At 35.3% G+C, this 115,343-nt stretch carries 93 protein-coding genes, 2 tRNA genes and 1 pseudogene (2 of these 96 only partly in view); 39 read left to right on the plus strand and 57 right to left on the minus strand.

The window, feature by feature from the left end; translation table 11 throughout:
* The 7 genes from CXF59_RS14030 to CXF59_RS14060 form a co-directional block, all read left to right on the plus strand.
* Positions 1-55, plus strand: the 3' end of a protein-coding gene (locus tag CXF59_RS14030; RefSeq protein ID WP_101138356.1) for a heme NO-binding domain-containing protein. It extends 488 nt beyond the left edge of the window; 55 of the gene's 543 nt are visible here — the last part of the coding sequence; its start codon lies off the left edge, out of view; the stop codon is at positions 53-55.
* Positions 56-63: 8 nt separating this feature from the next.
* On the plus strand, positions 64-2,748 hold the full coding sequence (locus CXF59_RS14035; protein WP_101138357.1) for a PAS domain S-box protein: 2,685 nt from the start codon (positions 64-66) through the stop codon (positions 2,746-2,748).
* Between the two features lie 2 nt (positions 2,749-2,750).
* Positions 2,751-3,884 carry an FIST signal transduction protein gene (locus CXF59_RS14040; protein ID WP_101138358.1) on the plus strand — a complete coding sequence of 378 codons (1,134 nt, stop codon included), beginning with the start codon at positions 2,751-2,753 and terminating at the stop codon, positions 3,882-3,884.
* The gene (locus CXF59_RS14045) at positions 3,884-4,906 is read left to right on the plus strand and encodes an ATP-binding protein (RefSeq protein ID WP_101138359.1); all 1,023 of its coding nucleotides are present in this window, start codon (positions 3,884-3,886) and stop codon (positions 4,904-4,906) included. Before CXF59_RS14040 ends, CXF59_RS14045 begins: the two co-directional genes overlap by 1 nt.
* A gap of 1 nt (position 4,907) precedes the next feature.
* On the plus strand, positions 4,908-5,225 hold the full coding sequence (locus CXF59_RS14050; RefSeq protein WP_101138360.1) for a histidine kinase: 318 nt from the start codon (positions 4,908-4,910) through the stop codon (positions 5,223-5,225).
* 12 nt (positions 5,226-5,237) lie between these two features.
* Entirely contained in the window at positions 5,238-5,945 is a 708-nt protein-coding gene (locus CXF59_RS14055; protein WP_101138361.1) for a LytTR family DNA-binding domain-containing protein, read from the plus strand.
* A 115-nt stretch (positions 5,946-6,060) separates the two neighbouring features.
* Entirely contained in the window at positions 6,061-8,835 is a 2,775-nt protein-coding gene (locus CXF59_RS14060) for a T9SS type A sorting domain-containing protein (protein ID WP_157824590.1), read from the plus strand.
* Positions 8,836-9,373: 538 nt separating this feature from the next.
* On the opposite strand, the gene CXF59_RS14065 is transcribed toward CXF59_RS14060, so the two are convergent.
* A complete protein-coding gene (locus CXF59_RS14065; RefSeq protein ID WP_101138363.1) occupies positions 9,374-11,434 on the minus strand; it encodes a tetratricopeptide repeat protein in 2,061 nt (686 codons plus the stop codon).
* Positions 11,435-11,584: 150 nt separating this feature from the next.
* On the opposite strand from CXF59_RS14065, the gene CXF59_RS14070 reads away from it, so the two are divergent.
* The 3 genes from CXF59_RS14070 to CXF59_RS14080 all read left to right on the plus strand — a co-directional run bounded on the left by CXF59_RS14070 (position 11,585) and on the right by CXF59_RS14080 (position 14,469).
* Positions 11,585-11,875, plus strand: a complete 291-nt coding sequence (locus CXF59_RS14070) for an STAS domain-containing protein (RefSeq protein ID WP_101138364.1) — start codon at positions 11,585-11,587, stop codon at positions 11,873-11,875.
* A 33-nt stretch (positions 11,876-11,908) separates the two neighbouring features.
* The gene (locus CXF59_RS14075) at positions 11,909-13,189 is read left to right on the plus strand and encodes an oligosaccharide flippase family protein (RefSeq protein WP_101138365.1); all 1,281 of its coding nucleotides are present in this window, start codon (positions 11,909-11,911) and stop codon (positions 13,187-13,189) included.
* A gap of 77 nt (positions 13,190-13,266) precedes the next feature.
* Positions 13,267-14,469, plus strand: a complete 1,203-nt coding sequence (locus tag CXF59_RS14080) for a glycosyltransferase (RefSeq protein WP_101138366.1) — start codon at positions 13,267-13,269, stop codon at positions 14,467-14,469.
* On the opposite strand, the gene CXF59_RS14085 is transcribed toward CXF59_RS14080, so the two are convergent.
* From CXF59_RS14085 to CXF59_RS14095, 3 genes are read right to left on the minus strand one after another with little or no spacing between them, the layout of a single operon-like run.
* The gene (locus CXF59_RS14085) at positions 14,452-16,005 is read right to left on the minus strand and encodes a glycoside hydrolase family 2 TIM barrel-domain containing protein (protein ID WP_101138367.1); all 1,554 of its coding nucleotides are present in this window, start codon (positions 16,003-16,005) and stop codon (positions 14,452-14,454) included. The two genes, CXF59_RS14080 and CXF59_RS14085, sit on opposite strands and share 18 nt — an antisense overlap.
* Complete coding sequence (locus CXF59_RS14090; RefSeq protein ID WP_101138368.1) at positions 15,989-17,224, minus strand: hypothetical protein; 1,236 nt, start codon at positions 17,222-17,224, stop codon at positions 15,989-15,991. Before CXF59_RS14090 ends, CXF59_RS14085 begins: the two co-directional genes overlap by 17 nt.
* Positions 17,224-20,313 (minus strand): hypothetical protein, encoded by a 3,090-nt coding sequence (locus CXF59_RS14095; RefSeq protein ID WP_101138369.1) that lies wholly within the window; start codon positions 20,311-20,313, stop codon positions 17,224-17,226. Before CXF59_RS14095 ends, CXF59_RS14090 begins: the two co-directional genes overlap by 1 nt.
* 180 nt (positions 20,314-20,493) lie before the next feature.
* Between CXF59_RS14095 and CXF59_RS14100 the strand changes: the two genes are divergently transcribed.
* Both CXF59_RS14100 and CXF59_RS14105 read left to right on the plus strand, forming a co-directional pair.
* Positions 20,494-21,672 (plus strand): glycosyltransferase, encoded by a 1,179-nt coding sequence (locus tag CXF59_RS14100; protein WP_101138370.1) that lies wholly within the window; start codon positions 20,494-20,496, stop codon positions 21,670-21,672.
* A 211-nt stretch (positions 21,673-21,883) separates the two neighbouring features.
* The gene (locus CXF59_RS14105; protein WP_101138371.1) at positions 21,884-22,594 is read left to right on the plus strand and encodes a PH domain-containing protein; all 711 of its coding nucleotides are present in this window, start codon (positions 21,884-21,886) and stop codon (positions 22,592-22,594) included.
* A 63-nt stretch (positions 22,595-22,657) separates the two neighbouring features.
* Here CXF59_RS14105 and CXF59_RS14110 read toward each other — a convergent pair whose 3' ends face one another.
* From CXF59_RS14110 to CXF59_RS14120, 3 genes are all read right to left on the minus strand, one after another.
* On the minus strand, positions 22,658-23,758 hold the full coding sequence (locus CXF59_RS14110) for a DUF4407 domain-containing protein (RefSeq protein ID WP_101138372.1): 1,101 nt from the start codon (positions 23,756-23,758) through the stop codon (positions 22,658-22,660).
* Positions 23,759-23,912: 154 nt separating this feature from the next.
* Positions 23,913-25,514: a phosphoenolpyruvate carboxykinase (ATP) gene (pckA, locus tag CXF59_RS14115; RefSeq protein ID WP_101138373.1), complete on the minus strand. Its 1,602-nt coding sequence runs from the start codon at positions 25,512-25,514 to the stop codon at positions 23,913-23,915.
* 74 nt (positions 25,515-25,588) lie between these two features.
* The gene (locus tag CXF59_RS14120) at positions 25,589-25,981 is read right to left on the minus strand and encodes a DUF423 domain-containing protein (protein ID WP_101138374.1); all 393 of its coding nucleotides are present in this window, start codon (positions 25,979-25,981) and stop codon (positions 25,589-25,591) included.
* A 204-nt stretch (positions 25,982-26,185) separates the two neighbouring features.
* On the opposite strand from CXF59_RS14120, the gene CXF59_RS14125 reads away from it, so the two are divergent.
* Positions 26,186-27,553, plus strand: a complete 1,368-nt coding sequence (locus CXF59_RS14125; RefSeq protein WP_101138375.1) for a saccharopine dehydrogenase family protein — start codon at positions 26,186-26,188, stop codon at positions 27,551-27,553.
* Between the two features lie 72 nt (positions 27,554-27,625).
* Here CXF59_RS14125 and CXF59_RS14130 read toward each other — a convergent pair whose 3' ends face one another.
* From CXF59_RS14130 to CXF59_RS14140, 3 genes are all read right to left on the minus strand, one after another.
* Entirely contained in the window at positions 27,626-29,086 is a 1,461-nt protein-coding gene (locus CXF59_RS14130) for a M56 family metallopeptidase (protein ID WP_101138376.1), read from the minus strand.
* Entirely contained in the window at positions 29,083-29,457 is a 375-nt protein-coding gene (locus CXF59_RS14135; RefSeq protein ID WP_101138377.1) for a BlaI/MecI/CopY family transcriptional regulator, read from the minus strand. The genes CXF59_RS14130 and CXF59_RS14135 overlap by 4 nt, the downstream gene beginning before the upstream one ends.
* A gap of 871 nt (positions 29,458-30,328) precedes the next feature.
* Positions 30,329-31,717, minus strand: a complete 1,389-nt coding sequence (locus CXF59_RS14140; RefSeq protein ID WP_101138378.1) for a dipeptidase — start codon at positions 31,715-31,717, stop codon at positions 30,329-30,331.
* Between the two features lie 110 nt (positions 31,718-31,827).
* On the opposite strand from CXF59_RS14140, the gene CXF59_RS14145 reads away from it, so the two are divergent.
* Positions 31,828-31,909: transfer RNA gene (locus CXF59_RS14145), tRNA-Leu, on the plus strand.
* A gap of 615 nt (positions 31,910-32,524) precedes the next feature.
* Entirely contained in the window at positions 32,525-32,899 is a 375-nt protein-coding gene (locus CXF59_RS14150; protein WP_101138379.1) for a recombinase family protein, read from the plus strand.
* A 138-nt stretch (positions 32,900-33,037) separates the two neighbouring features.
* Here CXF59_RS14150 and CXF59_RS14155 read toward each other — a convergent pair whose 3' ends face one another.
* The 8 genes from CXF59_RS14155 to CXF59_RS14195 all read right to left on the minus strand — a co-directional run bounded on the left by CXF59_RS14155 (position 33,038) and on the right by CXF59_RS14195 (position 44,183).
* Positions 33,038-33,295 carry a hypothetical protein gene (locus tag CXF59_RS14155; protein ID WP_101138380.1) on the minus strand — a complete coding sequence of 86 codons (258 nt, stop codon included), beginning with the start codon at positions 33,293-33,295 and terminating at the stop codon, positions 33,038-33,040.
* Between the two features lie 3,145 nt (positions 33,296-36,440).
* Entirely contained in the window at positions 36,441-38,216 is a 1,776-nt protein-coding gene (locus tag CXF59_RS14165) for a DUF885 family protein (RefSeq protein ID WP_101138381.1), read from the minus strand.
* A 195-nt stretch (positions 38,217-38,411) separates the two neighbouring features.
* Positions 38,412-39,263 (minus strand): cytochrome c family protein, encoded by an 852-nt coding sequence (locus tag CXF59_RS14170; protein WP_101138382.1) that lies wholly within the window; start codon positions 39,261-39,263, stop codon positions 38,412-38,414.
* Positions 39,264-39,494: 231 nt separating this feature from the next.
* Positions 39,495-39,905 carry a nuclear transport factor 2 family protein gene (locus tag CXF59_RS14175; protein WP_232758907.1) on the minus strand — a complete coding sequence of 137 codons (411 nt, stop codon included), beginning with the start codon at positions 39,903-39,905 and terminating at the stop codon, positions 39,495-39,497.
* 35 nt (positions 39,906-39,940) lie between these two features.
* Positions 39,941-40,849, minus strand: a complete 909-nt coding sequence (locus CXF59_RS14180; protein ID WP_101138384.1) for a pseudouridine synthase — start codon at positions 40,847-40,849, stop codon at positions 39,941-39,943.
* Positions 40,850-41,071: 222 nt separating this feature from the next.
* The gene (locus tag CXF59_RS14185) at positions 41,072-42,028 is read right to left on the minus strand and encodes a geranylgeranylglycerol-phosphate geranylgeranyltransferase (RefSeq protein ID WP_101138385.1); all 957 of its coding nucleotides are present in this window, start codon (positions 42,026-42,028) and stop codon (positions 41,072-41,074) included.
* Between the two features lie 72 nt (positions 42,029-42,100).
* The gene (locus tag CXF59_RS14190; protein WP_101138386.1) at positions 42,101-43,039 is read right to left on the minus strand and encodes a mevalonate kinase; all 939 of its coding nucleotides are present in this window, start codon (positions 43,037-43,039) and stop codon (positions 42,101-42,103) included.
* A 58-nt stretch (positions 43,040-43,097) separates the two neighbouring features.
* Positions 43,098-44,183: a diphosphomevalonate/mevalonate 3,5-bisphosphate decarboxylase family protein gene (locus tag CXF59_RS14195; RefSeq protein ID WP_101138387.1), complete on the minus strand. Its 1,086-nt coding sequence runs from the start codon at positions 44,181-44,183 to the stop codon at positions 43,098-43,100.
* 237 nt (positions 44,184-44,420) lie between these two features.
* Here CXF59_RS14195 and CXF59_RS14200 point away from each other — a divergent pair, with 237 nt between their 5' ends.
* Positions 44,421-44,897, plus strand: coding sequence for a TspO/MBR family protein (locus CXF59_RS14200; protein ID WP_101138388.1), 477 nt, complete (start codon positions 44,421-44,423; stop codon positions 44,895-44,897).
* A gap of 168 nt (positions 44,898-45,065) precedes the next feature.
* Here the strand turns inward: CXF59_RS14200 and CXF59_RS15035 are convergent, their stop codons facing one another.
* The 5 genes from CXF59_RS15035 to CXF59_RS14220 all read right to left on the minus strand — a co-directional run bounded on the left by CXF59_RS15035 (position 45,066) and on the right by CXF59_RS14220 (position 51,243).
* The gene (locus tag CXF59_RS15035) at positions 45,066-45,233 is read right to left on the minus strand and encodes a hypothetical protein (RefSeq protein WP_157824591.1); all 168 of its coding nucleotides are present in this window, start codon (positions 45,231-45,233) and stop codon (positions 45,066-45,068) included.
* A 336-nt stretch (positions 45,234-45,569) separates the two neighbouring features.
* Positions 45,570-46,778: an NAD(P)/FAD-dependent oxidoreductase gene (locus tag CXF59_RS14205; protein WP_101138389.1), complete on the minus strand. Its 1,209-nt coding sequence runs from the start codon at positions 46,776-46,778 to the stop codon at positions 45,570-45,572.
* A complete protein-coding gene (locus tag CXF59_RS14210; protein ID WP_101138390.1) occupies positions 46,775-47,452 on the minus strand; it encodes a glycerophosphodiester phosphodiesterase family protein in 678 nt (225 codons plus the stop codon). Before CXF59_RS14210 ends, CXF59_RS14205 begins: the two co-directional genes overlap by 4 nt.
* 82 nt (positions 47,453-47,534) lie before the next feature.
* Positions 47,535-49,199, minus strand: a complete 1,665-nt coding sequence (locus CXF59_RS14215) for an alpha-amylase family glycosyl hydrolase (RefSeq protein ID WP_101138391.1) — start codon at positions 49,197-49,199, stop codon at positions 47,535-47,537.
* Between the two features lie 166 nt (positions 49,200-49,365).
* Positions 49,366-51,243: a glycoside hydrolase family 13 protein gene (locus CXF59_RS14220; protein WP_101138392.1), complete on the minus strand. Its 1,878-nt coding sequence runs from the start codon at positions 51,241-51,243 to the stop codon at positions 49,366-49,368.
* A gap of 220 nt (positions 51,244-51,463) precedes the next feature.
* Between CXF59_RS14220 and CXF59_RS14225 the strand changes: the two genes are divergently transcribed.
* Positions 51,464-52,336 carry a T9SS type A sorting domain-containing protein gene (locus CXF59_RS14225; RefSeq protein ID WP_232758909.1) on the plus strand — a complete coding sequence of 291 codons (873 nt, stop codon included), beginning with the start codon at positions 51,464-51,466 and terminating at the stop codon, positions 52,334-52,336.
* Between the two features lie 111 nt (positions 52,337-52,447).
* Here the strand turns inward: CXF59_RS14225 and acs are convergent, their stop codons facing one another.
* The 9 genes from acs to CXF59_RS14270 all read right to left on the minus strand — a co-directional run bounded on the left by acs (position 52,448) and on the right by CXF59_RS14270 (position 63,482).
* Complete coding sequence (acs, locus tag CXF59_RS14230; RefSeq protein ID WP_101138393.1) at positions 52,448-54,355, minus strand: acetate--CoA ligase; 1,908 nt, start codon at positions 54,353-54,355, stop codon at positions 52,448-52,450.
* A gap of 16 nt (positions 54,356-54,371) precedes the next feature.
* Positions 54,372-56,288, minus strand: a complete 1,917-nt coding sequence (locus CXF59_RS14235) for an AMP-binding protein (protein ID WP_101138394.1) — start codon at positions 56,286-56,288, stop codon at positions 54,372-54,374.
* A gap of 17 nt (positions 56,289-56,305) precedes the next feature.
* A complete protein-coding gene (locus CXF59_RS14240; protein WP_101138395.1) occupies positions 56,306-56,668 on the minus strand; it encodes a response regulator transcription factor in 363 nt (120 codons plus the stop codon).
* A 2-nt stretch (positions 56,669-56,670) separates the two neighbouring features.
* Positions 56,671-59,379 (minus strand): sensor histidine kinase, encoded by a 2,709-nt coding sequence (locus tag CXF59_RS14245; protein ID WP_101138396.1) that lies wholly within the window; start codon positions 59,377-59,379, stop codon positions 56,671-56,673.
* On the minus strand, positions 59,372-59,566 hold the full coding sequence (locus tag CXF59_RS14250; RefSeq protein WP_101138397.1) for a hypothetical protein: 195 nt from the start codon (positions 59,564-59,566) through the stop codon (positions 59,372-59,374). The genes CXF59_RS14245 and CXF59_RS14250 overlap by 8 nt, the downstream gene beginning before the upstream one ends.
* 81 nt (positions 59,567-59,647) lie before the next feature.
* On the minus strand, positions 59,648-61,399 hold the full coding sequence (locus CXF59_RS14255; protein WP_101138398.1) for a sodium:solute symporter family protein: 1,752 nt from the start codon (positions 61,397-61,399) through the stop codon (positions 59,648-59,650).
* A 27-nt stretch (positions 61,400-61,426) separates the two neighbouring features.
* On the minus strand, positions 61,427-61,687 hold the full coding sequence (locus CXF59_RS14260) for a DUF4212 domain-containing protein (protein WP_016988203.1): 261 nt from the start codon (positions 61,685-61,687) through the stop codon (positions 61,427-61,429).
* A gap of 28 nt (positions 61,688-61,715) precedes the next feature.
* Entirely contained in the window at positions 61,716-62,954 is a 1,239-nt protein-coding gene (locus CXF59_RS14265; protein WP_101138399.1) for a hypothetical protein, read from the minus strand.
* 108 nt (positions 62,955-63,062) lie between these two features.
* Positions 63,063-63,482 carry a helix-turn-helix domain-containing protein gene (locus CXF59_RS14270; RefSeq protein ID WP_101138400.1) on the minus strand — a complete coding sequence of 140 codons (420 nt, stop codon included), beginning with the start codon at positions 63,480-63,482 and terminating at the stop codon, positions 63,063-63,065.
* 218 nt (positions 63,483-63,700) lie between these two features.
* On the opposite strand from CXF59_RS14270, the gene CXF59_RS14275 reads away from it, so the two are divergent.
* The 3 genes from CXF59_RS14275 (at position 63,701) to CXF59_RS14285 (ending at position 66,975) form a co-directional block, all read left to right on the plus strand.
* Positions 63,701-65,620 (plus strand): DUF294 nucleotidyltransferase-like domain-containing protein, encoded by a 1,920-nt coding sequence (locus CXF59_RS14275; RefSeq protein WP_101138401.1) that lies wholly within the window; start codon positions 63,701-63,703, stop codon positions 65,618-65,620.
* On the plus strand, positions 65,621-66,247 hold the full coding sequence (locus CXF59_RS14280) for a 3'-5' exonuclease (protein ID WP_101138402.1): 627 nt from the start codon (positions 65,621-65,623) through the stop codon (positions 66,245-66,247).
* A 188-nt stretch (positions 66,248-66,435) separates the two neighbouring features.
* Positions 66,436-66,975: a YSC84-related protein gene (locus CXF59_RS14285; RefSeq protein ID WP_198554705.1), complete on the plus strand. Its 540-nt coding sequence runs from the start codon at positions 66,436-66,438 to the stop codon at positions 66,973-66,975.
* A 607-nt stretch (positions 66,976-67,582) separates the two neighbouring features.
* On the opposite strand, the gene CXF59_RS14290 is transcribed toward CXF59_RS14285, so the two are convergent.
* Positions 67,583-67,655, minus strand: a tRNA-Phe gene (locus CXF59_RS14290).
* Between the two features lie 99 nt (positions 67,656-67,754).
* Here CXF59_RS14290 and CXF59_RS14295 point away from each other — a divergent pair.
* From CXF59_RS14295 to CXF59_RS14320, 6 genes are all read left to right on the plus strand, one after another.
* Complete coding sequence (locus tag CXF59_RS14295; RefSeq protein WP_101138404.1) at positions 67,755-68,489, plus strand: type III pantothenate kinase; 735 nt, start codon at positions 67,755-67,757, stop codon at positions 68,487-68,489.
* Positions 68,482-69,732 carry a hypothetical protein gene (locus tag CXF59_RS14300; protein WP_101138405.1) on the plus strand — a complete coding sequence of 417 codons (1,251 nt, stop codon included), beginning with the start codon at positions 68,482-68,484 and terminating at the stop codon, positions 69,730-69,732. The genes CXF59_RS14295 and CXF59_RS14300 overlap by 8 nt, the downstream gene beginning before the upstream one ends.
* Before the next feature lie 41 nt (positions 69,733-69,773).
* Complete coding sequence (gene lptC, locus CXF59_RS14305; RefSeq protein WP_101138406.1) at positions 69,774-70,328, plus strand: LPS export ABC transporter periplasmic protein LptC; 555 nt, start codon at positions 69,774-69,776, stop codon at positions 70,326-70,328.
* Positions 70,329-70,346: 18 nt separating this feature from the next.
* Positions 70,347-70,541: a DUF6526 family protein gene (locus tag CXF59_RS14310; protein WP_101138407.1), complete on the plus strand. Its 195-nt coding sequence runs from the start codon at positions 70,347-70,349 to the stop codon at positions 70,539-70,541.
* Between the two features lie 3 nt (positions 70,542-70,544).
* Positions 70,545-71,804 carry a hemolysin family protein gene (locus CXF59_RS14315; RefSeq protein ID WP_101138408.1) on the plus strand — a complete coding sequence of 420 codons (1,260 nt, stop codon included), beginning with the start codon at positions 70,545-70,547 and terminating at the stop codon, positions 71,802-71,804.
* A gap of 107 nt (positions 71,805-71,911) precedes the next feature.
* Entirely contained in the window at positions 71,912-74,008 is a 2,097-nt protein-coding gene (locus CXF59_RS14320) for a peptidylprolyl isomerase (protein WP_101138409.1), read from the plus strand.
* A 122-nt stretch (positions 74,009-74,130) separates the two neighbouring features.
* Here CXF59_RS14320 and CXF59_RS14325 read toward each other — a convergent pair whose 3' ends face one another.
* Positions 74,131-75,048 (minus strand): GYDIA family GHMP kinase, encoded by a 918-nt coding sequence (locus CXF59_RS14325; RefSeq protein WP_101138410.1) that lies wholly within the window; start codon positions 75,046-75,048, stop codon positions 74,131-74,133.
* An 11-nt stretch (positions 75,049-75,059) separates the two neighbouring features.
* Positions 75,060-76,376 (minus strand): hydroxymethylglutaryl-CoA reductase, degradative, encoded by a 1,317-nt coding sequence (locus tag CXF59_RS14330; RefSeq protein WP_101138411.1) that lies wholly within the window; start codon positions 76,374-76,376, stop codon positions 75,060-75,062.
* Between the two features lie 180 nt (positions 76,377-76,556).
* Between CXF59_RS14330 and CXF59_RS14335 the strand changes: the two genes are divergently transcribed.
* The 5 genes from CXF59_RS14335 to CXF59_RS14355 are packed head-to-tail and all read left to right on the plus strand — an operon-like array spanning position 76,557 to position 83,866.
* Entirely contained in the window at positions 76,557-78,725 is a 2,169-nt protein-coding gene (locus CXF59_RS14335) for a S9 family peptidase (RefSeq protein ID WP_101138412.1), read from the plus strand.
* Between the two features lie 8 nt (positions 78,726-78,733).
* A complete protein-coding gene (locus tag CXF59_RS14340) occupies positions 78,734-80,236 on the plus strand; it encodes a peptide MFS transporter (RefSeq protein ID WP_101138413.1) in 1,503 nt (500 codons plus the stop codon).
* A gap of 27 nt (positions 80,237-80,263) precedes the next feature.
* Positions 80,264-81,781: a peptide MFS transporter gene (locus tag CXF59_RS14345; RefSeq protein ID WP_101138414.1), complete on the plus strand. Its 1,518-nt coding sequence runs from the start codon at positions 80,264-80,266 to the stop codon at positions 81,779-81,781.
* Positions 81,782-81,817: 36 nt separating this feature from the next.
* Positions 81,818-83,359: a peptide MFS transporter gene (locus CXF59_RS14350; RefSeq protein ID WP_101138415.1), complete on the plus strand. Its 1,542-nt coding sequence runs from the start codon at positions 81,818-81,820 to the stop codon at positions 83,357-83,359.
* A gap of 45 nt (positions 83,360-83,404) precedes the next feature.
* Positions 83,405-83,866, plus strand: coding sequence for a thioredoxin family protein (locus CXF59_RS14355; protein WP_101138562.1), 462 nt, complete (start codon positions 83,405-83,407; stop codon positions 83,864-83,866).
* Between the two features lie 3 nt (positions 83,867-83,869).
* On the opposite strand, the gene CXF59_RS14360 is transcribed toward CXF59_RS14355, so the two are convergent.
* The 5 genes from CXF59_RS14360 to surE all read right to left on the minus strand — a co-directional run bounded on the left by CXF59_RS14360 (position 83,870) and on the right by surE (position 88,791).
* On the minus strand, positions 83,870-85,906 hold the full coding sequence (locus CXF59_RS14360) for a ComEC/Rec2 family competence protein (RefSeq protein ID WP_101138416.1): 2,037 nt from the start codon (positions 85,904-85,906) through the stop codon (positions 83,870-83,872).
* A 98-nt stretch (positions 85,907-86,004) separates the two neighbouring features.
* The gene (locus tag CXF59_RS14365) at positions 86,005-86,502 is read right to left on the minus strand and encodes a C40 family peptidase (protein WP_101138417.1); all 498 of its coding nucleotides are present in this window, start codon (positions 86,500-86,502) and stop codon (positions 86,005-86,007) included.
* A 47-nt stretch (positions 86,503-86,549) separates the two neighbouring features.
* Positions 86,550-87,659: a lipid-A-disaccharide synthase gene (gene lpxB, locus CXF59_RS14370; protein WP_101138418.1), complete on the minus strand. Its 1,110-nt coding sequence runs from the start codon at positions 87,657-87,659 to the stop codon at positions 86,550-86,552.
* Between the two features lie 87 nt (positions 87,660-87,746).
* The gene (locus CXF59_RS14375; protein WP_369828575.1) at positions 87,747-88,052 is read right to left on the minus strand and encodes a hypothetical protein; all 306 of its coding nucleotides are present in this window, start codon (positions 88,050-88,052) and stop codon (positions 87,747-87,749) included.
* Positions 88,012-88,791, minus strand: a complete 780-nt coding sequence (surE, locus tag CXF59_RS14380; protein WP_101138420.1) for a 5'/3'-nucleotidase SurE — start codon at positions 88,789-88,791, stop codon at positions 88,012-88,014. The genes CXF59_RS14375 and surE overlap by 41 nt, the downstream gene beginning before the upstream one ends.
* Positions 88,792-88,999: 208 nt before the next feature.
* On the opposite strand from surE, the gene CXF59_RS14385 reads away from it, so the two are divergent.
* From CXF59_RS14385 to CXF59_RS15805, 3 genes and pseudogenes are all read left to right on the plus strand, one after another.
* A complete protein-coding gene (locus CXF59_RS14385) occupies positions 89,000-91,270 on the plus strand; it encodes a carboxy terminal-processing peptidase (protein WP_101138421.1) in 2,271 nt (756 codons plus the stop codon).
* Positions 91,271-91,286: 16 nt separating this feature from the next.
* Positions 91,287-92,393, plus strand: coding sequence for an ABC transporter permease (locus CXF59_RS14390; protein WP_101138422.1), 1,107 nt, complete (start codon positions 91,287-91,289; stop codon positions 92,391-92,393).
* A gap of 410 nt (positions 92,394-92,803) precedes the next feature.
* A pseudogene (locus CXF59_RS15805) lies at positions 92,804-93,007 on the plus strand (DNA/RNA non-specific endonuclease); the annotation flags it as partial.
* A 245-nt stretch (positions 93,008-93,252) separates the two neighbouring features.
* Here CXF59_RS15805 and rodA read toward each other — a convergent pair.
* From rodA to purH, 6 genes are read right to left on the minus strand one after another with little or no spacing between them, the layout of a single operon-like run.
* Positions 93,253-94,488, minus strand: a complete 1,236-nt coding sequence (gene rodA / locus CXF59_RS14400) for a rod shape-determining protein RodA (RefSeq protein WP_101138424.1) — start codon at positions 94,486-94,488, stop codon at positions 93,253-93,255.
* A 17-nt stretch (positions 94,489-94,505) separates the two neighbouring features.
* A complete protein-coding gene (mrdA, locus tag CXF59_RS14405; RefSeq protein WP_101138425.1) occupies positions 94,506-96,437 on the minus strand; it encodes a penicillin-binding protein 2 in 1,932 nt (643 codons plus the stop codon).
* A complete protein-coding gene (locus CXF59_RS15525; RefSeq protein ID WP_101138426.1) occupies positions 96,434-96,940 on the minus strand; it encodes a rod shape-determining protein MreD in 507 nt (168 codons plus the stop codon). The genes mrdA and CXF59_RS15525 overlap by 4 nt, the downstream gene beginning before the upstream one ends.
* Positions 96,933-97,757, minus strand: coding sequence for a rod shape-determining protein MreC (gene mreC, locus CXF59_RS14415; RefSeq protein ID WP_101138427.1), 825 nt, complete (start codon positions 97,755-97,757; stop codon positions 96,933-96,935). The genes CXF59_RS15525 and mreC overlap by 8 nt, the downstream gene beginning before the upstream one ends.
* A 57-nt stretch (positions 97,758-97,814) precedes the next feature.
* On the minus strand, positions 97,815-98,843 hold the full coding sequence (locus CXF59_RS14420) for a rod shape-determining protein (RefSeq protein WP_016988233.1): 1,029 nt from the start codon (positions 98,841-98,843) through the stop codon (positions 97,815-97,817).
* Between the two features lie 55 nt (positions 98,844-98,898).
* A complete protein-coding gene (purH, locus tag CXF59_RS14425) occupies positions 98,899-100,425 on the minus strand; it encodes a bifunctional phosphoribosylaminoimidazolecarboxamide formyltransferase/IMP cyclohydrolase (protein WP_101138563.1) in 1,527 nt (508 codons plus the stop codon).
* A 165-nt stretch (positions 100,426-100,590) separates the two neighbouring features.
* Here purH and CXF59_RS14430 point away from each other — a divergent pair, with 165 nt between their 5' ends.
* Positions 100,591-101,841, plus strand: coding sequence for an ABC transporter permease (locus CXF59_RS14430; RefSeq protein ID WP_101138428.1), 1,251 nt, complete (start codon positions 100,591-100,593; stop codon positions 101,839-101,841).
* 119 nt (positions 101,842-101,960) lie between these two features.
* Positions 101,961-103,007: an NAD(P)-dependent alcohol dehydrogenase gene (locus CXF59_RS14435; protein WP_101138429.1), complete on the plus strand. Its 1,047-nt coding sequence runs from the start codon at positions 101,961-101,963 to the stop codon at positions 103,005-103,007.
* 438 nt (positions 103,008-103,445) lie between these two features.
* Here the strand turns inward: CXF59_RS14435 and accD are convergent, their stop codons facing one another.
* From accD to CXF59_RS14450, 3 genes are all read right to left on the minus strand, one after another.
* Positions 103,446-104,300 carry an acetyl-CoA carboxylase, carboxyltransferase subunit beta gene (accD, locus tag CXF59_RS14440; RefSeq protein ID WP_101138430.1) on the minus strand — a complete coding sequence of 285 codons (855 nt, stop codon included), beginning with the start codon at positions 104,298-104,300 and terminating at the stop codon, positions 103,446-103,448.
* 86 nt (positions 104,301-104,386) lie between these two features.
* Positions 104,387-105,454, minus strand: a complete 1,068-nt coding sequence (gene fbaA, locus CXF59_RS14445) for a class II fructose-bisphosphate aldolase (RefSeq protein ID WP_101138431.1) — start codon at positions 105,452-105,454, stop codon at positions 104,387-104,389.
* A 66-nt stretch (positions 105,455-105,520) separates the two neighbouring features.
* Positions 105,521-108,079 carry a BamA/TamA family outer membrane protein gene (locus tag CXF59_RS14450; RefSeq protein ID WP_101138432.1) on the minus strand — a complete coding sequence of 853 codons (2,559 nt, stop codon included), beginning with the start codon at positions 108,077-108,079 and terminating at the stop codon, positions 105,521-105,523.
* 37 nt (positions 108,080-108,116) lie between these two features.
* On the opposite strand from CXF59_RS14450, the gene CXF59_RS14455 reads away from it, so the two are divergent.
* Positions 108,117-108,839, plus strand: a complete 723-nt coding sequence (locus CXF59_RS14455) for an RNA methyltransferase (protein WP_101138433.1) — start codon at positions 108,117-108,119, stop codon at positions 108,837-108,839.
* Positions 108,840-108,877: 38 nt separating this feature from the next.
* Here the strand turns inward: CXF59_RS14455 and CXF59_RS14460 are convergent, their stop codons facing one another.
* Positions 108,878-109,582, minus strand: coding sequence for a porin family protein (locus CXF59_RS14460; RefSeq protein ID WP_198554706.1), 705 nt, complete (start codon positions 109,580-109,582; stop codon positions 108,878-108,880).
* A gap of 24 nt (positions 109,583-109,606) precedes the next feature.
* Positions 109,607-110,338 (minus strand): bifunctional demethylmenaquinone methyltransferase/2-methoxy-6-polyprenyl-1,4-benzoquinol methylase UbiE, encoded by a 732-nt coding sequence (gene ubiE, locus CXF59_RS14465; protein WP_101138434.1) that lies wholly within the window; start codon positions 110,336-110,338, stop codon positions 109,607-109,609.
* A gap of 240 nt (positions 110,339-110,578) precedes the next feature.
* Here ubiE and CXF59_RS14470 point away from each other — a divergent pair, with 240 nt between their 5' ends.
* The gene (locus CXF59_RS14470; protein ID WP_198554707.1) at positions 110,579-110,878 is read left to right on the plus strand and encodes a hypothetical protein; all 300 of its coding nucleotides are present in this window, start codon (positions 110,579-110,581) and stop codon (positions 110,876-110,878) included.
* A gap of 56 nt (positions 110,879-110,934) precedes the next feature.
* Here CXF59_RS14470 and CXF59_RS14475 read toward each other — a convergent pair whose 3' ends face one another.
* Together CXF59_RS14475 and CXF59_RS15605 are read right to left on the minus strand one after the other, a co-directional pair.
* Positions 110,935-111,417, minus strand: a complete 483-nt coding sequence (locus CXF59_RS14475; protein ID WP_101138436.1) for a dihydrofolate reductase — start codon at positions 111,415-111,417, stop codon at positions 110,935-110,937.
* The gene (locus CXF59_RS15605) at positions 111,414-111,761 is read right to left on the minus strand and encodes a 2TM domain-containing protein (protein WP_101138437.1); all 348 of its coding nucleotides are present in this window, start codon (positions 111,759-111,761) and stop codon (positions 111,414-111,416) included. Before CXF59_RS15605 ends, CXF59_RS14475 begins: the two co-directional genes overlap by 4 nt.
* A 237-nt stretch (positions 111,762-111,998) precedes the next feature.
* Between CXF59_RS15605 and CXF59_RS14485 the strand changes: the two genes are divergently transcribed.
* On the plus strand, positions 111,999-112,295 hold the full coding sequence (locus CXF59_RS14485) for an isoamylase early set domain-containing protein (RefSeq protein WP_101138565.1): 297 nt from the start codon (positions 111,999-112,001) through the stop codon (positions 112,293-112,295).
* Between the two features lie 22 nt (positions 112,296-112,317).
* On the opposite strand, the gene CXF59_RS14490 is transcribed toward CXF59_RS14485, so the two are convergent.
* The 4 genes from CXF59_RS14490 to CXF59_RS14505 form a co-directional block, all read right to left on the minus strand.
* Positions 112,318-113,142: a thymidylate synthase gene (locus CXF59_RS14490; protein ID WP_101138438.1), complete on the minus strand. Its 825-nt coding sequence runs from the start codon at positions 113,140-113,142 to the stop codon at positions 112,318-112,320.
* Between the two features lie 70 nt (positions 113,143-113,212).
* Positions 113,213-113,842, minus strand: coding sequence for a bifunctional nuclease family protein (locus CXF59_RS14495; RefSeq protein ID WP_101138439.1), 630 nt, complete (start codon positions 113,840-113,842; stop codon positions 113,213-113,215).
* A gap of 164 nt (positions 113,843-114,006) precedes the next feature.
* Positions 114,007-114,975 (minus strand): electron transfer flavoprotein subunit alpha/FixB family protein, encoded by a 969-nt coding sequence (locus tag CXF59_RS14500; protein WP_101138440.1) that lies wholly within the window; start codon positions 114,973-114,975, stop codon positions 114,007-114,009.
* A gap of 84 nt (positions 114,976-115,059) precedes the next feature.
* A protein-coding gene (locus tag CXF59_RS14505; RefSeq protein ID WP_101138441.1) for an electron transfer flavoprotein subunit beta/FixA family protein crosses the window boundary here: on the minus strand, positions 115,060-115,343 show its 3' end. The gene runs 463 nt beyond the window's last position; the window shows 284 of its 747 coding nt (coding positions 464-747); the start codon falls outside the window, past its right edge — the gene reads right to left on this strand; its stop codon occupies positions 115,060-115,062.

Below are 115,343 nucleotides of genomic sequence, written 5' to 3' on the forward strand. Positions count from 1 at the left end.
AATTCAAACTCGATACGAAGGCAGTTCGCATGAGATTTTTAATATAATTTGGTAAAAAAAAGGATGGAAAAGGCAGGGTTTAATTTTGATGAAGATAGCTTCAATAAGCTATTCCCGTTTTATATTCTAATTGATTCCGATTTAAAAATAAAGGGGTGTGGTAAAAGTTTAGCTAAGACTTTGCCGGCGATTAAACTGAATGATGATTTCGCGGCCTCTTTCGCGGTTAAAAGACCCTACATTGACACTCCCACTTTTGAAAACTTGGTTTCAGTTTTTAATCAACTAGTAGTTATAGAGACAACTGTTGAGGATATTGACTTAAGGGGGCAATTCCAAGAATATAACGACGCTATTTTATTTGTGGGATCTCCGTGGTTCGTTTCGATGGACCAAGTGAGAGAAAGAAAATTAACACTACACGATTTTGCTTTCCACGATCCTTTATTTGATCTCCTCCATGTGTTAAAGACACAAGAAATTACTACCCAAGAATTAAAAGAGTTATTAATTAAAATTAATAATCAAAAAAAAGCATTAAAAAGGGATCAAGAGGAATTGAATAGACTTTCTCTGGTGGCTAGCGCTAATACAAACGGAGTTGTTTTTACGAAGCCTACTGGAGAAATATTTTGGTGTAATGATGCTTACTTAAAACTTACTGGTTTCACTAAAAAAGAAATCATAGGAAAAACTCCTTTTGAGATTGGAAAATGTGAGGGCACAACTCAGGTAGAGTTAGATGAAATGAGAATTCCATTCGTAAGTGGACGACCATTTGATCTTGAGCATCTTCATCGCAGAAAATGCAACAGTAATTTTTTAGTAAAAACTACGGGGCAACCTATTCTAAACCACAAGGGCGAAGTCGTACAGTATTTCGCTATGATAGAAGATATAACGGAAAAAAAGAATGCTAATTTTAAAAGAATGGAATCAGAAAACAGACTTTCCTTTCTTTTAGTTAATTTACAAACGGGTGTAATTTTAGAAGATGAAAACAGAAAGATTTTACTTGCAAATAAAAAATTCTGCACTATGTTTAATATTGAGGAAGATTCGCAGACTTTAATCGGGACGGACCATTCAAATGCAATAGAGAATTCAAAACGATTTTTCAAAAATCCGGAGTTGTATGCGGAAAGATTCTATAGTATCCTCAAAAACAATGAACCAGTTTACAATGAAGAATTGGAGCTTGTTGACGGTAGGTTTTTTGAGAGAAGTTATATTCCTATTTTTAGAGATGGTATTTATAAAGGCAATCTTAGGTCCTATGTCGACATTACGATAAAGAAGAAACACGAGGAAATATTACGAAACGAAAAAGAAAAATATGGCAATATTATCGCCAATATGAACCTGGGTTTGATTGAAGTTGATCAAGACGAGAGGATTACTTTAGCAAATAATAGTTTTTGTCATATTAGTGGATTTAGCTTAGACGAGTTAATTGGTAAAAAAGCATCAACTTTACTTTTTACGGAAGAGGGTAAGCAATTGATTAATGCGAAAAATAAATTAAGAACAGAAGGGATTACAGATTCCTATGAAATACAAGTAAAGAATAAAAAAGGAGAACAAAGACATTGGTTAGTCAGTGGGGCACCAAATTATGATATAAGCGGTAAAGTGATCGGTTCTATAGGTATACATTTAGATATAACAGAACAAAAAGAGCAAGAAGAAAGTTTTTATTTACTTTCCTTAATTGCTGAGAAAAATATTAATTCAGTTGTGATTTGTGATGTAAAGGGCAGGATAGAATGGGTTAATTCAAGTTTTGAAAAGGTTTCAGGTTATACTAAAGAGGAATTGGTAGGAATAAATCCAGGCAGCCTATTGCAAGGGGCTGAAACAAACCCTGAAACCGTTGTATACTTAGCTAGGCAAATTGCTAAAGGGCAGCCCTTTAATTGTGAAATTATAAATTACTCGAAAACGGGAGAGAAATATTGGGCACACCTTCAAGGGCAAGCTTTATATAATAAAAAAGGTGAAATAGTTCGGTTTTTTGCGATTCAAGAAAACATTTCCAACAAGAAACTCTTGGAAACTCAGAGAGAAGAATTAGTGGAGAGCTTAGCGAAAACCAATAAAGAGCTCGAGGAATATGCTCAAATAGTTTCCCATGACTTAAAATCTCCATTGCGAAGTATACACCCTTTACTTTCATGGATTAGGGAAGATAATGACGAAGTATTTAACGAACAAACTTTGCAATATTTTTCCATGATAGAGAATAAAGTGGAAAAGATGGATCATTTAATTCAAGGGATATTGACCTATTCAAAAATTGATAAAGAAAATCCATTGAAGGAAAGTGTAAACATCCATCAAATAGTAGAGGGTATTATTGACATTATACACATCCCTAAACATATAAGCATTACCGTAAAAAACAGTTTACCAATAGTAAAAGCGGATCGGTATAGGATCCAACAATTATTTCAGAATATAATAGTTAATGCCGTTAATTATATTGAAAAGAACCCAGGTTTTGTCGAAATAGCCTCGGAAGAATTTAATGGTTATTTCGTTTTTTCTGTCAAAGATAACGGGTTGGGAATTGCTAAAGAGCACCACAAAAAGATATTCAATACGTTTCAAGCATACACCAAAAATGAGCAGTCAACTGGTCTTGGATTGGCAATTGTTAAGAAAGTAGTCGATGCGTATAATGGCGAGATCTGGGTCGAAAGTGAATTAGGAGAAGGCTCCACTTTTTTCATAAAACTTAATAAATAGACATGAAAATTATTCAAGCTTCTAAAATACGAAATCAAAAATGGAACTATTTTCAAGAAAAAAAAATTCTAAAAAACCCATTAGTTTTGGTTTTTGGGAATCGATTTCTTTTGGAAAATGAGGAAACCATAACAGATATTCGTGACGAATTCCCTTATGAACACATTGTTTTTGGATCAACAGCAGGGGAGATCTTATTTTGTAGTGTGTATGATGATTCCATTTCGGTAACAGTTATAGAATTTGAAAGAAGTTCTTTTGTAGTTAAAAGAGAAAATATTTTAGACCATCATAAAAACTCAGACATGGTAGGGGAAATGTTATTTGATCAAATTCCAAAAGAAGATTTAAAGCACCTATTTGTTTTATCTGAGGGAAGTTTTGTAAACGGGAGTTCCTTATTAAACAGTTTAGAGAATAAAGTGGATTCGGCAGTTTCAATTACTGGTGGAATGTGCGGTGATGAAGCCCTATTTGAAAAAACAATTTCCTCCTACAAAGAAAATCCCAAAGAAGGCGAAGTGATTTTGATTGGGTTTTATGGAGAAACGTTGGAAATTACTTTTGGAAGTTTTGGTGGTTGGATTCCCTTTGGCCCAGAACGCATAATAACAAAGTCGGAGGCTAATGTTCTTTACGAAATTGATGGCCAGCCAGCACTTGATTTGTATAAAAAATACTTGGGAGATAAAGCAAAAGAATTACCGCAAGCCTCTTTATTATATCCGTTGAATGTGACGCCAGAAGGCAAAAAAGAACCAGTTGTGCGAACTATCTTGAATATTAATAACGAAGATCACTCTATGACTTTAGCGGGCGATGTCCCCGTGAATTCAAGAGTTCAATTAATGATGGCGTCTGTCGATGGTATTGTCGGTGGAGCGCACATTGCAGCAGAGTTCGGTATGAAAAATAGAGGAAAGGCACCAGAAATAGCAATCGTAGTTAGTTGCATTGGTCGTAAATTGATGATGGATCAAAGGGTAGAGGAAGAGGTTGAGCAAGTTCAAGAGTGCATTGGAGAGAAAACACCTATCACGGGATTTTACTCCTATGGAGAAATGGCTCCTCATAATGGAAGTACTTCTTGTGAACTTCACAATCAAACCATGACATTAACCTTAATAAGTGAATAATGAACCCATTATTGAAAAGGCAAATAGACAAAAAACTTAAAGGGGGATTGAATGATTTGGATTTATTCCTAGAAGCGATTAATGAGTCATATGTAAATTTTGAAGATCAGATAGCGTTATTACAAAGGGCAATGAAAATTAGTTCTGATGAGCTTTTTCAAGCCAATCAAAAATTGAGAGAAGAATCAGAAAGCTTAAAGGAAGTCAACAAAAATTTAAAATTTATCCTTAACTCAATGAGTGTTGATGTTGAAATTATATCAAAAGTAGATTCATTTAAATCATTGGATTATATCAGGCAGCAATCTGTGGAGATTGTGAAAATCAGTAAGCAAAGAGAGGAGTTACTTTTAAATCTTGAAAAGCAAAATCAGGTTTTAAATGAATATGCCCATATGGTTTCCCATGATTTAAAAGCGCCATTGAGAAGTATTGATACTTTGATTAACTGGTTTATTGAAGATAACCAAGTAATGATGAATGACGATAACACTAAGTCATTAAACTTAATTCTCTCTAATGTTGAAAAAATGGACTTGCTGATTAAAGGCATTCTAGATTATTCAGCAATTGAAACGCAATATGATGATGATAGAATTATTGACCTTAGTATTTTAGTAAATGAAATTTTGAGGACTAATGTGACTCAGGGTCATGTTGCTATCAAAATTAAAAATGAACTACCTAAAATTTTAGGCAATGATTTTAGATTTAAACAATTATTCCAGAATTTAATTCAAAATGCTATAAAATACAATGACAAAGAAAATATAGAGATAGAAATAGGTAGTACTGAAAATGATAATGAGTTTAGTTTTTATATAAAAGACAATGGAATTGGTATTCCGGAAGTATATCAAAATAAAATATTTGATATGTTTTCAAAACTAGAGAACAATGATTCTTCCTCTGGAATAGGCCTTTCGATAGTTAAAAAAATCATTGATTTTTACAAAGGGAAAATTTGGCTGGAAAGCCAAGAGCATAGAGGAACAATTTTTTATTTCACAATAGCTAAATAGCATGGAGCAGCCTAATTTAAATTATATCAACGATCTCTCAGGAGATAATCTTGATTTCAAGAATAAAATAATCGGTATTCTTAAAAAGGAACTTCCAAATGAAATTACTATATATAGTCAAGAATTTATAAATGCGAATTATTTATTAGCGGCCCAATCTGTTCATAAATTAAAACATAAAATATCTATACTAGGTTTAGAAAAAAGTTATTATATTGCTGAAGAATATGAAAATAACTTAAAAAATAACTCAATAGATTTGAATGCTGATTTTGAAAATATTTTAAAAACCATGCAAGATTTCGTGAGTCATTTATAATAATTTTTTTTTATGAATTGCATTATAATTGATGATGAAGAAATGGCAAGAGCGATCATTGCACAATTCATTTCAAAGAATACGGATCTGATTATTGAAAATGAATTTTCAAATGCGATACAAGCTATAAAATATTTAAATCAAAATGATATTGATTTAATATTTTTGGATATTCATATGCCTGATTTTACAGGTTTTGATTTTATTCAAACGATTAAAAACCCTCCAAAGGTAATTTTGGTCACGTCGGATAAAAATTTTGCCATAGAAGCATTCGAATATGAATGTATCGTAGATTATCTCGTAAAACCTATTACAGAAGATCGTTTTCAAAGAGCGGTTCAAAAAGCAGATAGGTACAAAATAAGCTCTAATTCAAAAGAAACCACAGCTGTTATTGAGGACGATATAAATGAATTTTATGTTAATATTGACCGCAGGTTAATTAAAATTGAAATGGCTGCGGTAAATATTGTAGAAGCTAAGGGCGATTATATTCATATCAAAACGGACAGTAAAAACTATATTGTTCACTCTACACTTAAAAAAATAGAAGAAAAATTACCAAAAGATCTATTTTTAAAAGTGCATCGCTCCTTTATTATTAACACCAAAAAAATCGTTGACATCGAAGACAATAGTGTGTTAATTGCCAAAGACGTAATCCCCGTAAGTCGCGCCAACAGACCTGAATTAATGAAAAGGTTGAACCTTTTATAAACGGCTCATCGTTGCTAAATTGTATTTCAACTACAACAAGTATTGACTAATCTAAGATTTTATTTAATCTTAGATTAGGTGTATATCTTTGAGTCATAATTACAAAACTATGATTATGAAAAAGAAATACTTTTCGGTTAGTGCCCTTTTTTTAATGCTATTCTTTCAATTAGGATTTTCACAAAGTAGGAGCGTGGTGAGTAGAGCCACTGGTTCATGGGTCGCCTTGATGAAGGGAGATAAATTTGATCCCAATGATGATCAGCAGTCTGTTGCTGACACCGATTTTGTAGGTAATGCCACTTATGCAATGGTCGAAACTCAAAAAGAGACGATTAGCTTTACTGACGGAATAATGGATGACGCTTACTTTTTCAGAGTTAGGATGGGACAAAGTAACCCTTCGACTTCTTTTTATTTAGGTTTTGATGTCTCGGGGGATTTGATAGCAGATCTTTTTATTGAAGCAAATATGAAAAGTCGAACACCTTACGTGTCTTTTCATAAGAGAGATTATTCAAAAACAGGTCTTTCTCCTTCTCAAACTTCGTGGTTAAATGGAACAAAAAATGATGAGTTCCTTTTGGATACCAGAAATGCCAATATATTGACATATAGTGCAGGAACGGATATTGACGGTGGTAATAGTGGAACGGATTATTGGATAGAATTTGGTTTTACGGAAGAAAGCATAAGGAAATATGTGTTTGATAATTTTGGCTTGACTATAACTGGAGACTCAGCAGTTGCATTGTATGGTTTTACATCTACAAGCCAAACTTCTAACGGTGATGTTGCAGGAGTTAATGATAAAGAACCAGGGGTTTTAGATAAAAGTTGGGAAGAATTAGGTGTCATCATAAATGGGACTTTGAATAATATAACATCTGGAGAAATTTTGAATCCAACAGTAAATTCACAAACCACTACAGATACTACTCCAATCATTTCGGGAACATGGGGAGGTGACATGTTAGGAGGTGATGAATTATCAGTTACTATAAATGGTATTACCTATACTGAGGAAATTTATATAAATAATACGAATTGGAGTGTTACTGTATTATACCCAGAAATTTTAGCTGGAACTTATGAGGTAACTGCAACAACTACTAGGATTTCGAATAACAAAACGAGTAGCGATACAACATCTTCTGAATTGGTTATTCTTAGCAGCGCTGAATCTACAGCGGTAACATCTGCAAATGATGGTGGATTAGAAAGCAATGGTGATTTAGCAAGCCTTATTGCTAAGAGAAACTTTAACAGAATAAAAACAAATAGTTTTGTCAACAAAAAAGTGGGGCAAAAGAAGTTTGTTCCCTCTTCTCTTTTTGCCAAAACAGCTGGCTCAACTGTAGATTTTTCTGCTTTGATTCCAGATATAGGAATGAATGGCACTGAAACTACTTTTGTATCTAGCCCGACAGATTTAATTGGAATTACCAATGCTGAGCAATTGTATTCTGTTGATTACTATCAAGGAGAAAATCGAGTAGCTGCAGTTTTAGCTACTTCTACAACTGGAGCTGTTTATAGTCACTCTAAAGCAATTTGTGACCGTTTGAATAATTCCTCCCTTGAAAATATTATTACTATTAATCTGGATGGATATGAAGTTATTTTGGTCGAATTAAAAAGAGCTAACGGACTTACAGAATATGCTTTAAACTTCTCTATTCAGCAATTGACAGCGTCAAATAAACTTCATAGTTACTGGAATATCGAACAATATCCTATAGGTGATTATCTCAATTTTCAAGTTTGGGGAGCGTCAACAGCGCAGGTTTGTCATATTGCAAAAGCAGTTATTTCCAAAATGCAACAGCAAAAGGCGTTATCCAGCGAATTGGTCGATAATCGAATCCCGACGGTTTTTGTAAAAAACGGATTCTATAAAAACGGGAAATTAAATTTAGCTATAATAAATAAATCAAGAGCTTTTAATTTAACTTTTGAAGGAAATAAAAAAACGACTGAATTAGCAACAGCTGAATTAGTTTCTCAGGATGTAAGTTTGACTGGTGCTTATGAACAAAATATAGTTTTAGACTTAGGCGGAATGTTTGATATTGGTCTTTCAATAATTGGAGACAAGTCAAAACAATTAGATGGTTTATATTTAGCGGATGGTCCTTGGGGGCTGGATTATTCTAAAACAGAAACAACTATTTCTTCATTTGTGATTGACAATATTCCGAATACTAGTATTACCGACGATCAATATGCCATAGAGAGAAACACAGCTGTTAAAGGAGACATATTTGGCACTCTGAATGTGTTCAGAAACATCCTGCCAGGTGATTTAATGTTTGATGCCAGTTTGTATTCAACGGTAGGTTTTACAATTCAAAATTCATTGCCGGTTGAGGTTGTTTTGGTAACAGAAAACACAACTGACTGGAATAACAGGTTGCGTTTTCAAATCCCGGCAAACTCATCTGCAACTGAGATGAATGTTCTTTTTGATAAATTCACGAACCCTATGGGACAAAAATACAACAAGGAAAAAATCAAAGGAATCGTGTTTTCGGTACAAGGGAATTATCAGGCTTTTCAAGCTTTTGCAGTAACTGTTTCCCAGTTAATATTTAAAAACTCAAGTACCTTAGGCGCAGCTAGTTTTGTTAATATTGTAGCGAAAAATATTTATAACTACCCGAATCCGTGTGCGCAATCGACAACGATTGTATTGCCTAAAGTTACCCAAAGTGCGAACGTAAAAATAGTCGATATGACAGGGAGAGTAGTAAGTAGTAAAGACTTTAAATCAATTCCTAATAATAATGAAATGGGAATAGGGGTAGAAAACTTGAATAGGGGAGTTTATTTCTTTATTGTAACGACCCAAGAAAACGAGCAATTCCAAAATAAGTTTATAAGAGATTAGTTAACTGTTAATGTTGTTAGAAAGGCTGCCAATTACGGGCGGCCTTTTTTGTACTGTAAAATGAAGAGATTGATGTTTCTTGTTTTTGTCGTTGTAAGGTACGGGATGTTTTGGCGAAGGCCGAGCTTTTTAGTTATGAATTAATTGATACTATTCACTAATACAAGTTTCGCAAAGTCCCCTTAATGGGCCAGCGATTGGAAATTCTTTTACTATTCCAGTTTTACACTGTAGCCAACTGAAATTCTGTTATGTTGGTTCCATAAATTTAACTAAATCCGAGTGATCTATGTTCTTTATGTGTGATGTAGAAAAAGTAAGCTCTTGTACCGCTTGATTTTGATCAGCTAATAAGAAGAGAGTCTGCAGAAGTATATAATTTTGCCGGGTTAGTTCGTTTTAGGTAGTCCGATTATAATTTTGCCTTTATCATACAGCAACAACAAAACAAGAACAAGAACAAGAACAAGAAAAACCAAAATAGATTACCTGGAAAGGCAACCTCTTTTGGTTTTAATCGATCTGGGATCATTAAATCTTATTTCAGTTTGAATATAGGCTTGTCGAACAAATTCCATTTTAATCGCAATCCAATTTCGTTGAAGGTAAACCCTGCGGCTGTAGTGGAGGCAATATTACTTCGAGTGCCATAGATGTTGGTCAACAATCGATCAGAGAATTTATAACCAAATTTCGCCTGTACCCTGTAAGTCCATTGTTTGCTGTTGTCCTCAATAAATTGAAATCCAGTAGCCACATTGGCATTATAGAACCAAGATTTCGCTTCCACAATTTTTTCATCTTTAAGTATTTCCATAAATAGTTCAACAGCGTTAAATTTCTTTGGGCTAAAATAATCCGTAGGCACTTGGTTTTTGAAAGCAATGTATTGATAGTTAAGGCCACCTTTTAAAACGGGACTGGACATGAAATTATAATAGAAAGAGGTAAACAAAAGGTTTCGGGTATTGTTGTCTGTTTGTGAAGTATAGAAATACTGGGTAAACCAACCAAAATTAAAATTGGTTCCCATATTATAATTAAAATAATAATTATTGGCTGCGATTTGTTTGTCAATCAGATCCGAGTTGAAATTTTGAACTTCTCTTTTATATCCAATTTCTAAATCCTGTAGTTTAAAGGGCTTGATTTTAAAATACGTATTGATCAGTGCTTGATTGTATTTAGTGGTAGTTGAATTGGCTGAGGTGACACCAGCGTCCACTGTATAACTAATTTTCGGATGGAATTTATAAGCAATTCCCAATAGGAAGTCATTGGTTTTTGCGCTGACCTTGGTCGTGGTGTTTTCAGTTTCACGGTACTGATACGTCGTATTAACCGTAAGTTTTGTCGACAAAGGAATTGAAATAAGTGTACGCGTCGCTTTTGCCGTATTGTCCCCATTGTCAGACGAGTAGCTTAGTCTTTCTTCGAGAAAAGGCGTGAACTCCTGATTGATTTTCTTTATGAAATTCATGGCGTCATTCTGGTTTTTAAAAATTTCCAGCGTTTTTTTTCCAGCAGCAACTGCACTTGAAACTTTCCCGGAAGCATAGTAGGCATTTGCAATTCCTAAATTCCCATCAAATGACTTCGGGTTATTCTCCAATATAGTCGAGTAGTATTTAACACTGTCTTTAAAATCACTACGGTAAATGGCTAAAGTAGCAGACAAGGCCAGTAGCCAGTTTTCATTTGCATACTTGGTGTTTAATTCAGTTATTTTCAGGTCGGCCAGTTTATATTTTTTATTCCAAATCAAAGCTTGAACATAGCGTTCCTGCGTTTGCTTAATTAAATTTTCATCTGTGCTATTGTTTACTTTTTCAATAGCTTCTTGGGACAATTCTAGTGCCTTTTTGTCTTTCCCGTCAATATGTTCAATTAAAGACAAACCGTTTAACGCGATAACAGGGTCGTTTTTGGCAATAATAGTATAGGTTTGTTTTCCCTTTGTGATATCTTTGGTAATGAGATATAAGTTGGCTTTGTTCAGTAAGGTTTCTTTGTCATTAGGGAAGTCAACTAAAATTTCATCATAAAAAGCATCGGCTTCGGTATAACTTTTTTCAATTACCTTTTGATTGGCATATCCCAATTTAATATATTTTCTTGAGATCAAAGCGCCTGGATTGGCAGGGGACAGTTCTAGAGCTTTATTGACATTTAGTAAAGCTTCCTTAAATTCTTTAAGATTGGACAGGGTGTTCGCGAACCCGAGATGCGCCACAAAGCTGCTTGGATTTTTCGAAACAAGAGTGGTGTAAAATACTTTGGCTTCGTCAAATTTTTTGTTCCAAAGCAGGGCTTCGGCATAATTGAGTTCAATTTCTAGATCGCCCGGATATTCTTTTTTCAATACTACAAAGTTCTTCAAAGCTTTTTTGGGTTGTTCATTAAGACCAATTGCTCTAGCATAACACAAACGGGCGGTTTTGTTTTGAGGATAGTCTTTCAAAATGTTTTTGAAGAACACTTCAGCTTTATCAAATTCGCCTTTTTCCAGGTTACTGAACCCTTTACTCATATCTTGGGCATTTCCTACAGTACTTATAACAAGGAACAGAAAAAAGACAGTTTGTTTTAATATTTTCATTCGGTTTGATTCTTAAATTATATTTATGCAAGTTAAGTATAATGCTGTGATATTTCACCTACAGCAACTTGCCATTCGTCGAAGAATTAAATGCTTTCACATGAATACGAAAGATATTTGCGTCAGTATTAACGAACAAACATAAATAAGATGGCACTTCAAATCACATACAGCGCAGGAGTTTATGAAATTAATGGGATGTTAATTTCGAAAAACGGCAACACTTTAAAAAGCCATATTGAGGCTTTGATGGAGTGTTCGAAAGGGATCGTTCTTTCATTAAATAAAGTTCTGGAAATTGACGGTGAGGCTGTAAAAAGCATAATGTCGTTATATGAAAAAGCTCGGAGAAACGACAAGATGTTTTACATCATCGGGATGAAAAACAAGAAGGTCAGCGAAAAGTTTTCCTCGTTAAATTTAAATGATATTTTGCTTTAATATTTTTTTGTAATTTTTAGAAAATTAAGATAAATGAAAATAGCTTCTTTTACAATTCCTGCTATCCCAAAACAATTAAGTTCAGAGCAAGTCTTCCTGGTCACGATTCTTTTTGTTAACGGAGGGAACTATTTGTATAATTTGTTGCTGGGACGGATACTCGGACCGGCAGCTTTTTCAGACGCTGCTATTTTAATCACCTTTTTATTGGTTTTGTCATTTGTGGGAATGACTTTTCAAATTGTCGCGGCTAAGTATGCCGTTTTACTGAAAGACAAAAAACTTTCCCTATTCACTAAGAGCATTACAAAGTATGCGGTTTTGATGGGCGTTTGCATAGGTGCTCTGATCTTTTTTTTTAATAAGGAACTACAAGAATTATTTCATACCAAGACGGCAACTATGTTTGTGATTTTTAGTTTTGGGATCCCTCTTTATTTTTTAATGAGCATTAATAGGGGATTGTACCAAGGCCAAAATATAATGGACAAATTGGCTTTTACTTATCAAACCGAAATGGCCAGCCGATTATTGCTGACTATCGCCGCCGTTTTGTTGCTTCCTAGTTTTCCACCTTCCATAATTGTTGCGACCGGAATCACCGTATCATTTATTTTTGGACTTTATCCTTTTCAAAAAAATATCACAATTGATTTCAAAATTAAAAAGGAGTTGGTTTCCAAAGAGGATTTTCTTGACAATAAAGCGATTCTGACTTTTTTTATGTTAACTGCTTTCTATGAGCTGACACAGATTATCATTAATAACAGCGATATTATTCTGGTGAAACACTATTTTGATAATGAGCAGGCGGGTTATTATGCTTCTCTGGCATTAATAGGCAGGGTTGTTTATTTTGTCGCCTGGATGTTTGTGATGTTGCTGCTGCCTAAGGTAATTCAGTTAAAAAGGGACGGAAAAGAAACCCAGCCTCTTTTGATGAAATACGTATCCTATATCGCTATATTGTCTACGGTGATTGTATTAGTGACTTTTCTTTTCCCGGAACCGGTAGTCAATTTAATGTTTGGAAAGGCATATCTTTCTATAGCCTTTCTATTATGGAAGTACGCACTGGCCACTTCCATTTTTGCCATAGCCAATATTTTTACCTATTACTTCTTATCCATAAACCAGTACATTCCTGTTGTGGTTTCGGCAATAATAGGGCTAGCCCAGATAGGATTGATCGTATTTTTCCATGATTCACTTCAACAGGTAGTTCATGTGCAAATCATTGCGATGATTGTACTGTTACTTTCGCAATTATCCTTTTTCTTTTATCAGAATAAAAAGAATCTTCGTCTACGCTAAGATTCCATTCACCGAAAATTAAAAAATAGCCATTCTAAAATAAAGATATTCGTACTGTAATTAAAAACTGAGCAAACATGAAAGTAGCTATTATAACGTCGTTTCCACCAAGTAGAGTAACCTTAAACGAGTATGGATATCATTTGGTAAAGAATTTTGTACAGAACCAAGAAGTTTCAGAATTGCTTTTAATAACAGATAAAACAAAGGAGCCAAAACAATTGGATTTTGACAGTAGCTATAAAGTAAATGTTAAAGACTGTTGGTCTTTTAATAGTTATTTAAACTTCTTTTCGATTATCAAAACGGTATTAAAGGAAAAGCCGGATGCTGTTTTATTCAACTTGCAGTTTGTGAAATTTGGTGATAAAAAAATTCCGGCAGCAATGGGATTATTAATACCTATGTTTTTAAAATTATTTAGATTTAATACAGTAGTTTTATTACATAACATATTAGAGCAAGTAGATCTCGAAAGCGCTGGTTTTACCAAGAACAAATTAGCTTCAAAAATTTACAATGCTATTGGCACTAACTTAACAAAATGCATACTTAAAGCAGATTTAGTTGTGGTTACCATAAGTACATATGTTGATGTATTAGGTAAAAAATATAAAACTAAAAATGTATCACTGATACCTCACGGCTCTTTTGAAAAAACACAAACGCCTAATTTTAATCTACCGGCTGGACCTAAGAAAGTAATGGCTTTTGGAAAATTCGGGACTTACAAAAAAGTCGAAATTTTAATTGAAGCGATTGAAATCATCCGACAAAAATCAAGTGAAGCAATTGAAATTGTGATCGCTGGTACAAATAGCCCTAATACTCCAGGTTATTTAGAAAGTGTACAGGAAAAATATGCGCATGTTCCCGGTATTACGTTTACGGGTTATGTAGAGGAAAATGAAGTTCAAAATATTTTCAATGACAGTGCAATGGTTGTGTTTCCTTACACTTCAACTACCGGAAGTTCTGGAGTATTGCATCAAGCGGGTAGTTACGGAAAAGCGGTTGTAATGCCAGATTTAGGCGATTTGAGTCTGTTAGTTAAAGAAGAAGGATATCAGGGTGAGTTTTTTAATCCGGAATGTGCAGAGTCATTAGCAGCAGCTATTGAAGCTATCCTGAACGACAATGAGTACAGAATACGATTGGCCACAACTAATTACAGAGCCGCAAGTGCCCTTTCAATGGATAAAATTGTTGGAATGTATCTTCGTAGTTTTAGACAGATCGAATACAGTAAATTAGAAAAAAAATTAGTAGGTAATGTATAAAAAGGATTGTTTTTTGTTTCCTTTTTCATCAATAAAACCAAATTTTTTCTGTCTAATTTTCTGCCAAGGCCATTTTCCAGCCACTTGACTTGGAACATGCGGGAAATCATATAAAGTCCATGACATAAATGCAAGCTTGTTTTTTTTGAATAAGGCTTGAATTCTTTTATGGTATTGCGCCTGATCCGCTTCGCTATATCCTCTTAAATTCCATATGCCGTTATAGGATGGCACGCCAAACTCTTGAATTACGACTGGCTTTTTTACGGCTTTTTCTAAAAGAGTATTCTCTTTTTCGAAATCCTCAACCGCATTATAAAAGTGGTAGGATACAAAATCTACTTTATTAGCTAGTCGAGTTGCTTCATATGAATTGGACCAACCAATAGTGACTAAATGATTGGGGTCAAATTTTTTGATGACTGAAACCATATGGTTCAACCAGTTCAGGACATTGTCCTTGTCCCTATTCTCAAAGTCCAGATTGGGTTCGTTTTTTAAATCCCAAGCCAAAATAGCATTGTGGTTCTTGAATGTCGAAACTATGTTTTCGGCATGGCGGTGGGTCAACGTCCAATTTTCTAGGGTGTAGTCGCTGTAAAAATCAAAAAGGGTAACAATTACTGACAAGTTTTTTGATTCAGCCAAATCTAACATCTTTTTTAGCTTGTCTAATTTTTCTTGTTTTACATCGGCTTTCCCAAAATCGTCATACTGTATAAAAATACGAATCGAATTAAGTTTTGCTTTATTGATGATGTCAAAATCTTTGGAAATGGTGTCTAGATTAAATAAAGGGCCGAAAGTGTCCCAAGCCGAATTTTTCGGGTAATAATTGATTCCTTTGATCGTGTAAGCGACCTTGTCCTTGAGTATGTTTTGTCCTTGAATGGTATAAAGGGGATGTGGTTTTATGGTGTCGGCCACTAGCACTTCTTTCTTCATTTTTTGCATATGTCTCACTCTCCAAAATCCATCTTCAAGAAGCATCATTACTTTATAAGTCGCCGTATCTTCAACGGTACTGATTAATTTTTCTTTTTTGTAAATTTTTTGGAATTCAACCACGTTTCTGTCCGTGAAAACGACCAGTTGCCCATCGGCACTATAAAAATCCAATTTGGGGTGATGCTCTAATGTGGTGCTCTCAATGGTAATGTTATTTTTCTTATTGTGACTGATCGTCTGGTATAAATTTGCGCGGGTATTTTGAGTGTAATAATCTTCGATTCCCAGTTTTGTGTTGTCTTTAAAAGATTTGTTTTTAACGAGCCATGAAAAAAGATAGTCTTTTTCCACTTCTTTAAGCGTATTTGCTTCCATTGCCCTGCCAGCATTTGTATCACTTTCCCAAATTGTTTTGGGTAAATAGCTGTTAATAGTTTCTTTTTCCAGATGGAGCATGGATGTTCTCTCTGCACCCGTATTTAAAAACGTCAGCGTTTTATTGATACCCAACAGTAATAGTAGGTTCAACAGGATAAATGAAATAATTAGAATAGTTCGGTAAACGTTTTTGTTATTTATTAAAGACATAGTTTTTAGTTTCAGTTTTTTTTGTAATGCCTAAAGTTTGAATTTCAAAGCGATAGTTTTTTTCTTTATAAAAATCGGAGGGAATTTCGAAATTAGCCATTCCTTTTGAACTGTCTTCCTGTAAAATTTTGATTATTTTGTCGTCATGAAATATTTTTACTAGAACCTTAATCCCGTCGGGAACTAACTGGCCCATAAAACTGTTCAGTGGCCCTATGGTAAGTTTTCGATTATGGTCAGAAAAGGAATATTTAAAATCAGAAAGTATAGGTTTGTAATCCATATGCAAAATGTTACTTTTTGCAATTCCTGTGATATATCCTTTTACGGCATAACTGTCCAGGTGATCCGGATGAAGAATTTGTCCCGTGGCGATACCGTTTATCGTGCTGCCAAAGGTTTTTAAAAACATGTCGTTTTTGGTGGTAATATGGAAAACTACCATGGTTCCATCACTTACGGTGTTATTGTATTCGTCCTTGATTATTGAAGTGGTAAGAGTCGTAATTTGATTGCCATCTCCATAGCCGTGATTTCTTGAATAAAAAATAGAAAAATCGGTTGCGATATTTGGATAGACTTCGGTTTCTGTTTCTTTAGTGATGGTTTTGTCGCATACTGTTGAAGCCAGAATCTGTCCCGATTGAGTGTTCGAGTAAATATTATTCCAGGCTACAAAGTCATGCGTGTTTTTTGAAACGGCGGTTACCTTGTCTAAAAACTGATGTTTAATCAGGACGGGGGTGTTTTCTGATTTTGGATTGTCAAATCCGTCGGTGGGAATACTGACCATCATCGTAAACTCCTTGCCGCCAGCCAAGATGCTTCTGGGACCAAGATAATTTTCAATTTGGGTTTTGGTTTTGTCGTTTGGAATTATCTCAAAAGCGCCGTTTAAAACAGTTTTTTCATTGTCTATTAGAAACCAGGAAACGTTCCCAGTCTTTTTTGAGTAAATATCAGGGATTGTAAAAGTGATTTTCCCATCTTTGTTATTCCCGTTAACAACAGTTTTCCCGTAAGAATGGATGATGAAAAGCTGCGGTTTTGCAGTTTTTGACGAAGAGGAAAAAGTTAATTCCAGGTCGTTTCCCGCGACAAATAATTTGTTTGTTGAATTCAAGTGAATATCGCTGTCTTTTGCAATAAATGCAGGCGTCGCAAATGCCAAGAGAAGCAAGAGCACTAGGGAAAGCAAGATGTAAATTGTTTTCTTCATTATTTTGGATTTCCAATATAATTATTGATTTCTACTTTTATGTAGCTAAAGCCCTTTCCTTTTACTTTTTGCAGTTGTTCTTCGCCTTGGTTCACTTGTCTGTTTGGAACCACTTCTTTGGCAATAATATCATTTGGTAATCCATTTACAAAACAGTTCTTCAAGGAAGATTGAATGAGGGCTAAGTTCTCTAAATTTAATAAATTATATTCGAAATATTGTTTGCGCTGCACTCTAACACCTTCACGAATAAAAAAATGATCTACATAAATTAATTTTTTGGCATTGTTGTAATAGGATATTAATAATCCTGGGATGGTAACTTCCTGGATACCGTAATTAAATAATGTCCCGTTTATTTTGTTATCGTTTATCTGAAAATCGGACAGCGCCACTTGGTTGTACAGATCGGTAATGGTGACATTTCCGGCGCACTGAATGTCGAAGTTAAACGGCTTTTGTTTAATTTTTAATGGGGTAAACTCATTGGGGTTAAAAGTGGTGGGTTTTACATCAGTCATTTTTAACCAGGCCGTTTCTTCAAAATTTACTCTGAAAGTAGTGATTTCCTTAGGCAGTAGTTTGTGCTTGATTACAAACTTGGCATTAAAAGAGGCTGTTTTTTTATCTGATTTATCGTACAAGCTTGCGTTCAAAACAACATCTGCCGGTACGTTATCCACGTTTTGGACTTCGCCGATTACGATGTATTCGTCATCAAGCTTAATTAAATTGGCAGAAAGGATTTCAAGGACAGGTTGTTTCAAAACGTCGTCATGATAGGTCTGTTGGGTGGAAATAACTCTGCGACCGTGCTTGAAAAATTCCGTAGTATTAGAAGATAAAAACTGGTTTGGCGGAATGTCCAAATCTAATTTTTTAGGCTTAATATACCATTTCCCTTTTACTTTCACGACTTGGTGGCGATACTCTTTTTTAATGATCTCGAGCGGAGTAATCCATTTTGTTTTGGCTAATAGGATTGCTTCGTTGTCAGTTTGCGCTATCGTTTCCACTTCTATGGCATCCAATTTTGCATAGGAGTTCAGGATTCCATCCGCTACCGATGTTTCCAACATAAATTGGGAGACGGATAATTTACTTTCAGGATTGATAAAAGAATAGGCTTTTTCAAATTCTTTAAAATCAATCGCGTCGTAATAGGAACGTATCACGTTTTTCGGACTTATTTGATAAGCGGTGTTGATGTGGAACTGATAGATGAAATAAGCGGTAAAACATAATATAATAGCCGTCCATATATGCAAATAGGATATTAATCGGTTTGAAAATTTGGTGTATGAAATTCCCAGTGACAAGAATTCAGGTTTCTCAATTACTTTTAGTTTTAAGGTTTTGTAAAACATCATTTGTATGTTAAGTACAAACGCTACTGCAACGGTTAGCATCGGAATAATTCCCCACATCAGTTTTTGATAAAGAGGAACATCTTCGTAAGGAAGTGTTTTTGATAATGGGGGGACATTCAATTTTTCCCAAACCATTATCCCATTCGACAGTTGAGACAAGCGATGCCAGCCGCAGAAATACAATATGGGATCGTAAAATTTATCATTGGAAAAAACATATTTCAAATTGTATTTTTCCGGAACGGTTAAAAACTGTTGCAGGGAACCGATGCCTTCGAGCCCTCTAAATTTTGAATTTTCCAAACGCTCGACGGCTCTTGATGTTAATTCGGGAAGTCTCCTTGCCGAATGGTAGTTACCGTCAACGGTTAAGGCTTTTGTTTGATAGGATAAGGTGGCCATCTGATCCCCAAAGCCCAATGGTAAATACCTCCATTGGTCATGCTGGTCTTGATTTAAGAAATTAATGATTGGAAGCGTGTTTATTTTTTGGGGCTGAAAAGGCCTGAAGTACCCAATAGTAATAGTGAAAACAGCCATTGTCAAAAAAGTTCCTGCGATAAATCCCCCTATGATTCTGTGGTAAACGAGTCCAAATCGCAATTGCATCGCTTCTCGCAAATCACCTTCTATAAAGCGATAAATGAACTCGCCAAACATGGGTAAACACATTATGGAAGCCCACAAGGTAAAACGGTCAAGAGTAAGTATGTTAAAAGCGTTTTTACCTAATATCATTAACGGAATTGGAGTCGTCCCTCCAGTTCCCAGAATTAATAATAAAGTTAATGACAAGCCGAAAAACAAATACCGCCTGCTGTAAAACCTATAAAAAATATAAGGCAAAAAGAACAATAGGATTCCCCAAGGGATTAAAAAAAACATCAAGCCTGAAGAAGTTACCTCTAAAAAATTATCCCTGCTACCATGTGGAATGGGTACTTGGGTTATTGGGTTTTTCTTTGAGTTAATCCAGTAAGGTAAAATACAAACTACAATCAAAATCAAAGAAGCGATACCAAAGGAGATCATTCTTTTAAGTAAACTTAGGAAAGATTGGAAAAATATTTTGAATGACACTTCTTTATAACTTTGTACCTTTTCTCGAGAAACGTCCATTATTACCATACCTATCAATGGGAAAATAAAAAAAACCATTCCGAAAATAGGAGTCACATGGTGTGAACAAACCGTTACGGCAAGAAGGGATAATGAAGTAAAAAAGTATTTTAACTTACCGGTTTTTAACCAAAGATATATTTCCGGGAAAGAATGCATTAAAATGGACATAGCTATGACACTTGGTAATTGTCCGAAAATATGTAATGTTTCGACAAACGAAGAAGAAAATACCGCTAGTAGCGCTGTGTAGCCTGCGACGTTTCTGTTGCCGGTCATTAGTAAGGCAAAGCGATAAGCACCTGTTATAAATAGTACGACCCCAATAATGGCAACAGTAAACATCCCGAATTTTAAACCACCCACTAAGGATAATAATGCAATTGTTTGATGGACCAAAGGGGGATAACCCATAACGGTAAAACCGGTGTACCAGCTATAGCTCCAGGGTTCAAACCAGCCACGGGCATAATGATTTGCGAAAAACAGATGAATTAAAGCATCATAAGTGTTTTCCAAGGTGAAAAAAATAGCACTGGAGTGAAATACGATTCCCACCAACAGTGCAACAATTAAATATTTATTGGTTTTTTCTCCCACTTATAGCTCACTTATTATCATAATCGTAAATATAGGAAATAAACTATAGCGGTCGAATTTAAAGTATCTTAATCAATCATCCATTCGTCGAAACATTGCTATCCGTTCGTCTAAATTCTAAAAACAGGAAGTACTTATCGTGATATATTTGTATTGAAATAACAATGAAAACACTACAGTATGAAAATATTAGTAATCGATGATCAAGAATTAGTTGTCCTTTCTCTAAGCAAATGTCTTACGGATTTAGGGTATGAAGTTAAAACCGCCAATAATGTTTTTAATGCGATCGTTGCATATGATGAATTCAAACCGAATCTCGTTATTGCAGACATTAACATGCCTGTCTTGACCAATTCAATAGATGCTAATCAACCTTTTAGTGTAAACGATAAAGCATCAGGTTTGGAAATTGTGAAATACATAAAACAGATTAAAAAGCATGATACTCCAGTGATGATTTTATCTGGAAATAATGACGAAGAAGTGATTTTAAAAGGGTTTGAATTGGGAGTTTCAGATTATATGAAAAAACCCTTAAGCTTGAATGAAATTGGAGCAAGGGTAAAGAGATTAATTGGAGTTGATTTAGTTGATCCAGTTGATAACAGCAATAGGTTAATTCAAAATAATTGCATTGGGGTTGTCATACCTTGCTACAATGAAGAGGAAAGATTGTTGAGTGAAGAATTCAAAAAATTTGTTCATTCAAATTTAGGATATCATTTGTGTTTTGTAAATGATGGGAGTAAAGACAATACGCTTGAAGTGTTGCAAGAATTATGTAAAGGGAATGAGGACAGAATAAGTATTTATAACTGCGAAAAGAATGGTGGAAAAGCTGAGGCCGTGAGATTAGGGATGTTGCACTTGGCGAAAGACAGCCAATACAATTACATTGGTTTTCTTGACGCGGATTTGTCGACCAATTTTGATGATTTCCACGAATTGGTAAATACAATATCAAATTCTAAATATAAAATAGTTAGTGGTTCCCGCATCAACAGAATGGGAGCTGATATCGCAAAAGAATCAGCTAGAAAAATCATTAGTCAAGGGATCAATTTTATTATTAGAAAAACTTTAGGGATGGATTTCCAAGATACACAATGTGGTGCTAAAATCATGAATAAAGAAATTATTGAAAAAACCTTTAAGAAAAAGTTTTTGACCAAATGGCTGTTTGACGTTGAAATCTTTATGAGGATGAAAAATATTTATGGGAAACAAGGAGCAATAGATTTAATATGTGAGCAACCATTAAATAGATGGGTTCATATGGATGGATCTAAGCTTTCGTTTAAAGATTCCTTTAAAATTGTTGGTCAAATTGGTCAAATTGCATTTCATTATAATTAAAAAATTATTGTTAAATAGGCTTTATTGTTATTTCAGGGAGGTTGTACTTTATAAGTTCGATCTCTTTTTTTGTTTAAAATGGTTGGTTCACAAAAGTTTAACTAAGAAAATGTAAAAGGAAATTGCAGAATAATGAAATTAGGTATTACTTTTGCTAAGGGTTTTTTTATGTGTTGAAATGATTCAGCATCTGATATAAATTCATTTTAAAATGAAAGAACAAATTAAGAAATTCTTAAACGAGGAGCAAGATCCTAAAGCCATCGAAAAAGTCACTTCAAAGCTGAATGATTTACTGATGAAAAATGAAGAGATAGGCTATATCGGGGTGCAGAAAAAACCGGCGCTTACCGTTTTTCCGGATAGTATTGTTATGACTAATAAAAGAATTATAATCTGTCAACCTAAAAACCTGGGTCTCTCTATGGATTTTACAGATTATACTTGGGATCAAATTGAAGGGACTTTTGTTAAAGAAAATATCTTGGGGTCGGAATTTTCATTTTCGACGAAGACCGATATGGCCGTTTCCATTGATTATATCCCGAAAATTCAAGCCAGAAAAATCTTCACGTATGCTAAGGAGCAGTTGGATATTCTGAAAAATGTCGCAGTTTCAAATGTTACGGTTAGGGAAGACTTTTTAGCTGACACCACCGAGGAATTTGAGATTATTGAAGTAGTAGAAACTGAAGAAGTGACTAGTTTTGCCGAAATCATGCCTATCATTCCGCCACCTTTAACTATTAAAAACGAGCATTTCGATAATCCATCTGAAATTTTGAACGAAAATGGGCTCGCCGGACTGTCTCAGGATGAACTTTTCGAAAAATTACAGAACTATAAAAAACTACTTGATAACGGTTTAATTCTTCAAGGGGAATACGACACTTATAAAATGGAAATTTTAAGCTTCATGTAATGATGTTTGTACAGAAATTAAAAAGGTCAAATGATAGTTCTTATCATTTGACCTTTTTTAGTTTTATAAGGTTCTTTTCTGTTTTTCGACAAAATTAGTAGCTTGTAATTCCAGCAACTCCGTTGCTTTTCTTCGTTGTAAGTCATAGAGGTTTTTGTCTTGCGCAATGTCTTGATATACCTTATCATGCATTGCGGCACTCGTTTTAAGTAATAAACTGCGTTGGTATTTGTCTTGTTCTAAAGTGGCTTTTAATGCCGTTTCTAGATCCTCCAGTTTAAAATCATATTCTCCTTTGGGAGATAGCAATTTAGCGATAATAGGGGATGTTTCAATAGCTAAAAACAGTAACATGATAAATAATGAAGGAATTGAAGGAAGTTTGTTTAACGCGTTTATTCGTGCCATCAAGCCGTCAAATCCATCTATTATAGGTTGTGTTTCGGTTACTTTTTTATCCAAATCAGCTTGAAGTACTGCTGCCATTTTTTCTTTTTTGGCGATTTTTTCCAGATTGTTTTTTCGAATGGTATCCAATTGCGCGGAAGCGAGATTATGTTTGGCTATTTTCTCTTTAAAAACGGGGCCTTTGCCCAATTTCAGGGTGCCTTTTGTCCCTTCTGCTTCTGCAATATAGGTGTCGTACAAGGTGTTGACTTCCTTTTCTTTTTTCGAAATATCCGCTTTTAAGCTCGCGATTTCGGATTTGTTTTTATCTAAATCGGATTTGAAGTAATTCGCCACTTCCTTTTTGTTTTCAAGCGCCATAGCGTTTTTTTCTTTCAATAAAACGGTGTTGATTTCTTTCTCGAAAATTTTAATTTCCAATGGCTTGGATATTACGATAGCAATGATAATAGCCAAAATAATTCGGGGTGTTGCCTGTAGAAATTCACTTCCGAATTTATCTCTTTTTCGAATAGTAGAAACAATGAAGCGGTCCAGATTGAAGATGAGCAAACTCCAGACTAATCCAAAAAGTAGGGTGGGATATACGCTGTCAAAAACAGTAAACAGAGCGTATGCACTAGCGATAAATGCCATGACGGCGGTAAAGAAAACGGTGGCGCCAATACCTGCGTATTTGCCTTGTTCTCCTTCGGAGCAGCCTTCTAGGATTTCATTGTCAGCTCCTGAGCAGAGGATAAAAAATTGTTTTAACATGATTGATTTTTTTGATTGATTGATCTTTCCAAATTTAACGCCAAAAAATCAACAATGCTATAAATCGCTGATTTGATTTCCTTTAGGAGGTTCTTAAAATCAAAAAGAGCTGTCCTATGGGAACAGCTCTTTTCTTTTTTGAATTATAATTAACTTATGCTTTAGGTGCTCCCGCCATTATTTCAGGGTTTGCAAATTCTTCAAATTTGGCAAAATTAGCTTTAAATTTTTGAGCTAATTCAACTGCTTTTTGGTCATATAAAACCGCATCTTTCCATGTTTTGCTGGGATTTAGTATATCAGCAGGAACATCAGGACAAGATTGAGGTATCGCTAATCCAAAAACAGCATGGTCTTTATATTCTACAGCGTCTAATTCTCCGTTTAAAGCGGCAGTAATCATGGCACGTGTGTATTTTAATTTCATCCTGCTACCCGTTCCGTAAGCTCCACCCGTCCATCCAGTGTTTATCAACCAAACTTTTACATCTGCTTCTGTAATTTTTTTACTCAACATTTCAGCATATCTTGTTGGGTGAAGCGGCATAAACGGTGCTCCAAAACAAGCAGAAAAATTAGGTTGAGGCTCTGTAACCCCAGCTTCAGTACCAGCAACTTTAGCGGTGTAGCCAGAGATAAAGTGGTAGGCAGCTTGACCTGGTGTCAATCTTGAAATTGGAGGTAAGATTCCAAATGAATCTGCGGTAAGGAAAAATATATTTTTAGGATTTTTTCCAATAGAACTTGGTTGAATGTTATCAATATGGTATATCGGGTAGCTAACTCTTGTATTTGGTGTTATGGAAACATCTTCAAAGTCAACTTCGTTTGTGCCCTCTTTAAAAATTACATTTTCTAAAATGGCTCCTTTTTTAATTGCTCTAAAGATATCTGGTTCGTTTTCTTCAGAAAGATTGATCACTTTAGCATAACATCCGCCTTCAAAATTGAAAACAGTATTTTCACTAGTCCATCCATGCTCATCATCACCGATCAATTTTCTTTTTGGATCTGCTGATAAAGTAGTTTTTCCGGTTCCTGACAAACCAAAGAAAATGGCTGTGTCTTCTTTATCACCTACATTAGCACTACAATGCATCGGTAATGCATTCTTATTGACAGGCAATATGAAATTTAATGCAGAAAAAATTCCTTTTTTCATTTCACCAGTATAACCGGTACCGCCTATAAGTGCAATTTTTCTTGTGAAATCTAATATGGCAAAATTGCTTTGACGTGTAGCGTCAGTTGCAGCGTCAGCTAAGAAACTTGGAACGCACAGTAAGGTCCAGTCTGGTGTGAAGTTCTCCAGTTCTTTTTGTTCCGGTCTCAAAAACATATTGTAACAAAATAAATTTGCCCAAGGTGTTTCAGTAACTACGCGAACATTTAATCTGTAATTAGGATCGGCACATACATAAGAGTCCCTAACGAATACTTCTTTATCAGATAAGTAAGAAGTTACTTTTTTGTACAATGCTTCAAAAGCTTTTGGCTCAAAAGGAATATTCACTTTTCCCCACCAAACTTGGTCTTCAGTAATATTATCTTTAACAATAAATCGATCCAAAGGCGAACGTCCTGTGTATTCTCCTGTGTTAATAGCTAATGCACCAGTCGAAGTTTCGATTCCTTGGCCGGACGCTATTGTCATGTCATGTAATTCGTTGGCTGATAATTGATAATGAATCTTTGCGTTTTCGATTCCCAAGTCTTTTAACGAAATCGATTGCGTAAACGGTGTGTTATTATTCATAAAATTACGTATTGTGTAGTTAAATTATTTGCATGCAAAAGTAAAGCTAATATTTTATATACCATTTAATTATCTTATTTTTTTGGTTTTTTCTTCAAAAAATGCAAAAACAATACGCCCCAAGCCAGTATTAGCAGGAGTCCACCGATAGGAGTCACAAAACCGATCACTTTGAAATCAAAAGAAGTCATGGTGTTTGTAGCCAATAAATAAATGGATCCAGAAAATAAAAGGACACCAAAAACGACTAAATTAAAGATAATTTTTTTTGTTTTTTCAGTTAGGTCCCCTAACATTCCAATAAAGATTAAAAACAATGCATGGTACATTTGATAGCGTACTCCAGTTTCAAAAGTAAGTAGTTGTTCAGGTAGTAGTGTTTTTTTTAGGGCATGTGCTCCAAATGCACCTAATACTATCGCTATCATACCAAAAAGAGCTCCTGTTGAAATTAATTTCTTGTTCATTTATTCCGTATTTTTTCTTTGTAAAAGTATTCCTTATCGGATTAATACAAAACATTTTTTGATGAATAGTTTTATACTTTTTCGTTAGAAAAAACGGAATTGAGTCTATTTGTTTGTTTTGTTGAAAACATAGTGAGGATTTAACAGCGAGTATTTGTTATAAATATAACATTTATATATATTTGTGTTATATTTATAAAACACATGAGAACCATTTTAATTATAGGTGCTGGTAGGTCAGCATCCTCGTTGATAGAATATCTTTTAAATAAATCAGAAAAGGAGAGCTTACATCTCGTTATCGGTGATTTATCGTTGCCTTTAGCCCAAAAGAAAACGAATAATCATCCTAATGCCACTGCAATCGCTTTAGATATTTTTGACGCGAGTCAAAGAAAAGTGGCAATTGAAAAAGCAGATATTGTTATCTCGATGTTGCCAGCTCATTTGCATATTGAGGTAGCAAGAGATTGTGTTGTTTATAAAAAAAACTTGGTTACCGCTTCTTATGTTAGCGATGCCATGCAAGAATTGGACGAGGCTGTAAAAGAAAACAATTTGATTTTCATGAATGAAATTGGGCTGGATCCTGGAGTTGATCACATGAGTGCCATGAAAATAATAGATGAAATAAGTGATAAGGGCGGAAAAATGCTTTTATTCGAATCCTTTTGTGGGGGTCTAGTTGCACCGGAGTCAGATACGAATCGTTGGAACTATAAATTCACTTGGGCTCCCCGTAATGTGGTTCTTGCAGGACAGGGTGGTGCGGCTAAATTTATTCAGGAGGGGACATACAAGTATATACCCTATTGTAATTTATTCAGAAGAACAGAATTCCTAGAAGTAGAAGATTATGGCCGCTTTGAGGCATATTCTAATAGGGATTCATTGAAATACAGAAGTGTATATGGTTTAGATGATGTACTGACCTTATATAGGGGGACTATTCGCCGTGTAGGTTTTTCGAAGGCTTGGAATATGTTTGTTCAACTGGGAATGACGGATGACGGTTACGTGATGGAAGACTCTGAAAACATGAGCTACCGTCAATTTGTAAATTCATTTTTACCGTATCACCCCACAGATTCCGTTGAAATTAAGACACGCTTAATTTTAAAGATTGATCAGGATGATATAATGTGGGATAAATTGCTGGAACTGGATTTATTCAATAACACAAAAATAGTGGGTCTTAAAAATGCCACACCAGCGCAAATATTAGAAAAAATATTAAGCGATAATTGGACGTTGGAACCGGACGACAAAGACATGATAGTGATGTATCATAAATTCGGATATGAATTGGACGGTGCTAAGAAACAAATCGATTCTAAAATGGTTTGTATCGGGGAAGACCAGACCTATACTGCAATGGCAAAAACGGTTGGTTTACCTGTAGCCATGGCAACATTGCTAATTTTAAACGGGAAGATTACCACGCCCGGAGTACAACTCCCTATTCGTAAAGAAGTGTATCTACCGATATTGAAAGAATTAGAAGAATATGGTGTTGTTTTTAAAGAACAATCCATGCCTTATTTTGGGTATGGACCAGACAATACCATTTAGGTAATGGTTTTTAGTTTGTAGTAAGATAAATCCGCTTCGTAAAGAAGCGGATTTGTTGTTTTACAGCGGTTTTTAATCTGTTTGAATGCTAATTGGTAAACTATATTGTACTCTTACTGGTTTGTCGTTAACTCTGGCCGGAATCCAATTTGGAGATAGTTTTAAAACGCGAAGTGCTTCTTCTCCGGTTCCATAACCCATGTCGCGAAGAATTTTAAATTCAGAAAGGCTTCCGTCTTTTTCGATGGTAAATATTAAGTATACTTTACCATTTAATTTCATTTTTGAAGCTTCCTCCGAAATTTTAAAATTTTCGCCAACAAATTTATAGAATTCACTCATTCCACCTGGGAATTGAGGTCTCGTATCAATCCCTGCAATGTTATAGACCGCGTCATTATTTTTGTTGTTAACAATTAATTCAACGTATTTTGGTCCTGCTGCGTTTTTTATGTCAATTAGTTGTGCGCTCTTTTCCTGTTTGCTTTTTGGGGCTGTGGCAGGAGGTGGAGGTGGCGGAATGTTTTTCTTTTCTTCGGACGTCAGTTGAGAGAGGCTTTTTTCGGATATAATATTTCCATTCTTGTCTTTAGTCCTAAAAGTAGTATTTTCAAAATATTTTTCCATTCCGGTAACTGAAGTGGTCGAATTGATTTGAGTTTCTGTTTTCTTTTCTTGGGCTACTGTCTTTACGCATACTAAGAAAACGAGTCCCGTAAATAGTGGTGCTAACACCAGTTTTTTCAACATGGACCTAGTTGTCGATGTGGTTTTTGTCATCATAATTAATCTTTTTTTAGTTATTGAATAATTTAAATTACTGGCCAAGTAATAGCTTGAGTTCGCGTTTGAAACTGATAATAGTAGATTCTGGTAAAACGGAACATTGTTATATGATTTTACGACTTTCTCGTCTGCGAGGAATTCGTGGTTGAGTTGTATTGCCTTTTTATAAAAAATGAACACGGGGTTAAACCAAAGCAACATTTTAAGAATTTCGATAAACAGGATGTCTAGTGTGTGTTTTTGGGTTACGTGGATTAATTCATGGGTATAAAGTTCTGCTTCAATTTTTCTATTATGATAATCTGTGTCGTTGATGAATATGGTATTCAAAAAAGTATGCGGAAGTATTTTCTCTTTTAGTAGAACCAGTTTTGAGTTTTTATAATCAATAGCAGGATTTGATTTTATTCTTGAGGTTAATTTTCGAATGTTCTTCGCAAATCGGATTATGAGTACCGAAGTCACGATAGCATATAAGGCCCAAAGGGCAACAAGCCAGTAATCCCTCGAGTCTTCTATAATCGTCATGGCAGCTTCTCCAGGTTTTATGGTCCCTTTCCCCATCAAAGGACTTATAGATTCTGTTATTACTTCAATAGTTATAAATGGGATGCTGAGTGAAAAGACAAGGCTAAACAAAAGGTAAAATCTATTGAACTGATGTATTTTCTCTTTTTCAAGCAGAATGTGATATACAGCCAATAGGACTGTCAGCGAAAGTGTCGATTTGATTATGAAGTCCATCATTTTTTCTTTTTTTGCAGTTGGTCGTCTATTATTTTTTTCAGATCTTCCAATTCCGCTGATGATAAATTGGTTTCGGTGGTGAAGAAGGAAGCGAACTGTGAGGCCGAATTGTTGAAAAAATTAGTGATTAGTCCGTTGACGTGTTTGGAGAAATAGTCGGTTTTTTTTACCAATGGATAGTATTCCCTGGAATTTCCAAACTCATTGTACCCCACAAAATCTTTATCGATCATCCTCTTCAATAAAGTGGCAACCGTTGTCGTTTTTGGTTTTGGCTCCGCAAAAGTCTGAAGTAAATCTTTCATAAAGGCTTTCTCCAGTTTCCAAAGCTGTTCCATCAGTTGTTCTTCGGCTTTAGTTAATTGTTGCATTTTTTATTTTTTATATGTGTTGTTTTCTTCTGAGATTAAATCTCCTTTATGATACTGGCGCGTTGTTGTTAAGTTGCTTTTGTTGTCATAATATTTCCATGTTCCGGAATAATACCAATGGAGTTGCTTTTTGTCGTCGTTGATTTTTGTTACCCCTTTTGCTCGTATTTTTCCATTCTCGTGATAAAATTTCGTGTAACAGATATTTCCTTTGTGCTTTTCTCTTTTGATTATTTTACCGTCTAGATAATACCGCCACCTTTTTATAGGATTGTCATTTTTATACTTTCCAACTGATCTGTAATGGGCGTTGTCCAGTGAATATTTTTCTATCCAAAGACCCTCTCTTTTTCTTTCTACGGTTTAATTCATGGGTTTTGTTTTGCACGAAAACAAACTAAAGATACAAATTAAGTTGATAATTAAATTTCTCATATGCTTTTCACTTCTACAAATACAAATTCTACTCTACAAATGTAGAGATATATTTGAAATAAACAAATTTTATAGTTATTTATTTGAATAATAGCTATTTGCGGTTGTGGAGTCCCTTTAAATAATAGAGAGGCGGTAATTTATAAGAGGATATAGAACGTGATTTTTACGAATTTATGGGAATTAGGAAGCGGAAATTATCGTTGGATTCTGTTTTTGTGGTAGTAACTTCATGTTGTTGTATGTGCGTTAGGGATAGCAGCGAAAATCCTCTTTTGTTTCGTTCTAAAAACGAGATAAAAGAGATTGAAGCGGATAGCTCGCCCTTGTTGCTGCACTAGTGTGTGGACTGAAATAGCTGTTGCTGCAACTAGGGAACGCCAAAAAAAAATCCGCTCATTTCTGAACGGATTTTTTAGATGTAGGTGGAGTACATTTATTTGCTTAACTCAACAAAATATTTGTAAAACAATGGAATAGTTTCGATTCCTTTAAGGTAATTAAAGATTCCGAAATGTTCGTTTGGTGAGTGAATAGCATCACTGTCTAAACCGAATCCCATTAGGATTGTTTTGCTTTTCAATTCTTTTTCGAATAAAGCTACAATAGGGATACTTCCACCAGAACGAACTGGAATAGCTGGAACTCCAAAAGTCTCGGTGTATGCCATGTTAGCGGCCTTGTATCCGATGCTATCGATAGGTGTCACATAGCCCTGACCTCCGTGATGCGGTGTCACTTTTACGGTTACTGAATCAGGAGCGATACTTATGAAATGCTTCGTGAATAATTCGGTGATGTGCTCCCATTCTTGGTTGGGTACTAAACGCATGGAGATTTTAGCAAACGCTTGACTTGCGATAACCGTTTTAGCGCCTGTACCAGTATAACCGCCCCAGATTCCGTTTACATCCAATGTGGGACGAATGGAGTTTCTTTCGTTAGTCACATAGCCTTTTTCGCCATAGACGTCTTTTAGGTCGAGTGCTTTTTTATATTTTTCTAAGCTAAAAGGGGCCTTTGCCATTTCAGCTCTTTCTTCAAGAGATAATTCTTCGACATTGTCATAAAAACCAGGAATGGTAATATGATTGTTTTCGTCATGAAGCGAAGCGATCATTTTTGCCAAAATATTGATGGGATTGGCAACTGCGCCCCCGTATAAGCCGGAATGTAAATCACGATTGGGTCCGGTAACTTCCACTTCGACATAACTCAGTCCGCGAAGACCGGTTGTAATAGAAGGCTGTTGATTAGAGATCATTCCAGTATCTGAAATTAAGATCACATCATTTTTAAGTTTTTCGGTATTGTTTTCAACGAAGGTTTTTAGGTTAACACTTCCCACTTCTTCTTCGCCTTCAATCATAAATTTCACGTTGCAAGGCAAAGTATTGCTTTGGATCATGTATTCGAATGCTTTTACGTGCATGTACATTTGTCCTTTATCGTCACATGCACCACGTGCAAAAATGGCTCCTTCCGGATGAATATCAGTCGTTTTAATCACAGGCTCAAATGGGGGAGAAGTCCAAAGTTCCATGGGGTCTGCCGGTTGTACATCATAATGACCGTAAACTAATACCGTTGGTAAGTTTTTATCGATTATTTTTTCACCATAGACAATCGGGTAACCATCAGTTTCACAGATTTCTACGAAATCACAGCCTGCTTTTTCCAAGCTTAGCTTTACTACTTCGGAAGTTTCAATAACATCTTGCGAGTAGGCTGCGTCAGCACTTACGGAAGGCATTTTTAATAACTCGATTAACTCGTTGATAAAACGGTCTTTGTTTTCTTGTACGTATGACTTTATATTTTTCATTTATTGACTTGTTTTTAGAAGTTCAAAAGTACAAAAAATAGAATAAAAACTTTTTTTGAAAAATTGCTTTGAATGTTGGAAGATATAACTATATTTGCACTCACAATTACGCGGATATGGTGAAATTGGTAGACATGCCAGACTTAGGATCTGGTGCCGCAAGGCGTGTAGGTTCGAGTCCTATTATCCGCACTTAAAACAACTCAATTATCTTTTTTATAGGTAATTGAGTTTTTTTATTTTTAGAACTTGCTGAACCATTGCGGCTTTGCCTTAAAATTATTCCATTTTTTAGTTTGAAATAGAACTATACCTCCATTAAATTCCAACCTTTTGAAAAAATCAGTTTAAATTACTTAACTAAAAACAAATAGGTTTTATCTGCTATGGTCTAGTTTAGACTATAATTGGAAAAGATTGAGCGCAATATTTAATAAAGATTAATTAATACTGTTCGATTATTCTATTTCATTCTACTTTAGAATAGGATTGATTTTTACACGCGCGTCAGATAGGATTATTTAATTGGTGCTACGCATGGGTATTCGTCGGATAATTGAACAAATTATTAATAAATATTTACACAGGTAAAAGATAGCACGATATTCAATTAATAGGCTTCCTTCGGTTTTGTAAACTACTGTTTTTCTTTCCTATTTCTAATGTATCGTAATAGTAGACTCTTTCCTCCGATGCTAATGCAACTACTTTTATTTTGCTTTAAAAATAACAATAAAAACACTGAATAAAACATTATAATTTTTGTCTTATTTAATATATTTGTAAGGAATTTAATAATCTATACAAATGACAGCAGTTTATACAATAGAACAGAATATATCAACGCAAGAAAATATTGTTGATGGTGCGAAAGTCTACATAGACAACGTTAGGGGTTCAGTAAAATTTAGTGATAGAACTGAAGGAAAGAAGTTAATGTTAGAAATTGAGAATGGAAATGTCAAAGAATTACATGTTCATTCAATTGATAGACTTGGAAAGAATACTATCGATATTTTAAGTACAATTAACCTGATCACTTCCTATGGTTGCAATGTTATTGCAGATAAAGAAGGATTACAAATGTTAATAGATGGTAAAGAAAATCCAATTGCAAAAATGATGATTGGCATTTTATCGACATTGTCAGATAAAACACTTAACGAGTGGAAAGATTATTAGGCGTACTCTATCGCTTTCTAAATGTTCCATTTCTTTAGTGCAGAAAGTGATTAAATTACAAACAGAATGTTGATACGATTTTAATTGAAAAGATTGAGTTTAATTATTCGTTAAACTCCTTTTTTTTAATGTGTTTTATCAACGAATATTGTTTTGGCAGGTCGATGTTGCCAAAGCAAATCCAGCAACAGATCCTATCGAACCTCCAACTAAGGATAGAAAAAAAGATAGAGTAGAAACATTACCATTAGGTCCAATACTTGAAAGGTGGGCGAGATGATAACCAATAAAACATCCAGCAGTTCCTCCAATAGTAAAGGCTACTATTTTAGACAAAATTTTTAATTTTTTTTCGAGTTTCATTTCTTTTACGCGCGTCATTTTTTTTGGTTTCATGAAACTAAATTATAAATTTATCTACTGTGTTGCAAAAGAGTAGATTAAAAACACGTTAAAAACGTTGAAATACATAATATCAATTATTTTTAAACAAGGAGGGTGTTATAAAAGTGTTTCGGTAAAATTAAATTATAAACCTAAATAAGACAGTAAATTAATCTGTTGGGGTGGTAGATCCTGTTTTGTTTGTTGTTGCGGGTACTCTTTATGGTTCTAATATTGTGCGCAATCTCTTTTTGCGTTTCAGAATCTGAGTCAATCCATTTGTTAAATACGCTCTTTTGATTTGCTCGAATACTTTCCAATCCCGTTTGAAGTAGTATTTTAAGCCCTTGTGATTTAAAAAATACTACGATTTTTTTGCATTGAAATATTCGTTACCTAGCAAAGTGTAGTTTTTGCGTTAATAGAATTGACTTTCGCTGGTTCTGTTTTAGTTGAATTAGTGTAATATATTATATTCTCTTTTATTAGTTGAGGTGTAGGAATCGACAATATAATTAAAGGGTCAATACTTGCACCCCTACGATGTAGAAAGTCTATTTTTTTGCTTATTATCTCGGTCAGTTGCAATTGTATTTTATATGAATTTTGAGAGGTTAAGTTTTTTAATATTGTCTTATGTTTATAGAAGTTGGCTTTGGTTCTTTTGCTGAGTATTTCAGTCCAGTAAAGAGGGTTTTTACAGTTCGATAAACAGCGACTTTTTGACTGTACAGTGTTGTCGTAATAAAGTATATTGTTGAACTCATTTAATAACTCATCTTTGAAATTATAGAAACCGTAATTTGCTAAATCCTGTTAATTATAAATCCCGCGTTCGTTTAGGTTTGAATTTTAGTGTACTTAATCTTAAAACGTAATATCTCGGTATCAATTTCGAGCCCTTTTGACCTGTAATGTACTGCCTTATTGTAGCTTTTAATAATAGATTGAGAATGTTGCATCTGTTTATATTTGCCCTAATATTAATTTTTTTGATTGTTATAACTGTAAGCTGGTTAATTTGAACTTATAAACCAGTTCTAATATAATTCTTTATTCGTTGCTAACAATCCTTAATTTTGGCGCTTTGTCTTTGTTGAGGTCTTCATAGGACTGCGTCAATAAATCGAATTTGACAGGTTTATAGTTTTCATTTTGAGAATTATCAGTGTATAATTTTATATCGTATCATTCCTATAATCTTTCGTATACTCGTTAAATTTCACAAGTTCTTTTTTGTTTCTGTATTGCTTGGAATCTTTTAATGATTTCTATTAAACAAAAGTTAAATAATTCTAAAATTTAGTCTTCGTATTACTTTTGCTTTGGTTTTTGTAATAATTTTGGCAGGAGAATGTTTAATTTATATTGTGTGTCAATTTGGTTTTCTATAGTAATGTTTAACTTTATGATAAACATGAGAGCTTAAGTTTTCAAAATTGTACAGAGCAAGTTGTTGTAAATTATTTTAGTACCGGATTATATTTGGGGGTTACCAGATTTCTTTAGTCTCTTGTATTTTGAATTAGTAAATGAAGTATAGAATTCGTGAAAGATATTTTTGTTTAACAACTACTTAATGCGAAATTTTGATTTCAAGTTAAGTAGGGTAATCCTAAAACAAATTACTAGTAACTTTTAATTACTGTTTGTTCCGTGTTCTATTAGTGTCATTTCGGGTATTTTGTTTTGTTAAGGTCTTTATATAATTTCACAAATAAATCGGCGTTCGCATCCTTGTCTTCGCGTTTGTTTATGTAGGTTATAAATAAACTCTTTTTTAAATGTCCTGTTATTCCAGTTTGTACTGCGGTTGTTATCTTTTTATAATAGGTTGTAGTAAATGAACGTCGAAAACAGTCCGAGGCTATTAGTTTATACTTTAGATATTTGTCTAACTCTTTTCGGTTGGTTTCTGTATTTAGCTTTGCTCCTTTTAAAACCTCAATAATTCCCGGCAGTTTACAAATAACTTTTACATAATCGTTTAGTTATTGGTGTTGTATTTCTTTAGGCAAATTGTTTTCTACTATCGCTAAAACTTGCGGGGCAATAATCCCAATAGTTACACTTTTATTTGTTTTTTGTTGTACGATATAAATGTAAATACCTTTTGCCGTACGTCTAATATTATCGTTTTTTATTTTCAGTAAATTCTCGTCATGCTGCCCAATTTCGCAACCAATCAAAACCCAAATTCGGGCGTTGTTTAGTGCGTCAGTTGTAATGGCAATGTTTTTTGTTTGTTCAGGATTATCTGTTTTAAGTAGTGCCTCATCAGGAACCTCAGTGTTTTTGATAGTGTCGAGTGCGTCAATTTATAGTATCCGCATGTAACGGTCTTTGTCGCTCTCTCTAAGGTGTATTGTTGTGTTCGATTATGTATGGTAATTCCGTTTTTTTAGACCTCTATGCAAACCGTTATTTAGATAACCAATTGTTTGCCTGAATAGTTTGTGGTGTAGGTTCGAGTCCTATTATCCGCACATAGAACAACTCAATTATCTTATTTATAGGTAAGTGGGTTTTTTTATTTTAAGAGTTGTCCAACCAATGTCCGAACAATCCTTAAAACCTTTAAAAAGGGTCGGTGCGGAGGTGTTTATAATTATCTTTTTTTATACTTTGTAATTACTCCAGTATTTTGTAATGATTGATGAGCTTTACATGAGTGTGTCATAGATTACGAAAAAAAAATTCTATTATAGTTATCTTTTTTTTTAACGAATTTAATTTTAAAACTGCAATTTCTCTAATTTCTCACGATCAGCCTGTACTCTTCTTGAAACACGAACATCAATAAAAGTATTGCCGATAAGATGAAAGTCAGTATTATAACGTATCCTATTTTTTTATTTAATACTGAGTTTTGTCTCTTAGTCATAGTTGATAGGTCTTTAAATCAGAATTAGTGTGATAAATATTTAACAAACGTATAATAACTCAACTTATCAAGGTTACGGGTTTCCATATTCGAACTAATAAAAACACGTTTATCGCTATATTAACAAATGAGTTCATTTATTTACTTGCTTTTTTCTTAGATGGTTTATAGTCGCATCAAAATAACTCATGGGGGATCTTGTCTTTTTTATTTAAAACAAAAAAAGCTTCCGCCGCAGCGAAAGCTTTCTTATAGCTATAATTTGAAGTCATTTTATTTCTTAGCGATCCAAGCATCAATCTTTTTTTCCAATAAGGCTAATGGCATCACGCCTGATTCGAGCACTTTTTCATGAAATTTTCTGATGTCAAACTTTAGTCCCATTTTGTCTTGTGCTCTTTGTCGTAATTCCATGATTTTCAACTGGCCAATTTTATACGATAAAGCTTGTCCAGGAATAGCCATATAACGTTCTATTTCTGTGGTTATTGCGGCTTCGCTTTCAGCCTCATTTTCCATTGAAAATTTAATGGCTTGCTCTCTGGTCCATCCTTTGCTGTGTAATCCAGTGTCAACAACTAACCGTACAGCTCTGTGCATTTCATTTCCTAACATGCCAAAATATTGATAAGGATCTGTATATAGGCCTAATTCTTTACCTAAACTCTCTGTGTATAACGCCCATCCTTCACCATAGGCTCCAAACCAATTGTATTTTCTGAAATCAGGTAAAGATTCGTTTTCCTGTTGTAAAGAGATTTGAAAATGATGACCAGGAATTGCTTCGTGTAAAAACAAGTCTTCGTCGCCGTACATATTATATTCTTTTATATCTGGTATTGGAACATAAAATACACCAGGGCGCGATCCATCTGCTGCTCCTTGACTATATTCTGCACTCGCCGTTTTTTCCCTAAAAGCCTCTGTTCTTCTGATCTCAAACTTGGTTTTGGGCTGTAAGGAGAATAGCTTGTTCACATTAGGTTTTATTATGGCATGAATTCTTTCAAAATTTGCAATTACTTCCTCTGGTTTTGTGAACGGTTTTAACTCCGGTTTGTTCCTTACGTAATCAAAAAATTCAAGTAATGTTCCCTCAAAACCTACCTGAGTTTTTACTTTTTCCATTTCTGCATTCAGTCTGGCCACTTCTTTTAATCCTAATGCGTGAATTTCTTCAGGAGCCATTTCGGTTGTAGTCCATTGTTTTGTATAGGTTGCATATAGTTCTTTTCCGAAAGACAAACTTCCTATTCCGCTCGTTGTTCGTGAAGCAGGCAGGTATTCGTTTTGAAGAAAGGCAGCCATTTTCTTGAATTGAGGAATGAGTTTGTCATTGATTTCTGCGGTGTATTTTGCAGTTAAATCCTTCTTTGTTTCTTCAGAAAATGTGGAAGGCATTAATTTTATGGAAGAGTAAAACAGATTGTTTTCAATATTGGCAGTAGGCATATCTGCAAACTGCGGAATCACTTTTACAGTCAACGCTTTTGGTAATACCACTCCTTTTTCGATTCCTTTTTTCATGTAGACCATCGCCGAATCAAGCCAGACACTGTACTTATCCATTCTTTTTAGGAAATTGTTATAGTCTTTTTCTGTTTTAAATGGTTGTGCGCTGGTTCCGCCGGCATATTGCCCCATCGTTAAGTGGGTTCCCCAAAATTGGTGAATAGGCATTAGGTTCGTAGGTTGCTGTAATAATTCTTTGCCTACTTCAACTTCCCATTTTATAATTTCATAACTGTTTTTTTCTTCAGGGGTAAGTGTAGCTTCCTTTACCTTATCTAAGGCTGTTTGATATTTATTAAAAAAAGCCAATTGATTTTTTCTAAAGCTGGCGGTCATCTCAAATTGTAACTGGTCGTTGTACTCGTTTTGTCCATTTTGCGTTGCACCCAAAGGATCTAACGCATTTTTATCGTCAAAATAGCTTTTGGTTATAGCGCTGAAGTCCCCTTTAACATTCTCTTTATTGTTTTCCTTTTTACAATTAACAAAGAATATGGAAAATAGGCTTGCTAAAATAAGGACGGCTGGTCTTTTCATAGAAATTGGTTATTAGATAGTTGTAGCTAAAGTACTAAAAAAAGTCGGGCTTTAGAATTAATTATGGTTTGGGCAAAATTATTCGTAGATAATTTTCTCTTTTTGCGTCCAAAACAAGAAAAGCGTCTCAGTTGAGAAGTTTTCTTATGTCTGAAAGTGAACTTTATTTCAGGTCTGTTTCGGTTTTAGGTCTTCTTATAGCTTGTGATTTGCCATATATTCTAAATAATAGACAATTTCGTCTATCTCTTTTGTGTTTAGATTCGCTGGTGTGGGCATTCTTACTCCGTCCCTAAAAGAAGCCGGATTCTCTATAAAGGCCTTCAATTGTTTTTTGTCCCAATATTCGGTTACACTTTTCGGGTAATTTAATTCGGGCCCCATATTTCCGCCAATTTTATTAATGGCATGACAAGTGACGCAGTTTTTGTTGAATAAATCAAAGCCAACCTGAGCCTTTGCATCCCCTTTTGGAATTAGTAAGGCGATGTTTTGACTTATAAGGACGAGATGTATTTTTATCAGGTTATACGGCCATTTAAGATCAGTGTCTTTTGTGGATACTCCCTGATAAACTAAGTAAAATGGAGCTGCTTTCATTTCGTGCCCGTCTTTAATGATTTTTGACCATAATTTGCCTTTTGGCGCATCCGTGTCCCTGACGGCAAGAAACGATTGTACCGAAAGGAATTTCTGCAAAGGCATCATCGGTTTGTATCCGTCCTCGCATTCAAAGACGATCTGGTATTTGTCAGCTTCTAAGTTTTGGATAGTAGTATAGGTTTTCAATAACTCTGGTAAGGGAAGTGCTTCGTAGCGTTTGGTACTATGGTATACAGGGTCATTGGATACTGTGATCACAGTTGTCTTTTTTAGTTTGCCTTGCTTTTGTAAAGCAAGCAAATCAATACTCAATGAATCGGGAGTTTGGATTTGAGGCGCAGCTACAATTACTTTTTTGGCAACAGTTTTTTGTTTCGTGTTTTGTTTGCAGCTTGCGAGCAAAAGTAATAAAAAGACAAATAATTTTGGATCTAATTTACGCATTACTTTATTTTTATTGAAGATGAGAGACCTTTAAAGGAGGGGGTTTTACCCAAAACGGAATATTCAAAAATAGGGAATATTTTGATATGTTTTATTCTTATTCTATTTTATAAAAGTGCTTTTAAAAGGTGTCATTTAAATTAAAATCCCATTTCGGTTCAATCGAAATAGGATTTTAATTTAAATATGAAAAATTTAATTATTGTTTTTTAATACAGTTTAACTGTGGTTTTATCCGTGATATACTCTTGAAGCGACAATTTTATCTTCTCTTATATTTAGTACCTCTGCTACATGCATTTCATCTTCTCCGTCTGCTGTTCTTATGTATTCCATAAAGACACGATCTCCGTTTGCGGTAAGCGATTTTACTTTGTAATTCAAGCTCGGCAATCTGTTGAATGCGTCCTGCCACCATTCCCGTAACGCTTGTTTGCCTATTAGGAGACCATTTGTTTCTGGTTGATGTATTTTTAGTTTTGGGCTGAAGTGTTCGGCATCGTCATCGTAAAGGGACAGCAGTTTCTCTAATTCTTTGTTGTTGAAAGTCTCAAACCATTTGAAAGCAATCGATTGTAATTTTTCTGGTGTCATGGTGTTGGCTTTGTCTATATAATAAAAAAAATCCCATTCGTTTGTCACGAAAGGGATTTTAATCTTATAATTTCAATGAAGTATTATACGTTTTTCAAGTTGATGATTTCTTGATCTGTAAGTAATCTCCAGTTTCCTCTTGGTAGGTTTTTCTTAGTCAAACCTGCAAAAGAGACTCTGTCAATTCTTAAAACATCATAACTAAAATGTTCGAAAATAGAACGAACCACTTTTACATTTGATGACCTTAACTTCAAACCTATTTCGCTTTTAGCTTCTCCTTCAATATAGCTTATGTCCTCTACAAAAACGCGGTGCCCGTCAAGAGTTAGCCCTTTGTTGATTTTTTCTAAATCTTCAAATTTTAAGTTTTTGTCTAAAGATACGTGGTAAATTTTAGATGATTTTTGGCTTGGTAAAGTGAATTTACGTAACATGTCTGTATCGTTTGTAAACAACAAAAGACCAGTCGTGTTCTTGTCCATTCTTCCTACAGCTCCAATTTTTGCAGTTGTAGACCCTTTTACTAATTCTAGAACGTTACGGAATTCTTGACCTTCATCAAGTGCTGTCGTAAAGTTTTTAGGTTTGTTTAGTAAAATATAAACTTTTTTCTCAGGAGTTAAAACCGCTCCGTCAAAATTCACAACATCCCCCGGTTTAACCATGTATCCCATTTCAATCACAGGAATTCCATTTACTTTTACGTTTCCAGATTGAATGTAAATATCAGCATCACGACGTGAGCAAGCGCCAGAATTGGCGATATATTTATTCAAACGAATTTCGTCTTTAACTTTAGGTCTCTTAGGTGCCTGATTTGGTTTTTTTTCAACCTTATCAGAAACTACTTCTGCAACTTTAGTGTTTATTTTTACTTTTTTTGGCCCTTGTGCCCTTTTTTGCATCGCAGGTTTTGGCTTATTAGAGCTAGGTCTAGAACTAGTTGGTCTAGCACCGCTTTTTTTATTATTGCCTTCCTTATTATTCATAATATTCGATAATTTGTGCAAAGATAGTATTTATATTTTTGCTAATCGATAGATGGTGATTATAATACGGTAACTATCTAATTAAGAAGATTTTATTTTTTTTGGAGCTGTTGCGAGCTTTCCACTGTATCCAAGCTAAAAAGAGTGTGATGCCTCTGGAAGCCTCTGGAAAATCGGGACTAGTAAAACACAAAAATCAGATTTTAACAAAGTGATTTTCTCTTAAAGATGCAATAGGAGTTTTTTTCCACTCCATAAAACGGATGGATTAATCAATACAATGCAAAATACGCCGGCGACGATTATGAATTTAAGTACGTTATGAAGCAACAGGTATTGTCCTTTTCTGTTAGAATTCCACAAGTAAAGAACAAAGAAAATTAATATAATCAGACTAGCATAAAAGTAAATATCCATATAGCCGACGTCATAAATTTCAATTAGGACATACACGGGTAAAATAGTCAACAATGCTAAGGCAGTAATAATTTGTTTTGAAACCATCTCGCCATAGACTATCGGTATCGTTTTGTAGTTATTAGCTAAATCTCCCTTGATGTTTTCTAAATCTTTGATCATTTCTCGTATGAGAAGCAGCAGGGTAAGGAAGCTGGCATGGGCAAAAATAACGGCAAAATGGCCTTTGTAGTTTTCGAATTCTTCAAAACTGAGGTCGTTATAGTAATGTAATAATATCGCAAAAAAGGGAATGACAGCCAGCAAGGCTGCCGTTAGATTTCCTACTACGGGGTATCTTTTTATTTTATGCGAGTAAAACCAAATCAGGAATATATACGCCGAAAAGAATAGAAATGCACGCCATGATATAAATAGTGCCGTTAGGGCGACTATGAAATTCAGTGAAAAGTACACGTTAAGTTTTGTTTTCTGGCTCAGCAGTCGATCCAGCATAGATTTGTTGGGACGGTTGATCAGGTCTTTACGGCTGTCATAAAAATTATTGATGATGTATCCCGAAGCAATGGTTAATGAGGATACAAAAACAAGAAGGAATAAATTGAAATCCAGTAGGATGGCAAGAGCTCTTTTTTCAGGAGCCAGAATAAAGATGGCTGAAAGGTATTGCGCCAAAATAATAACGGGAATATTATATCCTCTTACCACGGAGAATAAACTTACGATCTTCATTATTAAAAGCTTCTTCTTCCTGCTTAACATGGTACTTTATTAAAAGATTAAAGCTTAAAATCACAATTGATTTTAAGCTTTAAATTTATTTGTTATTGCGAATTAAAACTGGTACACCACTTCTAATTTATAGTCTTTCAAGGATAGTTTAGCGCGTTCTAAATCTTCGGTAAAACCTAAGATATAGCCACCTCCGCCAGAACCGCATAACTTCAAATAATAATCGTTAGTATCAATTCCATTTTGCCAGATAGCATGAAATTGTTCCGGAATCATCGGTTTGAAATTATTCAAAACTACGCTTGATAATTTTTTAGTATTCATAAACAATGCCTTCATATCTCCACCCAAGAAATTTTCCACACAAGCATCGGTATATTTTACGAACTGATTTTTCAGCATCGTACGAAAGCCTTTGTCTTTTAAATTTTCCATGAAGATAGTGACCATAGGGGCAGTTTCTCCAACAATTCCTGAATCTAATAAAAACACAGCGCCTTTTCCGTCCAAAGTTTGATTCGGAATGCCTGTAGCTTCAATATTATCTTTTGAATTAATCAAAATTGGAATGCTCAAATAGCTATTTAAAGGATCCAGTCCTGAGCTTTTTCCGTGAAAAAAGCTTTCCATTTGAGAGAATATGTTTTTTAGTTGCAGTAATTTCTCGCGAGTCAAATTCTCGAGAACGGTGATTTTGTCTTGGGCATATTTGTCATAGATAGCCGCTACCAGAGCGCCACTACTTCCTACACCGTACCCTTGTGGGATACTCGAGTCAAAATACATTCCGGTTTCAATATCGCTTTTTAATTCAGCTAAATCAAAAGTAACCAACTCTGGTTGCTCGTTTTGTAGCGTTTCAAGATACTCAGCAAAACGTTTCAAACTTGCATTAGATGCAATCGCTTCGGGTGATGGGTCTTCGTTTCTTTTCAATGCACCGTTATAAAAATTATAAGGGATAGACAGCCCTTTAGAGTCACGAATAATTCCGTATTCTCCAAAGAGTAATATTTTTGAGTAAAATAAAGGTCCTTTCATTAATTTGATAGCTAGGTTAATGCTTGAAAATAGATTGAGCACGTAAAGATAGTCATTATTAAACTAACTGAATCGATCCATTTCCAATTTCGTCACAAATGTACTGCCCATTTTGGCAAAAGTCAACTAATTCGTCCTTAATAAATTGCAAAACTTTCTTGCTAACGTTTCCGGGATACAAAACGTGGACATTTGCTCCTGCATCAAGTGTAAAACAGACCGGAATTTTAGTCTCATTTCGGAATTTCCAAATCGTATTAATGATTTGCAAGGTGTTCGGTTTCATTAAAATGAAATATGGCATTGATGTCATCATCATCGCATGCAGAGTCAACGCTTCGCTTTCGACCACTTTAATGAATTCCTCCAAATTCCCACTTTCAAAAATGGTAGTCAGTTTATCTAGGTTTTCATGCGCTTGTGCAAATCGTCTTTCAGCGTAGGGATGATCGTGCATCAGATCATGTCCCACGGTACTCGAAACTTGTTTTTCCCCTTTGTCAACCAATAAAATAGTGTCTTGGTAATTCTTGAAATTCTCGTGAATGGCATTTGGAAATTCAGCTCCGTATAAATCAGAGCTTCCTTTGATATTGGCTTGGTTTCCCCAAACTACCACTTGTCCTTTTATACTTCGGCAAGCACTTCCGGAACCCAAACGGGCCAGTAAAGACGCTTTTTGGTAGAAATAGGCTTCTGTCATTTCAGGATTCAACTCTTTTTCTAAACTCATAAAGTTCATCGCTAAAGCAGCCATTCCTGATGCCGAAGAAGCAATCCCTGAACTATGAGGAAAGGTGTTTTGAGTGTCTATAGTAAAATGATATTCCTTCAAAAAAGGCAGGTATATTTCAATTCGCTCCAAGAATTTTTGAATTTTTGGCTTGAAGTCTTCTTTTGGTTTGCCTTCAAAAAGTAAATCAAAGGAAAAAGTATCTTGATTTTCTTTTTTGGCAAAAGCTAGTTTAGTAACAGTTTTACAGTTGTTCAAGGTAAAACTCACCGATGGATTTGCCGGAATTTGATTATCCTTTTTCCCCCAATATTTCACCAAAGCGATATTACTGGGAGCACTCCACTGGAAACTGCCTTGTTCAATGGTTTGAGAATACGTAGTAGGGATAAAGTTTTTTGTTGTCAACATGGAATATAAAATTTAGACAAAGATACTTTTTTGGTTTGTACGTTCCATGCATTATTTATTTGAAACACATAGATTCATAGTTTTTTTAAATATTAGACGTTTTGCACAGATTACATAGACTTGCTATCTCTTATAATTGATTTCTTTCAAATTCTTTTTTCGATTGTTCTATGTATTTCGATTTTAATTTTGAATATGCTGAAGTTTGACTATTTTTGGCACAAATAGAAAACCAAAATGAATAAGCTTACCAAAATACTTACTGTTGTTGTTACCTGTCTTGCGATTGGTTATTTTTCTGGAAACTCGACTCGTTCTGCTATTTTAGATTGGTACCCGAGTTTGATAAAGCCAAGTTTTAACCCTCCAAATTGGATTTTTGCACCAGTATGGAGTATGCTATACATTATGATGGGGATTGCTGCCGGACTGGTTTGGGATCGTATGGAATCAGATAAAGAAAATGTAAGGAAAGCATTAATTGTTTTTGCAGTACAATTAGCGCTAAATGCGCTATGGTCGTATTTATTTTTTGGCTTGCGCAACCCTATGTTAGCAGGACTAGAAATTATTGTTCTTTGGTTGATGATTTATGAAACCTACCTTCAGTTTTCTAAAATTAATAAAATCGCTGGTTATTTATTTATACCGTATTTGGCTTGGGTAAGTTTTGCTATGGTATTGAATGCAAGTATTTGGTGGTTGAATAAGTAATAATCACTTTGTTCAAACAGATGATAAGGAAATTATTTTTTTGAAACAGCGAGCTTTTTAAATGCCATGTTTTTGGAGAATAAAAAAATCCATCGTACTCAGCATATTGTTGTTTGCTGCAAGTATTTTTGATCTGCTTCACAGAATTGAAGAAGCAGTTCTATTCCATCAGCTTTTGGTTTTAAGGTAGAATTTGTGGTTGTAGCTGTTTTTTACTACTGTGGAAAATTCAATTTCAGTAATTGCTTTTTTGAATTCCTCTTTTTCTTTTTTAAATAGATCTAAAACCATATCGCCAATTCGCATCAAATTCATTCCGTTTTCAATTATCCCCATATTAACACCAATAACTTTTGGAGTGGTTGCATTTTTTTCTATTGCATAGTGGTCGTTTTTTTGTTTCCACGTTTCATCCTTACTTAGTTTAAAAGATGGACTATTTCTAATAACTACTTCGTTTAATTCTTCTGCTTTTAGAATTAATTCAACGACTAATTCTTACTTTGGGAATAGTTTACGGTTAATTGTTGTTTTTTTATTTGATGTTCTTTTGATACAAATACTATCATATCATTCGTTTTTATAATAACTGAAAATTCTCCATTTGTATCAGAGACTACAAGTGTTTTTGTGCTCGCATTAATGACTTTGACTTTAGGGATTGCATAATTATTAAATACTATTCGCCAATATAAACCCACTTGTCCACGCATTCTGGAAATTAAATCCGCCGGTTATGGCATCAATATTCACGATTTCACCTGCAAAGTAAAGGTTTTCATGTAGCTTGCTTTCCATGGTTTTGAAGTTTACTTCTTTTAAATTGATTCCGCCTGCAGTCACAAACTCTTCTTTAAAAGTGCTTTTTCCGTTGACTTGAAAAGTACCATTTGTCAATTGATTGGATAGGTTTTGGAGTTGTGTTTTGGATAAATCGGCCCATTTTGTTTCGGCGTCAATTCCTGAAGCCAACACTAAACTTTCCCACAAGCGGTTTGGGAAATCAAAATGGGATTTTTTGGAAACTGCTTTTTTCGCGTGTTCCTGTTTTAAGTCTTTTAGTGTTTTTTCGGCTTCGATGGTTTCTACATCATTCAGCCAATTGACAAATATGGTAAACTGATAATTTTTGTCATGCAATATTCTTGCTCCCCAAGCAGAAAGTTTTAAAACAGCAGGGCCGCTCATTCCCCAATGGGTGATTAATAATGGACCTGTAGAAGTTAGTTTAGTGTCTTTTACTTTTACGGTAACTTGTGCCGCTACACCGGGCAATTCTTTGATGCGGGGGTCTTTGATGTTGAAGGTAAATAGGGAAGGGACCGGGCTTACAATCGCATGACCGAAAGTCTGCAGCATTTCCCATATTTTTGGGTTGCTTCCTGTAGCTAAAATTAATTTTTCAGCGATATAATTCTCGTTTTGGGTTTCTATTTTCCAGACGTTTTCCTTCTTGAAAATAGATTGTACGCTTTGTCCTGTCAAGACTTCGATTCCCAGTTTCTGTGTTGCTTGTAAAAAACATTCGATAATAGTTTGTGATGAATTGGAAACGGGAAACATACGACCGTCGTCTTCAATCTTAAGTTCCACGCCATGTTTCTCAAACCATTCTATGGTGTCTCCAGAGGCAAACTGATGGAAAGGACCGCGTAGTTCTTTTTCACCGCGCGGATAATATTTCACCAATTCGTTGGGTTCAAAACAGGCGTGGGTAACATTACAACGTCCTCCGCCAGAAATACGGACTTTTTGGAGTACTTCGGCACCACGTTCTAGAATTGCTACTTTTAATTTAGGATTTTTCTCCACAATATTGATTGCTGTAAAAAAACCTGCTGCTCCACCACCTACTATTATTATATCAAAATTTTGGTTCATATTCTATCTGGAAAATCGCTGATGATTCCGTTTACGTTAAATGATTTTATTTTTTTTATGTCTTCTGGCTCGTTGACTGTCCAAGGGAAAACTTCGAATCCTTTTTCCTGTATTTGAGCCGTGTTTTCTGCGGTCAGTAAATGGTGGTGGGGATGAATTGATTTTGCTTGAATAAATTTGGCGAAAGCCAAAGTCAGATCCAAATTTATTTCGCTTAATACACCGATGCGTATTTCCCAATTTAGGAGTGCAACTTTTTGCAAAGCCGTCCAATCAAAACTGGAAACTACAAATTGGCTGTAATTCCAATGCTTTTCTACAATAAATTTTTCTATTAAATCGACTACTTTATCAATAGTTTCATAGCTTTTCAATTCAATATTAACATCACATCGTTGATCAATGAGGTTTAATACTTCGGTTAAAGTGGGGATGCGCTGGTCTTTTTCAATGTGGAATCGCTTTAGTTCCGGCAGTGAAAATTGGTTTACAGCACCCTTTCCATTGGTTGTCCGGTCAACTGTCTCGTCATGAATGACCATTAACTCACCATCTGCACTTAAATGTACATCTAGTTCAATTCGATCCACATGTAGGTCTATTGCTTTCTGGAAACCAAGAAGGGTATTCTCCGGTTCATGACCTCTAGCGCCACGATGACCTATTTTTAACATTGGATTGATTTTTTACAAAGGTAACATAAATAAAAAAGCACGAACCGGAATCGATTCGTGCTTTTTGTATAACAATGTATATTTATCTTTTTTCCAGTAATACGATATCGAAATCAGTTTTGATTTTAATTCTACCTTTAGAGACTTCAACGATTTTTCCAGAATAAGCATCTCTAACTCGGGTTCCGTCTGCGAATACAGCGGACACGTCCATTACTTTTCTACCAATAGGTAAATCCAATCCAATGAAGACTCGGTCTTTATAAGCTCCTTTAGAATACGTTCTGGAAAAAGTATAGGGTTGTGCTGAAATTTCCTGGTGTACACCAGCACCTATAGCGGGGTGGTTTTTACGAAATTTCCCTAGTTTTCTCCAATGTGCGAGTGTTTTTTTTGTCGCAGGATTGTTTTTAATAGCATTCCAATTCATAAATGAACGTAAGGTGGCGTCTCCTTGAGTTCCTTCAATTACTAGAGAACGAGCACTTTCATCACCATAGAATACCTGAGCAGTTCCCGGAGAAAGTAAAAGTTTTGTACCTGCTTCAATAGTTCTGGTTCGTTTGGCGTCGAAGGGACCACCGTCATCATGAGAAGACAAATAGTTCAAAACACTATTTCCTTTCAATTCTCCGTTTAAAATAGCAGAGTATTTTGAGAATATAAATTCGTAGTCTTTTTGGGCGTCATATTTGAATTCAAAATTAATCATGCTGTTAAAACCATTTTCGTAATAATTCACTTTTTTATCCCCAAAATCAAAGGTTGTACCGGCACTAATGTTATAGTTGTATACTTCGGCAATGGAGTAAAAAGAGTTGTTGTCTAACACTTTTGTTGGATTATTTTTCTTCCAAGTGGCAAAAGCATATTCGCTTTGGGTTTTGAAATCAGCCCAGACACTTGCTTCCGTATGTTTTACTGTATCAGCGCGGTATCCGTCAATTCCATAATCAGCGATATAGTCTGTCAGCCATTTGATGATATAGTAACGTGGTGTTTTTGGATAACCAGTGCGTTTGAAAAAAGCGTCTAATTCTTCCATTTCTATTTCGTAACGCCCTTCTTTTTTCCATTTTTCTATCAAAAAAGGAGGGAGGTCAACATTCTGTGTGCTCTCTGTTCTTATGTCTGGAAGATTAGCTACTAATGTACATTCCGTAGTGTTCTGATAGTTCTTATAATCGCAAACAGGACTGGTGCGCACCCAGTAATTTGGCCATGCAACATCTGTTTCTGTAACGGGCCCAGTATGATTAATTACACCGTCAAGTACGATTCTTATTCCATGGGCATGTGCTTTTTTAACTAAGTTGGCCAAGTCTGCTTTTGTTCCAAAGTTGGGGTCTAAAGCCGTCCAATCTTTTGCCCAATACCCGTGAAAAGGATAGCTTAAGCCGGTACCTTCATCTACGGCATCATGAATTTGTTCCACTATTGGTGTAAACCAAATAGCATTGATACCTAATTTATCGAAATAGCCTTCGTCAATTTTTTTTGTGATTCCTTTAATGTCACCTCCTTCAAAACCGCGCAGTTTTCCGGTAGTTTTGGTTCTGTTGAAGTTGGTATCATTCGATTTGTCTCCATTGTAGAAACGATCTGTCATTAAGAAATAGACAGAAGCCGCTTCCCAAACAAAGGGCACTTTTTTCTTAGTTTTTTTTTCTGAGACTGATTGAGTTGTTGTGCAACCCACAAGAATGGTCAGGGTTAACAGGAGAAGTGCGTTTGAATATTTTGTCATTATTATATAACTGATTTTTGATTTAATCTATTGTTCGCAAAAGTACTTAAAACGATACACTTTAGAGGCTCGTAGCTTTCGATTCTGTAACTGTTTTGACGCAGACTCTCCAGATTAGATAGTTATAATCTATGGTTTTTTGGTGGTTGCCTACTTTCTCTATGATTTATTTTAGTTCTAATATGACAACCGACTTTGGTTCCAAGATAATTTCTTTAGAAATGTCGAAAGTGAGGTCGCTTAAAATATCTTTCCCTGTTGTGTATGCTTTTATGCTTTCCTGGAAACGGGTAGTGTTGATAGTTTGGATCTCGTTGCTGTTGTTTATCAGGACCATAACCGTTTTGTTGTCGGTATATCTGAAATAAACATAGACATTGTTTTCAGGAATATAATGTGTCATTTTACCAAAATGTACCGCTTCGTTGGTTTTTCTCCATTGGAACAGTTTAGAAGTAAAATCAAAATATTGATTTTGGTCAAAAGTACGGCCTTCTTTAGTAAAAGCATTGTTTGCATCGCCTAACCATCCTCCGGGGAAATCTTGACGAATGTCAGCATCTCCTTTATCCTTATCACCGCTCATGCCAATTTCGCTACCATAATACAATTGCGGAATCCCGCGGACAGTTGCTATAAGTGCCATGGTCATCTGGTATTTTCTAAAATCATTCTTATAGACTTCATTGATGCGATTCGTATCATGATTTTCGGCAAAAACCATAATGTTATTAATGTTGGGATATAAAAAATCATTAGCGAAATTATCATATACTTTTACCATTCCTTTGTCCCAGGATCCATCATCTTCACTGAAAACGGTGCCAATAGCATCGAATAGCGTAAAGTCCATAACACTCGGCAAGTAAGAATTATAGTTTTTTATAGCACCAATTTTACTGTCTTTTTGCCAATACGCCATTTGTGCTTGGCTTTGCATCCAGATTTCGCCCACAATATTGAAATTTGGGTACTCGTCTGTGATTGCTTTTGTCCAAGATGCAATTCCGGTAGGGTCAGAATAGTTATAGGTATCGACTCTGAAACCGTCGAGGTCTGCATACTCAATCCACCAGATAGCATTTTGTTTTAGGTAGTTTAATACTAAAGGATTCGATTGGTTTAAATCAGGCATTGTATTAACAAACCAACCATTGAGACAAATTTTAGTATCTATTTTTGAGGCGTTAATATCGTTTATCGTAGAGCGTTTATGATTCGTTTGTGTATAGTTTTCAAATTGATGAATCCAGTCTTGTGTTGGTAAATCGTTCATCATCCAATGTTCAATTCCCCAATGATTGACAACATAGTCCATAACTAATTTCATGTCTTTTTTATGCATCTCAGAGGCTAAACGCACGTAATCAGCATTTGTTCCGTAACGGGGGTCAATCTTATAAACATCAGATTGAGCATAGGTGTGATAGGAGTACGCTCTGTCATTATCTTCACATAGCGGTGTGCTCCAGATCGCTGTTGCTCCAAGAGAGGAGATGTAATCTAAGTTTTTTATTATCCCTTGAATGTCGCCGCCGTGTCTTCCGCCGGGTAAATCGCGATTGTATTTTTCTTTTGTAGTAGCATCGCTATCGTTTTTTGGATTACCATTAGCAAAACGATCGGGCATGATAAGATAGAGCATGTCTGACGCATTGAAGCTTTTACGTTCTGCTGATTTTTCTCTCCTATTCCTTAGGCTGTACTTATGTGTAAAAGCAATTTGATTATTCTTCTTAAACGAAAAGATGATTTCAGCAGCAGCAACATCTTTAGTGTTGACGGTAACAAATAAATAATTCGGGTTCTCTGTCTTTTTTATGTTGGTGATGGCAACGGAATTTGAAGTCGTGACTTCGTATTGCACTATGTTTTTACCATAAAACAAAATCTGTAATTCCGGATTGTGCATTCCGGCATACCAGAAGGGTGGTTCGACCCTGTCGATTTGTGCATTTATGGTTAGAGACATAAAAAAAAGGATGAAGGTTATACTTTTTATTAAAGATGTATTTCCTATTGAAATCGAGGTAAATTTATTCATATTTAAGCATATAATGATTAATATTAAATTTATTTTCAGGCAATGAAGCTATGAATGCAGCTACTCTAAACGCTTGTGTTATTCTCGTTTTAGTGATGCCCAATTTTTAAGTAGCTCTTAAATCAATTAAACAATCCCAATAGATATTGGGATTGCGTGTTAGCCATATTTCGCTTTTACTTAAGTGAAAGAATAGTCTACAAGTTCTTTACAATTAATTTTGTGTTACTGCAACCGAATTATTTGGGGATCCAGTAACAATACAAATCCTGCGCATGACGTAAAAACAGTAGATGTGGCTTTGTCAAGAATGTCAGCTATTGGAGCCGTTTCTTTATTGGTTCCAGGACCAAAAATGATCTATCATTTTGGAGAATTAGGCTGGGACACGTCTATATTTAGTTGTAATAATGGAACGGTAAATACGCCTAATGATGCTATTCCCGGAGATTGTAAATTGGACACAAAACCACAACCACAATGGACGAATAATTGGTTAGCAAACAACAATAGAAATAAAATTTATACGGATTGGGCAAAGATGATTAGTTTGAAAACAACGGAGGCTGTTTTTACTGGTACGGCAACGATGAACAATAGCTCGTCCTTATCACAAACTATTAAAATTACAAACTCAGCTCTTGCAAGTACGCAGCTTAAAAACGTTTTGGTACTTGCCAATTTTGATGTAACTGCTAAGGCTATCGCTACTGGTTTTCCATATCCTGGAACATGGTATAATCTGATGGATAATACTACTATTAATGTAACGGATACATCGGCACCCATTACAGTTGAAGCTGGTGGTTTTAGAATTTATGGAAACAAAGTAGCCTTTTTGGCAATAGCTAAATATGAAGGCGCGTCAGAGATTTATTTGTACCCTAATCCAGCTTCTAATTACTTTACTTTAAATACAAATACCACTGAAGTTCAGGTTTTTTCAATGGCAGGACAATTAGTGAAAAGTTTTGAGACGACTCATTCCAAAGATACTCCCGATGCTATCAGGGATTTGAGTAAAGGGCTTTACATTGTGAAAGCAGTAAATGAAAACAATGAAGTTCAAGTGATGAAATTTATAAAAGAATAATGTTTGGTTTTATTTCTGAAAAAGCTGTCCCTTAAAAGGCAGCTTTTTTATACAAAAAAACTGCTCCATAAATGAAGCAGTTTTTAAACAAATTATAGCTAATGAAGAAGATTAAACTTTACCGTTCTTTATTTCTTCCACAATTTCCGGATTCAATAAAGTGGAGGTATCTCCAAAATTCGAATAATCACCTTCAGCTATTTTACGCAAGATTCTACGCATAATTTTGCCTGAACGTGTTTTAGGTAAACCAGACACAAATTGAATTTTATCTAACTTGGCGATAGGCCCGATTTGGTTAGACACTTGCTGGTTGATTTCCTTGATTAGATTTGCTCTATCGCGAGACTCTCCAGTTTCTTTTAGAATAACAAAGCCATATAATGCATTCCCTTTGATGTCATGAGGGAAACCTACAATCGCTGACTCAGCAACTGCCGGATGCTCGTTAATCGCATCTTCAATGGGAGCGGTGCCCAGGTTGTGACCTGAAACGATAACAACGTCATCAACACGGCCTGTAATTCTGTAATACCCCACTTCATCACGTAAAGCTCCGTCACCGGTGAAATATTTACCTGGAAAGGCAGTAAAATAGGTTTCTTTATAACGCTGATGATCACCCCAAATAGTTCTGGCAATTCCTGGCCATGGATATTTAATACATAAACTACCGACTACTTGATTACCTTCTATTTCGTTCCTTTTTTCATCCATCAATACGGGTTGGATTCCTGGTAATGGTAGTGTAGCATACGTTGGTTTAGTAGGAGTCACAAATGGGATAGGGGAAATCATGATACCTCCTGTTTCCGTTTGCCACCACGTGTCGACTACGGGACATCTTTTACCGCCAACATGGTCGTTGTACCAATGCCAAGCTTCTTCATTTATAGGTTCTCCTACAGAGCCAATTACTTTTAAGGTTTCTAATTGGTATTTTTGCACGTAATCTAAACTCTCTTTTGCCAAAGCACGAATAGCAGTTGGCGCAGTATAGAATTGTGTTACTTTGTGTTTAACAATAACTTCCCAAAAACGACTGTAATCTGGATAAGAAGGAACTCCTTCAAAAATTACCGTTGTAGCTCCGTTCAATAAAGGACCGTAGAGAATGTACGAATGTCCAGTAATCCAACCAATATCTGCAGTACACCAGAAAATATCGTTGTCTTCATAATTAAATACATTTTTAAAAGTATAGGCTGTGTACACCATATATCCCGCTGTGGTATGTACCATTCCCTTGGGTTTACCTGTGGAACCGGATGTGTAGAGTATAAACAAAGGATCTTCAGCATCCATGATTTCTGCCGTATTATTGTCTGAAGCTGTATCTAAAAGGGGTTGCAACCATTGGTCACGTCCTTCCTTCATGTTTATGGTGCTGTTGGTTCTTTTGACCACTAATACGCTAGCAACACAAGGAGTGTTTACTAATGCTTCATCGATTATTCCTTTTAAATCAATCGTTTTGTTTCCACGATATCCACCGTCTGAAGTGATGACCATTTTACAGTCACTGTCATTTATTCTGGTGGCCACTGCTGATGCTGAAAATCCAGCGAAAACAACAGAATGTATGGCTCCAATTCTGGCACAGGCCAAAGTGGCAATTGCTAGTTCAGGAATCATCGGGAGATAGATACAAACACGATCTCCTTTTTCTACTCCTTGTTCCCGCAATACATTTGCCATTTTACAAACGCGTTGGTGCAGTTCCGTATAGGAAATATGTAACGCTTCTTCGCCAGGGTCGTTTGGTTCAAAAATGATTGCGGTTTTGTCTCCTTTTTTGGCAAGGTGTCTGTCAATACAATTTTTAGTAATATTGACTTTAGCATCGACAAACCATTTTATATCGGCTTCTGCCATATTGAAATCAACTACTTTTTCCCATTCTTGGTACCAGGTAAAGTTTTCGGAAGCAATTTTGTCCCAGAACTTTCTTGGCTCACGAACTGATTTTTTATATTCTTTAAAGTATTCTTCGAGATTATTAATTTTATAGCGGCTCATAGTTTGCTGGATATATTTATTTATTTAGCGTGTTATTTTTGTTAAAAGTACCAATTTCATATTTTATTAAAACGGCTTTAATTTCGTCAATAATAGTTTCATCATCTATTGTCGACGGGATTTGAAACTCTTCTCCGTCTGCGATACTTCGCATCAGTTTTCGAAGAATTTTACCCGAACGAGTTTTTGGCAATCGATTTACGATAACCACATTTCTTAAAGAAGCGACAGCTCCTATTTGCTGGCGTATGACATGGGTAATTTCATATTCTAATTGAAAATGTTCAATTCCGTCATTTAGTTTAGTAACCACGAGAGCTAGAGGTATTTGTCCTCTTAGGGCATCGTTGATTCCAATAACAGCACATTCTGCTATAGATTGATGAGAAGCGACTACTTCTTCCATCTCGGCCGTTGAAAGTCGATGCCCGGCAACGTTGATGACATCATCGACTCTTCCGGTTATATAAATATAATCGTCGTCATCTTTATACCCTCCGTCACCTGAAAAATAATAGCCAGGATATTGTTCTAAATAGCCCGAATTAAAACGGGAATTGTCTTTCCATAAATCAAGTAGCGTTCCCGGAGGCAGTGGTAGTTTTACCACCACATATCCTTGTTGATTTGCTTGCGCTTCATTGCCTTCTTCATCAAATATTTTAATGTCATAGCCACAAACTGCCTTACCCACAGAACCTGGTTTTATGGGTAAAGTTTCAACTCCTAACATGTTCGCTATCATCGGCCATCCTGATTCGGTTTGCCACCAATGGTCAATTGCCGGAATGGGAATATGTTGGTTATACCATGCTAAAGTGGCAAGATCGCAACGTTCCCCAGCTAAAAACTGTGTTTTCAAAGAACTTAAATCATATTGTTTTATGAAATCTCCATTCGGATCTTCTTTTCTTATGGCGCGAATGGCTGTGGGTGCCGTAAACATCGCGTTTACTTTATGCTTTTCAATGATTCTCCAAAAGGTACTGGCATCCGGTGTTTTTATTGGTTTCCCTTCAAAAATAACCGTACTGTTTCTATTGATCAAAGGACCGTAAACGATAAAGCTGTGACCTACTACCCAACCCACATCCGATGCTGCCCAAAAAACAGCACCTTCTTTTATGTTGTAGATTTTTTGCATCGAAAATTTTAATGCAACAGCGTATCCGCCGGTGTCACGAACTACTCCTTTTGGTTTTCCGGTTGTTCCTGAAGTATACAAAATGTATAATGGGTGTGTGGCGTTAAGAGGTATGCAAGGCGTTTCTCTAGAGCCGTAAACTACCGCGTCATAATCTACATCATATTTTTTAAATGGAATTCTAGCGCCTAATTTTCTATTGAATACGATTACTTTTTTAGGTCTGTGGGAAGCCAGTTCAATAGCCTCATCCACTAATGGTTTGTAGGTGATTAATTTGTCTACTTCTATTCCGGAGGAGGCAGTTATAATCATGCGAGGTTTGCAGTCGTCTATTCTGATTGCTAATTCATGCGGCGCAAAACCACCAAAAACAACCGAATGGATTACGCCAATTCTAGCACAAGCTAACATTGCAAAGGCTGCTTGGGGAATCATTGGCATATATATTATAGCGGTATCCCCTTTTTTCATTCCCAATGATTGCATCCCTCCAGCGAGTTTTGCCACTTCGGTTTTTGCTTCTGAAAAAGTGTATTTTCGTATGGTTTGTGTCACTGGCGAATCATAGATAAATGCCACTTGATCACCGTGGCCATCCTCAATGTGTTTGTCAAGTGCGAGATAGCATAAATTTAGCTCCCCGTCTTTATACCATAATGGATAGCCGTTATCATCTTCTGACAAGGTGATTTCGGGTTTGTTGTACCATTCGATTGCAGTTGCCTCCTCTTTCCAGAATTCTCCGGGATTAACGATGCTTTTTGCGTAATATTCGTTGTAATTCATGATGTAGCTATTCTAAATTATTGAATTAATTCCTGCACTTGTTCTACTAGTTTTTTTATTGAAAAGGGTTTTGTTACATAGAGATTTGCTCCTAATGAAAGTCCTTTTTCAATATCTTTTTCCTTGTTCTTTGCCGATAGGAAGATGACTTTACAATGTTGTAATCGTTCGTCATTTTTTATTTGTTCCAATGTGGCAAAACCGTCAACCATAGGCATCATTACATCGAGAATGATTACGTCTGGAAGTTGTTTTTCTAGAATATCTAATGCTTCTTGTCCGTCACGCGCTATGAAAACTTCGAAATTATTCTTCTTGAATGTATATTCAAGTGACATAACAATATTGGGCTCATCATCTACAATTAAAATTTTCTTCATGGCTATTGTTTTTCAGTTGTATTATAATTGGGTAATGTGAAAATAAATGTCGCACCATTCCCTAGTGTACTTTCGACCCAAATGTTCCCTTTGTGGTGTTCTATAATCTGTTTACAAATAGCGAGTCCTAAACCGCTTCCGACAGGTTTCTTTACGTTTTGATTTCGAGATTGATAGAACTTATCAAATATGGGTTCAAACTCTTCTCTTTTTATTCCTTTGCCATTATTGTGGACGCGGACTTCTACATCTTTGTCATTCTCAGTTACCGTAATCGTAATTTCCCCATCGGTTTCAGAGCAAAATTTTATGGCATTTGATAATAGGTTGTGAATAACCTGGATAATTCTTTCCTCGTCATAAAAGGCTTTTATTTCTTGTGAAGCGGCATTGAATACGACACTAATGTTTTGGTTTTTTATTAATTGGCTGACCGAGTCTATTGTGTTTTTTATGTTTTTTGAAATGTCATTTTTTGACAGATAAAGTTTCTGTTTTCCTGTTTCGAATTTCTCTAAATCCAGGATTTTGTCAATCAAACGATTTAAACGATCCGATTCCGAAATAATACTTTGTAGAAACTGTTTTCTAACTTCTTTTGGAATGTCGTCGTCGTCGTCATGCAAGATTTCGCTTGCTGCACGAATCGCGGTAATAGGCGTTCTTAGTTCATGGGTAACGGTGTCCAGAAATTCATCTTTTTGAATGTCCTTATTTATTAATTCTTGATTGGCATTTTTTAACTGTTCTGATATTTTTTTTAATTCAGTCGAAGTGTCGGTCAGTTTTTTGTTGATAATAATATTCTCTTGAGATTCTTCTAGAATGCGCAGTACTTCGGGTAAGCTTATTTTGTCTTCTTTAATTACACTAGAGATTAAAATTTTAGCGGAAGCTGTACCAATATGACCGGTCAATAAATTCTCTGCAAATTTTATAAATCGGGCATCGGCAGTCGTAATGTTTTTATCGATATTGTATTTTACGTTAAAAATGTTCAGTGCGCGTTTTGTTCTGTCCTGCCCCAGGAAACGTTGCAACACTTTTTCAATGTCGGAGATGTAGGCGGTTCCTTTCCATACAAATGCATTCTCATGATTTGTGATGTATTTATCGATATCAACAAACATTTCGGCATAATTGCGCTCTCTGTAATTTCCCTTGAAACTTACCGAAACGGCAAGATAACTCATCGTGTTTAGCAGCATGCTCCAAAAAAAGGCATGTTGAATAGGTTCTAAATAATCCAGTCCAAAAAGCTGAAAAGGTTTTAATGTTTCAATTGCCCAAGGTCCTTCTTGAATGAATGTACTAGAAGAAGACGTGATTCCGATGGTATAAGGAAGTAATAAGGTATAAAAACAGACAAGGAAACCAAGAGTGATTCCCGTTATTGCACCTTTTTTAGATCCTCGTTTCCAGAATAAAGCACCAAAAAATGAAGGGGCTAATTGTGCAATAACAACGAAGGAAACTAAGCCTATGGAAACTAATGAGTAATCCAGAGCAAAAAACCGGTAGATAAAGTAGGCTATAATAATTAATGAAAAAATAGCGATTTTTCTACTGTTCAAAATTCGTTTGTTGTTTTTTTTCTGAGAAGAATTTTCTAATGAACCTACAAATCCATAAGGAATTAATAAGTTGTTACTGAGCATAGTGGATAGTGATATGGACGAAACAATAATCATGGAAATTGCTGCCGAAAACCCACCAAGAAACACTAAAACGGTCAAGGTGTTATTGTTGAAAAATTGTGGAATCAACAGAGAATAGGTATCTGCATTCAAACCTTGTCCTTCAAAAAGTATGTTGCCGCCCCAAGCAATTGGGAAAACGAAAAGATTAAAGGCTAGTAGATACAATGGGAAAAGCCATATTGCTGTTCTAATGTGTTTTTCGTTATTGTTTTCAACAATAGCGGTGTGAAATTGTCTAGGAAGGAGGAAAATAGCAAACATGGATAAAACGCAAAGAAAAAACCAATTTATACCTCCGGATAATCCTCCAATAGTATTTTTTTTGTCAAAGTTATCTAGTAGTGCCGCTTTAGAATAGATGTCGTCAAAACCATCAAACACAAAGTAGGTTACATAAATGCCAATGATTAAGAAGAAGACTAATTTTAGAATAGATTCCATCGCAACCGCAGTGACAATTCCGTGTCTTTTTTCGGAAGCATCTACATATTTTGTTCCGTAATAGGAGGCAAATAAAGCAAGTGCAATACAAACGTAAGTGGTGGTGTCACTAAAAATATTGGAACTCGACTGTGTATCGGTGACAATATTAAAAGTATCTGAAATGGATTTTAGTTGTAAAGCAATATAAGGCAAAATTCCCAAAATACAGATTAAGGTGACAACTGCTCCTAAGAAGCGGCTATTACCATATCGTAAAGAAATAAAATCAGCAATACTAGATATTTTGTTGACTCTTGAAATTCGGACAATTCTTTTAAGGATAATCATCCAAGTTGGAATGATGATAACTGGGCCCACATAAATTGGGAGGTAACTTAATCCTGATTCTGCTGCAACCCCAATACTTCCATAATAAGTCCACGCAGTACAATACACAGCTAAGGAAAACGAATAGATATACGGATTAGTAGTCCATTTAGAATTACTCCTTTTTTCTGCCCAATGCGCTATATAAAAAAGAATTAATACATAGAGAGCTAAAATCAATAAAAGACCGATACTACTCATAATATTTTTTGATTATCGTGTAAGAGATCGCTATCGAGAACAACCATGCCGAAAAGATATAGATGTATATAATTGGAAAGCCAAAAAGAGATTTTGAATTGTCAAATAATAGCAATAGCGGTATATTCAGTGCTAGTAATAGCAGCATTGAAAGGGTAACCAACTTTTGTTCGTGTCTTTTTTTCATGATGTTAAATAATACAATCCCTACAAACAAATGTAGAGATTGTATGGTTTAAAAATAATTTTTATAAGTTAATTAATAATTTTAATGTGTTGCTTCTCCTGCACCAGAAGGAATTCTAATGTGCTCCACAATATCTTGAACATCTTGCGGAGGCTCCGGTGTAAAACTTTTAACAGTAAATGCTACGACAAAGTTAACTAGCATGGCTATAGTTCCAAAACCTTCAGGCGAAATTCCAAACCACCAGCTTTCTTTTAAGCCAGCAACAGCATCTTGTCCACCGTCAAAAAGACCGAATTTAAATTTCAACATGTAGAAAAGCATTAATAAAAGTCCGATCACCATACCTGATATGGCTCCTTCTTTATTCATTTTTTTGTCAAAAATACCAAGGATAATCGCAGGGAAAAGAGAGGCAGCGGCTAATCCAAAAGCGAGTGCCACAACTGCGGCGACAAAACCTGGAGGATTTATACCGAAATAACCTGCAATAACTACTGCGACTGCTGCAGCTCCACGAGCAGCCCAAAGTTCTCCTTTTTCAGAAATATTTGGGTTGATCATTTTCTTGATAATATCATGAGATACAGAAGCTGAAATAACTAACAATAAACCAGCAGCAGTAGATAAGGCAGCAGCTAACGCTCCCGCTGCTACTAACGCAATAACCCAGTTAGGTAAGTTTGCAATTTCAGGATTGGCAAGTACCATGATATCTTTATCAATAATCAACTCACTACCTTTATTTCCTTTTGCTTCTTCGGCTGCTAAAAAAGTGGCATCTTTAGAGGCATCATTATAATATTGAATTTTACCATCTCCATTTTTATCTTCGAATGTTAACAAACCGGTTTTCTCCCATTTGGTAAACCAAGCTGGCATTGAAGTATAGTCTTTTCCGTTAACAGTCTCAATTAAATTTGTTTTTGCAAACACAGCAATTGCTGGTGCAGTAGTATATAATATGGCAATTAAAATCAATGCATATCCAGCTGATTTTCTGGCATCTTTTACTCTTTTAACAGTAAAGAAACGAACAATAACGTGAGGTAATCCTGCAGTACCAACCATTAAGGCTAATGTGATTGCAAATACATCTATCATTGATTTTGTTCCATCGGTATATACTGCAAAGCCAAGATCTGTAGAAAGACCGTTTAGTTTGTCAAGTAAATAAGTGTCAGTACCCAAAACTGTTCCCCCCATTCCTAATTGTGGAACTGGGTTTCCTGTCATTTGTATAGAAATAAAGATAGCAGGAACCATGAAGGCGAATATTAACACACAATATTGTGCTACTTGGGTATAAGTGATCCCTTTCATTCCACCTAAAGTGGCGTAGAATAAAACAATTACCATACCTATGATAACTCCAGTATTAATATCAACTTCTAAAAATTTAGAAAATACGAGACCTACGCCACGCATTTGTCCAGCTACGTAGGTAAAAGAAACGACTAGCGCACAAACGACAGCAACGGTTCTGGCACTATTAGAATAGTAGCGTTCTCCAATGAAATCCGGTACAGTAAATTTCCCAAATTTTCGCAGATAAGGCGCTAGTAAAAGGGCCAGTAATACATATCCACCGGTCCATCCCATCAAGTAAACGGCTCCGTCATATCCATCAAAGGAGATGATTCCGGCCATAGATATAAAGGAAGCGGCACTCATCCAGTCAGCGGCCGTAGCCATACCATTTGCTAATGGCGAAATTTCTCCACCGGCAACATAAAATTCTTTAGTCGATGTCGCACGCGACCAGATTGCAATCCCAATATAGAGGGCAAATGTTACCCCAACAAGTATATAGGTCCAAGTTTGTAAATCCATGATGTTTATTTTTTTATAGTTTTTAGATTATTCGTCGTAGCCGTATTTTTTGTCTAGTTTGTTCATTAAATGAACATAAACAAATATCAGTATGACAAATACATAAATTGAACCTTGTTGTGCAAACCAGAAACCAAGTGGGAAGCCACCTAATTTAAAGGAATCTAATGCTTGTTTGAAAAGGATTCCTGCTCCGTAGGAAACAGCGAACCAAATACTTAATAATATCAGAAGGTATCTTAGGTTTTCCTTCCAATACGCAGTTGCGTTGTCTTGTTTATCGCTCATGATAATATGATTTAAAAAGTTTAGTGGATTATAGGTAAATCATTGCTTGCAGCGTAACAGTATTTACTGCTTTGTTTGTTCCGTATTTTAAAGTTTGGTATTCTAAAGTTAGTTTAGAATTATGACCGCTAAAAAATGCATTAGCACCAATACCCAATTGCGAAGCATTATCGTTAATCGCATCTATTTGTCTTTCATCATAAGACACATAAGGTTGAAAACGAGTTTTTGATTTTCCAGGAAGAACGTAACCCAGGTGCCCATGAGCCATTGATCCCGTTTCATAAGTGGTACCTAATCTATAGTTTTTTCCGTAATCGGTGTTTTGATATAGGGCATAAGCTGTAATAGCTGCTCCTTGAGCTCCTACTGGTACATCATAAAAAGCATCAAGTCCAAAAATAGTAACATTTTCGCCACTTAAATTTCCAGCAGTATCAGCAATTACAGAACCATTAGGATGTGAAAAGAAACCAGCTCCAATATTAAACACCTTTTTTGTTCCTAAATAAGTTCCTACTTTATAAGGTAAAAAGTTACTCTCAGAATCTAAAAATCCATATTCAAAATAACCGGCGTATGTTCTTCCTGCTTCTTTTGAACCTAATAATCTTTTACCGGTATAAGTTGCTGGACCGTTGTTTGTTGGTACTGTAGTTGCTTGTAAATTATTAGTTCCCGCACCGTTTATGGCAACGCGATATTGAAACTTCCCAACAGTTCCTTTAGCGTAGACTCCAATGTGTCTGGCAAATTGATCGGATAGTCCCAAAGTTGCCCATGATTGTCTTTGGTTGTCCAGTGTCATGAGGTTTAAAGTACTTTGGTTGTTCAAACGAGAAATTCCATTCCAATAATGTAATCCACCTCCAATTGCATTATTTTTTCCAAGGCTGTATTGAGCCCATGCATCGTGCATAAATACTTGTGAACCTGCACCTAATCCAGTTGGGCTCATTGTATCTGAGTTTAGACTGTTAAGGCCCCAATGCGTTAGAATTAAAAAATCTTTGTTAATTTGTGCGTATAGTAACACACGCGCTCTTCTCACGCTGAAATCCAGATCAGCTTGCTCATTCCCATTTGCGTCTAGTGGACGGTCTGAATTGTACTGTCCCCAAATTTGTGCCCAAGATATCACTCTAAGATACTTTGAGCCATCCTCATTAAGGTTAAATTTCATTCCGGCTCCATAATCAGGAGAACCCTGCGAAAAGCCTTTTAAGGATAGAAGCAGGACTGCTGCAATCAAATAAACTTTTTTCATAATTAATTATTAGTTTGGTTAAGTGAAATGGTTAGTTTCGAGAGTGCCAAAGTCTAATTTTTTGTTAAGAAAAAAAAGTAAGGTATATATATGTGTAAAGTACTATAGTTAATCTTTAAAACGTTCCCATTTGATGAGCATAAACTTATCTCCCAGCTCTGTTATTATCATCCCTGCCCCTGACAGTAAATCTTTGTTTTTTATGTATTCGACGAGTTCTAAGTGGGTATAGATTTTATAGGTAGGGTGGTAATTAGCGTGAGATGGTTTTTTGATGTTAAAAGACTTTACCCAGTTGCTGACAGTCACATGGGATACCCCAATAATACGCTCGATTTCTCGATAACTCAATCCTTCCAGATATAGCTGTAACGCTTTGGTTACATAGTATTCATCTATCTTTTTTCCGATTTTGTTAACAGTAAAAAAATAATTGCATTTTTTACATAAATACCTTTGTTTGTTGTTGATCACACCGCTTTTTATGATCTGGTTTCCTTGGCATTTTGGGCAGGCTAAAATCTCCATATATATAAAATTTGCATAAATATATTAATTTAGCATTTATATTTAGAATATAATGTAAAAAAAATGGTTTTAATTTGTTGAAACGCTATTTATAGTAATGATTTATTGAGGTTTTGATAATTATTAAATACTATTTATTTGTGAGTTTTTCAGAGTTTAATCAGTCGGTAGTCAAAACCTTGTCTATTTTGTGTAATTTTAGTATTAATAAGTAGTTTATGAAAAATTCAATAGCAGAACGGATAGCGGATTTTTTAAAAAATCAACCTCCCTTTTTGAGTCTTAGCCTCCCTGATTTGATTGCCATTTCTAGAGAATCCCAGGTGGTTTATTTGGAGAAAAATCAAGTGCTTTTTAATGTTAATGATCAGCCTCATTCTTTTTTTTATATTGTTAAAGACGGAGCGGTGGGCTTGTCTATTTCGTATGATGAAAAAGAAATTCTTATCGACAAATGTGACGAAGGCGATATTATGGGACTTCGTCCTTTTTTTGCCAAGGACAATTATCTAATGGATGCTATAGCTCGTGAAGAAAGTTTGCTTTACGCAATTCCTATTGCCGTTTTTAAACCGTATATTTTTCAGAATCCAGAGGTTTCTGAATTTTTATTGGAAAGTTTCGCTTCAAATACGCGAAATCCCCATGACAAAGAAAATAAGGGGAAGTTGATTTCAGAAAATATAATCTATAATGAACAGGATGCTGCAATGCAGTATTTTAAACCCATTTCATATACTGAAAACCCTATTACAGCTACTGGGAAAGAAACTATAAAATCCATAGCTGAAACGATGGTCAAATATAAGATAGGTAGTGTTATTATTGAAAAAAATTATTTGCCAATAGGTATTATTACTGATAAAGATTTACGTTCTAAAATTGCTACGGGAATTTTTGCCATTAGCGATAGTGCAGACCAAATTATGTCGGTACCCGTAATCACCGTGTCTGCAAAAAGGTCCGTTGCTGAAATCCAGTTAATAATGATGCAGCACAATATTGGTCATTTGTGTGTGACTTCAGATGGTACGCCAGCATCAGAAATTATAGGTATTATTTCCGAGCATGATGTCTTTACAGCTCAGGCTAATAATCCAGGAGTACTTGTAAAACAAACAAAAAGGGCGCAAACTCCACTTGAACTGAAAGTGATCAGAGCAAATCTGACTAAATTAATTGTGAATGCGTTGTATGAAAATATTCCAATCGCACATATATGCCAGATTGTGGGGGAGGTCAATACGGCCATTACAAGAAGAGCAATTGAGTTGTCTATTTTTAAAATTAAACAGCATCCTCCTGTTCGATTTGCATGGTTAAATATAGGGAGTCAGGGAAGGAAAGAACAGTTGCTCTTGACGGATCAAGATAATGCTTTGGTTTTTGAAGATGTAGCTGCGGAAAGACATGATGAGGTTAAAAAATATTTTATTCGATTAGCGGAAAATGTGACACACATATTAAATATAGTCGGGTATGAATTATGTCCTGCTGAAATGATGGCCAGTAATCCACTATGGTGTAATTCGTTAACGTGGTGGAAGGAACAATATACTACTTGGATAATTAGTCCAGGGGAGAAAGGGATTTTAATGTGTTCGATTTTTTTTGATTATGACTTTGTTTACGGGGATGAAGAATTGGTTGCCGAAATCACGAAGACTATTTTTAAAAACATAGACAACAACCAGATTTTTTTTGCGTACTTAGGGGGTGATGCTTTGAAGAATCCGCCTCCGTTAAGTTTCTTTAGGCAGTTTTTAGTAGAAAAGGATGGCGAACATAAAGATGAATTTGATGTTAAAGGTCGGGGATTAATGCCTTTAATTGATGCGGCCAGATTGTTGTGTTTACATCAAAAAACAATTGGGGTAAACAATACGTTCTTAAGATTTAAAGAATTAGCGGCCTTAGAGCCGCAAAATGCATCAATTTATGAAGCTTGTTCCGATGCATTCTCTGTTTTGCAAAAATTCAGGACCGAAGAAGGTTTTGCAAGTAACTCTAGTGGAAGGTATTTGGACTTAGATAAATTATCAAAATTAGATAAGCTAAAGCTTAAGAATGCTTTTCATCCTATTCACGAGGTACAGGAAATTCTTAAAACCCGATTTCAACTCACTTACTTTACTTAAATGGCACTGTTTAATTGGTTTAAAAAAGATAAAAAAATCTATCCTGAATTTTGGCAAAGCTATTTGTCCTGTTTTGATTCTAAATTAAAAGAGAATACAGAGAATACAGAGAAGCGGCTAGTGGCTTTTGATACGGAAACTACAGGCCTGGATTTTAGAACGGATGTAATTCTGTCCATTGGTGCTGTCGGTATTGATGAAAACACAATTCGTGTGAAGGATTATTTAGAGTTGTTTTTGCTGCAAGATGTTTTTAAAAGAGAAACAGTTCCTATTCATGGGATTTTAAAGGAAGGTAAAGAAGAAAAAATAACGGAATCCGAAGCAGTAATACAATTTCTAGAATTCATAAGCGATGCGGTACTTGTGGGTCATCACGTAAGTTTTGATATTAAAATGATAAACGAAGGATTAAAACGCATGGGTCTGGGGAAACTTAAAAACAGAAGTATAGATACTGATGTGATGTATCAAAAATTTAAGGGGCTTCAGGAAGATCAACACTCTGGTTTGGATGAGTTATGCGGGATTTTTAAAATTCAAAAAAGTGATCGACACACGGCAATTGGGGATGCGTATATCACAGCATTGATTTATTTGCGACTTAAAAATACATGGAAACGGTAGTGTCATGTGGAAATATATTTATATTGTAATTGGATAATTATCTATTTATATTATTGAAAATCAATATAATATACTATTATTCGAGAAATTTATTTTAAATTTGATTAACTCTATTTTGCTTTTTAGTTGATAATTGAAAGTAGTGCTATTGGGACAGTTTATTTGATAACAATTTTAAAATAGGAGCTATGAAAAAAGTAAATATTATTTGGATAATGGTGATCGCTTGTGCAATAACCTTAACGCCTATGTTTGGGCAATCTCGCTCTAAGAAGAACAAAATTATTGCCGACAGCAAGACAGCAAAGATCGAATTCATTAAAACGGATCCTCTTATGACAGGACTTTTTGAAAAAGCGTTTGGCTATGTCATCTTCCCCAATGTGGGAAAGGGTGGATTTGTAATAGGGGGAGCGGCTGGAAACGGAGCTGTGTATGAACGCAACAATTTGGTGGGTATGGCAAAGCTTTCGCAGCTGAGTATAGGATTTCAAGCAGGCGGTCAAGCGTATAGGGAGGTAATCTTTTTTGAGTCAGAAACTGATATGGAACGGTTTAAAAATAATCAATTTGAGTTTGCAGCTCAAGTGTCGGCAGTAGCTGTGACATCTGGAGCATCAGCGAATATCAAGTATGCCGAAGGCGTTATGGTGTTTACCATGCAGAAGGGTGGACTCATGTATGAGGCATCAGTGGGCGGACAGCAATTTAAATTTAGTAAATTGTAAGAAGCCCTACTGTTGGGGTCTAGAGGGATAATATAGGTTTTATTGTAGTTTGGGCTCGGTGTGGTTTCGGTCTAACAAGGGGTTGAGATACTTAAAAGTAAGAAAAAGAATCAAATTGCAGCTTTGTTTGTGATGTTATTATGCTGTAGAGCACAAATTCCAAATTCCAAATCCCGAAACCTCGGGACTGTTTGCATTTTGTGGGAGGTCCAGTCCCCATGTTTCGGGAGAGGGAGTCTCTGGATTAGTTGTTTTTTCTAAACAAATTGCCCTAAATGAGTAAAATCGTAAAGTATTGATGATTAGAGCCATTATCATTGCGGAAAAGCAGAGCATTATGAGATTTAATTTTAGAAATATAAATTTAAAGGTGCGCTATTTTTAAAAAGTATTGATTTAGCTGAAGTTAAAAAACTCCAATCAAGATTTAATTATTAAGGGAATGGAATTGAAAAGAAGGAATGTAAAATTTTCTGAAGATAGAATTAGTTTGGTCAGGAGGTAAACTAAATAATGATAAAGAAAAGGAGCTAATGGCTTCTTTCTTTGTGCTATAGAGTTATGTTCTAAAACAAAAAACCCGAATATTTCTATTCGGGTATTAAAGTGGTGCCTCCAGGGATCGAACCAGGGACACATGGATTTTCAGTCCATTGCTCTACCATCTGAGCTAAGGCACCATTCTCATTGCGGGTGCAAATATAGGATGATTTTTAGTATATCCAAAACATTTTTTTAAAAAAATCAATTCGTACCTTTGCAAAATCAAAATTCAAATTATGATTTTAACAGTTGATGTGGGGAATACAAGAATTAAAGCTGCTGTTTTTGAGGGGGATATCCTCTTGGAGCATTTTGTTTTTGTAAAAGAAGAGCTCCAAAAAAACATTAAAAATATTTTAAAAAAATTTACAAATACTGCCCATCTAGTTGTTGCATCGGTTGGAAATGTCGCAAAAGAGTCTTTTTTGGAGTTTGAAAAAGAGGTGGAAGTTCATTTTGTTTCCCATAATGACCCTTTTCCTTTCGTTAATGGGTATGAAACGCCACGAACTTTGGGAATTGATAGGATGGTTCTTGCTGCCGGAGCAACTTTACAGTTTCCGGGGCAGAATAGATTAGTCATCGATGCCGGAACTTGTGTCACATTTGATTTTATAAATGAGAGTGACGAATATCTTGGAGGTGCTATTGCCCCTGGATTGCAATTGCGATATAAATCATTGCATGACTTTACTGCTAAGCTGCCATTGTTGTCGTTGGAAAGTCCTGAAGCCTTAGTGGGTAGATCAACCACGGAATCAATCCATTCCGGAGTTGTAAATGGGTTAGTCTATGAGATTGACGGTTTTATAGATGAATATCGAGCGATTTGTTCAAATTTTATAATAATTTTAACGGGTGGAGATACAGAATTTTTGGCTAAACGATTAAAAAATACCATATTTGCCAATTCAAATTTTCTTATAGAAAGTTTGAACCAAACATTTCAATATAAAATCAAAAATGATTAAAAAAATTATAGTAAGCGCTTGTTTGCTTTTATCGTTAGTTTCTTTTGCTCAAGAAGGTACTTCATCGCCTTATTCATATTATGGAATAGGAGACATTAGATTTAAGGGAACGGTTGAAAGTCGTTCTATGGCAGGAGTAGCGGTCGAACAAGACAGTATTCACATCAACTTACAAAATCCTGCAAGTTTTGCTAATTTAAAGTTGACCACGTTTGCCCTTGGAGGGACATATAACACCACTACATTAAAATCAGACACTAAGAGCGAAAAGGCGAGAAGAACAACGTTAGATTATCTTGCGGTTGGATTGCCTTTCGGTAAAATTGGAGTCGGATTTGGATTAATCCCTTATTCTTCTGTGGGGTATAAAATAGAATCAATTTCGGCAGATGTCAATACAAGTAACAGACGCTATAACGGTTCTGGAGGATTGAATAAAGCTTTTTTAGGAGTAGGATATAAAATAAATTCTAACTTTAGTATTGGTGCCGACGCTCAGTATAACTTCGGGAAAATTGAAACGAATAGTTTAGAGTTTGTTACTGATATTCCCATCGGTACTCGAGAGAGTAACACGGCTAATTTGTCAGGTGTCAATTTTGATATTGGAGCTATGTACAAGGCTAAGCTAAATAACAAGTTAAATGTATATGGTAGTCTTAATTATGCATTTGAAAACTCCTTGACATCTCAAAACACAAGGAACATAGCTACTGTGGCTTATAATTTAGGATTTGATTTAGCGGTTGTGGATGTTGTGGGAGAACAAAAAAACAGTGTTAACTTAAAGTTTCCTGGCAAACTAACAGTAAGTGCAGGTATAGGAGAATCGCAAAAGTGGTTAATTGGTGGAAAAGTAGCTTATCAAAAATCATCAGGGCAAGCGAATAGCTACAATGATTTTAGTAATGTAGGCTATGGTAAATATGGGAATGTGAGTCTAGGAGGGTATTATATTCCTGATTACAACTCATTTTCAAGTTACTTGAAAAGAATTGTTTATCGAGGAGGTTTGAAATATGAAAAAACAGGCCTAGTTGTTAATGGAGAATCTATAAATGATGTTGGATTTACATTAGGGTTTGGGTTGCCAATAACGGAGACTCTTTCTAATGTGAACATTGGGTTGGAATTGGGAAAAAAAGGAACTACATCGTCGAACTTAGTTCAGGAGAATTATGTGAATATTAGTGTCGGATTTTCGTTGAATGACAAGTGGTTCGTGCAAAGAAAATTCGAATAATAAAGGCATTACAATACATTTCACTTTGTCAATATGGACGTATGATTTTATTCAAAAGGCATAAAATACTTAACCTAGTCACAGTTTTTGCTGTGACTCTGTTTTTTGGGTGTGAAAGTAATTTTAAAGAAGTTCAAAAAATCAATGTTACGGAATTTACGCCAAGTGGAGACGCTGATAAAGTGAATTTAAAATATACTGATTCGGGCCTGATAAAAGTTGTTTTGCTTAGCCCTAAAATGTTGGATTTCTCCACAGTTGATTTTCCTTTTACGGAATTCCCTAAGGGAATAGATGTCACTTTGTTTGATAACAAAGGGAAGACTACCCGTGTGACGTCAAATTATGCTATATCGTATAAAGTTACCGGCATAATTGATTTACAGGGAAAAGTAAAGATTGTTGCTGAAAAAGGACAAACGCTCGAAACGGAGCAATTGTACTACGATCAAAAAAATGAATGGTTTTTTACTGAAAAAAAGTTTAAATTTACAGATATCAAAGGATCTTCAAACGGACAAGGAATAGATTTTAGTAAAGATTTCAAGATTATCAATTCACAAAGATTAACTGGCGAATTTGATTCGTCGGAATAAACATCAAATAGCTATATTATGGGTTACTTAAAATACACGCCTTACATTTACCTTATTTTCGCTTTGTACTTCATTTATGAGGCAATTGTAAAATGGAATGATCCCGATGCTACACCTTGGTTGAGTGTAATGATTGCCGCACTGGCGATTTTTATGTTTTTCTTCAGGAGAAAGTATGCTAAGAAGATGCAAGACCGTAATAACCAATCCTAATCTATGGAAATTGGTGTTATAATACTATGTCTAATACTAAGTGCCTTTTTTTCGGGGATGGAAATTGCATTTATCTCTTCGAATAAAATTTATCTAGAAATAGAGAAGAAGCAGGATAATTTCCTTTCTAAAATTCTTACCAAACTTACCGAAAAACCATCAAAATTTATTGCTGCCATGCTTATTGGGAACAATATTGCGTTAGTTGTTTATGGGTTTTTCATGGGTGCTTTACTGATGAATCAGATAGATGCGTTAGGGTATCATTTTTCTGATTTATTGAATTTACTTATTCAGACAGTCCTGTCTACTCTGGTCGTTTTGATAACAGCGGAGTTTTTACCGAAAGTTTTTTTTCAAATTTACGCGAATATCCTTATCAAATTTTTTGCGCTGCCGGCATATGTTTTCTATGTGCTGGTTTATTTTATTTCTTCGTTCTTAATCTGGGTTTCTGATTTTGTCCTAAAAAAATTCTTTAGAACAGATGGAGATCAGATACAGCTTTATTTCAGTAAAGTAGAGCTTGGGAATTACATTACGGAGCAAATGAGCAGCGTTGAAGATGATGATGAGGTAGACTCAGAAATACAAATGTTTCAGAATGCCTTGGAATTCTCAGGTGTGAAGGCTAGAGATATTATGAGTCCCAGAACTGAACTTATAGCTATTGATTTATTTGACTCGATTGCGGAACTTAAAGAATTATTTATCGAAACAGGTTATTCTAAGGTCGTGGTCTATCAAAATTCAGTGGATGATATTGTGGGTTATGTGCATTCCTTTGATTTGTTTAAGAAGCCCGAAAGTATTAAATCGGTTGTTATTCCTGTCGAATTTGTTCCTGAAACGATTTACATCAAAGATGTCATGAATTTGCTTACTAAAAAGCGAAAAAGTGTAGCGGTGGTTCTGGATGAATATGGCGGTACTTCTGGCATAATTACCATTGAAGATATTGTGGAAGAGCTTTTTGGAGAGATTGAAGACGAACACGATTCAGATGAGGAGTTAATTGAAAAGGAATTGGGAGATGATACTTATATTTTTTCGGCTCGATTTGATGTTGAGTATTTGAATCAGACCTATAAGCTTAATATACCTGAAAGTGATTCTTATGGTACCTTGGGAGGTTTTATTGTTGATTTTACTAACGATATTCCGTTAAAGGGAGAGGTGATCAGTATAGGGATGTATCATTTTATAATAGAGGATGCTACAAATAAGAAAATTGAATTGGTTAAATTGACCGTAAAAGACTGATTTATTTTATAAATATATTTTTTTTGTAAAATAAAACGCTACGAGTATAATTATTAATTAGATAATTGTATTTTCGCAAACTGAATATAAAATTAACAACAATAAAAATGGCAGTTTTATCAAATATTAGACAACGTTCGGCTTTAATGATTGCAGTAATCGCATTTGCATTATTTGCATTTATCATTGGTGATTTATTCAACAGTGGTGGCTTTAGCAGTACATCAAAAGATGTGGGAAGTATTAATGGAAAAGATATTTCATTTGAGGATTTCAGAATTAAAGTAACTAATGTTGAAAAAAGTCAGCAAGGAATTACTTCTACAGCAGCAGCAAACAGAGTGTGGGATCAAGAGGTTTCTGTAGCTTTGTTAACTTCTGAATTTGATAAATTAGGTTTAAGAGTTGGAGAGAAACATTTATTGGCAGTTTTAAAGGCAGATCCTAATATTGGGAAAAACCCAATGTTCTTGAACGCAGCAGGGATGTTTGATATCGCAAAATTCAAAGAATATTTCAAGTCAAACCCTGCGCAAGCGCAATTTCTGAAAGATAGAGAAGTAGATGCTGAGCTTAACGCCAAATATCAAATCTATAACACTCTGATAAAGTCAGGTGTTTATACTACTCAGAGTGAAGGAAAGTTAAAATATGAAATGGAATCCAACAAAGTGAATTTTGCTTATGTTGCCGGTTTATATTCTACTATCAAAGACAGTGACGTAAAAGTGACTGATGCTGAGATAATGGATTACATGAAGAAAAATGTAAAGAAATTTAAAGCAGACGAAACTCGTGAAGTAGAGTATGTTTTAATTGCAGATGAAGCTTCAAAAGAAGACGAGGTTGCAGTGAAAGAGAGAATAAGTGGTTTGTTGGGTGGAAGCGTAGTTTACAACCAGCAAACTGGCAAAAACGATACTTTGGCAGGATTTAAAACTGCTAAAAACACAATTGAATTTGTGAATTCAAAGTCAGATGTGCCTTACGATTCTACTTATATAGCTAAGAAAGATTTGCCTGCTATTGATGCGGATCAATTATTTAATCTTGCTCCGGGAGCAGTTTATGGACCATACGTTTTTGGAAACTACTATGCTGTTTCAAAATCTATGGGTAAAAAACTAGGGGTAAATGCAAAAGCAAGTCATATCTTAATCAGTTATGAAGGAACACAGGTTCCAAATAAAAAAGAACAAAGAACCAAAGAAGAAGCGAAAGTAAAAGCTGAAGCTTTATTAGCACAAGTAAAAGCGAATCCTGATAGTTTCATGATGTTGGCTTTTTCTAACTCGGATGATTCATCCGCACAACAGGGTGGGGATTTAGGGTATTTCAGCCAAAATCAAATGGTGAAACCATTTAACGATTTTGTTTTCAATAGCAGTATTGGCTCAATGGGTTTAGTGGAAACTCCTTTCGGATTTCACATTATCAAAGTGACTGACAAACAAGACGGTATTCGTTTGGCAACGGTAGCACTAAAACTGGAAGCGTCAGAAGCTACTTCAGACAAAGCGTTTACACAGGCGACTAAATTTGAAATGGATGCAACGGAGAAAGATTTCAGTGCTGTCGCAAAAGAGATGGGACTTACAGTTGTTCCTGAAATTAGCGTGAAAGCAATGGATGAAAATTTCGGACTGTTAGGGGTGCAGAGATCTATCGTAAGATGGGCTTTTGAAAATGATTCTAAAGTTGGTACAATAAAAAGATTTGAAGTAGCTAACGTTGGACATGTTATTGCAAGAGTAAAAGGTATAGATGATTCGGGTTTAGTAGCGCTGATATTAGCTAAACCTTATGTAGAGCCAATTCTTAAGAACAAGAAAAAAGCGGAATTAATCAAAGCTAAAATGACAGGAAGTTCTATAGAAGCTATTGCAAAGGCAGCAGGTTCTAGTGTGTTGCAAGCAACTGACGTGATTATGGAAAATCCAATGTTAACAGGTGTTGGACTAGAGCCAAAGGTTGTTGGAAATGCATTCGCTTTGGAAGCAAATAAAATGTCTGCACCAATAGAAGGAAATACTGGAGTATATGTTGTTAAAAGCGTAAGCACAGTTAAAGCACCAGCTTTAAAAGATTTTTCTCCTTATGTAGCAAAGATGAAAGCACAGTCTGCTGGAGATGTAAACAGAGTTTTACCAGCGCTTAAAGACAATGCAACTATAGAAGACAATAGAAAACAATTTAATTACTAGTGTATTTAAAGTAATTACTCATTTCATAAAAAAAACCCGATACATTGTATCGGGTTTTTTTATACGTGATTATTTTTTAAAGGTGTCCTTGTTAATTTTTTTTTCATTTCTTTTTAGATATGCTAACTTAATATCATTTCATCGTAGGTAATGATTGTATTAAACCCTTTTGAACTAAAATAAGCCGTCGGGTCTAACTCAGAGAGCACCATAACAAAATCACCGCCCCAAGCGCCCAAGCTTTTTATGTGACCTTCAAAATCGTAAAACAGCGCTTCTTTTACCGTAGTCGTTTCTAAAATGACACTCATTTTTGCCTCGTGCTTTTCTATTGCTCGTGCAAAAGAGTGAAGGGTATTAGCATGTAAAACTTCAAGCGTTATTTTGTTGTTTTCAGCGATGTTTTTATTTAAGTTACTGGCTTTATTTGCTAGGTAGTTGGCAATAGCTGTCTTGCTGCTTTGTTTCCTATTTAGGTAAACAAAATAAATATGATTTGAAAAGTCAGGTTTGAAAGTAACTTTCTCAACAATAGGTTTTTCTTTTTCAAGATGATAAAGAATAGGGCTGTCGTTTTGCGCACAGGCAATATCGTAACCGCTACCGCCAAAGCTGTTATTAAGCAGTGTGAAAGCATCAATTTGCAACCATTGTGCAATATTGTTTATTAAAGTGGAGGAGGTTCCAAGTCCCCATTTTTTAGGAAAAGTCAGATGTGTTGTGACGTTATATCCCGACTCATTCGTTAGAAAGTCAGGATTCAATAAATAGCCTTGATGAAGTATGGATATTAAAGTAGTCTTAATAGTTTCGGTTTTTTGCACGAATGGAATCTTGATTTCTGAAAACGAAATACTATCTTCGAACCAAACCTGGCCGTCAGCGTCAAAACTTTTCCAGTGAATTTCCGGATTAGGATTCTGATCTACAATTAGATTCTGTCCGAATTTTGTAGGCAATGCAAATGCCGTCGCCCCGTCTAGAACGAGGTATTCTCCGGTAATTAAAAGCTTTCCGTTACTGTAGAATATTTTTTTCATTGATACTGAATTTACTTCCTTAGGTTGTCAATGTAGTCAACAACTGCACTATGCGATACCGTATTGTGTTTGAAGTGTTTCCTAATTAGTATGCGTTCGTCCTCATTTGCCTCAAACTGGTTTAAGATATTATTTAAATGCATTTTCATGTGGCCGTCCTGAATACCTGTTGTGGTCAAAGATCGCAACGCGGCAAAGTTTTGTGCTAAACCGGCAACAGCAACGACTTGCATTAATTCTTTGGCTGAAGGGTTTTTTAGCATTTCTAATGATAATTTTACTAAGGGATGTAAGGTGGTTAGTCCGCCAACGGTTCCTAAAGCCAGTGGAATTTCTAACCAGAATGTGAATATCTCGTTTTCAATTTTTGCGTGAGATAAACTAGAGTAGCGGCCTGATTTTGCGGCATAAGCATGTATTCCAGCTTCGACGGCACGAAAGTCATTCCCCGTTGCAAGCACTACTGCGTCGACTCCGTTCATAATTCCTTTGTTATGGGTTACGGCTCTGAAAGGTTCTACTTCGGCAATCTGAACTGCTTGTACAAAGCGTTCGGCAAAATCTTGTGGATTGAGTATGTGTTTTTCGACTAATTCCGCCACGGGACAAGAAACCTCTGCACGTACAATACAATTCGGCACGTAATTAGAGAGGATGCTCATGATTACGGTAATGTCTTTTTCTGATTCGGAAAACAGTTCGTAGGTCTGGGTTTCTTCTTTTAATGTTTTGGCAAATTGCTCTAAACAGGAATTAATGAAATTAGCCCCCATGCTATCTTTGGTTTCGAAAGTAGCATGAAGTTGATAATAATGCGGAAGCAGGTTGGTTTTGTCCCGTAAGACAATATCCAGAATCCCACCCCCTCTTTTTTGCATATTTTTCGTAATGTTTTCTGTGTTAGAAAAGAACTTTGCTTTATTCTGAACAAAAAACAATTCCAGTTTTGAAACATCGCCTTTATAAATAAAGTGTACTTGACCTATTTTTTCAGTGTTGATTACCGTTGCTTTAAAACCCCCTCTAGTAGACCAATAATTAGCAGATTTAGAAGCTGCGGCAACAACCGAACTTTCTTCGATAGCCATCGGAATGGTATTGTATTTTCCGTTAATTAGAAAATTTGGGGCCACGCCAAGTGGAATATAGAAATTGGTGATGGTGTTTTCTATGAATTCATCGTGCAGTTTCTGTATTTTTTCATCTGAGTTCCAGTAATTTTTTAGTAATGTAATGGCTTCTGAAGGAGTTGAAAAGTATTCCTTGGCAATCCAGTTTATTTTTTCTTCTTTGGATAATTTTGAAAATCCGGCAACGGGCTTATTCATTCTCAATAGATTATAAAGTAATTAGCTGCAAAGATACATTTTTAGCGGTTTTATAGCCATTAAATTATTGCCATTATAGGACTCTTTGAAATATTGTTTTCAATATTTAACACATAAAATGGGATATAATTGTAATTTTTTCACTAAAATTGGTCTCATTTTTACAGATAAATTAATAGTATGAAGTCTAAACAATTTTCGGTCTTATTTTTATTTTTGTGTTTCACGGTTTTGGGGCAGCAAAAAATATCGGTTGAACAAATATATGGTGGAGCCTTTCGTGCTCAAGGAATGGATGAATTACAGTCCATGAAAAACACAAATCAATACACAGTTCTGAACGTAGATAGTTCTTCTCGAACGATGCAAATAGATTTGTATGATTTTGCAAGCCTCAATAAAACAGCAACTTTAATAGACACAAAAGATCATGTCGGTATGCCGATGATTGACAGTTATACTTTTGATGGGGAGGAAAAAATGATTTTAATCGCATGTAATTCAAATCAAATTTTCCGTCATTCTTTTACTGCTGATTATTTTTTATACAATACTGCAACAAAAGAACTGTCAAAGCTGTTCGATTTTCAAATACAGGAGCCTACTTTTTCTCCGGATGGAAAAAAGATTGCCTATGCTAAGGAAAACAATCTTTATATTTATGATTTAGCTGCAAAGTCAACTACGCAGATTACTACGGACGGAAAGAAAAATGCCATCATTAATGGTATTACGGACTGGGTTTATGAAGAAGAATTTGCTTTTGTAAGAGCATTTGACTGGAGTAAAGACAGCAAAAAGCTAGCTTATATTCGTTTTGACGAAAGTCAGGTTCCTGAATTTTCCATGTCTATGTTTCACAAAAATTTATACCCTACGGTCGAAACGTTTAAATATCCAAAAGCAGGAGCGAAAAACTCTCTAGTGTCCTTGTATCTATATGACGCTGCTTCGAAAGCGACCAAAGAAATCAATTTGGGTAAGTACAATGATTTTTATATAGCCCGTATGCAATGGACAAATGATGCTAACGTCCTATCCGCGCAAGTTTTGAACCGTCACCAGGACAACCTGGATTTGTTGTTTATTGATGGATCCACAGGAGCTACAAAGGCAGTTTTGAATGAAAAAGATAAAGCATATGTTGATGTTACTGACAATCTTACGTTTTTAAACGATAATAGTTTTATATGGACCAGCGAGAAAGACGGTTTCAATCATATCTATTTATATGATAAGAACGGAAAATTACGCAATCAAGTGACTACAGGGAATTGGGAAGTGACTTCTTATTATGGTTTTGACGAAAAAACAAATACCGTTTTTTACCAATCTACTGAGAACGGATCTACAAACAGAGCAATTTACAGAATAGCACTTAATGGAAAAAGGAAATTGGCTTTATCTAAAGAGTTGGGGACGAATGATGCGACTTTTAGCCCTAATTTCCAATATTATATCAATACATTTTCAAGTAGTGCTCAAGTAACGACCTATGCGTTAAACGAAGCTAAAACGGGAACGCAAATAAAAGTGATTGAAGATAATGCTGCATTGGCAACAAAACTAAAAGAGTATAATTTACCTGCAAAAGAATTTTTTGTCGTAAAAACTGAAAAAGGAAACGAACTGAATGCTTGGATAATGAAGCCAAAAGATTTTGATGCTTCAAAAAAATATCCCGTGTTTATGTATCAATACTCAGGGCCAGGTTCTCAGCAAGTAGCTAATCAATGGAATTCAGCAAATGACTACTGGTTTATGATGCTGACTCAACAAGGATATATCGTAGCTTGTGTAGATGGACGAGGGACTGGTTTTAAAGGAGCTGACTTCAAGAAAGTAACTCAATTGGAATTAGGGAAGTACGAAGTGGAGGATCAAATCGATGCTGCAAAAGTGATTGGAAATTATTCGTTTGTAGATAAGTCCAGAATAGGTATATTTGGCTGGTCTTATGGTGGATTTATGGCATCTAATTGCCTTTTCAAAGGGAATGATACTTTCAAAATGGCTATTGCTGTGGCGCCAGTAACGAACTGGAGGTTTTATGATAGTATTTACACAGAGCGATACATGCAGACCCCGCAGGAAAACCCAAGTGGTTATGATGAAAACTCCCCTATTAATTATGTAGATAAGTTGAAAGGAAAATTTCTTTTGATTCATGGTAGTGGTGATGATAATGTTCATTTACAAAATTCAATGCAAATGATGGAAGCATTGATACAGGCAAACAAACAGTTTGATTCACAAATTTACCCTGATAAAAATCACGGGATTTATGGAGGAAACACTAGAGTTCAGTTATACAATAAGATGACTATTTTCGTTAAAGAAAATTTATAATAGCATAAATGAGTAATAGGATTCCAACGTTAGAAGAAATTCAAAATTTTGAAGGCAAATACCCTAAGCAATTATGGTATTTGTTTTTCGTTGAAATGTGGGAGCGTTTTTGTTTTTATGGAATGCGTGGGGTACTTGCTATTTTTATGGCAGATAAAATTTTGGGTCTGGCATTATCCGATAGGGATGCGAATTTAAAATATGGGGCTATTCAGGCGTTTGTCTATGCCTTTACCTTCATAGGGGGGATCTTTGCAGACAAGATTTTAGGGTTTAAAAAATCACTACTTTTTGGCGCTAGCGTCATGATTCTTGGGAATCTGATAATCGCATTTTCTCCTCTGGAATTTTTCTATTTGGGAATTACTCTTACAATTATTGGAACTGGTTTCTTCAAGCCAAACATTTCTTCAATGGTTGGAGAGTTATATAAAGTTGGGGACAGTCGAAGGGATGCCGGTTTTGGCTTGTTTTATGCGGGAATTAATATTGGAGCATTATTAGGAGGAGCTGTATGCGTGTATTTAGGAACAAGTCCTGACTATGGCTGGAGTTATGCCTTTTTATCAGCTGCAATTGTTATGGTTATCGGTTTAGTTACTTTTATAGTAACGAAACATTCCTTGGGACCTATAGGGGATTCGCCACTACTGGATCAGACACCCTCCAAAAGAACTACCAAGGAAATAGCTGTTTATGTAGGAGCTTTAATCAGCATTCCGCTTATTCTTATAATGATTGAAAATACTGATTATACGGATTACTTCATGTATGCCATCGGTCCATGTGCTATTTTATATTTCCTTTATGAAACTTTTAAAGAACAAGAGGAAGCGTCACGGAAAAAATTAATTGCCGCCTTTGTATTCATTCTTTTCTCTATCGTATTCTGGGCATTTTACGAACAAAGTGGTGGTTCTTTAGCGTTGTTTGCAAAAGATAACTTACGCCATAATTTGTTGTCTTTCGAAATCAACCCTAATATTGTTAACAATACATCGAATTCGCTGTTTGTCATCATTTTTAGTCCGATATTGGGCTTACTATGGTTGGCTATGGCAAAGAAGAAAATAGAACCAAATACGGTCATAAAATTTGGTATCGGGTTCTTGTTTTTGGCTGCTGCTTTTTATGTGTTCTATTATACTAGGTTTTTTGCTGATGCGGAAGGTTTAACCTCTTTAAATGTTTTTACTCTGGCGTATCTAGTGATTACCTTCGGGGAGCTATGCTTATCGCCAATAGGGCTGTCTATCATGACAAAACTATCTCCAAAAAGATTGTCGGGGATGATGATGGGAATGTGGTTTTTAGCAAGTGCTTACGGGCAGTACGCTGCAGGTCTACTTGGAGCGGGGATGTCATCACCGGATGAAAATGCCTCTTTAGTTACAAAGCTACAGGGGTATACAGAAGGATATTACCAATTAGCAGTATATGCTTTAATTGCTGGTTTGCTGCTAATAGTAGTTTCTCCACTAATTAGAAAATTAATGCAGGAAGTCAAATAAATACTAACATTAATCAAATTTAATTATATGTCGACAACTACTACAGACGCTCATTTAAACAAGAATCTTTTTGGTCATCCAATTGGATTATTTATATTATTTCTTACAGAAATGTGGGAGCGTTTTTCATATTATGGAATGAGAGCATTGCTTGTCTTGTATATGACCTCGTCAACGCTAGGGGAGGATGCAAGAGGTGCAGGTTTAGGATGGACAAGCCAAGAGGCTTTGGCATTATACGGATGGTATACCATGTTAGTATATGTAATGTCAATTCCGGGAGGAATGATTGCAGATAAGCTATTGGGACAAAAAAAGGCCGTTCTTTTAGGGGCGATCATACTTTGTCTTGGACATGGTGTTTTAATATTGACAGATACATGGGCCTTTTATACTGGTTTAGGATTGGTAATATTGGGAGTAGGTTTATTGAAGCCTAATATTTCAACAATGGTAGGAGGGTTATACCCTCAAGGAGATATACGACGAGATAAAGGATTTAGTATTTTCTACATCGGTATAAACACAGGTTCATTGTTAGCCACAATGGTCATAGGTTTTGTTGTTATGAAATGGGGATGGCATGCAGGTTTTGGTTTAGCTGGTATTGCGATGCTTTTAGGACTTGTCGTTTATATCTGGGGGCAAAAATACTTAACCCATGTTGGTAACTTAGAAGTGCAAGAAGTAAATGAAGTTGACGAATCCTCTTATGGGCGTCTTTTTGGTGACCTTCTTAAATCTAAAACTCAATTGTTATTTACTGTGATACTTTTTGCTTTATCCTTATTTGGATGGTATAATTTAGGATGGGCTTTTGGTTTACTGTTTCTATTTCTTACCGTAATAGTAGCCTTAATGATGATGATTTATAAAGAATTGTCCTCTCAAAAAGATAAGGATCGTTTTGTGGTTTTGCTGTTGTCTTTTATTATGGTAATTATTTTCTGGGGTGCGTTTGAGCAAGCTGGAGGTTTGATGAATTTATATACTGATGCTAAAACAGACAGAATGCTATTTGGTTGGGAAGTTCCTACTGTTATGTTTCAAAGTTTAAATGCAGGATTTATTATACTTTTTGCAACTGGTGTAGCAGGGTTTTGGGCAAAACGTAAGCTGAAAGGAAAAGAGGCTTCTTCTATCTTTAAAATGGCTATTGGTATTATAATCATGGGTTTTGGATTTCTATTTATGGTTTTTGCTGCTATGGAATTTGAGAGATCAGGTTCTTCAAGTATGATATGGTTAGTTTTAGCTTATTTGTTTCATACTATTGGTGAACTTTGTCTTTCGCCTGTAGCATTGTCCTTTATTACAAAATTATCTCCAGTAAAATATGCTTCTTTAATGATGGGAGTTTATTTTGCGGCGACAGGATTAGGGAACAAAGTGGCTGGGATAATTGGTGAGTCTGCCAGTGATCTTGGTGAATATTCGGTGTTTTTAGGAATATTAATATTTACGGTTATTATTGGAGGGATATTTATGTTGTTGCTAAAACCATTAAATCGTTTAACTCACGGTGCTGAGGATAACGAAAAATAACATCATAAAATAAACTCAAACTAATAATTAAGTCAAATGAGTCAAAATACAACCGACGAATTTTTCAAAAACCCCGTTCTTGGACATCCTGCAGGACTGTTCGTATTGTTTTTCACTGAAATGTGGGAACGTTTTTCTTATTACGGAATGCGTGCTTTACTCGTGTTGTTTTTAACATCGTCACTTTCAAAAGGAGGATGGGCGTGGAGTATTGAGAATGCCATGGCCTTATATGGGACTTATACTATGTCGGTTTATTTTACTCCCGTAATAGGAGGTTTATTGGCGGATCGTTATTTAGGGTATCGTTGGGCTGTTGTGTTAGGTGCTTTGGCTATGACTTTGGGTCACGCATCTATGGCAGTCGAAACACCCTTGTTTTTATATATTGGAATCGGATTTCTTATTATTGGGAATGGATTATTTAAACCCAACATGACCTCTATTATTTCTAATGCATACCATGACTATCCTGAGAAAAAAGATGGTGCTTATTCAATGTACTATATGGGAGTGAATGCAGGTGCTTTCTTAGGGATTATGCTTTGTGGATATATAGGGGAAAAAATTTCCTGGAGTTGGGGTTTTGGATTAGCAGGCGTTTTTATGTTGTGCGGAATGCTACAGTTCTATTTTACTCAGGATATATTTGGTGATATTGGTTTGAAGCCAACTGCTGAATCTAAGCAGAAATCGAAAGAAAAAGCGGCGGCAGAGAATACTCCAACAAATGTAGTTCGTGATAGAATTATAGCAGTATTGATTTTTTCAGTATTTACAGTTTTCTTTTGGGCTTCATTTGAGCAAGCAGGAGGGTCTATGACTATTTTTGCAGAAAAATTTACGCAAAGGGAGTTGTTTGGAAACAGCGCCTCTTTATTTAAAATTGCAGATGCCTTATTGACGATAATACCTCTGATTATTATTACTTATGTTTTGATTAAGTTGTTTAAACAAACGTTTAAAAAGTATGCTACAGGGAATATTATATTGTCCATTAGTTTTGTAATAATATGGGGTATTGTAATATGGAAGATAGGTAGAGAATATGCTTCTGAAAGTACAGAGGTTCCTGCAACATGGTTCGGAATTTTGAATTCTTTATTTATTGTCGGTTTTGCTCCGGCTTTTTCAAAATGGTGGGAAAGTAAATATAACATTTCAGGTCCAATGAAATTCGGACTGGGACTTACCTTTTTGGGATTAGGTTTTGGATTTTTAGCATACGGAAGTATGGGTATTGATACGGACTCAGTTGTTAGAGTTAGTATGTTTTGGTTAATCGCGGCTTATTTATTTCATACTCTTGGTGAATTATGTATTTCTCCAGTAGGATTGTCTTATGTGAGTAAATTAGTTCCTGCAGCTTGGATAGGAATTATGTTTGGAGTGTATTATTTATTTATTGGAATGGGTAATAAATTAGCAGGTTCTATGGGAGGAATGATCGAAACAATTACCGCACAGTATAGTTTGTCAACCTTTTTTATGATTTTTACAATAGTTCCCGTCGGAGCTGGTTTAATAATGATACTATTATCACCTCTTATGAAAAAGTTAATGCATGGTGTAAAATAGTTTTAACGCATTATATTTGTTAAGTAGATGCTAAAAGAGATAGATATGAAAAAAATAATTTTACTATTCGTTTTATTTATAGGGATGCAAACGATTCAGTCGCAAGAACTGAAATGGCATACCGATGTTAAAGAGGCTATTTCTATTGGGAATAAGGAACATAAACCGTTGATGATGTTCTTTACGGGTAGCGATTGGTGTGGATGGTGCATCAGATTGCAAAAAGAGGTGTTGTTGACACCGGAATTCGCAAAATGGGCAGTAGATAATGTTATTCTTGTTGAGTTAGATTATCCAAGAAGAACTCTTCAAACTCCTGAAGTGAAAAAACAGAATAATGAATTGCAGCAAGCTTTCGGAATACAAGGATTTCCCACGATTTATTTTGCCAATGGTACAGATGCCGAAGGGAAAGTCAATTTTGAAGGTTTAGGTAATACCGGTTATGTTGCTGGAGGAGCTACGGCTTGGTTGGCTGTCGCAAATCAAATTCTTAAAAAGAAATAATACTCAATTTAGTTTAAAAAATCCCTTTTCGCGAATAGCGTGAAAAGGGATTTTTTGTTTTTCACAACTGTTTTTCCAGTGTTTCTGGATGGTTTTGTAATTAGATGCATCTGCCACCACCATTTTTGGCTTTAATACTTGCAGCATTCGATCCAGATTTATTTTAGGGGATTGCGTAAGCAGAATGAGGTTAGGACTAATATCCTTTGGATAGGTGCCGGCACTATCTAAAATCAGAATCCTATTTTCGTTATAAAAGGCAGTGTTTTTAATTTTTTCTTTGCTGCTCAAGATGCTAAAATTAGCCGTTAAATACGATTTAAGAACGCTGTTGTTTTGGGAGGTATTCCTAATACTGTCATTAGCATATAGGATTACCTTGTTTCCATTGCGCTCCGTTATCATGGTATTCCTTTTTAGGTTAAAAATCACCCATTCTTGCTGGTTTTGAATGTTCCACCGGGTTTGTATATACGTGACCTGAATGGCTATTACAGACAGTAATACGACGATTAGTCTATTGAAAGTCGGTTTCTTGAACCAAATTATAGTTGCCGTAATAAGCAAATAGGAACTCAGCAGTAAATAGCTGTTGAATGGAATGTCCCGAATTATAAAATTTTCAAAAGAGGCTATCGAATTTATTATTTTGTTAAGATAATGAATGCTCCATTCCAGCGGTTTTGAAAGAAAAAGCGGGACATAATTAAAAGAGGCTAATACCATGACTAAAACGCCCAATGTCATTATAAAACTCAGTAATGGGATAACTACTAAGTTGGTTATGAAAAACAAACCTGGAAACTGGTGAAAATAATAGATGCTCAAAGGCATCGTGCCAATTTGTGCGGCAAAGGAAACAGTGAGGATTCCCCAAATATATTTTAGAGGTTTGCTTTTTGGTCTCCAAACGGAAGCTAATAACGGTTGCAGCCAAATTATGAAGAATAAGGCGATATAACTTAGCTGAAAACCAACATCAAACAGAAACGAAGGTTGGAAAAGTAAAATCAATAGTATTGAAACCAATAAAGTATGGTAAACATTGACACTTCGTCGCAACTGATATCCTATGGCGACAAAGGAGAACATGGTTACTGAACGTACAACAGACGGGGCAAGACCCGCAATTAATGCAAAAGCGCCTAATGATGTCAAAATTAGAGTCAACTTAAGCAAAGAGCCTCTTTTCGTGTTACGGATGGTGCTAAGGGCAAAGTTTAAAAACAGCAACAGGAATCCAACGTGTAATCCTGAAACCGATAAAACATGTATAGCACCCGCATATTGGTAATCTTGTATAATATCGGGTGAAATATCTTGTTTTTGACCCAGAATCAAAGCTATGGCGACACTTAACTCTTTTTTGTGGAAATTATTTTTCTCTAGATTATGAATAATCGTGGTTCGTAATTTGGAAGCATAATACCATATGTCTTTTTTAAACGCGTTAGTAATACTGATCTGATCTGTGTCAACGTAAAGTTGGGCATAGATTTGTTTTTTTGACAGGTATTCGCCATAATCGAATTGGTTGGGGTTGTTCGGCAGTTTATTTTTATATAATACTCCTTTTATGCGCAATAGAGTTCCAGTTTCAAATATAGGATGCACACTGTCTCTACGGATATTCAAAAGTATTTTTCCCGAGCATTCTTTAGTTCCAATTTGATTAATTAGCGCGATATAGCGGTCGTTAGAATTGCTTCCTTTTAATTTTTCTCTTACCACCAGAGACAAAAGTTGTGGTTTATCAAAAACACTACTATCGTGAGTGTAATTACTTTGTTGATAGGAATCAGTATGGACAATGAGGGTGGCGGCTCCTGTCAAAAGGGACAGTAAATAAGTGCTTAACCCGAAACAGATTGTGTTTTTGAGAATTATTTTTTGTAGAAAGTAGGTTGTGCCAAAAAGGAGCAAAGCAGCAGTTAACAACCCGAAGAGGATTGCTGGATCTGGTTTTAGGTAAAAGGTGATTAGGATCCCAGATACAAAACCTATCGTAATTCTCGCTAAAGGAAACTGTAGCACTTTCATAGTCCTAAAGTACAGATTTTTAACAATAAAAAACTTGTTTTTTTTAGAGTGTAAAGAATGTCGTTTTCGCTAGAAAAAAAAGGATTATGTAGTGCGTTTTATTTTAAAACGCGATTCAATTGAACAAAAGTATTTTGATAATAGGGTTCCCTCATAGAGGAGATAATAACCCCTTTTGAAGTGGAGGCGTGGATAAACTTTATGTCGTCGTCATCTACTTCAGTTATGATTCCCACATGATTAATTTGAGACCTTCTATTTGTTTTAAAAAAAATCAGGTCTCCTTTTTTAGCCTTTTTTAGATTTTGCCCTAACTCAATTCCTATTTTTGATTGTTCATAGGATGATCGGGGAAGTTTGACATCATATTGACCAAAAGAGGAGTATACTAATCCGGAACAGTCATAACCTGATTTTGTTGTGCCTGCCGTTTTATATCGAACCCCTATGTTTTCTGATGCTGCGCTTATTATTTCATCAATAATTTGATTTGCACTTTCCTTTTTGTTTTCAGCAGACGAGCCGGTGATTACTGAAGAAGATTTGCAAGAGGCAAATAAAGCAATTAGAGACAGTATGTAAAATGACTTTTTCAAATGAGTTTGGCTTATAGGGATTCAATCGCTACCGATTGGGAATAGTGTTATTTTAAGGCTGCAACGATCAGCTTGGCTGTTTGCTCGCTGGCTCCGGTACCACCCAGCTTTTTTTCTAGTATATCGTACTTTTGCAATAGTTGTGCACGATGGTTGGGGTCCAATATTTTTTGTAATTCTTTTTTGATGTTCTTTGTGTTAAAGTCTTCCTGAATTAGTTCAGTGACTACTTCCTCATCCATAATCAAATTGACAAGGGAAATGTATTTTAGGGTTATGATGCGTTTTGCAATTTGGTAAGAAGCCCAGCTTCCTTTATAGCATACTACTTCTGGAACTTTGAAAAGCGCGGTTTCTAATGTTGCCGTGCCGGAAGTAACTAAAGCTGCCGTCGCTATTTTTAATAAATCATAGGTTTTATTAGAAATGAATTTAATGTTGCCGTTGGTTATGAAATTTTCATAAAAGGAGAATTCCTGACTTGGAGCACCGGCAATTACAAACTGATAATCGGGAAAATCTTCCACAATACTTAACATCCCTGTAAGCATTTTGGTTATTTCTTGTTTCCTGCTGCCGGGAAGCAAAGCAATAATAGGTTTTTCACTCAATTGATTTTCAGTTTTAAAAACCGCAGAATCTATTGATGGGTGATTATGGATAGCGTCAATTAATGGATGTCCTACATAGGTTACATCATAATTGTATTTTTCATAGAAAGGTTTTACGAAAGGCAAAACCACGTACATATGATCAATTGTTTTTTTAATAGTTTCTACTCTACTCGCTCTAGAGGCCCAGACCTGTGGACTTATGTAGTAAAAGGTTTTGAATCCTGCTGGTTTTGCCCATTTAGCAATTCTAAGGTTGAAACCAGAATTATCTATAAAGATTAAGGCATCGGGTTTGTAATCTGCAATGTCTTGTTTACATGTCTTTATAAAATCTAAGATGGAAGAAAGGTTTTTTATGATCTCCGCAAAGCCCATAAAAGCTCGTTCTTTGTAATGAGAAACTAATTCGGCTCCAGCTTGTTGCATTAAATCGCCACCCCAACATCTTATTTGTGCCTCTTTATCTTGTTCGAATATTTCCTTAATCAAATTAGATCCATGCAAGTCTCCTGATGCTTCTCCGGCTAGAATGTAGTATTTCATTTTAAGGATGTGAATTAGTTTTAAAAAACTTCTGCATTCAAAATTAGGTATTGAATGTTCATCAATCAAGCAAATCAGTTGTTATTTTTAAATAAACAAAGTCAAAACGGTTAAAACAATTACTGCCAGTACAACACCTCGCGCAATACCATCTTTGTTTAGTTTTAATAAAATAGCAAAGACAAGTAAGTCAAGAATAGAACCGAGCGTAATTAATTTACCCAGTGAACCCCGAGATTTCATAATTTGAATTCCCGTTATAAAATTATAAGGGGAAAACAAGGTTATAAAAATAAAAGCGCCCAATGCAGAAGCCATAATTCCAAGTAAAAATCCTTTTAACAATGCTGTTTTATTCATTCCATTTCCAAGTGTTGAGTTCTTGTGTGGCATGATATGCCGTTAAATCGAATTGAATAGGAACTACAGAAATGTACCCGTTTGCAAGAGCCCATTCGTCTGTGTCTTCGCCTTTGTCCTGATTTACAAACTCTCCGGCTAGCCAATAATAATCTCTGCCCTGCGGCGTTTGTCGTTTGTCAAATTTTTCTATCCAAAGGGCCTTTGCCTGACGGCATATTTTGATTCCTTTGATATGTTCCTTGGTTAATTTAGGGAAATTCACGTTTAACACGACTCCTTGTGGTAAACTGTTTTCTAAAACCTCTAAGGTGATTTTTCGAATAAAGGGCTTCATGGTCTCAAAGTCGGCATTCCATTCGAAGTCTAAAAGGGAAAAGCCTATTGCTGGAATTCCTTCAATCCCTGCCTCGACGGCGGCACTCATCGTCCCTGAATAAATTACGTTGATGGAAGAGTTAGAGCCGTGATTTACTCCTGATACGCATAAATCTGGTTTTCTCTTTAGGATTTCATTTACCGCTAATTTAACGCAATCCACTGGAGTTCCTGAGCAGCTATATTCTTCAATAACATCATTCTCTTTCGATAGTTTGTTTAAATACAAAGTGTTATTTGTGGTTATAGCATGACCCATACCACTTTGAGGTTTGTCGGGTGCCACGACTAAAACGTCGCCTATTTCTGCCATAACGGCGATTAGTGCCCGGAGTCCGGGAGCCGAAACGCCATCGTCGTTCGTTATCAAGATTAAAGGTTTCGCTGTAGCCATATTTCTATTGTTTTTTATGGTGTAATTACTGCTTTTGCAAGCAAATTAGATTTCGCAGATTTATATATTTAGAACAAAGAAAACAAAATTAATTAACTTCAAAGATTAAAGGAAAACAAAAAAAACAATTTTATATCTTTAACAAAAATTTAGGTAGAATTTACGATTGTTGGCATAGTTTTTACCGTATATTAGTTCAAAAATTTGGATGAATACTATTCTTAACTTTATGAAAAGAAATTATAAAATATTACTTGCAATTGTTCTTCTTTCGGCGACATTATTTGCATTTAATTTGAAATCACGGGTTGATTCTAATCAGGACAAAGACAAGTTACTACTAGAATTATTAACTTTTGTACTTGAAAAAGGACACTATAGTCCTGCGTCTATAGATGACGATTTCTCCAAAGGTGTTTATAAGGACTATGTCCAAGCTTTAGACCCTTCAAAACGATTTTTCCTGCAATCTGATATTGATGAATTTTCAAAATTTGAAACAGAGTTAGATGATCAGTTGATTAATAAGGATTTGACTTTTTTCAATCTTTCTTATGATCGTTTGATGAAAAGAATGGAAGAAAGTAAAAAAATATATGAAGGTATTATGAATGTGCCTTTTGACTATTCAATCGATGAGAGTTTTAACACCGATTATGATAAATCGCCTTATGCAAAAAACACTGCAGAACTTACCGAAAGATGGAGAAAGCAGATCAAATTGTCGGCACTTTCCTCTTTGACAGAGCGTATGAGAGCTCAGGAAAAAAATATTAATGGAGTTGAAGTTAATGAGGATAAAGATTTAACTGAAGATTCTAAGGACGGAGAAACAATTAATTTTGACGACTCAGACAAAATCGTTAAAGAAAATGCGAAAGAGGATAAAACGAAAACTTTTGCGGAATTAGAAAAGGAAACACGTGAAAGTGCAAAGAAATCTTTGGATGAATATTTTGGTTTCATGAATGATTTAGACAGGGATGATTGGTTTTCAGTTTATATAAACTCCATCACCTCGGGTTATGATCCTCACACAAATTATTTTGCACCTGAAGAAAAAGAACGTTTTGATGTAAGTATTAGCGGGAAACTGGAGGGTATCGGGGCACGTCTTCAAAAGAAAAATGATTTTACCGAAATATCTGAACTTATTTCAGGAGGCCCTGCTTGGAGAGGAAAACAGCTCGAAGCGGGAGACTTAGTGATGAAAGTGGCTCAAGGAAATGGACTGGCTGTTGATGTTGTGGGAATGCGTCTTGATGATGTTGTCAAAAAAATCAAGGGCCCCAAAGGTACGGAAGTTCGTCTTACCGTGAAAAAAGTGGATGGTACAATTAAAGTTATTTCCATAATTAGAGATGTTGTAGAGATTGAAGAAACTTATGCCAAGTCTAGTGTGGTTACTAAAAACGGTTTAAAATACGGAGTTATTTATTTACCGAAATTCTATATTGATTTTGAAAATAAAGACGGTAGAGATGCTGGAAAAGACATTGCTTTAGAAGTAGAAAGACTCAAAATGGCAAAAGTAGACGGAATTGTGCTTGATGTACGCGATGATGGAGGAGGTTCGCTATCGACGGTTGTTGATATCGCTGGACTGTTCATCGAGCAAGGTCCAATTGTGCAGATCAAATCAGCAGGAAGAAAAAAAGAGGTTCTATACGATAGAGATAAAAAAATTGAATGGGATGGTCCATTAGTAATTATGGTAAATAGTTTTTCCGCCTCAGCTTCAGAAATTTTAGCTGCCGCAATCCAGGATTATAAAAGAGGTATTATCATTGGTAGTAAACAAACTTATGGTAAAGGAACGGTACAGAATGTTATCGATTTAAACCAATTTGTACGAAGTAGTGACGTGGGAGATTTGGGGGCCTTGAAAACAACAACCCAAAAATTTTATAGAATAAATGGTGGTTCAACCCAATTAGAAGGAGTGAGTAGCGATGTCGTTATGCCGGATAGATATGCTTATTTAAAAATGGGGGAAAGAGATGTTGATCATGCTATGCCTTGGGATAAAATCGATGCTGCTGTTTATACAGTTTGGGATAAAGCAGCGAATTTTAATAAAGCCATTTTAAACAGTAAACAAAGAATTGCCCATAATGAGCAATTCAAATTAATCGAGGATAATGCAAAATGGATTGATAGTAGAAGTGAGGAAAGCACCTATAGTTTAAATAAAGATAAATTTAAAATTGCTCAAAATGCAATTGAAGAAAAGGCTAAAAAATACAAGCCTATTTCTCAGTATAAGAATTCATTAAAGTTTTCGTCTTTACCATATGAAATAGTGGAAACTAGTAAGGACAGTATTTTAAAAGAGAAGAGAGACAGGTGGCATGAAGGTTTATCTAAAGATATTTATGTTGAGGAAGCATTAAATGTTTTAGATGATTTGCAGACTAAAGTTATTTTGAAAAAGGCAAGTCCTTCTAAAATTAAAAAAGAAAAACTAGCGAAAGCATAAGTGTAGCCTTCTTTAAATGAATAATACAACACAATCATTAACTGTAATTGCGCTCCATAAATTCAAAAAGAATTTTTGGGGCGTTTTCAGTTTTACGTTTATCGTAATCTTACTTTTTGTTTCGACATTTGCTTATGTCTTAGCTCCTGATAATTCAGAAAATGCAAACCAAATGCATTTGTCTATTCATTCGAAACCGCCGGGTTTCAATGTGAATATGCTATTTATTCCTTTGCAGGAGAAACAAAGTAGTACGGTTAAGAATTATTTTTTAGGCTTTCCAAATAGTGTTACTGAAGTGGCTATCGAAAGTTACAAGGTAGTGGGAAACACCATCGTTTATGTTGAATATAATGATGAACCATCACTAAAAATGGTTAAAGAGGTTGGCCTGAAAGCCTTTGCGGGACAAAGCTCAATTTTATTAGTAGAGCAGGGCTTTATTAAAAACAGAACTTTTTATTTAGGTACTGATAAATATGGGAGGGACTTACTCAGCAGGATGTTAATTGGTTCCAGAGTTTCTATTTCGATTGGTATTGTAGCCGTCTTGATTTCTCTAATTGTGGGGATCTTTTTTGGTGCAATAGGGGGGTATTTTGGAGGAAAAGTTGATGGGTTGATTATGTGGCTTGTTAATATTATTTGGTCGATACCGACACTGCTTCTTGTTATTGCCATCACATTGGCATTAGGCAAAGGTTTTTGGCAGGTTTTTGTTGCTGTGGGATTAACGATGTGGGTTGAAGTGGCTCGTGTAGTCCGTGGTCAGGTGATAAGTGTTAAGGAAATGCAATATGTTACTGCAGCCAGAGCTTTAGGATTTGGCGATTTCCGTATTATTTTCAATCATATTCTACCTAACATTATGGCGCCGGTGATTGTTATTTCAGCTGCTAATTTTGCTTCAGCTATATTGGTGGAGAGTGGTTTGAGTTTTCTGGGATTAGGCGCGCAGCCGCCGATCCCGAGTTGGGGAAGCATTATAAAGGATCACTACAGTTACATTATACTTGGCAAGCCTTACTTAGCTATGGTTCCCGGCATGGCCATCATGTTATTAACCTTAGCTTTTATGATGATGGGAAATGCTTTGCGAGACGCCTTGGATGTGAAACAATAAAGTAGTTGGCTAAATCAATATTTTTAGAATGTAACATGGAAACTTCTTTTTAATGAGCATGGTATTGATGGTGTTCTCTCTTCTTGTAATAAGGATTGTGAAGGACCTAACGCAATAACTAAAAGTAAATCTACTTATGCTTAAGCAAAAGAAGATGTGTTTTGCTCTAATTTATTTCGGTTCTGTTGCCTCCGTTCTCGTCAAATGAGACTGTCAATCAAAAGTACTATACGCTGTCTTATAACGAATAAGGGCAATAGGGTGAATGGTTTGCTTATGTATTAAAAAAAGAGTACGTCACCAACAATAATTGTAAAATACAGTATTTTATTGTAGACCCAATAGTTAAAAGTGCCGCTGCCGAATGGAGAAATTATAAAGAGTGAGGATATGGTAAAGTTCATCTTTGCCTTGCTGGATACATGCAGTTTGATGTAGATGGTTACAATGACACCTTCTACACTTCTAGTAGTTCCCCTCAAGGTCATGAGAGTAATGCTGGGTGGTGGGATAGATTAGAACAAAAAGATCACTATTGGGCTGTGCGGGATGATAGCGTTTATAGTACAATTGGGGTTGCTTTTAAAAATTCATCGAAAACATGCGATAAATAAAAGTGGTAGTGTTGTTTGCTTCCATAATATTGTATTGAATAACGATGTTGGAAACTATAATATGAGTTCTTTTTTAATTCGCAATGAGCCAAGTCAAAAGTCCCTTGACAATTTTTTGTTGTCGTTAGGCAGTATTGAAAAAATCACTAATGTTTATTTTTTTCAAAATTGAAGATACAGTCGTAAATAGTTGAGAAAAAAGTAGTGATTATAAATCTTGGGTTTGTAATTAAGTAATTAGTAGTTTACCACTCATTCACCTTGTTGGCATCCATTTTAAGAAAGATAAATAACAAAATAGTAAACCCCCAAAGTCCAGATCCTCCATAAGAAAAGAAAGGTAATGGAACTCCAATTGTAGGGAAAACACCAACTACCATTGCAATGTTTACAAAGAAGTGGGTAAATAGAATTCCGGCTACGCAATATCCATATACCCGACTAAATTTTGTTTTTTGTCGTTCGGCCAAGTAGATTACTCTAAGAAATAAACTAACAAATAATGTGATTACCACTAGAGATCCCACAAAGCCCCATTCTTCACCAACGGTGGTAAAGATGTAATCAGTATGTTGTTCCGGTACAAATCCTCCTTTAGTTTGAGTTCCTTCTAGGAAACCTCTTCCTAGCCATCCTCCAGAGCCAATAGCAATTTCAGATTGGTTGGTATTGTATCCGATTCCTTTCAAATCGACGGTTTTACCCAATAAGATATTAAAACGATCTCTATGGTGTTGTTTAAAGACATTTTGGAAAACATAACTTACTGATAGTACAAAACCTGAAATCAATGCAAATAGAATACTGCTTAAAAGGATGTTTCGGTCTCCTAATCTTGATTTGAAATGAACGATTAAGACGACTAATAACGCTAATAATATAACGTATTGTGGTTCAAAAACTAAGGTGAGTACAAATAAGGCAATAGTCACAAAACCGGTCCATACATACCATGAAGGCAGTCCTTCTCGATATAAAACAATGATAAAGATGCTGTAGATTAGTGCACTACCAGGGTCTGGTTGCGGCAGAATCAGGAGTACAGGTAAAAATACAATCGCAAGGGCTTGCATTTGGCGAGTTGGTTCTTTTAAATTAATTTGTGAGTCGCTTAAAAATTTTGCTAAAGCTAAGGAGGTTGCAGCTTTTGCAAATTCAGAGGGTTGTATTGTGAAACTTCCAAGGGCATACCAGCATCGTTGTCCTGCTATGGTTTTACCAAACAGAAAAAGACCGGCCAGTGATAATAAGGAAACAACAAAAATGATACTCGCATATTTTTCATAAAATTTACCGTCAATGGCAAGTATTATGAAAATCAAAGGAATGGTCAATAAAATAAATACAAACTGTTTCTGGTACGTACCTTCTATAGACGACAAGGATGAAGAGTAGATGTTTAACCAACCCATTATCACAAGTGCACTATAAATTAGTATACATGTCCAGTCCAGATTTTTCTTTATGCTTTGATTTTTCATTTGAAATGAATCTCTTTTTAATTTTGATTAGTAGAGTCTATGGGTATAAAAGTGTTAATTGTATTATTTCTGCTGGTGGAGTCTTTAGGTGTAGTTTCAATAGCGCTAGCTTCTTTCATCCCGCCTAATTTTGCATATTGTTCTCGTAAGCTAGTTTTTAGAATTCTTGTTTCTAAGTCGGTCCTTGATATTTTTTTTCTAAGATATTTTTCAATCATTAAACTGGCGATAGGTCCCGCAATTGTTGCTCCAAATCCACCATTTTCCACTAAAATGGCTATGGCAATTTTTGGATTATCTTTTGGGGCAAAAGCCACAAAAATAGAGTGATCCTTTAGCTGAACTCTTTTTCCTCCAATTTTGGCAAAATTTTCTGCTGTACCTGTTTTACCGGCGATATCAATTCCTTCCACCCTTAATGTGCTAGCCGTACCTAAGTTATAAACGTCAAACAGACCTTTGATCATCGGTTTGAAATACTTTTTGTCGATTGTCGTTTGATGCTTAACCTTAAATTTAGGGTCAATTGCTGTACCCTTAATTTTTTTGATGATATGAGGCGTGTAATAATAACCTTCATTAGCAACTGTAGCCATCATACTGGCCAGTTGAATTGGAGTCATCAGGACCTCACCCTGTCCAATAGAGTTTGAGATGATGGTGGTACTTCTCCAACCTCCGTTAGGGTACATGCGTTTGTAAGTTTTTGAATCAGGAATATTTCCTCTTTTTCCAGTAGGTAAATCATATCCCATAAAATCACCGAGTCCAAAGCTTTTAAGATGATCACTCCAAACATCAACTGCATAGGAAGGTTGTACGTACTTATTAATCGTTTTCATGTAAACGTTAGCAAAATAGGTGTTACAGGAATTGTAGATTCCATTATTCAATTGGTGTGGGCCAAAACCGTGACATTTCATAAATCGTCCTGCCGCATAGCTAAAACCATGATGGCACATAAAAGTTGTCTGTTCGTCAATTATTCCTTCTTGCAATCCTATTAGACCTGTTAATATCTTAAAAGGGGATCCTGGAGGGTACTCAGCTAAAAGGCCTCTGTCATAAAGTGGTTTTGCAATGGAGTCGTAGTACAATAAGGTATAGTTTTTAGATCGCTGTCTACCAACCAGAATAGAAGGATCGTAAGATGGAGCAGTGATAAGTGCTAAAATTTCCCCAGTCTTAGGCTCGATAGCCACTATTCCACCTCTTTTATCAATCATTAATTGTTCCCCATACCTTTGCAGTTCAGCATCAAGTGTAAGGTTTATATCTTCTCCTTGTACCGCAATAGTATCATATTTTCCGTCTTTATAAGAACCTATTTCTCTGTTGTATTTGTCTTTTTGAAAATATTTAACCCCCTTTATTCCTCGTAGGATTTCTTCATAACTTTCTTCAACACCTTGGCGGCCTATCAAATCACCACTATTATAGTACGGGTTTTTAGCAATTAATCGTTCGTTAACTTGAGTGATAAACCCAAAAACATTTGCCCCAAAATCCACTTCATAATCACGAAGCGAACGTTTTTGAAAGTAAAAGCCTTCAAATTTTCGTATTTTTTCTTGAAATGCAGCAAATTCGCTCTTATTTAATTGAGATAAAAAAACGGAGGGAAGGCGTGGGCTGTACACTTTAGCTTTAGCTATTGTTTTTATGTAATCCTCCTTTGTTATTTTTAATAATTTGCAAAATTCTAATGTATCAATGTTTTTTAATTCTCTAGGAATTACCATGATATCATAGGATGCTTGATTTGATACTAATAGCTTACCATATCTATCAAAAATATAACCTCTTTCAGGGTAGTCATATTTTATTTTAATGGCGTTATTGTCTGATTTTAATTTGAAGCTGTCGTTGATAACCTGCAAATAAAATATTCGGATCAACAGCAATAATGCTCCGATGATAATTAAGGAAGGTAGCAGGAGCTTTCTCATCGTTTATTTGGCTTGATTAGGTATATAATTATGATACAGCTAATGATAGTAAACACGGTGCTTAATAATGTCCGTATTAATATGTCCCAGAAGAAGCTGACTTGAAATGCTTCTAATATAAATAACGTGAAGTGATGAATTATTACTGAAATTAATATAAATGAGAACCGTTCAGGCGTTAATACATCGTTTAATTTTATGGTTTGGTATTCATAACTAATTCCAAACGCAAACTTAAATATATAAGGCCTAAGATATGCTAGAGTCACACAGGCAGCAGCATGTACTCCTCCTGAATTAGAAAACACATCCAATGTGAGTCCTAAGAGAAAACTGGTTAGTAAAAGCCCTGCTCTGTTTCCATTAACAGGATACAAAATAATAAACAGCATGTATGGAAGGGGCATTATAAACCCCAAAAAATTCATATTGTTAAAAATAACAATCTGGACGGCCAATAATAAAATAAACCGAAAAATATTGACGAACAGAGTGCTATTCATTTTTTTTGACTTTTTCTAAATTATTAAGTTCATCTCGGCATTTGCTTTTTAGAATATATACGTGACCCAAATTTGTCATGTCGTTAAAAAGTTTTATATCTAAAGTGTAATAATTGGTTTTATTGTCAATGTATACTTTCTCAATAGTTCCAATATTTATGTTTTCTGGAAAAATCTCGGATTGCATACCAGTGACAATAGTATCTCCTTTTCTTACAGAAGCTAATCTTGGTACATCTATCAATTGAACAAAACCAGTACTTTTTCCATTCCAAATTAAAGAGCCGAAATGATTTGATTTTTTTATTTTGGCATTTATTCGAGATTTTACATTCAAAATGCTAAGAACGGTAGAGTAATTTGGCGAAGTATTGTCTATGATTCCCACTAATCCTAAATTATTGATAACTCCCATATCCGATTTTACTCCTTGTGAGGCACCGGAATTTAAAGTAAGGTAGTTTTCATGAACATTGTATGAGTTGTGAATCACTTTGGAAACCACAATGTCATAAGGTTGTCTGTCTTTTGTCTTTTCTAATTTTGTAATGGATATAGAGTCGGTAGTGGCAAACAAAATGCTTTTTAGTCTTGCGTTTTCAGTTGCCAAAGCATCATTTTGAGTTTTTAAATTCAAATATTCGCTCACATTATTGATTTTTTCATAGACTCCACCGCTTAAATAATTAGCGGAGCTTATTATTTTACTTCTGTGGTAGGAGTGAGCTTGTATCGTAAGCAAAAACGAAATGCATAATAACAGCAAAAACAGTATTCTAGTACTGTTTTTGAATATAAAATTAAATATTTGCTGCATTCTCTTGTCTAATTATTTTGTTTCAGGATTTGCTTCTAAACGGAATTCTTCAACATCTTATTTTATTAAGATACTCTTAAATTTCGAAAGGTTTTTAAGAGCCATTCCCGTTCCTCGAACTACTGCTCTTAACGGATCTTCTGCAATGTAAACAGGTAAATCTGTTTTCTGAGAAATTCTTTTGTCCAATCCTCTTAACATCGAACCACCGCCAGCAAGGTAAATGCCTGTATTGTAGATGTCTGCTGCTAATTCTGGAGGAGTTTGTGACAAAGTTTCCATAACCGCATCCTCAATTCTTTGAATTGATTTGTCTAACGCTTTAGCGATTTCCCTATAAGAAACCTCTACTTGTTTTGGTTTACCGGTAAGTAAATCTCTTCCTTGAACGGACATGTCTTCTGGAGGAGTTTCTAAGTCTTCGATCGCAGCTCCTATTTGGATTTTTATTTTTTCGGCAGTACTTTCTCCAACAAATAGATTGTGTTGGGTACGCATATAGTATACGATATCATTTGTAAAAACGTCACCAGCAATTTTCACTGATTTATCACATACAATTCCACCTAGTGCAATTACAGCGATTTCAGTTGTACCTCCACCTATGTCAACAATCATGTTACCTTTAGGTTGCATAATATCGATACCGATACCAATTGCTGCTGCCATAGGTTCGTGAATTAAATATACTTCTTTACCATTCACTCTTTCACAAGACTCTTTCACAGCCCTCATTTCAACTTCAGTAATTCCAGAAGGGATACAAACCACCATCCTAAGAGCGGGGGTAAACATTCTTTTTTTCAAAGCAGGAATACTTTTTATAAACAAACTGATCATTTTCTCTGAAGCATCAAAATCGGCAATTACACCATCTTTCAAAGGTCTTATTGTCTTAATGTTTTCATGTGTCTTACCCTGCATCAAGTTAGCTTCTTTACCAACTGCAATGATTTTACCCGAGATTCTGTCTCGAGCAACTATTGATGGGCTGTCAATTACGACTTTATCATTATGTATGATTAAAGTGTTAGCGGTACCAAGGTCTATCGCGATATCCTCGGTCATGAAATCAAAAAATCCCATAAGTTTTTCAGGGGTTTAAAATGTTAAAAATTAGGAGCGCACAAAGTTAAACAAATTAATGCTTAAAATGACGTGTTCCAGTAAATACCATTGCAAGTTTATTCTCATTGCAATAGTCGATGCTCAATTGGTCTTTTATAGACCCTCCTGGCTGAATAACAGCCGCTATGCCTGCGTCTTTTGCAATGGCTACACAATCTGGGAAAGGAAAAAAAGCATCGCTAGCCATAACGGCTCCGTTTAAATCAAAACCAAAAGTTTTTGCTTTTTCAATTGCTTGAAGTAGTGCGTCAACTCTAGAAGTTTGGCCTGTTCCGGATGAAATGAGTGTTCCGTTTTTTGCAAAAACAATAGTGTTAGACTTTGTGTTTTTACAAACTTTAGAAGCGAATATTAAATCTTGAATTTCCTGCTCTGTAGCAGTGGTTGTAGTAACGGTTTTTAGATCTTCTTTATTGTCAGTGATTCTATTTCTTTCTTGAATTAAAAGTCCGTTTAGGCAAGTTCTAACTTGTTTTTGCGGTAAGTCTACTTCGTTTTGAATTAAAATAATTCTGTTTTTCTTTTGTTGTAAAATTTCAATTGCTTCAGCATCGTATTCAGGAGCAATAACAACTTCGCAAAACAATTTGTTTATTTCAGTTGCCGTAGCAACATCTATTTTTGTATTTGCAATCAATACTCCACCAAATGCTGATGTAGGGTCACAAGCTAAGGCAACGTTATAAGCGTCACTGATGGTTTTTCTTGTAGCCAGACCGCAAGCGTTATTGTGTTTTAATATGGCAAAAGTAGGGTCATCAGTTTTGAATTCGCTAATCAATGTTACTGCTGCGTCTACATCAAGTAAGTTGTTGTATGATAGTTCTTTTCCGTGTAATTTATTAAACATGGCATCAAAATCACCAAAGAAGAATCCTTTTTGATGAGGGTTTTCTCCGTATCTTAGTATCTGACCATCTGCGATACTTGCTTTGAAAATAGTTTCGTCAGTATTGAAATAGTTAAAGATAGAAGTGTCATAATGTGACGAAACGTGAAAAGCCTTTGTTGCTAATAGTTTTCTGTCTGCAAGTGTTGTTGCACCATTTTGATCTGTTATCAAATCTAAAAGTAAACTATATTCGTCTACGGATGCAACTATAACGGTATCCTTGAAATTTTTTGCGGCAGCACGAATTAAAGAAATTCCGCCAATATCTATTTTTTCAATGATATCACTTTCGCTAGCTCCAGAAGCAACTGTTTTTTCAAAAGGGTACAAATCAACAATCACTAAATCAATTTGTGGAATGTCAAACTCCTTCATTTGTTGAACATCACTTTCATTATCTTGACGGTTTAAGATACCTCCAAAAACTTTCGGGTGTAATGTCTTTACTCTTCCGCCCAAGATTGAAGGGTAAGAAGTGACATCTTCAACAGCTGTTACAGGAATGCCTAAATTTTTTATAAAATCTTCAGTTCCCCCTGTAGAATATAAAACAACATCTTGAGAATGTAGTTTTCTAACTATAGGTTCTAAACCTTCTTTTGAAAATACTGAAATTAATGCTGACTGAATCGTTTTAGTTGTGTTCATTATGTAGTTATTGTTATAAAGTGCAAAAATAGTTTTTTTTTGATTATAAATTTCTATGAAGTGTTGTAACATTGTCTTAAAAAATTAGACCAACTTGAAGTACCGTTTATTATTTGGTTTTTGAATATTATTTTCAGATTTTTACAATAACACAAAAAAGTTTTTATGCTAGTATATCTCCGATTGTTGAAAGAAAGTTTTGCTTTTGCTATTAATGCATTGCGGAGTAATATGTTGCGAACTTTACTGTCTTTGCTGGGCGTGACTATCGGAATTTTCTCTATTATAGCGGTTCTTGCTGCAGTCGACTCGTTAGACAGAAAAATCACGGATGATCTAAGTGGTTTAGATAAAAATACGATTTATTTAATGAAATTTTCTTTTGGGCCTTCTGAGATTCCAAAGTGGAAAAGAGAGCAGTTTCCTAATATTAAGTATGATGAATATACCTATATGAAAGGGTCTATGACAAATACGGATGAATTAGGCTATCAAATTTTTACCAAACGAGAATCTATAAAGTACGATTCAAATACGGTAAGTGATGTTAATATGGTACCGGTTTCTTATGAATTTATTGATATTAAAGGGCTGGAGTTCGAAAAAGGAAGGTTTTACAATGAGTCGGAAGCGAATTCAGGTGCAAAAGTCATTGTTTTAGGTAGTGAAATTGTAGAATCTCTTTTTGATGCAGTAGAGCCAATCGGGAAAAATGTAAGGGTATATGGCCAGCGCTTTACGGTGATTGGAGTGTTGAAGAAACAAGGTGCGCCGCTGTTTGGCCAAAGTGATGATACTTCAGCTTTTATTCCTGTTAATTTCCTAAGGCAGTTGTACGGAGATAATAATGAGTCTTTAGTAAATGTTATTGTTTTAAAACCCAATGAAGGAGTGGACATGGAGGCGTATAAGGCTGAAATAGCGCAAAAATTAAGGGACTATAGAGGGGTGAAAGCTGGTGAAATGGATAATTTTTTTATCAATGTATTCTCCGGTTTTACGGATTTAATTGATGGGTTTATTTTAAATATGAAAGTTGGTGGATGGATGATTAGTGGGTTTTCGCTTTTAGTGGGAGGTTTTGGTATTGCTAATATTATGTTTGTTTCAGTAAAGGAACGGACGAATCTAATAGGAATTCAAAAATCATTAGGAGCTAAAAACAGATTCATCCTGTTTCAATTTTTATTCGAAGCGGTGATCCTGTCAGTAATTGGCGGGGTAATCGGATTGTTTTTAGTCTGGATTATTGCATTGGTATTAACTAATGTATTGGACTTCGAATTTGTTCTAGGGATGGGGAATATTCTTTTAGGGACAGTATTAGCAGGGTTAATTGGTCTGATTGCAGGCATACTGCCCGCTATAACGGCTTCAAAATTAGACCCTGTTGAGGCAATTAGAACGGGTATGTAAGTCTCTGCCATGTTGATTATTGCTAGGTAGATGGACAGGTAGTCTTGATTCATTTACCATAGTATTAACAAAGAGAGGATATCATTTTTGTACTTTTGATTTTAATTAAAACAAAAGATATGAAAGCAATTAACGCTTATGCAGCATACGATGCGGAAACTCCATTAAGGCCTTTTACATTTGAAAGAAAAGAGCTTGGTGAAAAAGAAGTGCAAATAGAGATACTTTATAGTGGCGTATGCCACTCAGACATACATACCGCCAAAGGAGATTGGGGACCGGCTATTTATCCATTAGTTCCCGGCCATGAAATCGTTGGTAAAGTTACTGCAGTAGGTAGTGCGGTGTTTAAATTCAAAGTTGGTGAAATAGCAGGTGTAGGATGTTTCGTTGATTCTTGCAGAACTTGTCAGAGTTGTAAAGCAGGTGATGAGCAACTTTGTGATGAAGGAATGACAGGAACTTATAATAGCTATGAAAGAGGGACAAAGATTCCAACTTACGGAGGCTACTCCACAAGTATTACCGCTGATGAAGAGTATACTTTACATATTTCAGATAAATTAGAACTTTCAGGAGTTGCCCCTTTACTGTGCGCTGGAATCACCACTTATTCTCCATTGCGTCGTTTAAACGTAGGTAAAGGACATAAAGTAGGAGTTCTTGGTTTAGGTGGCTTAGGTCATATGGCTGTTAAATTTGCAGCTTCTTTTGGTGCCGAGGTAACTATGTTGAGTCATTCGCCATCTAAAGAAGCAGATGCTAAAAAATTAGGGGCACATCATTTTGCCTTAACTTCTGATCCTGAAGTAATGAAATCACTAGCTAGTGAGTTTGATGTTATTCTAAACACTGTTTCAGCAGATCATGATTATAATGAGTATTTAAATTTATTGAATACTAACGGTACCATGATTATTGTTGGAATGCCATCTGCTCCAGCTGTAATTCCAGCTGCGTCGTTAGTACTGAAACGCAAAAGTATTATGGGAAGTTTGATTGGTGGAATTGCAGAAACACAAGAAATGTTAGATTATTGTGCTGAGCATAATATCGTTTCAGATGTGGAATTAATCAATATGGACTATATTAATGAAGCTTACGAACGCATGAACAAAAGTGATGTGAAATACCGCTTCGTAATTGACATGGCTTCAATGAAATAAAAGAAAGTGCTCTTTTATAAGAGCACTTTGATTTAAAATTTTTAAAAAAGTGGATGTTTCAAACCTGTAATAACCACACATATAAAAAGGAAAAACCACTCAAATTGAGTGGTTTTTCCTTTTTATATGTGTGGTGCTGCTGTCTGTTGCTGGTACGAAGTCAGGAGACATTCATACAGCATTTCTGTTTTAAGGACGTTTGTTTTTTAAGAAACATAATTATGAAAACCCTAATTTTCTCAGTAGCGCTGATCGCAACGGTATCCTATTGTTTTTTATTATTTTGGAAAAATACAATAGATAGAGTGGAGAGCAGGAGGGACGTTTCTTGAAAAAGATAGTTGTTCTGCTTCAAAAAGAGAATTGATTTTTAGGAAAGTTAAATACAAAAAATCCCAAGAAGTAATTCTTGGGATTTTTGTTTGAGTAGTTTTAAAACTATCTAATATCATTATTTTGAATCAAATCGATATACAAGTTAATCTTGTCTTTCAATTCTTTTCGTGGCGTGATAAAGTCTAAGAAACCATGCTCTAAAAGAAATTCAGCAGTTTGGAAACCTTCAGGTAAATCTTTACCTGTTGTGTCTCTTACAACCCTAGGACCTGCAAATCCAATTAAGGCGCCTGGTTCAGAAATGTTGATATCTCCTAACATGGCATAAGATGCAGTTGTTCCTCCAGTAGTAGGATCTGTACAAAGTGAAATGTAAGGTATTTTTTCCTCAGCAAGTTGGGCAAGTTTTACAGATGTCTTTGCTAATTGCATCAAAGAATAAGCCGCTTCCATCATTCTTGCTCCACCTGATTTTGAAATCATTACGAATGGGATTTTGTTTTTGATAGAATGATTGATCCCTCTTGAGATTTTCTCACCTACAACAGCACCCATTGATCCACCAATAAAGGCAAAATCCATACAGCAAATTACTACTTCTCTACCTTTGGATTTTCCAACTCCAGTGCGCACCGCGTCTTTAAGTTTGGTTTTCTCCATAACATCTTTTAGTCGATCTGCATATTTCTTTGTGTCAACAAAGTGCAAAGGATCTTTAGAAGTTAAGTTTTTATCTAATTCAACAAACTCATTGTTATCAAATAAGATCTCAAAATAGGTACTACTACCGATTCTAACATGAAAACCATCTTCTGGACTTACAAATAAATTGCGTTCCAACTCATCAGCATCAATAATTTTTCCTGTAGGAGACTTGTACCAAAGACCTTTTGGAACATCCATTTTGTCTTCAGTAGCAGTTGTAATTCCTTTTTCTTTTCTTTTAAACCAAGCCATATTTAATAGTTATGAGTTATGAGTTAAAAGTTATGAGTTATAAAATAGAAAGAATGCTTCTACTTTATAACTCATAATTCTTAATTTTATAGTGTATTCACGTTATTCAAGTCGGCAAATGCCTGCTCTAGCCTTGCGTTGAAAGTCATTTCGTTTTCACGCAACCATTTTCTTGGGTCGTAATATTTTTTGTTTGGAATATCAGAACCTTCTGGGTTACCTATTTGAGTTTTCAAATAGTCAATGTTTTTAACCATGTAATCACGACCACCTTCAGTAAAAGCAAATTGTAAATCAGTATCGATGTTCATTTTGATAACTCCGTAGCTAATTCCTTCTCTGATTTCTTCTAAAGTAGAACCTGACCCACCGTGGAAAACAAAATCTACTGGGTTTGGACCCGTGTTGAATTTCTTTTGAACGAAATCTTGAGAGTTTTTTAAGATTTTTGGAGTCAATTTCACGTTTCCTGGCTTGTAAACACCATGAACGTTTCCAAAAGCAGCGGCGATAGTAAATCTTGGGCTTATTTTAGATAATTCTTCGTAAGCATAAGCTACTTCATCAGGTTGAGTATATAATTTTGAGCTGTCTATATCTGAGTTGTCAACGCCATCTTCTTCTCCACCTGTAATTCCAAGTTCGATTTCTAATGTCATTCCCATTTTGCTCATTCTAGCTAGATACTTTTTGCAAATCTCGATGTTCTCTTCTATTGGCTCTTCAGACAAGTCAATCATATGTGAGCTGTATAACGGCTTTCCTGTTGCTGCAAAATGCTCTTCAGATGCATCTAGTAATCCATCAATCCAAGGTAGTAATTTTTTAGCACAGTGGTCTGTGTGTAAAATTACAGTTGCGCCGTATGCTTCTGCTAGAGTATGAATGTGCTTTGCACCTGCAATACCTCCAGCAATGGCTGCCTTTTCATTAGCATTAGAAAGTCCTTTACCAGCATTAAATTGCGCTCCTCCGTTGGAAAATTGAATAATAACAGGTGCGTTTAATTTCGCAGCAGTCTCAAGAACGCCATTTATTGTGTTAGAACCAGTAACATTTACTGCAGGTAGAGCAAAGTTTTTTTCTTTCGCATAATTGAAAATTTCCTGTACTTGATCTCCTGTAGCTACGCCCGGTTTAATGTTATGTCCCATTTTAATTTTTTTTAGTTGGTTTTTTTGTTTTTAGTTCAAGACTGCAAAAATAAGAATTTATTAGCATTAGAATGGGTAATTTATTCCAAAATTTAAAACAGAGTTGGCAAAGTTGTATTCTCTAAACCATTTTTCACCAGGTTCATTGGCCGGATTGTAGGTTTTAAATCCGAAATCAAATCGGATAACAAAAAAGCTTAAGTCATATCGTAATCCAAATCCTGTTCCTAAAGCAATGTTTTCTAGGCTTTTAAGTCCTATGAATGTAGATTTCTCGTCGACCACGTTATCGTAAACATTCCAAATATTACCTGCATCAGCAAAAATAGCTCCTTTTAATTCGCCCAAAATTTTAAATCTAAATTCACTACTCAATGCAATTTTCATATTTGCTTCGTTAAAATCATCTTTTGCTCCGCTGCTTCCGGGTCCTAAGCTATAAGGTTGCCAAGCTCTGTTGTCATTTGAACCTCCAGAAAAATAACTTCTCGAAAAAGGAATATAATCAGAGTTGCCAAAAGGAATTGCTATTCCAAAAAAGGTTCTGACCGCAAATACTTTTTCTTTGGTTAAATCCCAGTGTTTAATATAGTCAAATTCTGTTTTTATGTATTCTGAGTATTCTAAATTGAAGAGTTCAAATTTTCCGTTTTTATTTTCAACTCGATTTGTTGTATTGGCGATTAAAGTTAGTAGTGAGCCTGCAGATTCGATTTTTGTTTTAAAGAGATAAAAAGTATTGTCTAGTAGGTCTGTTTTAGTTGATTTTGTAAAAGTATAGCTGGTGGCTAGAATAAAATCGTTCTCGGTCAGTCGTAACCTTCTTTCTTCGATACTTTTAACCGCTTGATAATCTTTATTAGAAGAAGATAATGCAGTATTGTTAGATAATACATTGTTAATGAATCCGGAAGTTCCGGTTTCAATTATTAAATTGTTATCATTATTAAAATAAGAAGGCTCTGTATTATATGTTTTTCCAATTTCATTCAGAGCTTTATAGGAAGAGCCGTAGACGTTAAAGTAGTTTTGCGGATTTAGATTTTGGACAAATTGTGCGTTGAAAAGATCAAAACGAGCGGTATTGTTTTTCTTTGGTGTCCAATTGTAGGTAAAGGCTCCAGTGAAATTTTCCTTGTCTAACCCAATGTTTGTTTGTCTCGCATATCCAATTGCCATGAGGGTAGACGGAATCATGCTTTTCTTAATGATTTTTTCGGTAGAGAAAGGCATAAAGATTCTAGGGACATTTAACTTTAAATCCACTCCATATTCTGAGACATTAAAAAATCGATTGTTTGGGTTCGCTAAATCCTTGGATGCTCCAATGTTTCCACGCACGGAAGCCTCAAGGGTTTCGGCACCGTTAAAGACATTTCTGATCGTTTCTGAAACGCTTAATGCTATTCCTATGTCCTGAATATTAGAATGGGTAATATCCAGTGAGGTTCCAAAACTATATTTTTTTCTGGGTGTTAAGTATATTTTTGCAATCAACGAACTATAAGTTGTATCTCTTGGATCAATTTCATATTGGACACTCGGATAATTGAATATTTTAAGATTGTTTAAATAACGGGTGGTTAAAACAGTTTTATTATCGGCAAAAAGGCCGCCCTTGGTAATAAAAATAGCATCCGTTATTGCCTGTGGCTTGTATTTTAATTTTTCATGGCTGTATAAATTGAAATTTTTATAGGTCGTGCTATCCGTAATTTTTGAATTACTGTTAGTAGGAGAATAGTCTGTATAGATGTTTACATCGCTTATTTTATATATTTTGAAAGGCTCCGTTCTGGTGGAATCTTTATCCTGATAGGAGTAATTATTGATGATTAAATTGACATCGGCCTTGTTTTCTTTTTGAATGGTGTCAATATCAAAGTTCACATAGGTTGGCTGAAAGAAATACACTCCATTATTTCTGAAATGGGTGGCAATACGGTTTTTTTCATCCTCAAAATCAACTGTTTTATATTGATTGCCGGACTTAACGAAAGAATTGGATTTGATTGTCTCATATAATGAGTCCAATACTGGGGTAGAAATCGTTGTTTGTATAGTATCCAAGAAGTACGGTTGTCCGGTACTGATCTCATATTTTATTTTTGCCCTTTTAGGGGCTACGGTATCTACTTTGTAATCGGCATCTACATTAAAAAAACCATTATTGAAATAATAATAATTTAGTCTTAAAATTGATTTTTCTGTTTTGGTGCTGTCTAAGATTACTGGGGGTTCTCCTGTTTTGGTAAGGAAATCATGAATCCCATGATACCAAAAAGACTTTCCAAGTCGATCCACTTGTTTTGCTGACAGCCATTTTGATTTTCTTTCGTATTTTCCGGGGTGATTTGTGAATTTCTCTTGATATGTTGAATCCGGATTTAGATTAGCTAAATTGTATAAATTTAAACGTAGGCGAAAGCCTAATAACAAAGTGCTATTTGATTTTTGATAGAGTTGATTAAAGACGTTCTCAGCCCTTGTCGCTTTCCCGTTTACTACAATTTGATTTTTAGTAAGGAGCTGTTTTCCGGTAGGAACTCTTTTTACGGCGTTACAGGCGCAAATAAATATTGCTATTAAAATAAATGCTGCTATTTTTGTAGAAATCTTCTTCAAGTGGTATAAAATATTTAATTCAAAAGTACATTATTTTATGGTTAGTAAAAACCAAATAAAACTTATAACGAGTTTGCAGCAAAAAAAATATAGAAGCATCAATAAATTATTTTTTGCCGAAGGTGTAAAAGTAATTCAGGAGTTGCTGGATTCAAATTTTGAACTGGAACATTTGTATTCCACTCAAAATGATTTTGAGGCAGTATTAACATCAAAAAAATCATTGATACACGAAACAGACTTGAGGAAAATTAGTGCATTGGCAACGGCGAATACCTGTCTGGCAGTGTTTAAAATTCCACATGAGAAAGAAATTAATGAGACGGGTTTAATTGTTGCTTTAGATTCAATACGCGATCCAGGTAATTTGGGGACGATTTTGAGGTTATGCGACTGGTTTGGTGTGAATGAGATTGTGTGTTCAAGAGAGACAGTGGATTTATATAACCCAAAAGTGGTTCAGGCTACCATGGGTTCGATCGCCAGAGTCAACGTGAGTTATGTTGATTTGAATTTCTTTATCTCCGCTACTGATTTACCTGTTTTTGGTACCTTTATGGACGGTACAAACATTTATAAAACGACGCTGCCGCAAGAAGGTATTGTGGTCATGGGTAATGAAGCGAATGGTATTTCGCAAGAACTTGAAAGACTGATAAAAAACAAGTTGTCTATACCTCGTTTTGGAGAAGTCCAAAAAACGGAAAGTTTAAATGTAGCTACCGCAACCGCAATTGTGCTGAGTGAATTTAGAAGGTAGCGCCTGAATAGTCAGCGAACAAGAACGCAAAAGGTTTTCTAGTGAAAAGTAAAATTGATCAATACGGCTCGAGTTTTTAGAGACTCAATATTGCCGGTCCAAGGGCTGTTAGGGTTATTATCGCGGATTAACTCATCGTTAATTCCAAAAACACCGCGGATAGAAGGGGAGAATATAAAATATTCTGAGAAAAGATCGATACCAAAACCTATTTCGTAATTTGTAGTCCAGGGTTTTACCCTGAATGTTTGTTCGTAATTATCATCGATTGATTTTGAATTGCTCGATAAATTTAAAGTAGCAGAAACACCTCCGACAAGGTACGGCCGAATGTTGCCGGTTCGTAGGGACGAGAATTTCAGTAACAGCGGGAAATGAATATAGGTGCTGCTTACTTCTCGTAAAACATCTACTTTTTTTGTGAATCCGGGAAAGGTTAGGTCTCTTTGGGTATAATACAAGCCGGGTTCAAATCTTAGATTTATATATTCCTGAAGCTTCAGGTCACCTACGACTCCCACATTAAATCCGGTAGTCTTTTTAACTAGGATGTCCGACCCCACAGTTCGATAGTCTACTTTGAAATCAAAAGAGTTAAACCCTAAAAAATACCCGTAATAAATTTTTTGCTTTTGAAAATTTTCTAAATTGATTATAGGGTCTTTAGCAAACATGCTTTCTTTAAACTGTGAGTTTCCTTTAGCGGATATAATGAGTAAAAGTATGACAACAATTTTTTTCATGTTTGGGCTGAATATATCTCAGTATTAGTTTTTAGATGCCGAATAAATAGTAGCGACTCCAAAAGTTTGCGGTAAGGCTATTACATCTATAAACCCAATTTTCCTCAATATATTGTTTAAAGCTTCTCCATAAGGAAATGCAGCCGCCGATTCTGACAAATATCCATAAGCCACATCGTCTTTTGAGAAAAGTTTACCTATGATTGGTAGTATGTTTTTACTGTAAAAATTATATCCTTGTTTGTAAGGGGTTTTGTCAGGTACAGAGGTTTCTAAAATCACAAAAACACCATTTGGTTTTAAGACACGTAATATTTCTTTTAATCCTTTTTCAAGAGTCTCAAAATTCCGTACGCCGAACGCAACTGTTATTGCGTCAAAATAATTGTCTTCAAAAGGCATATTTTCAGAATCCCCTAACACCATTTCTATAGTATTGGATAGTTTCTTGTCGGCAATTTTTTTTACGCCTACTTCTAGCATTCCAGCAGAAATGTCTAAGCCAATAATTTTTTTGGCATCAGTCTGCGCCATTAAAATAGCTAAATCACCTGTTCCTGTTGCGATATCCAAGATGATCTCTGGATTTGATTTTGTAACAATTTTCAATACTTTTTTCCGCCATTTTATATCTATTCCAAAAGAAATGACACGATTTAAATTATCGTAATTTCCAGAAATGGCATCAAACATTTTTGCAACCTGTTCTTTTTTTCCTAAAGCTGAATCTTTATACGGAGTTATGTTCTTTGACATTTTTTTTAATTTTTAACAAATATAAGACAATCTATTTTGAACTGTAATTCTGATTTCAAAATAGTAAGAAAAAAAGTCAAAATCAGAGTTCCCTTTGAATTTGTGAAAGAATGGGTATAAAAAGTCAGACTATTGAAAAAAATGAAATATCACTAAAAGTGGGTATTGTGTGCACATATTTTTATTACGAGTTTTACACTATTAACTTCTAATAGTTTTTCAATGGTTAAAAGGGAATTAATGACCCAATTCAAGTGGTTGATTTTTGCGCTAATTATATCGCTTGTTCTTGTTAGCGGTTTTGACGGTACTGTTTTAAAAAGCGGTAGTGTATTACTTGCGCAGCATACGTTCTTAGGATTAAATTTGTTTTTGGAAATTTCAATTTTTTTTGTCTTTAGTACCTTCGTGGTATTTGGTATTAAAGGCTTTTTTGAGATGTACTCTCAAAAAACATCAAATGTTATACTCTTCATTTCTGGAGTTTTATTGACATTCGTTATTTTTATTTTGTGTTATCAAATACTGTTTCAAGAGTAGGTCATTTTCCCAATCATTGTTTAAAAAAAAACACCCCAGTTTGTCGGGGTGTTTTTTTATTTTCTAACGTAAGTTTGATAGGTGTAATCAAATCGATGTTTATCGTCCTTTGGTTGGTGTTCAGAAAGTATTATTTCCCAGTCCTTAGGATTAATTTCCGGAAAAAACGCATCTGCTTCAAAGGCGTGATGGACGCGCGTAAGTTCAATTTTGTCTGAAAAAGGAATTCCTAAATTATAAATTTCTCCTCCCCCTATGATGTATATTGGTTTATCTGACGGGCATACTGCTATTGCTTTCTCCATGCTGTTGACTACGATACAGCCCTCTGGATTATAATTTTCCTGACGGCTTATAACGATATGTGTTCTATTAGGTAGGGGTTTAGGAAAACTTTCGAATGTTTTTCGGCCCATAATGATATGATGTCCTGAAGTGAGGTTTTTGAACCTTTTGAAATCATTGGGTAAATGCCAAACCAGTTCATTGTTTTTTCCAAGTGCGTTATTTTCTGACGCTGCCGCAATCATTATAATCATATTTCTAGTTCTTGTGTTGAAGTGTCTTCAGTTATTTGTGCTTGTAATTCAGCTATTTTGTTTTTTTGCAATCCAACCAGTCTGTCAATTTGATCTCTTTCCCAGTTTTTATTCATAAACCGATCGGTTATAAACACTTTAATGAAATGTAAAAGAAAAATAAAAAACCAAACGGTAATTGCGTAAATGTACCAATTTGAATTTAATCCAAAATTAAAAAGTTTAACGGAGACAAACAAAAATAAACTGGCTAAAAATAGAAGGACAAAATGAAGATACAAACCTTTTTTTTGTTTTAATCTCTTTCGTGCATATTCATACAGTTCATGTTGTTCTCTTTCCATCAGTTGAATTTTTGTTTATAAAGATAAAATTTAATTTGGAAAGTCGTCATTTAGCATATGTTATATTTATTAAGAAAACGTTTTCTTTTTTATTTAATAAAAATAAAGGTTTAGATAATTGATGGATTAGTTAAAATTTAACATAGTTTGCCGCATTCTGTTAATTCTATCTAGGGTATGTTTTTATTTCAATTAAATTTGTTTTCTTTGTTTTATAACATTAAAAATGAAAGCGTTATGGCTATTAAGAAACAGTTCGTAAAGACTAAACCAGTTTGTAAAGTTACTTTTTCAGTAGCTGCAAAAGAGGCAGGTGAAGTTGCAGTTATCGGAGATTTTAACAATTGGAATCCCAAAGAAGGAGCTTTAAATAAATTGAAAAACGGAACTTTCAAAGGAGTTTTTAGTGTCGACAAGGATGCTTCTTACGAATTTAAATACGTAATTGATGGCGCTTTTATGAACGAAACTGAAGCGGATTCTTTCAAATGGAACGAATTTGCCGGAGCTGAAAACAGTGTTTTAGAGGTTTAAACCTCTAAAACATTTTTATTTACTATACTGCAACATTGCCTTTAATAAGAGGATGGGGATCATATCCTTCCAGCGTAAAATCATCAAATTCAAATTTGAAAATGTCTTTTACGGACGGATTTAAAATCATTTTTGGTAGTGATTTTGGTTCTCTGGATAATTGCAGCTGCAGCTGCTCTATATGATTGTTGTAAATGTGTGCATCTCCAAAAGTGTGAATGAACTCACCCGCTTCCAAATCGCAAACCTGTGCAATCATTATAGTAAGTAAGGCATAAGATGCAATATTAAAAGGTACTCCTAAGAATATATCAGCACTGCGCTGGTACAATTGGCAGGATAATTTACCATTGGCCACATAAAATTGAAAGAAAGCGTGGCAAGGCGGTAACGCCGCTTTATTGTTGGCTACATTTTCTTCAAATGATTTTGTGGTGTCAGGCAGTACAGATGGATTCCAAGCGGAAACAAGCATTCTGCGACTGTTTGGGTTCGTTTTCAGTTCAGTTATTAAATCTGCTATTTGGTCGATTTCTTCACTGTTCCAGTTGCGCCATTGATGACCATAAACAGGGCCTAAGTCGCCATTGGTGTCAGCCCAGGCATCCCAAATTTTCACGCCGTTTTCTTGAAGGTATTTAATATTTGTATCGCCTTTTAAGAACCAAAGCAATTCATAAACGATGGATTTGAAGTGTAATTTCTTAGTGGTTACCATTGGAAAACCCTCGCTTAAGTCAAAACGCATCTGATGACCAAAAACACTTATTGTTCCTGTTCCCGTTCTGTCTCCTTTTTGACAACCGTTGTCCATAACGTGTTGCACTAAGTCTAAATATTGCTTCATTGAAATGTTTGTTTGAGAATTTGATAATCTGGTAATGCATTCAAAAGTAACCAAATTGACGTTTAGACAACTAAGATTCTCTTTTAGAAATTTCGTCTCTTATTTTAGCTGCTTTCTCATAATCCTCTTGCAGGACAGCCTGGTCAAGTAATTCACTTAATTCTTGAAGACTGTGCTTAATGTAGATTCTACCGGATTGATTGCTTTCTTCTTCATTTCCGAAAGTTTCGGGGTTAGAGAGAATGTCATCTATTTCTTGTGAATCTTTATCCGTTTCTTGGGAATTCGCTTTCAGGTAAATACCCGCTTTGTCCAAAATGTTTTTATACGTGTAGATAGGAGCATTAAATCGCAATGCTAATGCTATAGCATCAGAAGTGCGTGCGTCTATTATTTCTTCAATTTTATCTCTTTCGCAAATGATGCTGGAATAAAATACTCCATCAACAAGCTTGTGGATGATAACCTGTTTTATAATGATGTCGAATCTTTCAGCGAAATTTTTGAATAAATCATGTGTCAATGGACGAGGGGGCTTAATTTCTTTTTCTAAGGCTATTGCTATAGATTGTGCCTCAAAAGCACCTATAACAATTGGTAGTTTTCTTTCGCCATCAACTTCGTTCAAAATCAAAGCATATGCTCCATTCTGTGTTTGACTGTATGAAATTCCTTTTATCGATAATTTAACTAAGCTCATAATTGCTGAAATGAAAAGTACGGAGTACCTAATTTAAAGATTTAATTTTTGTTATTAAACTTGGGTGCAATTTTAATAAAAAAATGACAGACAAAAAAACTGCCTGAAAACAAAGGTACGATTATCTTGTTTTCAGGCAGCTATATTTATTAAAGAATATTACATTATGATTGTTGTAACTTAAACTCTTTAAATTTCTCTATTAACCTTGGGACAACATCAAATGCATCACCAACAATCCCATAGTCAGCGACTTTGAAAAACGGTGCCTCTGGATCATTATTAATAACCACTTTTATTTTTGAAGAGCTTATTCCTGCAATATGCTGGATAGCTCCTGATATTCCTATAGCAATATATAGATTAGTTGCTACGGGTTTTCCTGTTTGACCAACGTGTTCTCCATGAGGTCTCCATCCCAAGTCTGATACGGGTTTAGAACAGGCAGTTGCCGCACCAAGAACAGAGGCTAATTCTTCAATCATTCCCCAGTTTTCAGGTGCTTTTATTCCGCGACCTGCAGAAACTACGATTTCAGCATCAGCTATTGATACTTTTCCGGATACTTTTTCTACTGATTCCACTTTTACTCCGAAATCATTTTCTCCAATACTTGGATCAAAATCCTCTTGTGTTAACGTAGATGGGTTTTCATAAATGCCATAAGAGTTTTTGGCAAGTCCAAGGACTTTTACGTCAGTGTTGATTTCAGTTGTATTGAATGCTTTATTTGAAAACGCATTTCTTTTTACTTGAAAAGGGGAAGTGCTTAAAGGCAGCCCCACAACATTTGAAGCAAAACCAGCTTCTAAAGCTACTGCAACCAGTGATGAAAGGTAGATACTGTCAGTTGTTGATGAAAGTAAAATTACTTTAGCGCTTTCTTTTTGCGCCGCTTGTTTGATAACATCAGCATACGCTTTAGCAGTAAATGCTGCTAATCTATCATTGTTTACTTTTAATACTTTGTCTACTCCATATTTAGACAATTCTGAAACATCACCAGCGTTAATTGTCACCGCGGTTACAGTTGTTCCTAAAGATTCGGCTACTTTTTTTGCATAAGAGGCTAATTCAAAAGCTACTTTTTTGAGTTTCCCTTCCGCAGATTCTGCATATATTAATATTGACATAAGATTTAATATTTAAGATTAACGATTTTGGATTTTTTGACTAGTTATTTTTAGATTTTATTTTGCAATCTAAACTCAATAATCTTAAATCACCTTCGCTTCGTTGTGTAATAAGTCGATTAATTCATCTAAGTTATCAGAAGAAATTAAATGCACGGCAGATCTAGGTGCCGGTTTTTCAAATTTTACCGCTTTAGTGTTTACTGGAGCGTCAATAGGTTCAACTATCGTTAACGCTTTAGATCTGGCAGTCATAATTCCTCTCATGTTTGGAATACGCAAGTCTTTTTCTTCCACTAACCCTTTTTGTCCGCCAATAATTAATGGAAGTGAAGTAGAAACAGTTTCTTTACCACCGTCAATTTCAC

Origin of the sequence: Flavobacterium sp. ALD4, from assembly GCF_002836475.1 — a bacterium.
In the GTDB taxonomy this organism is placed as follows: Bacteria; Bacteroidota; Bacteroidia; order Flavobacteriales; family Flavobacteriaceae; genus Flavobacterium.

Coding starts and splice junctions, on each gene's coding strand:
- CXF59_RS14475 (WP_101138436.1), bottom strand. CDS start 111,417: ATGATTATAATGATTGCGGCAGCGTCAGAAAATAACGCACTTGGAAAA.
- CXF59_RS14435 (WP_101138429.1), top strand. CDS start 101,961: ATGAAAGCAATTAACGCTTATGCAGCATACGATGCGGAAACTCCATTA.
- rodA (WP_101138424.1), bottom strand. CDS start 94,488: ATGAAAAATCAAAGCATAAAGAAAAATCTGGACTGGACATGTATACTA.
- CXF59_RS14105 (WP_101138371.1), top strand. CDS start 21,884: ATGAAAGAACAAATTAAGAAATTCTTAAACGAGGAGCAAGATCCTAAA.
- CXF59_RS14245 (WP_101138396.1), bottom strand. CDS start 59,379: ATGAGTAGTATCGGTCTTTTATTGATTTTAGCTCTCTATGTATTAATT.
- CXF59_RS14140 (WP_101138378.1), bottom strand. CDS start 31,717: ATGAAAAATATAAAGTCATACGTACAAGAAAACAAAGACCGTTTTATC.
- CXF59_RS14420 (WP_016988233.1), bottom strand. CDS start 98,843: ATGGGATTTTTTGATTTCATGACCGAGGATATCGCGATAGACCTTGGT.
- CXF59_RS14150 (WP_101138379.1), top strand. CDS start 32,525: ATGACAGCAGTTTATACAATAGAACAGAATATATCAACGCAAGAAAAT.
- CXF59_RS14430 (WP_101138428.1), top strand. CDS start 100,591: ATGCTAGTATATCTCCGATTGTTGAAAGAAAGTTTTGCTTTTGCTATT.
- CXF59_RS15035 (WP_157824591.1), bottom strand. CDS start 45,233: ATGGGGATAATTGAAAACGGAATGAATTTGATGCGAATTGGCGATATG.
- CXF59_RS14455 (WP_101138433.1), top strand. CDS start 108,117: ATGGTTAGTAAAAACCAAATAAAACTTATAACGAGTTTGCAGCAAAAA.
- CXF59_RS14120 (WP_101138374.1), bottom strand. CDS start 25,981: ATGAACAAGAAATTAATTTCAACAGGAGCTCTTTTTGGTATGATAGCG.
- CXF59_RS14355 (WP_101138562.1), top strand. CDS start 83,405: ATGAAAAAAATAATTTTACTATTCGTTTTATTTATAGGGATGCAAACG.
- CXF59_RS14035 (WP_101138357.1), top strand. CDS start 64: ATGGAAAAGGCAGGGTTTAATTTTGATGAAGATAGCTTCAATAAGCTA.
- CXF59_RS14495 (WP_101138439.1), bottom strand. CDS start 113,842: ATGAGCTTAGTTAAATTATCGATAAAAGGAATTTCATACAGTCAAACA.
- CXF59_RS14350 (WP_101138415.1), top strand. CDS start 81,818: ATGAGTCAAAATACAACCGACGAATTTTTCAAAAACCCCGTTCTTGGA.
- CXF59_RS14490 (WP_101138438.1), bottom strand. CDS start 113,142: ATGAAGCAATATTTAGACTTAGTGCAACACGTTATGGACAACGGTTGT.
- CXF59_RS14385 (WP_101138421.1), top strand. CDS start 89,000: ATGAATACTATTCTTAACTTTATGAAAAGAAATTATAAAATATTACTT.
- CXF59_RS14360 (WP_101138416.1), bottom strand. CDS start 85,906: ATGAAAGTGCTACAGTTTCCTTTAGCGAGAATTACGATAGGTTTTGTA.
- mreC (WP_101138427.1), bottom strand. CDS start 97,757: ATGCAGCAAATATTTAATTTTATATTCAAAAACAGTACTAGAATACTG.
- CXF59_RS14085 (WP_101138367.1), bottom strand. CDS start 16,005: ATGTCTTTAATAAATAACAAAAACGTTTACCGAACTATTCTAATTATT.
- CXF59_RS14300 (WP_101138405.1), top strand. CDS start 68,482: ATGATTAAAAAAATTATAGTAAGCGCTTGTTTGCTTTTATCGTTAGTT.
- CXF59_RS14270 (WP_101138400.1), bottom strand. CDS start 63,482: ATGGAGATTTTAGCCTGCCCAAAATGCCAAGGAAACCAGATCATAAAA.
- lptC (WP_101138406.1), top strand. CDS start 69,774: ATGATTTTATTCAAAAGGCATAAAATACTTAACCTAGTCACAGTTTTT.
- CXF59_RS14235 (WP_101138394.1), bottom strand. CDS start 56,288: ATGAATTACAACGAATATTACGCAAAAAGCATCGTTAATCCCGGAGAA.
- CXF59_RS14285 (WP_198554705.1), top strand. CDS start 66,436: ATGAAAAAAGTAAATATTATTTGGATAATGGTGATCGCTTGTGCAATA.
- CXF59_RS15525 (WP_101138426.1), bottom strand. CDS start 96,940: ATGAATAGCACTCTGTTCGTCAATATTTTTCGGTTTATTTTATTATTG.
- CXF59_RS14210 (WP_101138390.1), bottom strand. CDS start 47,452: ATGTTAAAAATAGGTCATCGTGGCGCTAGAGGTCATGAACCGGAGAAT.
- CXF59_RS14260 (WP_016988203.1), bottom strand. CDS start 61,687: ATGAGCGATAAACAAGACAACGCAACTGCGTATTGGAAGGAAAACCTA.
- purH (WP_101138563.1), bottom strand. CDS start 100,425: ATGAACACAACTAAAACGATTCAGTCAGCATTAATTTCAGTATTTTCA.
- CXF59_RS14375 (WP_369828575.1), bottom strand. CDS start 88,052: ATGCCACACAAGAACTCAACACTTGGAAATGGAATGAATAAAACAGCA.
- CXF59_RS14265 (WP_101138399.1), bottom strand. CDS start 62,954: ATGAAAAAAGTTTATTTGATTGCAGCAGTCCTGCTTCTATCCTTAAAA.
- CXF59_RS14240 (WP_101138395.1), bottom strand. CDS start 56,668: ATGAAGAAAATTTTAATTGTAGATGATGAGCCCAATATTGTTATGTCA.
- CXF59_RS14390 (WP_101138422.1), top strand. CDS start 91,287: ATGAATAATACAACACAATCATTAACTGTAATTGCGCTCCATAAATTC.
- CXF59_RS14195 (WP_101138387.1), bottom strand. CDS start 44,183: ATGTTGACAACAAAAAACTTTATCCCTACTACGTATTCTCAAACCATT.
- fbaA (WP_101138431.1), bottom strand. CDS start 105,454: ATGGGACATAACATTAAACCGGGCGTAGCTACAGGAGATCAAGTACAG.
- CXF59_RS14200 (WP_101138388.1), top strand. CDS start 44,421: ATGAATAAGCTTACCAAAATACTTACTGTTGTTGTTACCTGTCTTGCG.
- CXF59_RS14040 (WP_101138358.1), top strand. CDS start 2,751: ATGAAAATTATTCAAGCTTCTAAAATACGAAATCAAAAATGGAACTAT.
- CXF59_RS14135 (WP_101138377.1), bottom strand. CDS start 29,457: ATGCAACAATTAACTAAAGCCGAAGAACAACTGATGGAACAGCTTTGG.
- CXF59_RS14345 (WP_101138414.1), top strand. CDS start 80,264: ATGTCGACAACTACTACAGACGCTCATTTAAACAAGAATCTTTTTGGT.
- CXF59_RS14470 (WP_198554707.1), top strand. CDS start 110,579: ATGACCCAATTCAAGTGGTTGATTTTTGCGCTAATTATATCGCTTGTT.
- ubiE (WP_101138434.1), bottom strand. CDS start 110,338: ATGTCAAAGAACATAACTCCGTATAAAGATTCAGCTTTAGGAAAAAAA.
- accD (WP_101138430.1), bottom strand. CDS start 104,300: ATGGCTTGGTTTAAAAGAAAAGAAAAAGGAATTACAACTGCTACTGAA.
- lpxB (WP_101138418.1), bottom strand. CDS start 87,659: ATGAAATACTACATTCTAGCCGGAGAAGCATCAGGAGACTTGCATGGA.
- CXF59_RS14090 (WP_101138368.1), bottom strand. CDS start 17,224: ATGAAGAAAACAATTTACATCTTGCTTTCCCTAGTGCTCTTGCTTCTC.
- CXF59_RS14255 (WP_101138398.1), bottom strand. CDS start 61,399: ATGGATTTACAAACTTGGACCTATATACTTGTTGGGGTAACATTTGCC.
- CXF59_RS14280 (WP_101138402.1), top strand. CDS start 65,621: ATGGCACTGTTTAATTGGTTTAAAAAAGATAAAAAAATCTATCCTGAA.
- CXF59_RS14310 (WP_101138407.1), top strand. CDS start 70,347: ATGGGTTACTTAAAATACACGCCTTACATTTACCTTATTTTCGCTTTG.
- CXF59_RS15605 (WP_101138437.1), bottom strand. CDS start 111,761: ATGGAAAGAGAACAACATGAACTGTATGAATATGCACGAAAGAGATTA.
- CXF59_RS14340 (WP_101138413.1), top strand. CDS start 78,734: ATGAGTAATAGGATTCCAACGTTAGAAGAAATTCAAAATTTTGAAGGC.
- CXF59_RS14165 (WP_101138381.1), bottom strand. CDS start 38,216: ATGAAAAGACCAGCCGTCCTTATTTTAGCAAGCCTATTTTCCATATTC.
- CXF59_RS14320 (WP_101138409.1), top strand. CDS start 71,912: ATGGCAGTTTTATCAAATATTAGACAACGTTCGGCTTTAATGATTGCA.
- CXF59_RS14130 (WP_101138376.1), bottom strand. CDS start 29,086: ATGATGGACTTCATAATCAAATCGACACTTTCGCTGACAGTCCTATTG.
- CXF59_RS14250 (WP_101138397.1), bottom strand. CDS start 59,566: ATGAAAAAAAGACACGAACAAAAGTTGGTTACCCTTTCAATGCTGCTA.
- CXF59_RS14065 (WP_101138363.1), bottom strand. CDS start 11,434: ATGAAAATATTAAAACAAACTGTCTTTTTTCTGTTCCTTGTTATAAGT.
- CXF59_RS14330 (WP_101138411.1), bottom strand. CDS start 76,376: ATGAATAAGCCCGTTGCCGGATTTTCAAAATTATCCAAAGAAGAAAAA.
- CXF59_RS14460 (WP_198554706.1), bottom strand. CDS start 109,582: ATGAAAAAAATTGTTGTCATACTTTTACTCATTATATCCGCTAAAGGA.
- CXF59_RS14315 (WP_101138408.1), top strand. CDS start 70,545: ATGGAAATTGGTGTTATAATACTATGTCTAATACTAAGTGCCTTTTTT.
- CXF59_RS14485 (WP_101138565.1), top strand. CDS start 111,999: ATGGCTATTAAGAAACAGTTCGTAAAGACTAAACCAGTTTGTAAAGTT.
- CXF59_RS14055 (WP_101138361.1), top strand. CDS start 5,238: ATGAATTGCATTATAATTGATGATGAAGAAATGGCAAGAGCGATCATT.
- CXF59_RS14110 (WP_101138372.1), bottom strand. CDS start 23,758: ATGTTAAAACAATTTTTTATCCTCTGCTCAGGAGCTGACAATGAAATC.
- CXF59_RS14080 (WP_101138366.1), top strand. CDS start 13,267: ATGAAAGTAGCTATTATAACGTCGTTTCCACCAAGTAGAGTAACCTTA.
- CXF59_RS14050 (WP_101138360.1), top strand. CDS start 4,908: ATGGAGCAGCCTAATTTAAATTATATCAACGATCTCTCAGGAGATAAT.
- CXF59_RS14185 (WP_101138385.1), bottom strand. CDS start 42,028: ATGTTAAGCAGGAAGAAGAAGCTTTTAATAATGAAGATCGTAAGTTTA.
- CXF59_RS14275 (WP_101138401.1), top strand. CDS start 63,701: ATGAAAAATTCAATAGCAGAACGGATAGCGGATTTTTTAAAAAATCAA.
- CXF59_RS14335 (WP_101138412.1), top strand. CDS start 76,557: ATGAAGTCTAAACAATTTTCGGTCTTATTTTTATTTTTGTGTTTCACG.
- CXF59_RS14075 (WP_101138365.1), top strand. CDS start 11,909: ATGAAAATAGCTTCTTTTACAATTCCTGCTATCCCAAAACAATTAAGT.
- CXF59_RS14220 (WP_101138392.1), bottom strand. CDS start 51,243: ATGAATAAATTTACCTCGATTTCAATAGGAAATACATCTTTAATAAAA.
- CXF59_RS14500 (WP_101138440.1), bottom strand. CDS start 114,975: ATGTCAATATTAATATATGCAGAATCTGCGGAAGGGAAACTCAAAAAA.
- CXF59_RS14100 (WP_101138370.1), top strand. CDS start 20,494: ATGAAAATATTAGTAATCGATGATCAAGAATTAGTTGTCCTTTCTCTA.
- CXF59_RS14190 (WP_101138386.1), bottom strand. CDS start 43,039: ATGAAAGGACCTTTATTTTACTCAAAAATATTACTCTTTGGAGAATAC.
- CXF59_RS14205 (WP_101138389.1), bottom strand. CDS start 46,778: ATGAACCAAAATTTTGATATAATAATAGTAGGTGGTGGAGCAGCAGGT.
- CXF59_RS14170 (WP_101138382.1), bottom strand. CDS start 39,263: ATGCGTAAATTAGATCCAAAATTATTTGTCTTTTTATTACTTTTGCTC.
- pckA (WP_101138373.1), bottom strand. CDS start 25,514: ATGAATAATAACACACCGTTTACGCAATCGATTTCGTTAAAAGACTTG.
- CXF59_RS14180 (WP_101138384.1), bottom strand. CDS start 40,849: ATGAATAATAAGGAAGGCAATAATAAAAAAAGCGGTGCTAGACCAACT.
- CXF59_RS14125 (WP_101138375.1), top strand. CDS start 26,186: ATGAGAACCATTTTAATTATAGGTGCTGGTAGGTCAGCATCCTCGTTG.
- CXF59_RS14070 (WP_101138364.1), top strand. CDS start 11,585: ATGGCACTTCAAATCACATACAGCGCAGGAGTTTATGAAATTAATGGG.
- CXF59_RS14155 (WP_101138380.1), bottom strand. CDS start 33,295: ATGAAACCAAAAAAAATGACGCGCGTAAAAGAAATGAAACTCGAAAAA.
- CXF59_RS14045 (WP_101138359.1), top strand. CDS start 3,884: ATGAACCCATTATTGAAAAGGCAAATAGACAAAAAACTTAAAGGGGGA.
- CXF59_RS14295 (WP_101138404.1), top strand. CDS start 67,755: ATGATTTTAACAGTTGATGTGGGGAATACAAGAATTAAAGCTGCTGTT.
- CXF59_RS14325 (WP_101138410.1), bottom strand. CDS start 75,048: ATGAAAAAAATATTCTACAGTAACGGAAAGCTTTTAATTACCGGAGAA.
- acs (WP_101138393.1), bottom strand. CDS start 54,355: ATGAGCCGCTATAAAATTAATAATCTCGAAGAATACTTTAAAGAATAT.
- mrdA (WP_101138425.1), bottom strand. CDS start 96,437: ATGAGAAAGCTCCTGCTACCTTCCTTAATTATCATCGGAGCATTATTG.
- CXF59_RS14215 (WP_101138391.1), bottom strand. CDS start 49,199: ATGACAAAATATTCAAACGCACTTCTCCTGTTAACCCTGACCATTCTT.
- CXF59_RS14060 (WP_157824590.1), top strand. CDS start 6,061: ATGAAAAAGAAATACTTTTCGGTTAGTGCCCTTTTTTTAATGCTATTC.
- surE (WP_101138420.1), bottom strand. CDS start 88,791: ATGGCTACAGCGAAACCTTTAATCTTGATAACGAACGACGATGGCGTT.